The 94,216-nt window shown below is 58.2% G+C and carries 94 protein-coding genes; 49 read left to right on the plus strand and 45 right to left on the minus strand.

What is annotated here, in order from left to right; translation table 11 throughout:
- Nucleotides 1-290: 290 nt before the first annotated feature.
- Together HBN61_RS22670 and HBN61_RS14425 are read left to right on the plus strand one after the other, a co-directional pair.
- Complete coding sequence (locus tag HBN61_RS22670; RefSeq protein ID WP_262498778.1) at nucleotides 291-482, plus strand: LuxR C-terminal-related transcriptional regulator; 192 nt, start codon at nucleotides 291-293, stop codon at nucleotides 480-482.
- 168 nt (nucleotides 483-650) lie between these two features.
- Entirely contained in the window at nucleotides 651-1,775 is a 1,125-nt protein-coding gene (locus HBN61_RS14425; RefSeq protein WP_170047015.1) for a methyltransferase, read from the plus strand.
- Between the two features lie 164 nt (nucleotides 1,776-1,939).
- On the opposite strand, the gene HBN61_RS14430 is transcribed toward HBN61_RS14425, so the two are convergent.
- From HBN61_RS14430 to HBN61_RS14440, 3 genes are read right to left on the minus strand one after another with little or no spacing between them, the layout of a single operon-like run.
- A complete protein-coding gene (locus tag HBN61_RS14430) occupies nucleotides 1,940-2,107 on the minus strand; it encodes a DUF2474 domain-containing protein (protein WP_094992212.1) in 168 nt (55 codons plus the stop codon).
- A 58-nt stretch (nucleotides 2,108-2,165) separates the two neighbouring features.
- Nucleotides 2,166-3,173 carry a cytochrome d ubiquinol oxidase subunit II gene (gene cydB / locus HBN61_RS14435; RefSeq protein ID WP_094992211.1) on the minus strand — a complete coding sequence of 336 codons (1,008 nt, stop codon included), beginning with the start codon at nucleotides 3,171-3,173 and terminating at the stop codon, nucleotides 2,166-2,168.
- A gap of 3 nt (nucleotides 3,174-3,176) precedes the next feature.
- On the minus strand, nucleotides 3,177-4,616 hold the full coding sequence (locus HBN61_RS14440; protein WP_094992210.1) for a cytochrome ubiquinol oxidase subunit I: 1,440 nt from the start codon (nucleotides 4,614-4,616) through the stop codon (nucleotides 3,177-3,179).
- A 404-nt stretch (nucleotides 4,617-5,020) separates the two neighbouring features.
- Between HBN61_RS14440 and HBN61_RS14445 the strand changes: the two genes are divergently transcribed.
- Nucleotides 5,021-6,247 carry an MFS transporter gene (locus HBN61_RS14445; RefSeq protein WP_094992234.1) on the plus strand — a complete coding sequence of 409 codons (1,227 nt, stop codon included), beginning with the start codon at nucleotides 5,021-5,023 and terminating at the stop codon, nucleotides 6,245-6,247.
- Between the two features lie 20 nt (nucleotides 6,248-6,267).
- Here the strand turns inward: HBN61_RS14445 and HBN61_RS14450 are convergent, their stop codons facing one another.
- Nucleotides 6,268-6,705 (minus strand): DUF4879 domain-containing protein, encoded by a 438-nt coding sequence (locus HBN61_RS14450; RefSeq protein ID WP_169964018.1) that lies wholly within the window; start codon nucleotides 6,703-6,705, stop codon nucleotides 6,268-6,270.
- Between the two features lie 211 nt (nucleotides 6,706-6,916).
- Here HBN61_RS14450 and HBN61_RS14455 point away from each other — a divergent pair, with 211 nt between their 5' ends.
- Both HBN61_RS14455 and trmA read left to right on the plus strand, forming a co-directional pair.
- On the plus strand, nucleotides 6,917-8,212 hold the full coding sequence (locus HBN61_RS14455; protein ID WP_169964016.1) for an NCS2 family permease: 1,296 nt from the start codon (nucleotides 6,917-6,919) through the stop codon (nucleotides 8,210-8,212).
- Nucleotides 8,209-9,297 carry a tRNA (uridine(54)-C5)-methyltransferase TrmA gene (trmA, locus tag HBN61_RS14460; protein WP_169964014.1) on the plus strand — a complete coding sequence of 363 codons (1,089 nt, stop codon included), beginning with the start codon at nucleotides 8,209-8,211 and terminating at the stop codon, nucleotides 9,295-9,297. The genes HBN61_RS14455 and trmA overlap by 4 nt, the downstream gene beginning before the upstream one ends.
- Nucleotides 9,298-9,763: 466 nt before the next feature.
- Here the strand turns inward: trmA and HBN61_RS14465 are convergent, their stop codons facing one another.
- Nucleotides 9,764-10,069: a hypothetical protein gene (locus HBN61_RS14465; RefSeq protein WP_070411677.1), complete on the minus strand. Its 306-nt coding sequence runs from the start codon at nucleotides 10,067-10,069 to the stop codon at nucleotides 9,764-9,766.
- A gap of 138 nt (nucleotides 10,070-10,207) precedes the next feature.
- Between HBN61_RS14465 and ypfJ the strand changes: the two genes are divergently transcribed.
- A complete protein-coding gene (gene ypfJ / locus HBN61_RS14470; protein WP_170047016.1) occupies nucleotides 10,208-11,101 on the plus strand; it encodes a KPN_02809 family neutral zinc metallopeptidase in 894 nt (297 codons plus the stop codon).
- 85 nt (nucleotides 11,102-11,186) lie between these two features.
- Here ypfJ and HBN61_RS14475 read toward each other — a convergent pair whose 3' ends face one another.
- The 3 genes from HBN61_RS14475 to HBN61_RS14485 form a co-directional block, all read right to left on the minus strand.
- Complete coding sequence (locus tag HBN61_RS14475) at nucleotides 11,187-11,777, minus strand: HAD family hydrolase (RefSeq protein WP_094992204.1); 591 nt, start codon at nucleotides 11,775-11,777, stop codon at nucleotides 11,187-11,189.
- Nucleotides 11,774-12,643 carry an acyl-CoA thioesterase gene (locus HBN61_RS14480; RefSeq protein WP_094992203.1) on the minus strand — a complete coding sequence of 290 codons (870 nt, stop codon included), beginning with the start codon at nucleotides 12,641-12,643 and terminating at the stop codon, nucleotides 11,774-11,776. The genes HBN61_RS14475 and HBN61_RS14480 overlap by 4 nt, the downstream gene beginning before the upstream one ends.
- Nucleotides 12,644-12,749: 106 nt before the next feature.
- On the minus strand, nucleotides 12,750-13,319 hold the full coding sequence (locus HBN61_RS14485; RefSeq protein WP_094992202.1) for a GNAT family N-acetyltransferase: 570 nt from the start codon (nucleotides 13,317-13,319) through the stop codon (nucleotides 12,750-12,752).
- Between the two features lie 91 nt (nucleotides 13,320-13,410).
- Between HBN61_RS14485 and HBN61_RS14490 the strand changes: the two genes are divergently transcribed.
- Entirely contained in the window at nucleotides 13,411-14,331 is a 921-nt protein-coding gene (locus tag HBN61_RS14490; RefSeq protein WP_094992201.1) for a histone deacetylase family protein, read from the plus strand.
- A gap of 284 nt (nucleotides 14,332-14,615) precedes the next feature.
- On the plus strand, nucleotides 14,616-15,857 hold the full coding sequence (locus tag HBN61_RS14495; protein ID WP_170047017.1) for a TIGR03862 family flavoprotein: 1,242 nt from the start codon (nucleotides 14,616-14,618) through the stop codon (nucleotides 15,855-15,857).
- Between the two features lie 41 nt (nucleotides 15,858-15,898).
- Here the strand turns inward: HBN61_RS14495 and rhlE1 are convergent, their stop codons facing one another.
- From rhlE1 to HBN61_RS14515, 4 genes are all read right to left on the minus strand, one after another.
- Nucleotides 15,899-17,233: an RNA helicase RhlE1 gene (rhlE1, locus tag HBN61_RS14500; RefSeq protein WP_094992199.1), complete on the minus strand. Its 1,335-nt coding sequence runs from the start codon at nucleotides 17,231-17,233 to the stop codon at nucleotides 15,899-15,901.
- Nucleotides 17,234-17,300: 67 nt separating this feature from the next.
- Nucleotides 17,301-18,191 (minus strand): drug/metabolite exporter YedA, encoded by an 891-nt coding sequence (gene yedA, locus HBN61_RS14505; protein WP_094992198.1) that lies wholly within the window; start codon nucleotides 18,189-18,191, stop codon nucleotides 17,301-17,303.
- 124 nt (nucleotides 18,192-18,315) lie between these two features.
- A complete protein-coding gene (locus HBN61_RS14510; protein WP_169964006.1) occupies nucleotides 18,316-18,927 on the minus strand; it encodes a 3'-5' exonuclease in 612 nt (203 codons plus the stop codon).
- 28 nt (nucleotides 18,928-18,955) lie between these two features.
- Nucleotides 18,956-19,432, minus strand: coding sequence for an NYN domain-containing protein (locus tag HBN61_RS14515; protein ID WP_047279101.1), 477 nt, complete (start codon nucleotides 19,430-19,432; stop codon nucleotides 18,956-18,958).
- A gap of 208 nt (nucleotides 19,433-19,640) precedes the next feature.
- Here HBN61_RS14515 and HBN61_RS14520 point away from each other — a divergent pair, with 208 nt between their 5' ends.
- Together HBN61_RS14520 and HBN61_RS14525 are read left to right on the plus strand one after the other, a co-directional pair.
- Entirely contained in the window at nucleotides 19,641-20,300 is a 660-nt protein-coding gene (locus HBN61_RS14520; protein ID WP_094992196.1) for a YciC family protein, read from the plus strand.
- A gap of 89 nt (nucleotides 20,301-20,389) precedes the next feature.
- Nucleotides 20,390-21,472, plus strand: coding sequence for an endonuclease/exonuclease/phosphatase family protein (locus tag HBN61_RS14525; RefSeq protein ID WP_094992195.1), 1,083 nt, complete (start codon nucleotides 20,390-20,392; stop codon nucleotides 21,470-21,472).
- Nucleotides 21,473-21,493: 21 nt separating this feature from the next.
- On the opposite strand, the gene hrpB is transcribed toward HBN61_RS14525, so the two are convergent.
- Nucleotides 21,494-24,028: an ATP-dependent helicase HrpB gene (gene hrpB / locus HBN61_RS14530; RefSeq protein ID WP_170047018.1), complete on the minus strand. Its 2,535-nt coding sequence runs from the start codon at nucleotides 24,026-24,028 to the stop codon at nucleotides 21,494-21,496.
- A gap of 101 nt (nucleotides 24,029-24,129) precedes the next feature.
- Between hrpB and pmcY the strand changes: the two genes are divergently transcribed.
- Both pmcY and HBN61_RS14540 read left to right on the plus strand, forming a co-directional pair.
- A complete protein-coding gene (pmcY, locus tag HBN61_RS14535; RefSeq protein WP_094992193.1) occupies nucleotides 24,130-24,549 on the plus strand; it encodes a periplasmic Zn2+ metallochaperone PmcY in 420 nt (139 codons plus the stop codon).
- A 14-nt stretch (nucleotides 24,550-24,563) separates the two neighbouring features.
- A complete protein-coding gene (locus HBN61_RS14540) occupies nucleotides 24,564-25,457 on the plus strand; it encodes a cation diffusion facilitator family transporter (protein WP_094992192.1) in 894 nt (297 codons plus the stop codon).
- Here HBN61_RS14540 and HBN61_RS14545 read toward each other — a convergent pair.
- Nucleotides 25,451-26,461 carry a DUF6515 family protein gene (locus HBN61_RS14545; protein ID WP_170047019.1) on the minus strand — a complete coding sequence of 337 codons (1,011 nt, stop codon included), beginning with the start codon at nucleotides 26,459-26,461 and terminating at the stop codon, nucleotides 25,451-25,453. The genes HBN61_RS14540 and HBN61_RS14545 overlap by 7 nt on opposite strands.
- 413 nt (nucleotides 26,462-26,874) lie before the next feature.
- Between HBN61_RS14545 and HBN61_RS14550 the strand changes: the two genes are divergently transcribed.
- Entirely contained in the window at nucleotides 26,875-27,354 is a 480-nt protein-coding gene (locus tag HBN61_RS14550; RefSeq protein ID WP_047274261.1) for an Lrp/AsnC family transcriptional regulator, read from the plus strand.
- A gap of 105 nt (nucleotides 27,355-27,459) precedes the next feature.
- A complete protein-coding gene (locus HBN61_RS14555; protein WP_047273525.1) occupies nucleotides 27,460-27,669 on the plus strand; it encodes a DUF2788 domain-containing protein in 210 nt (69 codons plus the stop codon).
- Here HBN61_RS14555 and HBN61_RS14560 read toward each other — a convergent pair.
- The 4 genes from HBN61_RS14560 to HBN61_RS14575 form a co-directional block, all read right to left on the minus strand.
- Nucleotides 27,664-28,230: a pseudouridine synthase gene (locus HBN61_RS14560; protein WP_169964094.1), complete on the minus strand. Its 567-nt coding sequence runs from the start codon at nucleotides 28,228-28,230 to the stop codon at nucleotides 27,664-27,666. The genes HBN61_RS14555 and HBN61_RS14560 overlap by 6 nt on opposite strands.
- Before the next feature lie 144 nt (nucleotides 28,231-28,374).
- On the minus strand, nucleotides 28,375-29,847 hold the full coding sequence (amn, locus tag HBN61_RS14565) for an AMP nucleosidase (protein WP_169963995.1): 1,473 nt from the start codon (nucleotides 29,845-29,847) through the stop codon (nucleotides 28,375-28,377).
- Nucleotides 29,848-29,937: 90 nt separating this feature from the next.
- Entirely contained in the window at nucleotides 29,938-31,587 is a 1,650-nt protein-coding gene (locus HBN61_RS14570; RefSeq protein WP_169963993.1) for an acyl-CoA dehydrogenase family protein, read from the minus strand.
- A 75-nt stretch (nucleotides 31,588-31,662) separates the two neighbouring features.
- Entirely contained in the window at nucleotides 31,663-34,035 is a 2,373-nt protein-coding gene (locus HBN61_RS14575) for a hybrid sensor histidine kinase/response regulator (protein ID WP_170047020.1), read from the minus strand.
- A gap of 288 nt (nucleotides 34,036-34,323) precedes the next feature.
- Between HBN61_RS14575 and thiD the strand changes: the two genes are divergently transcribed.
- The 4 genes from thiD to HBN61_RS14595 all read left to right on the plus strand — a co-directional run bounded on the left by thiD (nucleotide 34,324) and on the right by HBN61_RS14595 (nucleotide 37,850).
- Nucleotides 34,324-35,121 (plus strand): hydroxymethylpyrimidine/phosphomethylpyrimidine kinase, encoded by a 798-nt coding sequence (gene thiD / locus HBN61_RS14580; protein ID WP_169963988.1) that lies wholly within the window; start codon nucleotides 34,324-34,326, stop codon nucleotides 35,119-35,121.
- A gap of 17 nt (nucleotides 35,122-35,138) precedes the next feature.
- Nucleotides 35,139-35,762 carry a thiamine phosphate synthase gene (gene thiE, locus HBN61_RS14585; protein ID WP_094992186.1) on the plus strand — a complete coding sequence of 208 codons (624 nt, stop codon included), beginning with the start codon at nucleotides 35,139-35,141 and terminating at the stop codon, nucleotides 35,760-35,762.
- A 31-nt stretch (nucleotides 35,763-35,793) separates the two neighbouring features.
- Complete coding sequence (hemL, locus tag HBN61_RS14590; protein ID WP_094992185.1) at nucleotides 35,794-37,077, plus strand: glutamate-1-semialdehyde 2,1-aminomutase; 1,284 nt, start codon at nucleotides 35,794-35,796, stop codon at nucleotides 37,075-37,077.
- 224 nt (nucleotides 37,078-37,301) lie between these two features.
- The gene (locus HBN61_RS14595) at nucleotides 37,302-37,850 is read left to right on the plus strand and encodes a tetratricopeptide repeat protein (protein ID WP_094992184.1); all 549 of its coding nucleotides are present in this window, start codon (nucleotides 37,302-37,304) and stop codon (nucleotides 37,848-37,850) included.
- A 3-nt stretch (nucleotides 37,851-37,853) separates the two neighbouring features.
- On the opposite strand, the gene HBN61_RS14600 is transcribed toward HBN61_RS14595, so the two are convergent.
- Together HBN61_RS14600 and HBN61_RS14605 are read right to left on the minus strand one after the other, a co-directional pair.
- Nucleotides 37,854-39,131 carry a hypothetical protein gene (locus tag HBN61_RS14600; RefSeq protein ID WP_170047021.1) on the minus strand — a complete coding sequence of 426 codons (1,278 nt, stop codon included), beginning with the start codon at nucleotides 39,129-39,131 and terminating at the stop codon, nucleotides 37,854-37,856.
- 357 nt (nucleotides 39,132-39,488) lie between these two features.
- Entirely contained in the window at nucleotides 39,489-39,815 is a 327-nt protein-coding gene (locus HBN61_RS14605) for a DUF1820 family protein (protein ID WP_094992182.1), read from the minus strand.
- Nucleotides 39,816-39,947: 132 nt separating this feature from the next.
- Here HBN61_RS14605 and miaB point away from each other — a divergent pair, with 132 nt between their 5' ends.
- From miaB to lnt, 5 genes are all read left to right on the plus strand, one after another.
- A complete protein-coding gene (gene miaB / locus HBN61_RS14610; RefSeq protein WP_094992181.1) occupies nucleotides 39,948-41,276 on the plus strand; it encodes a tRNA (N6-isopentenyl adenosine(37)-C2)-methylthiotransferase MiaB in 1,329 nt (442 codons plus the stop codon).
- Nucleotides 41,277-41,467: 191 nt separating this feature from the next.
- Complete coding sequence (locus HBN61_RS14615; RefSeq protein WP_094992180.1) at nucleotides 41,468-42,487, plus strand: PhoH family protein; 1,020 nt, start codon at nucleotides 41,468-41,470, stop codon at nucleotides 42,485-42,487.
- Nucleotides 42,480-42,938, plus strand: coding sequence for an rRNA maturation RNase YbeY (gene ybeY / locus HBN61_RS14620; RefSeq protein WP_169963980.1), 459 nt, complete (start codon nucleotides 42,480-42,482; stop codon nucleotides 42,936-42,938). The genes HBN61_RS14615 and ybeY overlap by 8 nt, the downstream gene beginning before the upstream one ends.
- A 41-nt stretch (nucleotides 42,939-42,979) precedes the next feature.
- Nucleotides 42,980-43,819 carry a CorC family transporter gene (locus HBN61_RS14625; RefSeq protein ID WP_094992178.1) on the plus strand — a complete coding sequence of 280 codons (840 nt, stop codon included), beginning with the start codon at nucleotides 42,980-42,982 and terminating at the stop codon, nucleotides 43,817-43,819.
- Between the two features lie 22 nt (nucleotides 43,820-43,841).
- Nucleotides 43,842-45,365 (plus strand): apolipoprotein N-acyltransferase, encoded by a 1,524-nt coding sequence (gene lnt, locus HBN61_RS14630; RefSeq protein ID WP_170047022.1) that lies wholly within the window; start codon nucleotides 43,842-43,844, stop codon nucleotides 45,363-45,365.
- Nucleotides 45,366-45,439: 74 nt separating this feature from the next.
- Here lnt and HBN61_RS14635 read toward each other — a convergent pair whose 3' ends face one another.
- Entirely contained in the window at nucleotides 45,440-46,201 is a 762-nt protein-coding gene (locus tag HBN61_RS14635; protein WP_094992176.1) for a YdcF family protein, read from the minus strand.
- Nucleotides 46,202-46,356: 155 nt separating this feature from the next.
- Entirely contained in the window at nucleotides 46,357-46,650 is a 294-nt protein-coding gene (locus HBN61_RS14640) for a hypothetical protein (protein ID WP_094992175.1), read from the minus strand.
- A gap of 236 nt (nucleotides 46,651-46,886) precedes the next feature.
- On the opposite strand from HBN61_RS14640, the gene leuS reads away from it, so the two are divergent.
- From leuS to HBN61_RS14665, 5 genes are all read left to right on the plus strand, one after another.
- Nucleotides 46,887-49,493 (plus strand): leucine--tRNA ligase, encoded by a 2,607-nt coding sequence (leuS, locus tag HBN61_RS14645; protein ID WP_094992174.1) that lies wholly within the window; start codon nucleotides 46,887-46,889, stop codon nucleotides 49,491-49,493.
- A 90-nt stretch (nucleotides 49,494-49,583) separates the two neighbouring features.
- Nucleotides 49,584-50,189 (plus strand): LPS-assembly lipoprotein LptE, encoded by a 606-nt coding sequence (locus HBN61_RS14650; RefSeq protein ID WP_094992173.1) that lies wholly within the window; start codon nucleotides 49,584-49,586, stop codon nucleotides 50,187-50,189.
- Nucleotides 50,190-50,231: 42 nt separating this feature from the next.
- Nucleotides 50,232-51,269 carry a DNA polymerase III subunit delta gene (holA, locus tag HBN61_RS14655; RefSeq protein WP_169963973.1) on the plus strand — a complete coding sequence of 346 codons (1,038 nt, stop codon included), beginning with the start codon at nucleotides 50,232-50,234 and terminating at the stop codon, nucleotides 51,267-51,269.
- 129 nt (nucleotides 51,270-51,398) lie between these two features.
- Entirely contained in the window at nucleotides 51,399-51,548 is a 150-nt protein-coding gene (gene arfA / locus HBN61_RS14660; protein ID WP_003444166.1) for an alternative ribosome rescue factor ArfA, read from the plus strand.
- A 50-nt stretch (nucleotides 51,549-51,598) separates the two neighbouring features.
- Nucleotides 51,599-52,903, plus strand: coding sequence for a lytic murein transglycosylase (locus HBN61_RS14665; RefSeq protein WP_094992171.1), 1,305 nt, complete (start codon nucleotides 51,599-51,601; stop codon nucleotides 52,901-52,903).
- A 37-nt stretch (nucleotides 52,904-52,940) separates the two neighbouring features.
- Here HBN61_RS14665 and HBN61_RS14670 read toward each other — a convergent pair whose 3' ends face one another.
- The 13 genes from HBN61_RS14670 to HBN61_RS14730 form a co-directional block, all read right to left on the minus strand.
- Nucleotides 52,941-53,894, minus strand: coding sequence for a S66 peptidase family protein (locus HBN61_RS14670; protein WP_094992170.1), 954 nt, complete (start codon nucleotides 53,892-53,894; stop codon nucleotides 52,941-52,943).
- 4 nt (nucleotides 53,895-53,898) lie between these two features.
- On the minus strand, nucleotides 53,899-54,939 hold the full coding sequence (gene lipA, locus HBN61_RS14675) for a lipoyl synthase (protein WP_094992169.1): 1,041 nt from the start codon (nucleotides 54,937-54,939) through the stop codon (nucleotides 53,899-53,901).
- A 1-nt stretch (nucleotide 54,940) separates the two neighbouring features.
- Entirely contained in the window at nucleotides 54,941-55,594 is a 654-nt protein-coding gene (lipB, locus tag HBN61_RS14680) for a lipoyl(octanoyl) transferase LipB (RefSeq protein ID WP_170047023.1), read from the minus strand.
- Nucleotides 55,594-55,869, minus strand: coding sequence for a DUF493 domain-containing protein (locus HBN61_RS14685; RefSeq protein ID WP_094992167.1), 276 nt, complete (start codon nucleotides 55,867-55,869; stop codon nucleotides 55,594-55,596). Before HBN61_RS14685 ends, lipB begins: the two co-directional genes overlap by 1 nt.
- A 79-nt stretch (nucleotides 55,870-55,948) precedes the next feature.
- On the minus strand, nucleotides 55,949-57,106 hold the full coding sequence (locus tag HBN61_RS14690) for a D-alanyl-D-alanine carboxypeptidase family protein (protein ID WP_094992166.1): 1,158 nt from the start codon (nucleotides 57,104-57,106) through the stop codon (nucleotides 55,949-55,951).
- Nucleotides 57,107-57,282: 176 nt separating this feature from the next.
- Nucleotides 57,283-58,281, minus strand: coding sequence for a septal ring lytic transglycosylase RlpA family protein (locus HBN61_RS14695; RefSeq protein WP_170047024.1), 999 nt, complete (start codon nucleotides 58,279-58,281; stop codon nucleotides 57,283-57,285).
- Nucleotides 58,281-59,303, minus strand: a complete 1,023-nt coding sequence (gene mltB, locus HBN61_RS14700; RefSeq protein ID WP_169963967.1) for a lytic murein transglycosylase B — start codon at nucleotides 59,301-59,303, stop codon at nucleotides 58,281-58,283. The genes HBN61_RS14695 and mltB overlap by 1 nt, the downstream gene beginning before the upstream one ends.
- A gap of 5 nt (nucleotides 59,304-59,308) precedes the next feature.
- Complete coding sequence (rodA, locus tag HBN61_RS14705; RefSeq protein WP_170047043.1) at nucleotides 59,309-60,412, minus strand: rod shape-determining protein RodA; 1,104 nt, start codon at nucleotides 60,410-60,412, stop codon at nucleotides 59,309-59,311.
- A gap of 31 nt (nucleotides 60,413-60,443) precedes the next feature.
- On the minus strand, nucleotides 60,444-62,339 hold the full coding sequence (mrdA, locus tag HBN61_RS14710; RefSeq protein WP_094992162.1) for a penicillin-binding protein 2: 1,896 nt from the start codon (nucleotides 62,337-62,339) through the stop codon (nucleotides 60,444-60,446).
- Nucleotides 62,340-62,351: 12 nt separating this feature from the next.
- The gene (rlmH, locus tag HBN61_RS14715; protein ID WP_003444191.1) at nucleotides 62,352-62,819 is read right to left on the minus strand and encodes a 23S rRNA (pseudouridine(1915)-N(3))-methyltransferase RlmH; all 468 of its coding nucleotides are present in this window, start codon (nucleotides 62,817-62,819) and stop codon (nucleotides 62,352-62,354) included.
- A 9-nt stretch (nucleotides 62,820-62,828) separates the two neighbouring features.
- Nucleotides 62,829-63,323, minus strand: coding sequence for a ribosome silencing factor (rsfS, locus tag HBN61_RS14720; protein WP_047279125.1), 495 nt, complete (start codon nucleotides 63,321-63,323; stop codon nucleotides 62,829-62,831).
- A 70-nt stretch (nucleotides 63,324-63,393) separates the two neighbouring features.
- Nucleotides 63,394-64,083, minus strand: coding sequence for a nicotinate-nucleotide adenylyltransferase (gene nadD / locus HBN61_RS14725; RefSeq protein ID WP_094992161.1), 690 nt, complete (start codon nucleotides 64,081-64,083; stop codon nucleotides 63,394-63,396).
- A gap of 1 nt (nucleotide 64,084) precedes the next feature.
- Entirely contained in the window at nucleotides 64,085-65,356 is a 1,272-nt protein-coding gene (locus HBN61_RS14730) for a glutamate-5-semialdehyde dehydrogenase (protein WP_094992160.1), read from the minus strand.
- Nucleotides 65,357-65,533: 177 nt separating this feature from the next.
- On the opposite strand from HBN61_RS14730, the gene HBN61_RS14735 reads away from it, so the two are divergent.
- Nucleotides 65,534-66,202: a DNA-3-methyladenine glycosylase gene (locus HBN61_RS14735; RefSeq protein WP_169964088.1), complete on the plus strand. Its 669-nt coding sequence runs from the start codon at nucleotides 65,534-65,536 to the stop codon at nucleotides 66,200-66,202.
- A gap of 48 nt (nucleotides 66,203-66,250) precedes the next feature.
- Nucleotides 66,251-67,567 carry a bifunctional DedA family/phosphatase PAP2 family protein gene (locus HBN61_RS14740; protein ID WP_170047025.1) on the plus strand — a complete coding sequence of 439 codons (1,317 nt, stop codon included), beginning with the start codon at nucleotides 66,251-66,253 and terminating at the stop codon, nucleotides 67,565-67,567.
- 22 nt (nucleotides 67,568-67,589) lie between these two features.
- Here the strand turns inward: HBN61_RS14740 and HBN61_RS14745 are convergent, their stop codons facing one another.
- From HBN61_RS14745 to HBN61_RS14755, 3 genes are read right to left on the minus strand one after another with little or no spacing between them, the layout of a single operon-like run.
- Complete coding sequence (locus HBN61_RS14745; protein ID WP_170047026.1) at nucleotides 67,590-68,192, minus strand: LON peptidase substrate-binding domain-containing protein; 603 nt, start codon at nucleotides 68,190-68,192, stop codon at nucleotides 67,590-67,592.
- A 10-nt stretch (nucleotides 68,193-68,202) separates the two neighbouring features.
- Nucleotides 68,203-68,919 (minus strand): LrgB family protein, encoded by a 717-nt coding sequence (locus HBN61_RS14750; protein ID WP_170047027.1) that lies wholly within the window; start codon nucleotides 68,917-68,919, stop codon nucleotides 68,203-68,205.
- The gene (locus HBN61_RS14755; protein WP_094992156.1) at nucleotides 68,916-69,278 is read right to left on the minus strand and encodes a CidA/LrgA family protein; all 363 of its coding nucleotides are present in this window, start codon (nucleotides 69,276-69,278) and stop codon (nucleotides 68,916-68,918) included. Before HBN61_RS14755 ends, HBN61_RS14750 begins: the two co-directional genes overlap by 4 nt.
- Before the next feature lie 170 nt (nucleotides 69,279-69,448).
- Here HBN61_RS14755 and HBN61_RS14760 point away from each other — a divergent pair, with 170 nt between their 5' ends.
- Both HBN61_RS14760 and HBN61_RS14765 read left to right on the plus strand, forming a co-directional pair.
- Nucleotides 69,449-71,131, plus strand: coding sequence for a C13 family peptidase (locus HBN61_RS14760; protein ID WP_170047028.1), 1,683 nt, complete (start codon nucleotides 69,449-69,451; stop codon nucleotides 71,129-71,131).
- 61 nt (nucleotides 71,132-71,192) lie between these two features.
- Nucleotides 71,193-71,834, plus strand: a complete 642-nt coding sequence (locus HBN61_RS14765) for an oxidoreductase (RefSeq protein WP_047273489.1) — start codon at nucleotides 71,193-71,195, stop codon at nucleotides 71,832-71,834.
- 4 nt (nucleotides 71,835-71,838) lie between these two features.
- Here HBN61_RS14765 and HBN61_RS14770 read toward each other — a convergent pair whose 3' ends face one another.
- The 4 genes from HBN61_RS14770 to HBN61_RS14785 all read right to left on the minus strand — a co-directional run bounded on the left by HBN61_RS14770 (nucleotide 71,839) and on the right by HBN61_RS14785 (nucleotide 76,060).
- On the minus strand, nucleotides 71,839-72,126 hold the full coding sequence (locus HBN61_RS14770) for a YceK/YidQ family lipoprotein (RefSeq protein WP_170047029.1): 288 nt from the start codon (nucleotides 72,124-72,126) through the stop codon (nucleotides 71,839-71,841).
- Nucleotides 72,119-72,748, minus strand: a complete 630-nt coding sequence (ubiX, locus tag HBN61_RS14775) for a flavin prenyltransferase UbiX (protein ID WP_047273487.1) — start codon at nucleotides 72,746-72,748, stop codon at nucleotides 72,119-72,121. The genes HBN61_RS14770 and ubiX overlap by 8 nt, the downstream gene beginning before the upstream one ends.
- Complete coding sequence (gene mpl / locus HBN61_RS14780) at nucleotides 72,748-74,094, minus strand: UDP-N-acetylmuramate:L-alanyl-gamma-D-glutamyl-meso-diaminopimelate ligase (RefSeq protein WP_094992152.1); 1,347 nt, start codon at nucleotides 74,092-74,094, stop codon at nucleotides 72,748-72,750. The genes ubiX and mpl overlap by 1 nt, the downstream gene beginning before the upstream one ends.
- A 79-nt stretch (nucleotides 74,095-74,173) precedes the next feature.
- Entirely contained in the window at nucleotides 74,174-76,060 is a 1,887-nt protein-coding gene (locus HBN61_RS14785) for a sigma-54-dependent Fis family transcriptional regulator (protein WP_170047030.1), read from the minus strand.
- A gap of 346 nt (nucleotides 76,061-76,406) precedes the next feature.
- Here HBN61_RS14785 and exaC point away from each other — a divergent pair, with 346 nt between their 5' ends.
- The 8 genes from exaC to HBN61_RS14825 all read left to right on the plus strand — a co-directional run bounded on the left by exaC (nucleotide 76,407) and on the right by HBN61_RS14825 (nucleotide 85,100).
- Entirely contained in the window at nucleotides 76,407-77,927 is a 1,521-nt protein-coding gene (gene exaC / locus HBN61_RS14790; RefSeq protein ID WP_094992150.1) for an acetaldehyde dehydrogenase ExaC, read from the plus strand.
- Between the two features lie 114 nt (nucleotides 77,928-78,041).
- A complete protein-coding gene (gene eat, locus HBN61_RS14795; RefSeq protein ID WP_094992231.1) occupies nucleotides 78,042-79,490 on the plus strand; it encodes an ethanolamine permease in 1,449 nt (482 codons plus the stop codon).
- A gap of 52 nt (nucleotides 79,491-79,542) precedes the next feature.
- The gene (locus HBN61_RS14800) at nucleotides 79,543-80,943 is read left to right on the plus strand and encodes an ethanolamine ammonia-lyase subunit EutB (RefSeq protein WP_094992149.1); all 1,401 of its coding nucleotides are present in this window, start codon (nucleotides 79,543-79,545) and stop codon (nucleotides 80,941-80,943) included.
- Nucleotides 80,944-80,945: 2 nt separating this feature from the next.
- On the plus strand, nucleotides 80,946-81,755 hold the full coding sequence (eutC, locus tag HBN61_RS14805; RefSeq protein ID WP_169963951.1) for an ethanolamine ammonia-lyase subunit EutC: 810 nt from the start codon (nucleotides 80,946-80,948) through the stop codon (nucleotides 81,753-81,755).
- A gap of 257 nt (nucleotides 81,756-82,012) precedes the next feature.
- Nucleotides 82,013-82,660, plus strand: a complete 648-nt coding sequence (locus HBN61_RS14810; RefSeq protein WP_094992147.1) for a DedA family protein — start codon at nucleotides 82,013-82,015, stop codon at nucleotides 82,658-82,660.
- 13 nt (nucleotides 82,661-82,673) lie between these two features.
- The gene (locus tag HBN61_RS14815) at nucleotides 82,674-83,486 is read left to right on the plus strand and encodes a M90 family metallopeptidase (protein ID WP_170047031.1); all 813 of its coding nucleotides are present in this window, start codon (nucleotides 82,674-82,676) and stop codon (nucleotides 83,484-83,486) included.
- 101 nt (nucleotides 83,487-83,587) lie between these two features.
- The gene (gene ppa, locus HBN61_RS14820; protein WP_016779241.1) at nucleotides 83,588-84,115 is read left to right on the plus strand and encodes an inorganic diphosphatase; all 528 of its coding nucleotides are present in this window, start codon (nucleotides 83,588-83,590) and stop codon (nucleotides 84,113-84,115) included.
- A 229-nt stretch (nucleotides 84,116-84,344) separates the two neighbouring features.
- Nucleotides 84,345-85,100 carry a LexA family transcriptional regulator gene (locus tag HBN61_RS14825; protein ID WP_094992145.1) on the plus strand — a complete coding sequence of 252 codons (756 nt, stop codon included), beginning with the start codon at nucleotides 84,345-84,347 and terminating at the stop codon, nucleotides 85,098-85,100.
- 349 nt (nucleotides 85,101-85,449) lie between these two features.
- Here the strand turns inward: HBN61_RS14825 and HBN61_RS14830 are convergent, their stop codons facing one another.
- Nucleotides 85,450-86,886, minus strand: a complete 1,437-nt coding sequence (locus HBN61_RS14830; RefSeq protein ID WP_170047032.1) for a DUF8370 family protein — start codon at nucleotides 86,884-86,886, stop codon at nucleotides 85,450-85,452.
- 193 nt (nucleotides 86,887-87,079) lie between these two features.
- On the opposite strand from HBN61_RS14830, the gene HBN61_RS14835 reads away from it, so the two are divergent.
- From HBN61_RS14835 to HBN61_RS14860, 6 genes are all read left to right on the plus strand, one after another.
- Nucleotides 87,080-87,547, plus strand: coding sequence for a nucleotide pyrophosphohydrolase (locus tag HBN61_RS14835; RefSeq protein ID WP_262498776.1), 468 nt, complete (start codon nucleotides 87,080-87,082; stop codon nucleotides 87,545-87,547).
- Nucleotides 87,548-87,554: 7 nt separating this feature from the next.
- Entirely contained in the window at nucleotides 87,555-88,634 is a 1,080-nt protein-coding gene (locus HBN61_RS14840) for a protein NO VEIN domain-containing protein (protein WP_170047033.1), read from the plus strand.
- A gap of 616 nt (nucleotides 88,635-89,250) precedes the next feature.
- Nucleotides 89,251-89,466, plus strand: a complete 216-nt coding sequence (locus tag HBN61_RS14845) for a transcriptional regulator (protein WP_186347889.1) — start codon at nucleotides 89,251-89,253, stop codon at nucleotides 89,464-89,466.
- A 116-nt stretch (nucleotides 89,467-89,582) separates the two neighbouring features.
- Nucleotides 89,583-90,068 (plus strand): GNAT family N-acetyltransferase, encoded by a 486-nt coding sequence (locus HBN61_RS14850; RefSeq protein ID WP_170047034.1) that lies wholly within the window; start codon nucleotides 89,583-89,585, stop codon nucleotides 90,066-90,068.
- Nucleotides 90,069-90,077: 9 nt separating this feature from the next.
- Nucleotides 90,078-90,542 (plus strand): helix-turn-helix domain-containing protein, encoded by a 465-nt coding sequence (locus tag HBN61_RS14855; RefSeq protein WP_170047035.1) that lies wholly within the window; start codon nucleotides 90,078-90,080, stop codon nucleotides 90,540-90,542.
- A gap of 19 nt (nucleotides 90,543-90,561) precedes the next feature.
- Nucleotides 90,562-91,512 (plus strand): ImmA/IrrE family metallo-endopeptidase, encoded by a 951-nt coding sequence (locus tag HBN61_RS14860; RefSeq protein ID WP_170047036.1) that lies wholly within the window; start codon nucleotides 90,562-90,564, stop codon nucleotides 91,510-91,512.
- Between the two features lie 526 nt (nucleotides 91,513-92,038).
- On the opposite strand, the gene HBN61_RS14865 is transcribed toward HBN61_RS14860, so the two are convergent.
- Nucleotides 92,039-92,272 (minus strand): helix-turn-helix domain-containing protein, encoded by a 234-nt coding sequence (locus HBN61_RS14865; protein WP_170047037.1) that lies wholly within the window; start codon nucleotides 92,270-92,272, stop codon nucleotides 92,039-92,041.
- A gap of 93 nt (nucleotides 92,273-92,365) precedes the next feature.
- On the opposite strand from HBN61_RS14865, the gene HBN61_RS14870 reads away from it, so the two are divergent.
- Genes HBN61_RS14870 through HBN61_RS14880 form a run of 3 tightly spaced genes read left to right on the plus strand, consistent with a single transcriptional unit; the run spans nucleotide 92,366 to nucleotide 93,559 of the window.
- Complete coding sequence (locus HBN61_RS14870) at nucleotides 92,366-92,701, plus strand: hypothetical protein (protein ID WP_170047038.1); 336 nt, start codon at nucleotides 92,366-92,368, stop codon at nucleotides 92,699-92,701.
- A 46-nt stretch (nucleotides 92,702-92,747) separates the two neighbouring features.
- Complete coding sequence (locus HBN61_RS14875) at nucleotides 92,748-93,152, plus strand: hypothetical protein (protein WP_170047039.1); 405 nt, start codon at nucleotides 92,748-92,750, stop codon at nucleotides 93,150-93,152.
- Nucleotides 93,153-93,166: 14 nt separating this feature from the next.
- Nucleotides 93,167-93,559, plus strand: coding sequence for a hypothetical protein (locus HBN61_RS14880; RefSeq protein WP_170047040.1), 393 nt, complete (start codon nucleotides 93,167-93,169; stop codon nucleotides 93,557-93,559).
- 25 nt (nucleotides 93,560-93,584) lie between these two features.
- On the opposite strand, the gene HBN61_RS14885 is transcribed toward HBN61_RS14880, so the two are convergent.
- Nucleotides 93,585-94,103 carry a hypothetical protein gene (locus HBN61_RS14885; protein ID WP_262498777.1) on the minus strand — a complete coding sequence of 173 codons (519 nt, stop codon included), beginning with the start codon at nucleotides 94,101-94,103 and terminating at the stop codon, nucleotides 93,585-93,587.
- Nucleotides 94,104-94,216 lie beyond the last annotated feature (113 nt).

Raw genomic sequence — 94,216 nt, forward strand, 5'->3', positions numbered from 1 at the left:
GGAGTAACTTGTTCAGCAGGGCAGCTTTACGCTCAGGTGAATAGCTCGACATTACAGCTCTCTTTGACGCCCCCGATCTATCGTTTTGATAAATCAGCTCAGGCGACAACTAGCCTGACACCGGGGGCAAGGGTGTTATCAGTATTCTGAGCCTGGCCAGATCAAAAACACCGGTCACAGCCTTCGAATTTTCCGAAAAGGCCGCCCATGTGCTGTGGTTGTGCAACCAACTGCACACGTCTATGACCGCACGGTATTTGCCCAGGCAGGACGAGCCTCCCCCTCAAGCCATGCGACTTTCGGCACGTGAGTCCGAAGTCCTGAAGTGGACGGCGGAAGGCAAGACCGCGTTTGACATTGGCATGATCCTGAGCCTGACCACGCGCACAGTGAATTTCCATATCAGTAGTGCCATTCGCAAAATGGGTGCGAACAATAAAACGTCAGCCGTGGTAATCGCGACAAAGTCGGGCTTGTTATAGCCAAACCGGCGAGTTGTCTGCATCCAGACCATCACCTGATAAACGCATCAGGTAATCCCCTGCAAAAAAAAGTAAAATCGCGCACACCTGTAAACCCCACGGACTCCAGTGTTGATTCTTGCCCTTCAGGGCAGAGATGCCGCTGTCGATTCCCCAGAGTTTGTCCCAATGCCTGTGCTCGACACCCCGTTCGCCCATCTCCACTTGATCCGCCAGCCTGAACAACAGAATGAGCCGCTACAGGCCTTCGATGCTGCGGACGAGTATTTACTCAATCACCTGGCCGAACAGGGGTTGCCAAAGGGCAGCCGTGTTCTGGTGCTTAACGACAGTTTTGGTGCGCTGGCTATCAGCCTGGTCAGCTCAATGAATGTCACCAGCAGCAGCGACTCGTTCCTGGCCATTCAGGCACTGGAAAAAAACCTCACCCGTAACCAGTTTGCATTCAATGCCGTGACCGTCATTGCGGCGAGTCAGCCACTGATCGGTCCGTTCGATTGCGTAGTGGTCAAAGTGCCTAAAACCCTGGCCCTGCTTGAAGAACAACTGATCCGCTTACAAGGCCAACTGGCGCCGGGCGCCAAGGTAATAGCCGGCGCCATGATCAAGCACCTGCCCCGCGCGGCCGGTGATCTGTTGGAGCGCTACATCGGCCCGGTGCAGGCCTCGCTGGCCGTGAAAAAAGCGCGTCTGTTGAGCGCAACAGTGGAAGACAAAGAGGCTTTCACTTCACCTTATCCGACCCGCTACCGACTGGATGAGCCCGCCATCGAGTTGATTAACCACGCCAACGTTTTCTGCCGCGAAGGACTGGATATCGGCACGCGGGCGTTTCTGCCACACCTGCCAAAAAATCTGGGGGCTGCGCGGGTAGCGGACCTGGGATGTGGCAATGGCGTTCTGGCGATTGCCAGTGCGTTGAGTAATCCGGATGCCCAATACACGTTGGTCGATGAGTCGTTTATGGCTGTGCAATCGGCACGTGAAAACTGGCAGGCAGCATTGGGTGAACGCGAGGTTGTCGTGCGTGCTGACGACGGGTTGGCAGGTCAGGCGCCACAATCGCTGGACGTGGTGCTGTGTAACCCGCCCTTCCATCAACAGCAGGTCGTGGGCGACTTTCTGGCCTGGCGCATGTTCAATCAGGCCCGTGATGCGCTGGTGGTGGGGGGCGCGCTGTACATCGTCGGCAATCGCCATCTGGGCTACCACAGCAAGCTGGCGAAGCTGTTTAGGGGGGTCGAACAAGTGGCAGCGACCCCCAAGTTCGTGATTCTCAAAGCGCGCAAATAAAAGCACTGTCGTCACTGCCCGGGCGCGTGAGTTTGCGAGGGATCGCGGACCGTACGTGGAGATCTTTGTGCCGCGCCAGGGTCAACAACACCACGTTTTCCACGTCAAAAAAAACCCGCCGAAGCGGGTTATAAATCCGTGCTGCAAGGCAACGGGATGGGAAGTCAGTGGCTTTTCATGCCGGCCGCCGTCATAAACAGGCGTATCAGCAGGGCAAATACAGCCAGGCTCGCCACACTGGCGGTCCAGATCACCAGCAACCAGCCAATGCGTTGCCACAGCGGCTTCTTCTCGCACTCTTGCACGTCGTTCAGATAATCTTTTCCAGCCATGTTCGGCACTCCTCTGCAAGCAATGGCTGCGACCCTTGGGCCGCAGCGGCACGTGCGACTAGTGGTATCCGTCTTCGTGGGTCACCTTGCCGCGGAACACGTAGTAGCTCCAGTAGGTGTAACCCAGGATGAACGGAATGATGAACAGGGTTCCGACCAGCATGAAGCCCTGACTTTGCGGCGGCGCCGCTGCATCCCAGATCGAAATCGCAGGCGGGACGATGTTTGGCCACAGGCTGATGCCCAGCCCGCTATACCCCAGGAAAATCAGCACCAGGGTCAACAGGAACGGGGCGTAATGCGCATTGCGAGCAATCGCCTTGAGCAACGCATACATGGTTACCAACACCAGAATCGGCACCGGTAAGAACCAGAACAGATTAGGCAACGTGAACCAGCGCGCCGCGATGTCGGAATGCGCCAGCGGTGTCCACAGGCTTACAACCCCCATCAAAACCAGTACAGCCAATGCCAGTGGGCGGCCCAGCTTGTGCATCCGTTCTTGCAGGGAGCCTTCGGTTTTCATGATCAACCACGTGCAACCCAGCAAGGCGTACGCCACGATCAGTGCAATCCCGCAGAACACCGTGAAGGGCGAAAGCCAGTCCAGCCCGCCACCGGCGTATTGGCGATTGACCACCGGGATGCCATCAATGAACGCACCCAGCGCTACACCCTGGAAGAACGTCGCCGCAATAGAGCCGCCGATGAACGCTTTGTCCCAAATATGGCGTTTCTCGGCCCGGGCCTTGAAGCGGAACTCAAAGGCCACACCCCGAAAGATCAAACCGATCAGCATCAGTACCAGCGGCAGGTACAGCGCCGACAGCACCACGGAGTACGCCAGCGGGAAAGCGCCATACAGCGCTGCGCCGCCCAGTACCAGCCAGGTTTCGTTACCGTCCCAGACGGGGGCAACAGTGTTCATCATCACGTCTCGGTCTTTCTCGCCCTGGATGAACGGAAAGAGGATGCCGATGCCGAGATCGAAGCCATCCATGACCACGTACATCATGATCCCGAAGATGATGATGATTGCCCAGATAAGTGGCAGATCAATACCCATGACTCAATTCCCCTTGTTCAGGCTGTCGCTGTAGCCTTCTTCTGTGCCTTCGTCGGCAGCAGACAAAGGACGGGCAGGCGTGCGTTGCTGACCTGGACCACCCGACGGGCGCTCATCCCCTTCATGGGTGACCGGACCTTTGCGCACCAGACGCATCATGTAGCCCAGACCAACACCAAACAGTGAGAAGTAGACCAGCACAAACAGGATCAGGGTGATGCTCATCTGCGTCACGCTGTGATTGGAGGACGCATCAGCAGTGCGCATCAACCCGTAAACAACCCACGGTTGACGACCGATCTCAGTGGTAAACCAGCCTGCCAGAATGGCGATCAGGCCGGACGGTCCCATCCACAACACCAGACGCAAGAACCAGCGGTTCTCGTACAGCGTGCCCCGCTTGCGCAGCCAGAGGCTCCACAGCCCGATGAAGATCATGAGCATCCCCAGCGCGACCATGATGCGGAAGCTGAAGAACACAATGGTCGAGTTCGGACGGTCGGCGGCCGGGTAATCCTTCATCGCCGGGATTTGTTTATCCAGGCTGTGGGTGAGGATCAGGCTGCCCAGGTACGGCACTTCAATCTTGTAATCAGTGGTTTCGGTTTTCATGTTCGGGATGCCGAACAGGATCAGTGGCGTAGGTTCGCCGGGTTTGTTCTCCCAGTGACCTTCAATCGCCGCGATTTTCACAGGCTGATACTTCAGCGTATTCAGGCCATGGGCATCGCCGATAAAGGCTTGCAGCGGAGCAACCACCAGCGCCATCCACATAGCCATGGAGAACATCCGACGTATGGCCGGTGTGTTACGACCGCGCAACAGGTGCCAGGCTGCCGAAGCACCGACGAAGAACGCCGTGGCCACAAATGCGGCCGTCGCCATGTGCGCCAGACGGTACGGGAACGACGGGTTGAAAATCACCGCCAGCCAGTCCACCGGAATCACCCGGCCGTCGATGATCTCGTAGCCCTGCGGGGTTTGCATCCAGCTGTTGGATGCCAGAATCCAGAAGGTCGACACCAGTGTCCCGAGGGCCACCATCGCGGTCGAGAAGAAGTGCATGCCGCGACCCACGCGGTTCCAGCCGAAGAGCATGACGCCCAAAAACCCGGCTTCAAGGAAGAACGCAGTGAGCACTTCATAGGTCAGCAGAGGCCCGGTGACAGACCCTGCGAAGTCGGAAAACTGCGACCAGTTCGTGCCGAACTGATACGCCATGACCACGCCGGAAACCACGCCCATACCAAAGTTGACAGCGAAAATCTTCGACCAAAAGTGATACAGATCGCGGTAGGTATCGTCACGGGTTTTCAGCCACATCCCTTCAAGCACCATCAGGTAACTGGCGAGACCGATGGTAATGGCGGGAAAAATAATGTGGAACGATACGGTAAACGCAAACTGAATTCGGGCGAGATCTAAAGCCTCCAAACCGAACATAAGCCATCCTCTATCAGGTATCAGGTCGTTCAGAACACAGGCACGGCGCCTGTATCCAACTGTCCCGCAGGCCGTGGCACCACGAATCGGCGTTCGCTCTTTCAACCACAACACGAAGGGGATCTGGCCGGCTGGCCACTCCAGATTAAACGTGAGGTGTTTTGATCTGGATCAAGCAATGCTGAAAGAGTAGTCCATTCCTGGCGAGCGGCTAATGTGGTTTGTTGTCGCGTGACAGGATGTCCCAGGCCCCGGAATAGACCTTTGCAAGAAATGCAGGTAATCGTTTTGGAAGGTTTTCGCGCTTGCCGTTTGTCCGCTTTAAGGCCCCCTTTTTGCGTCATTACTTGTTACAACTTAATGATAACCTCGCCACCTCCTTTACCCGCAGTGACGGCCGTTTAATGAATCACCCGCCTTTATTACTTCGCCATCACCGTCCGTTTATCGCCTTTTGGTTTGCCCGCATCTTTACTGCCAGTGCATTTCAAATGCTGACCGTGGCCATCGGCTGGAACTTGTATCAGCTCACTGGCAACGTCATGGACCTGGGCTGGGTCGGTCTCATCGAGTTCACTCCGCGTGTGCTGTTTATGTTGCACACCGGGCATGTGGCGGATCGCTATGACCGGCGCAAAGTCGCTGCGCTTTGCCAAACCCTGCAGGGCATGATTGCGCTGACGCTGGCCATCAGCAGTGCAACCGACAACGTCACGCGGGAAATGATTTTTCTCCTGGCGTTCCTGTTGGGCAGCGCCCGCTCCTTTGAAATGCCCAGCACACAGGCGCTGCTGCCCTCCATCGTGCCCGCCAGCCTGTTCCCCCGCGCGGTGGCGGCGGCACAGGCCGCGCAACAATCGGCCACCATTATTGCCCCGGCGTTTGGCGGTTTGCTCTACGCCTTTGGCAGTGTCTGGGTGTATGGCCCTGCCGTCGCGCTGTACTTCATTGCTGCGCTGTTGATGAGCAACTTGCCTGCACGGCAAGCGGCATTGAACAAAGGCAAAGCCACGTTGGACTCACTGCTGGGGGGCATTCGCTTTATCCGCCGTCACCCGGATGTGCTGGGCGCGATATCGCTGGACTTATTTGCCGTGCTGCTGGGCGGCGCGACGGCGCTGTTGCCGGTATTTGCCAAAGACATCCTGCTTACCGGGCCGTGGGGCTTGGGCATGCTGCGATCGGCACCGGCAGTCGGTGCGCTGCTGATGTCCCTGTGGCTGGCCCGTTTCCCGGTGGAGCGCAAGGTCGGGCGCATCATGTTTACAGCCGTGGGCGTGTTCGGCGTCGCAACCATCGCCTTCGGGCTGTCGACATCGTTCTGGTTCTCAATGGCAGTACTCGTCGTGCTTGGCGCGGCGGACATGATCAGCATGGTGATTCGCGCATCGTTTGTGCAACTGCAAACCCCGGATGAAATGCGCGGTCGCGTAAGCGCGGTCAATGGCCTGTTTATCGGCGCGTCTAACCAACTGGGCGAGTTCGAGTCAGGCGCAACGGCTCATTGGTTGGGCACCGTGCCAGCGGTGGTGTTGGGCGGCCTCGGAACGCTGGTCGTCACCGGGCTGTGGATAAAACTGTTCCCCGGGTTGGCCAGGCGCGACCGGATGCTAGAAGAAAAAGCCCTGTAGTCGCTACCGATTGGGAGCAGCTACTTTATATAGAGGCGTGCACTCAGCCGGTTATGCGGTGGCACCAGCGAGGTATTAGTAAACTCGAACCACCCGCCATCGGTGTTACGAAACGTGAAGGTATAGAGGTAACCCACTGTGGTGCCTGCACCATTACAGGTCACAAGCCCCTCACCCCGGTTACACACCGGTGTGCGCGTGCCATCTACCTCATGCCCATTGAAGGTTACCCACGGCTGGTTACTGCCATAACCCCGCTCCAGCACATGCACCTTGATAGTGGCGCCATGGTGCGCTCTACGGGTTTTCTCATTACCACGCACCTCCTCTGTCGCGCCCGTCTTAGACACCACCTGCAAAACTTCGAGCGCACTCAAGGGCAGCGCGGGTGCCGCATTGAGGCCTGCGCTGAGGAACAGGCTCAAACAAGCCAAAACAGATTTGATAGTGCGTGTCATAAGCCCCCCGAAAAACTGGCACACAGTATGCCTGTCACCCAGACGTTACAAAACATCGCCGCTCACCCAAACCAAAGCAGCCATACGCTGAAGCTGCTGGTATGATGCGCGGCTTTTTCCGACAGACAGAAAAACTTCAGGCGTTACAAGTCTGTGCTTTGCTGTTGAAAACGATTTAATGACGGCGCCTGGGGGCGCCACGGGGACTGGCATGCTGGAAAGGCTGTTTCAACTCAAGGCACACAACACCAACGTGCGTACCGAGATCCTTGCGGGGATCACCACGTTTCTGGCAATGGCCTATATCCTGTTCGTAAACCCGAGCATCCTCGGCGAAACCGGCATGGATAAAGGCGCAGTGTTTGTCGCAACCTGCCTGGCGGCCGCCATCGGTTCGGCAATCATGGGCATCATCGCCAACTACCCGATTGCGCTGGCTCCGGGCATGGGCCTGAACGCCTTCTTCACCTACACCGTGGTCCTGCACATGGGTCACACCTGGCAAGTTGCGCTGGGTGCCGTCTTCATTTCCGCCGTATTGTTCTTCCTGCTGTCGATTTTTCGCATCCGCGAATGGATCATCAACAGCATTCCGCTGCCCCTGCGCTCAGCGATTGCCGCCGGTATCGGCCTGTTTTTGGCGCTGATCGCACTGGGTAACGCCGGCATCGTGGTGGCCAACCAGGCCACACTGGTCGGCATGGGCGACCTGACTCAACCAAAAGTCATCCTGGCTTCGCTGGGCTTTGCCGTGATCGTGGCGCTGGAAGCCATGAAAGTTCGGGGCGCAGTGCTGATCGGCATTCTGGGCGTGACCGTCGCCTCTATCCTGATGGGCGTGACCGCGTTCGGTGGTGTGATGTCGATGCCGCCTTCGCTGGCCCCAACCTTCCTGCAACTGGACATCAAAGGCGCGCTGGACATCGGCCTGGTCAGCGTGATCTTTGCGTTCCTGTTCGTTGACCTGTTTGACAACTCGGGCACCCTGATCGGGGTTGCCAAGCGTGCAGGCCTGATGGGCAAAGACGGCCATATGCCGAAAATGGGCCGTGCCCTGATTGCTGACAGCACCGCGGCCATGGCCGGTTCGCTGCTGGGTACCTCCACCACCACCAGCTACATCGAATCGGCTGCTGGCGTGAGCGCCGGGGGCCGTACCGGTCTGACCGCCATCGTGGTCGGCATCATGTTCTTGCTGGCACTGTTCTTCTCGCCCTTGGCCGCCAGCGTACCGGCATTCGCCACCGCGCCAGCCCTGATGTTCGTGGCCGTGCTGATGATGAGCGGCCTGGCCGAGATCGAATGGGACGACGTGACCGTTGCCGCGCCGGTGGTCATTACCGCCCTGGCCATGCCGTTCACGTATTCCATCGCCAACGGTATCGCCTTCGGCTTCATTTCCTGGACAGTGATCAAGTTGCTGTCGGGCCGCGCCCGCGAGCTGAATGCGCCATTAATCATTCTGTCGGTCTTGTTCGTGGTCAAATTGGGTTGGTTTAACGCATGAGTGCCTTGCCGTTTGATTCTGCAACGTACGCCGTAGAGCTGGAGGCCAAGGCCAACCGTCTGCGCGAGTTGCTGGCGCCGTTCGACGCGCCGGAACCTCAAGTCTTCGACTCGCCGATGACACACTTTCGTCTGCGCGCCGAGTTCCGCCTGTGGCGCGAAGCCGGCGAGCGTCACTACGCGATGTTTTCCCCGGAAGACAAACGCACGCCGATCCTGATCGAAGATTTTCCGATTGCCAGCCTGCGGATCAATCAGTTGATGCCGCAGCTCAAGGCCGCCTGGAAAGCCAGCTCCGCGTTGAGCCACAAGCTGTTTCAGGTGGAGTTCCAGACCACCCTCGCAGGCGATGCGATGGTCACGTTGTGCTACCACCGCCCGCTGGATGAGCACTGGCAACAGGCAGCCGAACAGCTGGCTCAAGACCTCGACATCAGCGTGATTGGCCGTTCCAAAGGCAAGCGTGTCGTGATCGGGCGCGATCATGTGGTGGAAAAACTTGAGGTGGCAGGTCGCACCTTCAGTTATCAACAGCCTGAAGGCGCGTTCACCCAGCCTAACGGCACGGTGAACCAAAAGATGCTCAATTGGGCCTACGAGGCGCTCGGCGAGCGTTCGGATGACTTGCTGGAGCTGTATTGCGGCAACGGCAACTTCACCTTGCCGCTGGCCACCCGTGTGCGCAAAGTGCTGGCCACTGAAATCAGCAAGACCTCAGTGTATGCCGCGCTCAACAACCTCAGCGACAACGCTGTGGATAACGTCACGCTGGTCAGGTTGTCGGCTGAAGAGTTGACCGAGGCGCTGAATGAAGTGCGTCCGTTCCGGCGTTTGCAGGGCATTGACCTGAAAAGCTACGACTTTGGCAGTGTGTTCGTTGACCCGCCCCGTGCTGGCATGGACCCGGACACCTGCGAACTGACCCGACGCTTCGACAACATTCTGTATATCTCGTGTAACCCGCTGACCCTGGCCGAGAACATCGCCCAACTGCACGACACCCACCGCATCGAGCGTTGCGCGGTGTTTGACCAATTCCCGTGGACCCACCACATGGAATCCGGTGTGCTGCTGGTTCGCCGATAAGCGGCTGTAAAAAACCTCGGGGCTCTTGAGCGACTACACAAGCTCACCTGTCGTCGCTCAAGAGCCCCGAGGCTGTAATCGGACGCGAAGCGTTCGTAAAACCTTCCCCCTGCCCCGGCACTCCGCCGAGTACGTTTTTTAACGTCGTTTGCACCCTGCGCTCGGGGACCCCACTGCCACTTCTTACGGCCAAACCCTAACCGCCCAGCACCGCCCACCGCTGTTCGAGGCCTTGGCTATTCTCTGGTTAAGCGTCAGCAGTGACGTCTTTCTTGACGCTTCGCAGCAAGCCTTTCGTCAATACGCAGGAAAATACTGAGGCATGCGTCTGAAGACACTGCGTGACATAGGCCAACGATCTAGAACGATACGTCTGTAATAAGCCGTCAGAAATTTCAATTCAGCGTGAAGCTGCAACGGAGGCCAGTCCCTCAATCACGTTGAGACGACCAATGCCCTGACCCCGTCAGGGCAGCGTGAAAAGCGTCTGCTTCAGGGCTTGCGCTGTTTTCCGACCTTTGCATGGGGTTCCATGCCTTGCCCGTTCATCCTCGGCTTCTACCAGGGTTTCTTGGCTTGCCGCAAAGGAAACAGAGTGAGTTGTCGATTTGAGCTTTTCGTCCATGCTCAACCTTAGGCAGGTCACTTCCCCGAGGAACAAGCCGCTGAGATCCATCCCCGAAAAACCGGCTCCCTGGAGCATGAAGGAAAGCGGCCCCCTTTTAGTTTTTCTCGAGAATGTTTTTCGATTGACCCTCAGGGTGACTGCCATCTACCTGAACTTATCACTGCGGCGTCATAGCACTAAGTGCCACACTCCGCGGTCTGTGCAAGAGCGTCTGACAGCCGGGCTGGCGCAGCCCTCCGTCAGCAACAACACTTATGAAAACGATTGATAGAGGAAACCTCCATGCTTTGGAAAAAAGGCCGGCGTAGCGACAACGTGGAAGACGTGCGCGATCAAAGTACCGGAGGCGGCGGCGGGATGCGCATCGGGGGCGGTAAAGGCTTGAGCCTGATGGCCGTTGTGGTCATCGTCGGTTTCGGCTTGCTGACCGGGCAGGACCCCATGCAAATTCTCGGGCAGTTGAGCGGCCAGTTGACGGAGCAATCATCGCCGCAGGTCTCGCAACAAACAGGCCATGCGCCGCCTGCCAACGATCAACAAGCCGAGTTCGTGCGTGCCGTGCTGGGCGACACCGAAGACACATGGCGTCAGGTCTTTCAGCAGTCTGGCCGCACCTATAAAGACCCGACCCTGGTGTTGTTCAGTGGTCAGATCAACTCGGCGTGCGGCTCTGCCTCCTCCGCCAGCGGACCTTTTTACTGCCCAGCCGACCAGAAAGTCTACCTGGACATGAGCTTTTTCCAGGAGATGGCTCAGCGCTTTCAAGCCGCAGGGGATTTTGCCCAGGCGTATGTGATTGCCCATGAAGTGGGCCATCACGTGCAAACGTTGTTGGGCGTGTCGTCGAAAATGCAAATGGCCCGTCAGCAAGGCAAACCCATGAAAGGCGATGGCGGTTTGCTGGTACGTCAGGAATTACAAGCGGACTGTCTGGCAGGCGTGTGGGCCAGCATTGCGCAAAAACGCTTGAACTGGCTGGAGCCGGGTGACATTGAGGAAGCGCTGAACGCGGCAAACGCCATTGGTGATGACCGTTTGCAGCAGCAAGGCCAAGGACGCGTAGTGCCAGACTCCTTTACCCACGGTACTTCGGCGCAACGGGTGAAGTGGTTCAAGACCGGTTTCGCGCATGGCGACATTAATCAGTGCGACACCTTTTCCGCACCGAGCCTGTAACGGTTTTAACAATATCGCAACCCGCAAAGCCGCTGACAAGTAGCGGCTATCGGGCTGCGCATGTGACACGTGAGACTGGCCGAGGTCAGGCCAACAAACGCCGCAGTTCAAAACAATCCCTGGCGTGCCAGTCGGCCAGACCGGGCCACGGGTTTTCAGGGACGTTGACCAGCACAGTCTTGCTGCCAGCAGCACGCCCGCACTCAAGGTCAAAACGAAAATCCCCTACCATCACCATCTGCGCAGGCTCAACGTTCCACGCTTTGGCCAGTTTCAGCAGGCCATCGGGGTCGGGTTTGTGCGCTGCGTTGTCACGTCCCAACACGTCTTGAGCCGCGAAACATTGCTCAAGACCGATGGCCTTGAGGGTGATGCGCGCCAGTTCCTGTGCGTTGCGGGTCAACACGCCTAAACGCACGCCGCGCTCGACGAGATCGAGAACCAACTCGACCGCGCCAGGGGCCGCTTTCGAGGCCAGCGCCAGCTCACGCTCGTGCTCCAGCAGCCAGGCGTGCTTTTCGGCCGATTCGGCGGGCGGCAAACCGGCGAGGTGAGTAAGGATGTCTTCATCGTCCGGGATACACAGTTCGCGATGAATCAGTTGGAAGTCATGCACCGCCACGGTTAGCGTGCCGTCCATGTCGAACACCCAATGCTTTACATCTTTTAGCGTCATGCCCAGTCCTTGCGATGGCGAATTAAACCTTCCTGAGTGACCGATGCCACTAACTGCCCGGCGCGGTTATACACGCTGCCGCGGGAGAAGCCCCGGGAGTTGCCTGCCCAAGGGCTGTCCATGGCATACAGCAACCAGTCGTCAGCACGCAGGTCTGCGTGGAACCACAGGGCGTGGTCGAGGCTGGCCACTTGCATGTCTTTTTGCCACACGCCTTTGCCATGAGGCAGCAGCGAGGTGGTCAGCAAGCCGAAGTCCGAGGCGTAAGCCAGCAGGTACTTATGCAGCGCGGGGGTATCGGCCAGCGCGCCGTCGGCCCGAAACCAGACGTACTTGATCGGGTCGCAGACCTTGGGGTTGAACGGGTCTTCCCCCACCACCGGACGGAATTCGATGGGTTTGGCACACAGCAGTTTTTCGCGCATGGCCTCAGGAATCAGGTGCGCGCGCTGACGGATCAGCTCCAGCTCGGAGGGCAGATTCTCAGGGCCGACCACCTGGGGCATCGGAATCTGATGCTCGAATCCGCCTTCATCGTATTGAAACGACGCGCTGCAGGTAAAAATCGGCTGGCCCTTCTGGATCGCCGTCACCCTGCGCGTGCTGAAGCTGCCGCCATCGCGCACCCGGTCGACCTGATACACCACGGCCAGTCCGGCATCGCCGGGCCGCAGGAAGTAACCATGCATCGAATGCACGTGCCGGGCGTCTTCAACCGTCTGGCTCATGGCGGACAACGATTGGCCGAGCACCTGACCGCCGAACAACTGGCGAAAGCCCAAGTCCTGACTGCGGCCGCGAAAGAGGTTCTCTTCGATCGGTTCCAGGGTCAGCAAATTGACCAGATCATCCAACACTTGGCTCATTCAGTTTTTCCTCACACAGAGCAATACCGGCGCAATCTTCGCTGCGACGGTCAAACAAAATTCGGCACTCGCCGCCTAACCTACAACTTGAAAGTCATTTGCCTGCTTATCCGTGCAGTGTTTCCAACCATTGCGCCCGACTGATCCGATACAGCACGTGGGGCCGCAATGCATGCCCCTCCGGGAGCTTCGGGTGTTCAAAATCTCCCGCCAGGTCACGCTGCATACCGATGGCCTGCATCACTTTTTGCGAGGGCAAATTGGCCTCGGTGGTAAAAGACACCACTTGATCCAGCGCCAGTCGGTCAAACGCGCAGCGCAACACTGCCCAGGCGGCTTCACTGGCGTAGCCCAACCCCCAATGTTCGGGCGCCAGGCGCCAGCCAATCTCGACAGCCGGCGTGAACGGTGCATCGAACCCGACGTTCCATAAACCGGTAAAGCCGATAAACGCACCCGTGTCTTTACGCTCCAATGCCCACAGCCCGTAACCATATTCAGCAAAGTGACCGCGAATACGGCCAATCATGGCAGCACTTTCGAGGCGAGTAAGCAGCCCCGGAAAATACCGCATGACCTGGGGATCGGCGCACATGGCAGCGAACTCTGCCAGATCCGTGTCGCGCCAGGGACGCAAGCGCAGACGGGCACTTTCGAGCTCCTGAATTTGCTCCATCAAACCCCTCCGATTGATGACCGGGCTTTTCATCTGTCGGGCAGTGTACCGCGCTGTTAAGATCCGGCGCTCGTTCCGACGTGAAATCCCCATGCCTTTACCGCTGATTTATCACGATGACTACAGCCCGGCGTTCCCGCCCGAGCATCGTTTCCCAATGGATAAATTCCGCCTGCTGCGCGACCACCTGGTGGAAACCGGGCTGACCCGGGACACCGACCTGCTTCGCCCCGAGCTATGCCCTGTGGATATCCTCGCCCTCGCCCATGATCCGGCGTACATCGAGCGCTACATGGCGGGCGAGCTGGCGCGTGAAGATCAGCGTCGTCTGGGCCTGCCCTGGAGCGAAGCCCTGGCGCGGCGCACGATTCGCGCAGTCGGCGGCTCCTTGCTCGCCGCGGAACAGGCATTGAGCCACGGCTTGGCCTGCCACTTGGCCGGTGGCACCCATCACGCGCACTACGATCACCCTGCGGGCTTTTGCATCTTCAATGATCTGGCAGTCATCAGCCGTTATTTGCTGGAAAGCGGGCGCGTAAGTCGCGTGCTGATTTTTGACTGCGACGTGCACCAAGGTGATGGCACTGCCCGCATTCTGGAATCTACGCCAGAGGCGGTTACTGTTTCGCTGCACTGCGAAAAGAACTTTCCGGCGCGCAAGGCGCAAAGCGACTGGGACATTGGCCTGCCCATGGGTATGGGCGATGCGGCCTATTTACAAGTGGTGGATGAAGCGCTGAATTACTTATTGCCGCTGTACCAGCCGGACTTGGTGTTGTACGACGCCGGGGTCGATGTCCACCAGGATGACGCGTTGGGGTATTTGAAACTGACTGACGCAGGCCTCGCGGCGCGTGACGAAGCCGTCCTGCGCCATTGTCTGGGCCGTGACATACCGGTGGTCGGGGTAATCGGCGGTGGCTACAGCAAAGACCGTAAAGCGCTCGCGCGCCGCCATGGGATTTTGCATCACAGCGCGCACAGCGTCTGGCGCTCAATGGGCTGCGATTAATTACCCACAATGCCTGTGGAGCTGCTTGTGGATAACCTGAGTGAAAGCCCTTGCAGCCCATACAGAACGGGGCCTGCAAGGCGCTGTATGTTTTTCATACAGATCCAGTCGCCACAGGCTAAAACCGCTGCCGGGCCGCTCTGCACCGGGCGCGTGAGCCATGACGTCGCGGTGGGTATTTAACGCAACGTGACGGCCGATCGCGGCCTCATGCCTGGGCAGCGACTACGGGTTTGCGCAGTCAGGTAGAATGCGCCGCTTATTTCGCCGATTTGCAGCTTGCCATGACTGACGCCATCACTTCCCTTCCCCCTCATGTCGCCATTATTGGCGGTGGCCCGGCGGGCCTTATGGCCGCAGAAGTGCTGAGTCAGGCGGGTGTGCGCGTTGATGTGTACGACGCCATGCCGTCGGTTGGGCGCAAGTTTTTACTGGCCGGGGTCGGGGGCATGAACATCACCCATTCCGAAGCGTACCCTGCCTTTCTTTCACGCTATGCCGAACGGGCGCCAAAGATTGCGCCACTGTTGCGTGCCTTTGATGCCAATGCGCTGTGCCGGTGGATTCACGGGCTAGGGATCGAGACCTTCGTTGGCAGCTCGGGCCGGGTGTTCCCCACCGACATGAAAGCCGCGCCGCTTTTACGCGCCTGGCTCAAGCGTTTGCGCGAGTCCGGTGTCGTTATCCACACCCGCCATCGCTGGTTAGGCTGGCTGCCCGATGGCACATTGCGCGTCGACAGCCCGGAAGGTGAAAAACACATCACCCCCGACGCAACGGTTTTGGCACTGGGAGGCGGCAGTTGGGCGCGGCTCGGGTCCGATGGGGCGTGGATGCCGCTGCTGGCTGAGCGCGGTGTCGCGCTGGCGCCGCTGCAACCTAGCAACTGCGGGTTTGAGGTGGCAGGTTGGAGCGAGGTGTTGCGCAACAAATTCGCCGGTGCGCCGCTGAAAAATATCGCCCTCGCACTGGAGCATCACAGCCCGCGTTTGGGTGAATGCGTGATCACGGCCAGTGGTATAGAAGGCAGCCTGATTTACGCGTGGTCGGCACCGATTCGAGAAGCGATCAACCAGCAAGGGGCAGCCACGGTTCTGATCGACCTGTTACCGGGCAAGGCTGTGGATAACGTGGAAAAGGCGCTGGCCAAACCGCGCGGCTCACGCTCGATGAGCAAGCATCTGCACAGCCAGCTCGGGCTGGACGGAGTAAAAGCAGCGCTGCTGCGCGAATTGGCCCCCCCCGAATGTTTCACGAACCCTGCCCAACTGGCGCGTGCGATCAAAGCGCTGCCATTGCAACTGATCACGCCACGTCCGCTGGACGAGGCCATCAGCAGCGCAGGCGGCGTATCCTTTGAGGCGCTGGACGAGCATTTGATGCTCAAACAGTTGCCGGGGGTGTTCTGCGCAGGCGAGATGCTGGACTGGGAAGCGCCCACTGGCGGCTATTTGCTCACCGGCTGTTTCGCCAGTGGCCGCGCCGCCGGGTTGGGGGTATTAAGCTGGTTGCACCATCAGGCCTGAATTAAACCGCTACCCGGCAGCCCGAGGTAGCGGTTAAAACCTTACTTGCGTTTGCGCGGGCCCGTATTGAACACGGGTACTTTACGCACAGGCTTGACCGTCGGTTCGGCCGGGGCCACTTCACCGCTATCGACCCATTTGCCCAGGTTACGCTTACCGCCACCGCCTGAGGTTTTCGGCTTTTTAGGCTTCTTCGGCTTTTTGATCACCTGACCCGAGGCATCCGTTTCGGGCACGCGGTGCTCAGGCTCGAAGTCCTGCTCTTCATGACGCGCCAAGGTCTGGCGAGTCAGCATCTCAATGGCCGAGAGCATGTTCACTTCATCGGCACACACCAGCGAAATCGCCTCGCCCTTCTGACCGGCGCGGCCGGTACGGCCAATGCGATGGATGTAGTCTTCGGCCACGATCGGCAGGTCGAAGTTGACCACCAGCGGCAGGTCTTCGATGTCCAGACCACGGGCCGCCACGTCGGTGGCCACAAGAATCTGCACTTCACTGGCCTTGAAGCGATCCAGCGCCCGTTGACGCGTTGCCTGCGGTTTATCGCCATGGATGCCGTCAGCGTTGATGCCCAGCGCTTGCAGTTTGCCCACCAGGTCATCCACGCCATTGCGGGTTTTGGCGAACACCAGCACCTGCTTCCAGCGCTGGGTGCGCAGCAAATGCAGGAACAGCTCGGCTTTGCGTTTCTTGTCGACCGGGATCACCCATTGCTTGACGCTGCTGGCCGCAACGTTACGCGGGCTGACTTCAATGCTCAGCGGGTTATCGAGCATTTGCTCGCCCAGCGCCCGGATCGCATCCGAGAACGTGGCCGAGAACAACAGGGTCTGACGCTTTTTTGGCAAGGCGCGGTAGATGTCACGCAGTTCTTCGCTGAAGCCCAGATCGAGCATGCGATCGGCTTCGTCCAGAATCAGGGTTTGCAGCTGGTTGAACTTGATCGCTTTCTGGCGATACAGATCAAGCAACCGACCCGGCGTGGCCACTAACACATCAACACCTTTGCGCATTTTCATCATTTGCGGGTTGATGCTGACGCCGCCATACACCGCGTAGGTGCTCAGGGGCAGGTGTTCGGCGTACTGGCGAATGCTTTCGTGAACCTGTTCGGCCAACTCACGGGTCGGCACCAGCACCAGCGCACGCACAGCGTTACTGGCGACTTTCGGGCCTTCCATGGTCAACGACTGCAAGAGCGGCAGGGCAAAGCCACCGGTTTTACCGGTGCCGGTCTGGGCGGCGGCCATCAGGTCGCGCCCCGCCAGCACGGCGGGAATGGCTTGTGCCTGAACCGGGGTCGGGGTCTGGTAGCCGAGCGTCTCAAGGGCGCGCAGCAAGGGTTCGATCAGGCCAAGGGAGGCGAATGTCATGGGGATACCGTCGAAAAAGGTCAGCGCGTGGGTGCATACGTTGCAATGGCGCGCAGTTTACCCTAATTCAGACGGGTTTCTGCTTGCGCCACTGCGGCAACCCGATCAACACCACAGCGCTGATGATGACCGCCATAGCCAGGCACTCTTCGAAACCGATGGTCTCGCCCGCAAAGGCGATGCCGAGCATCACCGCCACAGCCGGGTTGACATAGGCGTAGCTGGTGGCCGCTGCCGGACGTACGTTTTTGAGCAAATACATGTAAGCACTGAAGGCGATGATCGAGCCGAAAAACACCAGGTACAGTAAGGCGCCCCACCCGGCAGCCGTCGGCATATGGGTCAGACGCTCCCCACTCACCAGGCTGCCAATGAGCAACACAGCGCCGGCAGTGAGCATTTCTGCAGCGCTGGCCATTGGCCCCGCAGGAAGAGGCAAATGGCGGCTCCAGACCGAACCAAACGCCCATGCCGCCGCTGCGAATAAAATCATCGCCGCCCCCAGCGGACTGGCTTGCAGGTTGGAGCCGAGGTTGAGCATGGCAATACCGATCAACCCGAGCACGATCCCGGCCCATTCCAGCCGGGTATTGCGTGCCCCCCAAAAATAGCCGAACAGCAAGGTGAACAGCGGCACAGTGGCCACGGCTAACGCTGCCACCCCTGAGGCCACGCCCGAATGCTCAGCCAGCGTCACGCCACCATTGCCGCAAGCCAACAGCAAAAAGCCGATCATTGCTGCCGAACGCCACTGTACCCACGTTGGGCGTGGGGATCCGCGCCAGCGCATGAACGCATACATCAAGCTGCCCGCCACGAGGAAACGCACCCCGGCCATCATCAATGGCGGCCAGGACTCAATGCCAATACGGATCACCAGATAGGTCGAACCCCAGATCACATACAACGCGAAAAAAGCACCGATCAATTGCAACGGGAAACGACGTGCGGCAGGCATGGTTCAGCTCAAAGGCAAAGGCAGGGGACCTGGGAGTCTAGACAAGTGGCGGGTGGAGCAGAAGTAACAGAATGCATGAAAAGTGGCCGTACACTTTTACCGTTTTGCAGCCGCAGGCTGACAATCAGAAACCGCGGTAACGCTTGAGGTGGTCATTGATCTTGGCGGCCGGCACTTTTTGCAGGCTGCACAGCAAATCGTGATTCAGCTCACGCAGACCGTGGTGTTCGCGCAGTTGCCGGGCCAGATGTGCGGTCAGGTTGGCGGCCATTTCGGCGTCGGCCATCGCCCGGTGCGCCTTGCCGGTGTGAGGCAGGTCGGCAAACGTGGTCAGCGTACCAAGCTTGTGATTGGGCGCGGCGGGCATCAAACGCCGCGCCAACAGCAGCGAGCAGGCAAAGTTCTGCAAGCGGGTACGCTTGATGCGGCCCATCTCGAAGTCCCAGAATTTTTGGTCGAACGCGGCGTTATGCGCCAGCAACGGGGTAATGCCGACGAATTCGTTGACCTCGTTCATCACCTGTTCGGCCGATGGCGCGGTGCGCAACATGGCGTTGCTGATACCCGTCAACTGCTCGATGAAACCGGGCACGCGCACGCCTGCGTTCATCAGGCTCTGGTAACGGTCGACAATGCGGCCCTGTTCCAGAATCACCACAGCGATTTCAGTGGCCCGGCACGTGCTGCTCGGGGAAATGCCAGTGGTTTCAAAGTCGATGACGGCGATACGTTCCAAACGGGGTCAATCCTGTAAAAAATGAGCGTTACTTGAGCAGCAAATTGCCTTCAATCGGCACGTAGCGCGTGGCCGCGCGGATCAAGGAGTTGGCGGTCAGGCCCGGCACGCCGTAAGCCACGGTTTCGACCCCGTGCTTGCTGGCAATGCGCTCGAGCAGCAGGTCGAAATCGCCATCGCCCGAGGCCAGTACCACTTCATCCACATTGGCCGCGGCGTCCATGATGTCGATGGTGATGCCCACGTCCCAGTCGCCTTTGGCCGAGCCATCACTGCGCTGGATATAAGGCTTGAGCTTCACCGTAAAACCGAGGTTGCGCAAAATTTGCTGAAACTGCTGCTGTTTGCTGTCACCACGGTCGATGGCGTACGCATAGGCTTCAACAATCTCACCGCGTTGGCTGATATCGGCCCACAGGGCGGCGTAATTGAAATGGCAGCCATACGCCTGGCGAACCGTGTAATAGAGGTTCTGCACATCTGCAAAGACTGCAATTTTTTTCACCGGGGACACCTCAAGGCGTCCAGGCAAATGGGCGCACGACTGAAAACAAGGGGGGCAGTATGCCAGCCCGCGTAAGGTTTGCGTGGATAAACCGCCCGCCGCGCCCGATACCGCCTGCGTCTTACAGCAACTTAAACACTTGCATTTGCTTGATGCCGGGCTTGATCGGTTAAAGTGGCGCACCGCTTTTGAATGCTGATACCGAACCATGAATCCGCTGACTGTTATTCGCGACTCCCTGTACTTCTTCCAGCGCAACCTGGGCCAGATTGCGACGCTGTGCTTGCCGCTGGTGATTCTTGAAGCCGTGCTGCAACAACTCGTCGACCATGCCACAGGGCCGGATGCGTCACCCGGCTACGGGTTGGTCGTCGGCTTGCTGGTGTACCCCATCTACACCGCGGCCCTGATCCTGTTTCTCGACGCGCGTAGCCGTGGCGAAAGCCCGCGCAACCGTGACCTGCTGGCCAGAGCGTTGCAGCTGTGGCCAAAGTTCGCGTTGCTGGCGGCCATCAGCACCCTGCTCATCGTGCTGGGGCTGTCGATGTTCTTTGTGCCCGGGATCTACCTGACCGTAGTGTTTGCCTTTGCCGAATACCAACTGGTCCTGCGCGACGAACCGCCGCTGGCCGCCTTGAAGTCGAGTTTTGAACTGAGCCGGGGCCACTTCTGGCGCATCTTCGTGTGCATTCTGGCGGTACTCGGACCCTTGATGCTGCTCAAGGAAACAGGTTTTTCGGTGTACCCGCGGGCCGAAAATCCGGTGTTGTCATTGGTGCTCGAAAGCATCAACAGCTTCTTGCAGTTGTTTTTATCGGTGGTCCTCTTCCGTTTATTTATGCTGATTCGAGAAACTTCCGACAAGTAATAGAAGGTTCACCTACAACTTAGACGGTGGGATGCCGCGCATGGGGCGCGTATGCTCTGCCTTCTCTGCAACCTTTATAAGCCGAGTCCATGTCACGTCTTTTGCGTAATACCGTAGTGGGTTTCTTGCTGACAGCAGCGCTGTTGGCATGCCTGATCTACAGCCTGACGTGGCGTCCGGAGGCCAAAGAGGTACTGACTGTCAGTTGCCCCGCCAATGCGCCGGTGCTGGTGCCCGGTCAGGCGCTCAAGGTCATGACCTGGAACGTGCAATACCTGGCGGGCAAGCGTTATGTGTTTTGGTACAACCTGAGCGACGGCAGCGGGCCGGATACCCGGCCCAACCGCGAAGACATGGCTTTCAGCCTGGATCAGGTGGCGCGCATCATCCGCGATGAAAAGCCCGATCTGGTCTTGCTGCAAGAGGTCGACCAAAACGCCAAGGCCAGTGCCTATCAGGATCAGTTAAAACTGTTGCAGGAACGCCTGATCGACCTTTACCCCTGCAGCGCGCAAGCGTTCACCTGGAAAGCCGACTTCGTCCCCGACCGGCATATTTTCGGCAGTGTCGGGCGCACCCTGGTGACGCTGAGCCGCTTCCAGATCGAACACGCCGAACGCGTGCAATTACCGGTGGCCGAGGCCAATTTCGTCAGCCGCCAGTTTCAACCCAAACCCGCCCTGCTCGTCAGCTACCTGCCCCTGAACGATGGCGGGCAATTGGTGGCCATCAATACCCAACTCGACCGCCCGACGCAGAACAACAGTAACCTGCTTCGACAAATGCAAGCGACCGCTGCGGTGGTGGACAAGTTTGAGGGGTATGGCACCCCTTGGCTGATCGGCGGGGACTTCAACTTGCTCCCTATCGGCCAGTTCCTGCGCCTGCCAGCCGAATTGCGCACAGGTTACTCGCCTGACAGCGAGCTGCATTTGCTGTGGGAAAAGTACCCAATGATTCCCAGCAACCCTGAAGCGACCGGCATCGACCGCGAACTGTGGCTCACGCACTTCCCGAACAATCCGCGTGTCGAGGAGCCCGACCGTACCCTCGACTACCTGTTTTACAGCCCGAAACTCAAACGCATCGAGGGCTACGTGCGGCAGGAAGACACGCTCACCCTCTCCGACCACTTGCCAGTTACAGGCCGCTTTTTGCTGCCGCTGGATTGAATCGAGGCCCCCCGTGGGCGGCTACGTTTTTCTGGGTTTGATGCGCGCCGTGGCTTCGGCAACGAGTGGATCGTCGGGCCAGTAATGCTTGGGATAACGTCCTTTAAGGTCTTTCTTGACCTCGGCATAGGTGCTGCGCCAAAAGTTGGCCAAGTCCTGGGTCACCTGCACCGGACGTCGCGCCGGCGACAACAGGTGCAACTTGACCACCTGCCGCCCACCCGCAATGCGCGGGGTATCCACCAACCCGAACAGTTCTTGCAGACGCACCGCCAAAATCGGTGGGTGTTCGCTGTAGTCCAGTCGCACCGATGAACCAGATGGCACTTTGATGTAATGCGGCGCCTGTTCTTCAAGCCGTTGCGGCAACGGCCACGGCAGCAAATTGTGCACAATGCTCGACAAATCGAGGCTGGCGAAGTGGCTGAGCCGCGAGACACGCCCCACGTACGGCGCCAGCCAGTCTTCCAGGCTGGTCAAGAGCGCCGCATCACTGACATCCGGCCAGTCACTCTGGCCGTGGGCCTCAAGGTCCAACTGACGCAACAGCCCTACCCGGGCTTGCCATTGACGCAGTTCAGGCGTCCACGGCAACAGTTCCAGGCCCTTGCGCCGTACCAGATTGACCAATGCCCGGGAACGCGCCGTTTCATCAAGGCCCGTCAACGGTTCGCGGCTCAGCACCAGCTCACCCACTTTACGTTGACGCTCTGCGCGCAGTACGCCTTCGCGCTCGTCCCAGTCCAATTGATCGACCACACTGACCTGTTCACTCAGCACACCGTCGAGTAACGCGGGATCAAATTCTGCCGCCAGGTAAATGCGTTCTTCGCGCTGTCCCTGACGGCTGCCCAGGTCGGCAATGACCAGCCATGGCTGCTTCATCAGTGCATCGACCTCGCTGAACAGCGCGGCCCGGCCATTGGCCAGACGGTATTCGGCACCGCCGGGCTTGCGCTGCTGGGCAATGCGGTCGGGATAGGCCAAGGCCAGCAAGGCACCGAGCCAGCGCGGGTGCTCGGGATCAGCCACCGGGCGCGTCGGTTTGCCGCGTAACTGCGCTCGGTACTGGCGCGCCAGTTGTCTGGCACGCTGTACGCCGCCCTGCCCGCCCCGCGTCGCGCGTGCCTCTGCGTCCAACAAAGCCAAACGGCTGTGCAGATCGGCACCGGCACCGCGGAGAATATCTCGCTCACCCAGCAGCGCTGCGACATTACAGGCCATGTCCGCCAGCCCCCATGCCTGCCCGCGCAATAACAAGTGCGCGATACGCGGGTGCGCCGGCAACTCGGCCATTGCCTCGCCATGTGCCGTCAGGGTGCAGCCTTGATTCGACGACCGCTGCAAGGCACCCAGGCGTTCCAGCAGCTGTTGCGCCTGTGCATAACTGGACGATGGCGGCGCATCGAGCCAAATCAGCTCGTGCGGGGTCACGCCCCAGCGCGCCAATTGCAGCGCCAACCCCGCGAGATCGGCCTGCAAGACCTCGGCACTGCCATAGGCCACCAACTGCGCATGCTGGTCTTCAGACCACAATCGATAACACACGCCCGGCTCAAGTCGCCCGGCGCGGCCAGCCCGTTGCGTGGCGCTGGCGCGGGAAATACGCTGCGTGTCGAGGCGGGTCATGCCACTGCCCGGGTCAAACCGCGGGACACGCGCCAGCCCGGCATCAATCACCACGCGCACGCCGTCGATGGTGAGGCTGGTTTCCGCAATATTGGTGGCCAGCACCACTTTGCGCTGGCCCGCAGGCGCAGGCTCGATAGCCGCCCGTTGCGCGCCCAGCTCAAGATCACCGTGCAGCGGGCACAGCAGGATGTCGCTGCGCGATTCCAGCGCTTGTGCCAACTGTTGATAAACCCTGCGGATCTCTGCCTGACCGGGCAAGAACACCAGCAGACTGCCTGTCTCATCGTTGATGGCTTCCAGCACGGTCTGGACCACTCGTGGCTCGATGAACTCACCGGGCACAAACGGCCGGCCCCAGCGCATGGCAACCGGGTACATGCGCCCCTCACTGCGCAACACAGGCGCGTCATTGAGCACGCTGGCGAGCCGATCGCCCTCAAGCGTCGCCGACATCAGCAAGATCTTCAGCGGCAGCTCATCACGAAACAACTCACGGCCGTTCAGGCTCAGGGCCAACGCCAGATCGGCATCCAGACTACGCTCATGGAATTCGTCGAAGATCAGCAGACCGACACCTTCGAGCGCCGGATCCTGTTGCAAACGCCGGGTGAGGATGCCTTCGGTGACCACTTCAATGCGCGTATCGGGGCCGACTTTACTGTCGAGGCGAATGCGGTAGCCCACGGTCTCGCCGACTTTTTCGCCCAGTTCGCTGGCCAACCGTTCGGCCGCGGCGCGGGCGGCGAGCCGTCGGGGTTCGAGCATCACAATCTTCTGCCCCGCAAGCCACGGCTCGTTGAGTAAGGCCAGAGGCACGCGAGTGGTTTTACCGGCGCCGGGCGGTGCTTCGAGCACCGCTTCGTGACGTTCAGCCAAGGCAAGGCGCAGCGCGGGTAAAACTTCATCAATCGGCAGAGAAATCATGGTGGCTCCAGAACAGTGCGGCGAGTATAACGGCGAACAGTTCGGCATTAAGCACCGTCTTAGTGTTGGGTTTGGCCCTTCAACGTTTATGAGGTTTTGCTATGCGTATGTCTTCGCGTGTGATTGGTGGCGTTGTGATTGCAGCCCTGTTCACTCAACTGACTGCCTGCGGCAGTATTTTCTTCCCTGACCGCCGGGGTCAGATCGACGGCAAGATCGATCCGATGATTGCCGTGCTGGATGCCGTGGGCTTGCTGTTTTATGTGATCCCGGGCCTGATTGCCTTTGGCGTCGACTTTGCCACCGGCGCGATTTACTTCCCGCCAGGCAAGACCGCGCAGATCGCCCCGGAAAAACTGCAAGAAGCCATCGGCGCGGACGGCAAGGTGGATAACAGCAAGCTGCAAACCCTCCTGGAACGTGAACTGGGCGGCAGCTTTCCACTCAACGATCCGCGCCTGATCCAGCACACAGGCAGCGTGCAGCAATTGGCCCTTTACGGCCTTGCCCCCGCCGCCTGACACAAGGAACGTTCATGACCAGCAGCACGGAACACGCACGCCTGTTACGCCTCGCCACCCGCGCATCGGTGGCAGTGGCAGGTATTTTGATCGTCACCAAGGCCATCGCCTGGTGGCTAAGCGGCTCGATCAGCATGCTGGCCGGGTTGACCGACTCGTTGCTGGACGGCGTGACATCGTTTCTCAACCTGTTGGCCGTGCATTACGCCTTGCGCCCTGCCGACGACGATCACCGCTACGGCCACGGCAAGGCCGAGTCCCTCGCCGGGATGGCTCAGGCGCTGTTTATTGCCGTGAGCGCCGTGCTGATTGCGTTCCAGGCCATCGAGCGCCTGAAAAACCCCGAGCCTATTGGCGCACCATGGATCGGCATTGGCGTGATTGTGTTCTCGCTGGTAATGACCGTGGCGCTGCTGGCGTTGCAACACCGGGTGGTCAAGGCCACCGGGTCGAACGCGGTGCACGCCGACTCACTGCATTACCGCTCCGACCTGTTGCTCAATGGCAGTATTTTGGTCGCGCTGGTGATGGCCAGCTTCGGTTGGCCGCAACTGGATGCGTGGTTTGGTCTGGGTATTGCGGCTTATATCCTGTGGAGCGCGGTTCAAATCGCCCGTCAGAGTTTTTCCGTGTTGATGGATGAAGAGTTACCGACAGAAGTCAGCGAGCGCATGTTGGCACTGGCGTGCAGCGTGCCTGGCGTCCTCGGCGCCCATGACCTGCGTACGCGGATCTCGGGCAACATCTGGTACGTGCAATTGCACCTGGAGTTACCGGGCGAACTGTCGCTCTCAGTGGCTCATGGCCTCAGTGACCGCGCCGCCGAGGCAATCGAAAGCGTTTATCCACAGGCCGAAGTGCTGGTGCACGCCGACCCGCAGGAAGTGGTCAAACCCAACGATCAGTAGGTGACCTGGTAACCGCGACTGCTCAGGCAGTTGCCCTGGGCCTGCCGGTAGGTTTGCACCACCGCAGGTGAAGGCGCGTACGTGACGCGGGCCGGATCAAAGCCGCTCTGGTCCACGGCCCAGCGGTAACAGTCGTAGCGATCCTGATCCACTTGCGCCGGTGTCTGGCCATTGGCGGGATACGCCACGACGTCGTAGCCGTTGCTCACCGGTTGCGGCGCGGCCACGGGGACGGGCGCAGGGGGTGGCACCACGATGTAGTCCTGTGTTGCGGGCTGATAGGCGTAATAGGCACCCGCTGCGAGAAATAACAGCGAGCTACCAATCCACACTTCACGCGCATAATCGGGCAAATAACCTACGCGAATCCCGTAGGGCGGCTGCACCACGACGTAACGCGGGCCGTGGGGGCGGTACCAATAACCGCCAGAGTAGAAATAGTCCTGCCCACGGTAAGGCACTTGCCAATGACGGTCGGGGAAGCGATCAACTATATAGCCGGGCCGATACTGCGGCCCCGCTCCCCAGCCGTTGCCATGCCCGTCCGGCCTCCCCTGCCAAGGGTGGCCATTGGGACGCCCGTTGTTGAAGCCGGGGTTTGGGCCGTCGTTGGGCCGTGAGTGTCCTTGCCACTGGGAATAGTCGCCGGGACGGCGCGGAATATCCTGATAGTGACCTTGCCGTGGAGGCTGAGTCTGCTGCACGGCATCAGGCCGTGGCTGGATGCTCAGGTGATTGCCGGGCGGTGACGGGCGCACTTGCGGGTTTTCGCCTTGAGGACGGCTTTGCCATTGGCCACCTTGCGGCTGGCCATGGCCGCCAGCCTGCTGATTGTGTTCCGGTCGCGAAGGGGTTTGGCCCCCTTGCCCTTGAGGGCGATGCTCACCGCCACCGGGACGACCTTGCTGAGGGTTGCCTTCGCCCCGCTCATCAGCCAACAACTGAGCGCTGACACCGACACTGAGCACACTGACGACAGCCAAACGCCAGAAACGCGATTTCATGATGTTCCTCACTGCAGGTTGGGGCGTACGCATAAGACTGGAAATCCGGGAACCGGTTCGGCGGCAGGTTAGCAGGTCCGGCACTTATTTTTGGGCATAAAAAAGGGCGACCCGTCGGCCGCCCTTTGAATTTTTTCGTCCTGGCTCAACACGTGTGGTGTTGGCTCACCTCGCGCCGTCTTCTGGACAGTGCGTAGCCCGGGGGCCGGGGCAACCCTGTGGGGTTGGCGGCCGCGGCTGGCCTGATTCGGCGGGCCGCAGTGGACTCTATGTCCGGGCAGTGATTCTGGTGTAAAGCATAGGCCTGTAGAGACGGCACACGATTGCGAAGATTGCTCAATAAAACATTACTTGCGCAATTTTTGACTTAAGGTGGATACTTTCACGCAATAGTTATGACAAAGGGTTACTTCGTGAGCAAACTCGACCGATACGACTTGAGTATTTTGGCGGAATTGCAGCGTGATGCACGCATCTCCAATCAAGAACTGGCCGAACGCATCGGCCTCTCGCCTTCGCCGTGCTCAAGACGGGTCAAGCAACTTGAAGACGATGGCTACATCTCGCGTCAGGTCGCGTTGCTGGACCGTAAAAAGCTGGGGTTGAGCCTGACCGCTTACGTACTGATCGGCATGGACCGTCACACCCCGGAGCGTTTCGAGAACTTTGAATCCGCCATCCGCAGCCTGCCGCAAGTGCTGGAATGCAGCCTTGTGACCGGGGTTGACGCGGACTATCAATTGAAAATCGTGGTGCCGGACATGGACCACTATCAACAGCTGCTACTGGGGCATCTGACCCGGATCGAGGGCGTGACCAGCGTGCGTTCGAGCTTTGTGCTCAATCAGGTGCTTAACAGCACCGAGTTGCCGCTCACGCATTTGCGGACGTAAACCGTGCCTGACCGCTGCTCGCCAGCCGCTACAGGTCAATATCCGCAGCGGGCATTGGCGTATACTCGCTCGGCTTTTCACCCCCGATGACGCTGGAGAACACTGATGGATCCTGCCGTATTTGAAGAGTGGATGATGACGATTCTGGTCAGCATCCTGATCATGTTCATGGCCTTTATCGTCTGGGATCTGGCGAAGAAGTCCAAAGCCGGGCGCTTCGGCTCGTTTATCCTGTTTTTCGTATTGGGCCTGGGCGTGGCCGCGTTCATCATCAAAAGTGTGGTGATCGGCTTGATTGAGTCTGGCGCGCTATAGCCGTGCCGGTACTTCCCTGTAGTGCCCCTGCTCCAGCCCCTCGATGCTCCAGTCGCCAATACGCACGCGCACCAGCCGCAACGTTGGTAAACCGACAGCGGCGGTCATGCGCCTGACCTGACGGTTACGCCCTTCGCGAATCACCAGTTCCAGCCAGGCGGTGGGCACGCTTTTGCGAAAACGCACGGGCGGGTTGCGCGGCCATAACTGCGGTTCTTCAAGAGCCCGCGCCTCGGCTGGCAGCGTCTTGCCATCGTTGAGCACCACCCCTTCGCGCAGCTGTTGCAACTGCTCCGGGGTCGGTTCGCCCTCCACTTGCACCCAATACGTCTTGGGTAGCTTATGTTTCGGGTCCGCAATCCGCGCTTGCAACTGGCCATCATTGGTCAGCAGCAGCAAACCTTCACTGTCCCGGTCCAACCGTCCGGCAGGGTAAATGCCGGGGATGGGAATGAAGTCCTTGAGCGTCGCCCGCCCGCCTTCATCGCTGAATTGCGTCAGTACATCGAACGGTTTGTTGAACAGGTACAGCTTGGGTTCAGCAGGTGGCGCCTTGGCCACCCGACGACCGGTGGTGTGTGCTTGAGGGCTTTTAGACGCCGGACGGCGTGGGGCGGGACGAGCAGGACGGGACATGGCAAACCGGACATCTAGCGATCAGGGCGGGCAATGCTAGCCGCCTGATCGCTAAATGACCATCACCGATCAACGGAACGGCGGTTCGTCGAAGCTGCGCAATTTGCGCGAATGCAATGCGTGCAACTGATTACGCATCAAGTCCACGGCGGCAATGCCGATCTTCAGATGCTGGCTGACAGCACGCTCATAAAACGCGTTGGCCGAACCGGGCAATTTGATTTCACTGTGCAACGGCTTGTCCGAGACGCACAGCAACGTGCCATACGGAACGCGCAAACGGTAACCTTGCGCGGCGATGGTGCCGCTTTCCATGTCCACAGCCACAGCGCGAGACAGGTTGATCAGCGGGCGCTCCTGCGCCCAGCGCAACTCCCAGTTACGGTCGTCGTAGGTCAACACAGTGCCGGTGCGCAACCGCTTTTTCAGCTCATCGCCATGCTCGCCGGTGACCTGCGCCGCGGCTTCCTGAAGCGCCATTTGCACTTCTGCCAGGGCCGGGATCGGAATGTTCGGCGGCACCACGCGATCAAGAATGCCGTCGCGGCGCATGTAGGCATGGGCCAGCACATAGTCGCCAATGGTCTGCGACTGACGCAGACCGCCGCAGTGGCCGATCATCAGCCAGCAGTGCGGACGCAGAACCGCCAAATGGTCGGTGATGTTTTTCGCATTCGAAGGGCCGACGCCGATGTTCACCAGGGTTACGCCATGACCATCGCTGGCCTGCAAGTGATACGCCGGCATTTGGTAGCGGTGCCACACCACACCGGCCGCGATCGCCTGCGCTTCGCCGTAATCCATGGACTTTTCGATCAGCACATTGCCCGGCAGAACCATGCGCACAAAACGCGGGTTATCGCGCAGTTGCTCAAGGCCGTGGAGGATGAACTGGTCGACATAGCGGTGGTAGTTGGTCAACAAAATCCATGGCTGAACATGGCGCCAGTCGCTGCCGGTGTAATGCACCAGACGCCGCAGCGAGAAATCGACGCGGGCGGCATCGAACAGCGCCAGCGGCAATGGGTCGGTGTTTTCCCAGTCATACAGGCCGTCAGCGATGCCATCCGTGGCGGCCGACAAATCGGTGCTCGGGAACACACGGGCCAGCGCGGCGGCGGTCACGCCAGAGCCGGCGAGTTCATCGCCCTGTTCAACCACGTAGGGGTAAGGGATGTCTTGCTGGCTGACGCCCACTTCGATTTCAACGGTGAAATCGCGCATCAGCGGCACCAACTGCTCCAGCAAGTAATTACGGAACGCTGCGGGGTGGGTGACGGTCACGCTGTAGGTGCCAGGCAATTGCACCTTGGCATACGCGCGCGTGGTTGCAGGCACTTCGCCATGGAAGCGGTAGGTCAAGCGCAGTTCCGGGTAACGAAACAAGGCGCGCTCTTCGGCAGACGGCTCAATACGGTCTTTGAGATAACGCTTGAGTGCCAGGCTTAACGCCGTGGTCGCGCGCTCATGCAAGGCCGCGAGGCGGTCGACAGCCTCTTCAGCGGTGGAGACGACAATAAAAGCTTCAGTCACGATAAGCATCCTGTCTTCTGAACGGGCAGGCCGTTATCTTGCCTGCATCACTGAGCAAAACACAGCCCGTTACAGGTTGCGAAGGCCGTGACCAAACAATCAACCCACGTGCGGCGTTGACCGCGCCACAATGGCCGCGACATTCAACCCGCGAGGCAAGGCGCCATAGGTTCGGCCGCTGCCTTGCAGGCGGCTGGCAATGAAGGCGTCACTCACGTCGCTGTTTCCAGCTTCCAGCAGCAATTTCGCCTGCAGCCCCAACGCGATGTCTTCTGTCAGTTGCCGCGCCCGGTATTGAATGTCACCCGTGTCCATGAACGCCGTCTTGAGCTGCACGATGTGCTGCGCCAGTCGCCGGTCGCCATGCCCGTCACCGAGTTCCAAGAACAACGCATCCAGCACTCCCGGCTCTTTGGACAAGGCGCGCAACACATCCAGGCACTGCACGTTACCCGAGCCCTCCCACGTTGAATTGACCGGGGCTTCGCGGTACAGGCGCGGCAGAATGCTGTCCTCGACATACCCCGCGCCCCCCATGCATTCGGCGGCTTCATTGATCATCGCGGGCGCCCGTTTGCAGATCCAGTACTTGCCCACGGCGGTCACCAGACGCGAGAACTTCGCCTGCTGCGGGTCGTCGGGATGATCGAGTGCCTGGCCCATGCGCAAACTCAAGGCCAGTGCGGCTTCGCTTTCTAGCGCCAGGTCCGCCAGCACGTTTTGCATCAACGGCTGGTCCGCCAGCACCCGGCCGCCCACCCTGCGGTGCGCACAATGATGACTGGCCTGGGTCAATGCCTGACGCATCAAGGCGCTGGAGCCCACCATGCAATCAAACCGGGTCATGGCGACCATCTCGATGATGGTCGGTACCCCACGCCCTTCTTCACCCAGCATCCAGGCCAGCGCCCCGCGAAACTCAACCTCGCTGGACGCATTGGAGCTGTTACCGAGCTTGTTTTTCAGGCGCTGGATGTAAAACGCGTTGCGGGTGCCGTCCGGGCGATGGCGCGGCAGTAAAAAGCAACTTAGCCCCTTGTCAGTTTGCGCCAGCGTCAGGAAACCATCGCACATAGGCGCCGAACAAAACCATTTGTGGCCCAGTAGCTCATAGGCCTGCCCCGGCCCCGGGGCGCCGACCGCAAAGGCACGGGTCGTATTGGCGCGGACATCGGTGCCACCCTGTTTCTCGGTCATGGCCATGCCCAGCGTGACACCGGCCTTCTGGCTGATGTCGACGTTGCGCGGGTCGTATTCGGTTGCGAGTACTTTGGGCAGCCAGATCTGCGCCACATCCGGCTGCAAACGCAACGCCGGAACGCTGGCAAAGGTCATGGTCAGCGGGCAACCACTGCCGGCTTCGGCCTGGGTATGCAGGTACGTCATGGACGCCCGGGCTACGTGGGCACCGGGGCGCGGGTCAGTCCAGGGCAACGACGGCAGGCCATGTTCAATCGCGGTGCGCATCAGCTCGTGATACGCGGGGTGAAACTCCACCAGATCGATACGATGACCAAAACGGTCATGGCTGACAAACACCGGTTTGTTTTCGTTGGCCAGAAAGCCCGCGGTCATCAACGGGCCACCGGCCAGGGCGCCGTATTCATCGATGCGCGATTGCGCCCAGCCAGCGCCAAACCGCTGCCCCCAGGCTTGCAGCGGCTGATCAATGCGATACAGGTTAACGCCGTCCAGTGAGGGCGGCTGGTTGGTGACTTCGTGGGTTTCGGCGTACTGATGAAGATTCATTGCGCGGGCTCCTGGGAATCATGCCAATGGAGCCAGTGAAGCACGCATCGCCACCTTCACAAGGGGCATAAGCGCCTAAAAATCGACGCTTTTGTCCTCATGCCCGGCTAACAGCCGCTGTACCAGGGCCTGTTGCAGGTCTTCGAAACGCAGCGGCTTGATCAGGAAATCGGTAATACCTTCGGCCTGCGTCCGTGCATGCTGAGCAGCCGCCTCGGACTCAAACAGCGCCAGCACCGGCAACCGCGCGCACGCGGCCAGTGTCAGGAGCTGGCTGCCCAAGGACGAGCCGGACACGTGGCTGAACGGGCACGCCAGCAATACCGCATCGACACGCTCACGGCGCAACGTGTCGATCGCCACCTGACCACTTTCTGCGGTTAACACCCGGTAACCCAATTTAAGCAACATGCCGCGCAACGCCGCTGAGTTGGCGTGGTTGTCCTCCACCAGCAAGACGACGTATTGCCCCGGTAAACGCATCGGCATCTGGAGGACTTGCGCTGTTTCCAGCGGCGACTCCATCTCCAGGGACAGCTGAAACTGCGAACCCTGCCCCGGTTGCGAATGGTGAGTCAGGCGGCCGCCCAGCAGCTCAACCAAGCGCCGGCAAATCGCCAGTCCAATGCCCAAACCGCCATATTCCCGGGTCATGGAGCCATCTACCTGGAAGAAATGCTGGTACAGCTCGGCTTCTTCCTGGTGGACAAACCCGATGCCGCTGTCGATCACGGTAAATGCCAGACTCCAGCGCCCCGGCCCGGCGGTTTTGCCCGTCACGCGCAGCACTACACCACCCTTGTGGGTGAACTTGATGGCGTTATCCAGCAGGCACTCCAGACACTGCCGGATCTTCGCGGCATCGCCCAGCCACAGATCCGGGAGATGGCGGGCCACCTCATGGGTGAAAGCAAGCCCTTTGACGTGCGCTTTGGGACTGAACTGTTCGTGCAAGCCCTGCAACAGCTCGCTCAGACTGAAACGCTCGGTACAGGCACTGAGGCGACCCGCTTGCAGCTCGGTCAATGTCAGAATGCCATTCACCATGCCCATCATTTCTTTGGCCGAGCCTTGCGCGGTGTGGGTGTACAGCTCAAGTTCAGGCGTCATGTCCAGCGTCTTGATCAACTCCAGTGAGCCAATTACGCCATTCATGGGCGTCCGCAGCTCATGGGTCACAGTGGCCAAAAACTCATCTTTGAGCTGGTTGGTGCGCTCCAGTTGCTGGTTCATCGCAGCCAGTTTTTGCCCGGACTCCTGCAGGGTGCGTGCCTGCAAATCGCGCATGGCGTTGATCCGGTCCGCCAGCGCCAGCGACAGCAGCCCGACTTCAATCGCCGAGCCGATCTGGCTGGCATACATGGTGAGGAACACATTCGGCAGGTAGCCCAGCACCATCAAGGTGTTGACCAGCCCACCCAGTAAAAAAGCGGTCCAGGCGATGACGAAATAACGCGCCACCCGCAAGCCACGGCACCAGGCCACAATCCCGGCAACAAAAATGGTGAAGATAAAGGCCAGCGCCAGCCCTGTGGCCAACCGCAACGAGATCGCATAACTGGTGGTCAGTGCCAGCACCATGACCAGCGCACCAATCCCCATCAACAGCATCAGCGCCCGGTCAAGCCAGCGGCTGTGGCTGGCAGTGTGCAGGAAGGTACGCGCGAACTGACAACCGAAAAAGGCGGCCGAGCCGATCAGAAACGGGGTCGCCGCATTGGCCCACCACGGGTTGTCAGGCCAGAAGTACTGCACCGCGGCGCCATTGACCGACAGTTGGTACAGGCCAAACGAGGCAATGTAGAAGATGTAATAGAGGTAGCTGGTGTCGCGCACGCTGATGTAGATAAACAGGTTGTACACCAGCATCCCGAGCAGCACGCCGTAGATCAGGCCAAGGATGTAAATGCGCACGGGCTGGTCTTCGAGGTAAGCCTTGGCGGACCACAGCGTCAACGGGGCCTGGATTGAGCCTTCGCTGGCCAGACGCAAGTACACAGTCTGGGTTTGGCCCGGGGAGAAATTCAGCTCGAACAGGTAGTTGTTTTCTTTGACCGGGCGACTGTCAAACGGCATTGCGTCGCCGGTGCTGTGCGTCAGTTCGAATGCACCAGCAGCGTTTTGTTGGTAAAGGTCGATGTGGTCCAGCGGCGGGTAAGCCAGCTCCAGCAGCCATGAGGTGCTGGCTTGCGGGTCGTGCGGCTGATAGTTGAAATCGACTTTGAGCCAGAACACTGAATGCGAGTAGCCCGCGTTCAAGGTGTCTTTTGTATGGGGTTGCAAACGCTCAGGATGGGCCACGATATCAGCGATGGTCGCTTGCCCGGCCACATCTTCATAGACGTGCATCTCACGGCCCAAGGGCAGGCGTTGAGTGGTTTCGTCGAAGGTGATCGCGCTGGCCAGCGCTGGCAGCCAGCCCATCAAGAAAATAAAAAAATAGCGCATACAGCCCCAAAATGGCCTGCCCGATTGCGTCTTTGGGCCTCCTTTCCCTTTGAGACGACGTAAACCAGCATTACCTGTTATTCGTTTGAGGGTCACTCTAGCACAGCAGTTGATGGCAAATACACATCACGTAAACATTCATTGCAGAGCGTCTAGACCACGCTTCACAGCGATTTTTCGAATGAAAAAATACAATCTGATACGGTAGTTTTTACCGAAACTGATGTAAGAAAAATCGCCACACCCCGAGCCGCCCGCAAAAACGGTTTGGTGGTAAGCTCGCGCACCATGAATATCTACAGCTCTCGCCCTGTTGTCCTCTGTCTCTCCGGCCATGACCCCAGTGGTGGCGCCGGCTTGCAGGCAGATATCGAAGCCCTGCTGGCTCAAGGTTGTCACGCCGCTCCGGTGGTCACTGCCCTGACTGTGCAGAACACCGTTAACGTCAGCGATTTCCGCGTGCTGGACCGTGAGTGGGTGCTGGCGCAAGCCGCTGCCGTACTCAGCGACTCCAACGTGGCCGCTTTCAAGCTCGGCATGCTCGGCTCTTTAGAAATGGTCGACACCGTCGTCGAGCTGCTCAAGGCCCATCCGCAGGTACCGATGGTCTGCGACCCGGTGCTGCGCGCAGGCGGTGGCGGGCGTCTGGGCAAGGACGAAGTGGGGTTCGCCATGCGCGAACGCCTGCTGCCCTTGGCCACGATCGCCACGCCTAACTTGCCCGAAGCCCGCATTTTGGCCGAACTGCCCGAGGGCAGCGCCGACGAGTGCGCAGAAAAACTCCTGCCGTTCTGCAAGCACCTGCTGATTACCGGCGGGCACGGCGATGAACACGAAGTGCATAACCGCCTGTACAGCCGCGACGGCAGTCGTCATACGTTTACTTGCTATCGCTTACCTGGCAGTTATCACGGTTCGGGCTGCACGCTGGCCAGCACCCTCGCGGGGCGTTTGGCCATCGGCGAGCAGTTGGTCAGCGCGGTTGAAACCGCGCTCAACTACACATGGCGCACCTTGCGTGATGCCGAGCAATTGGGGCAGGGGCAATTTGTGCCGCGCCGCTTGCCACTGGACTTCTGCTCGTAACTCAAGAGGCTCGCTCCATGAAACTGCGCGGACTTTACGCAATCACTGACAGCCAACTGCTTGCAGGCAGATTCCTGGCCTACGTGGAGGCCGCTCTTGATGGCGGCCTGACCCTGCTGCAATACCGCGACAAAAGTACGGATGACGCCCGCCGCCTGCGCGAAGCAGAGGCGTTGCGCAATCTGTGCGAACGCTATAAAGCACACCTGATCATCAACGATGACGCCGAACTGGCGGCTCGACTGGAAGTGGGCGTGCACCTCGGTCAAACCGACGGCCCGCTCACCCCGGCCCGCGCCTTGCTGGGCCGAAATGCGATCATTGGCTCGACCTGCCACAGTCAGATCGAACTGGCTCAACAGGCCGCCAAAGAAGGCGCGAGTTATGTCGCGTTTGGGCGCTTCTTCAATTCAAGCACCAAGCCCGGCGCGCCGACCGCAACGCTGGAAGTTCTCGATAAGGCGCGTGCGCAGCTCACTCTGCCGATTTGCGTGATCGGCGGCATTACCCTCGAGAACGCTGCGCCACTGGTCGAGCATGGCGCAGACCTGCTGGCCGTGGTGCACGGCCTGTTTGGCGCCGAAACGGCGCAGGCTGTTACCCGCCGCGCCCGTGCGTTCAACGATTTGTTGTCACGTTAACTACCGAATCCTGATTCAGAGAGAACCCACCATGTCTCGTTCCGAAACCCTGTTTGCCAACGCTCAAAAACACATTCCCGGCGGTGTGAACTCGCCGGTACGGGCCTTCAAGAGCGTCGGCGGCACCCCGCTGTTTTTCAAACACGCCGAAGGCGCCTACGTAACGGACGAAGACGACAAACGCTACGTGGATTACGTGGGTTCGTGGGGGCCGATGATTCTGGGCCACAGCCACCCGGATGTTCTGGACGCCGTGCGTGCGCAACTGGAGCACGGCCTGTCGTACGGCGCCCCGACAGCCATGGAAACTGAAATGGCGGATCTGGTGTGCGCCATCGTGCCGTCGATGGAGATGGTGCGCATGGTCAGCTCCGGCACCGAAGCCACCATGAGTGCCATCCGTTTGGCGCGTGGCTATACCGGCCGCGACAACATCCTCAAGTTTGAAGGCTGCTACCACGGGCATTCCGACAGCCTGCTGGTGAAGGCCGGCTCAGGCGCGCTGACGCAAGGCGTCCCGAGCTCGGGCGGCGTGCCGGCCGACTTCGCCAAGCACACGCTGACCACCACCTTCAACGACATCAACGCCGTGGAAAAACTGCTGACAGACGTCGGTGACACCGTGGCCTGCATCATCGTAGAGCCCGTGGCGGGCAACATGAACTGCGTGCCACCGGCACCGGGTTTCCTCCAAGGCCTGCGTAGCCTGTGCGACAAGCACGGCGTGGTGCTGATTTTTGATGAAGTGATGACCGGTTTCCGCGTCGCACTCGGCGGCGCCCAGGCGCACTACGGCGTGACACCTGATTTGAGCACCTTCGGCAAAATCATCGGCGGCGGCATGCCGGTGGGCTGCTTCGGCGGCAAGCGCGAAATCATGGAATGCATCGCGCCACTGGGCCCGGTCTATCAAGCTGGCACCCTGTCGGGCAACCCGTTGGCCATGGCTGCCGGCCTGACCACGCTACGCCTGATCAGCCGCCCTGGCTTCCACGCTGAACTCACTGACTTCACCACGCGTTTGCTCGATGGCCTGCAACAACGTGCGGATGCTGCGGGCATTCCATTCGTTACCACCCAGGCAGGCGGCATGTTCGGCCTGTACTTTAGCGGCGCGGACGACATCGTCACCTTTGACGACGTCATGGCCAGCGACGCCGACCTGTTCAAGCGTTTCTTCCACTTGATGCTCGAAGGCGGCGTGTACCTGGCGCCGAGTGCCTTTGAAGCGGGCTTCACCTCGATTGCCCACGGTGAGGCCGAATTGAAGCTGACCCTGGACGCCGCAGAACGCGCATTCGCCGCACTGAAGTGATCCGCAAAAACGACAAGGGTTGTGGCCCTTGTCGTTTTTTTATGTCCGTAATGCACTGATCTTTTAACCCACTCGTCCAAAATCGTCTTAAATCAACCGATATCACGTTCGCGCAGCAGAAAAACGAGTAAAGACTTTGTAAGGTTGCCTCGGCTTATTTCATAATGCGCGCCTATACATCCCTTGGTCGGGCCCGCCCGTCTTTCAGAGGTACGTCGATTCCCATGAACCGCACCGGCCGCGCCCTTGCAATGGGCTGCCTGTTGCTCCTACAGCCGTTGCTTGCTCAGGCAGGCGGTAACTCGTTGTTGATCCCGGCGATGGGTCGCTGCACCCTCAATACTCAGCCAGAGAATCTGGAAGAGGCGCTTGGCGCGTGCGTACAAGCTGCGAAAAACGGGGATGCAGAAGCCCAATACGAGTTGGGCGAGTTCTACTACGACGTCAACAACCCCAAGCGCGACCTCAATCAAGCCCTCAGCTACTTCGAACAAGCGTCGCTGCAAGGCCACGCCATGGCTCAGTTCAAACTGGGCACCATGTTCTATAAGGGTGAAGGCGTACCGGCCAACAATATTCAGGCGTACATCGTGCTGAAAATGGCGGCCGTGAACGGCGCAGAAGATGCGCTGGACACCGCCGACGAGGTGGCCGAGCAAATGCCGCGCGACCAGCTCGAGACCGCGACCCAGGTGCTGGGACAGATCTTCCGCAAGTACCTGATGGAACTGCAATCAACGGACGCCCGCTCGCCGTTTTCACCGCTGCCTTGAGGTTCAAGCGGTGTTTGGCTTGAGGATTTTTAGGTGTTTCTGCCGGATACGTAACTGAAGGAGTATGAATCCTGCAAGAAGGCCTGCGCTTTGCAATCGAAGATAGAAATGGATATCCGCAGAGCCCGCATTGACGAAGTAAATGATCGGCACTAACACACTTAGCATCACCACATTCATCATGAGTTGAGGCGCCAGGGTGTCGCATAGCCCGCGCAGATGAGACGTGCTGAGGGAAAGGACTGAGGCCGTAAGAAAAAGGGCACTGGTGGACAGAAAGGCCTCACGATCAAATACCACCACCTCCCCTCCCACCCAAAAGAAAAGCGTGTCGCCTGCCATCAACAACCCGCCAAGCACTACCACCATCACGACCATCAACCCTAGCTGACCTTTTATATAGGAACCCGAACTTTTCTCAGCATACCGACTGATATAAAGACTGTGTGCCTGACAGTAAGCAATAACAGGAATCATGACAAAACCGATCATTGACATATAAACCGACAACTGAGCCACCAGCACTGACATCAAGCCCGCCAACCTTTCATTCAATAAGAAAAAATACAACTTCTGCCCTGCCATCCCCAGTGCTATAGGTATACCCAGCACCGCGACATTCCTCATAGTGCGTTTGCAGTAAAGGGGTGAGAAACCAAATTCACGCCGTGTCGACAATCGCAGCAAAGCGATCAGCAATAGCGTTTCATTCAGCAAAAAATACCCCATCGCCCAATAGATAAAAGAGTCGCCCTTAACGACATATAACACCCCACACAAATACGCGCACGCGCAAACTGTTACACCCGCCTTAATCATCGAGCACCGTCGTGCAGCGCCACTTGCCTCATGGAAAAAATGAAGAAACGTATTTATAACCAATAGAGGAATGGCCCCTATATAGATAGAGGATAACGCTGCCACTTTATCAGCCCCCATGCGAGCACCAGGCAAATAATCCGCTAGCCTGTAAATCGCACAGCTAATAATGAGCGCCAAAGAGGCCATCACTATTGAGGCACTGAAACCTCCACGGAAGAGATTCTTTTTTTCGAGTGGGCTATCGACATGCCCGGCAATTAAATTACCCGTTGCTGCCAGGGACATAGAGATCATCACCGCCACGACTGAGTAAACAGCCAACACATACGCGACAAATGCCAAATCACTTTCCTGATTATGGGCCACCATAGCGAGTAAAAAAGTAATGCCGCAATAAGGTGTAAACCGGCTAACGGTGAGAGAAAAAAAGGCGCGGCGCATGTGTTCTTCATAGCGCATCTTCGACACCCCATGCAGCGATCATTTTGCGTTGACGTTTAACAAAGCACTCTGAGAGCCACCACACTAAACACTGACAGTGCGAAGACCAAACAACGACCAGGCAACAGACAATCGAAGAATAGGCTCAAACAGCGTCACAGCGATAAATAATCCCGCCGGACGAGTACTAAATATCAATAGGCATATTCTTATATAACAACTCAACCGGCCGCTCCTTGTACGGCGAACATTAATATCCACCCGTTACACAGGATCCGCTGCAAATTGCTTTCGTATTCGATTGCACCGACGCTGGACGCATTGAAAGCGCCCAGGCTTTACAAGAGGAAGGGAGCTGCCATTCCAGCAGAAGCTTTACTTCTCCGGCATCGGAAACGGGAACGGCATCACATTGCCTACGCCCCGCGCTTCGCTGATTTTCGGCGTGCCCAGGCGTTCTACTTCGTCGATGCGCACGATCGAATGCATCGGCACAAAGCTGCGCACCACGCCTTCGAATTGAGCTTTGAGTTTTTCTTCACTCGGGTCGACGACCATTTGCGTGCGCTCACCGAAGACGAACTCTTCTACCTCCAGGAAACCCCACAGATCACTTTGATAGATCTGTTTGGCGTACATCTCGAACACCTGTCCCTGGTTGAGGAAAATCACCTTGTAGATTGGAGCTTCACGTTTGGTCATGGTGGGCGGGTAAACATCTGAAGGTATAAAAGAGGGCGCGAACTATAGCATAGCCTCCAGACGCACAGCGCTAGGAAGCAACGGCCATGCCCCCTATAATGCGCGGTTCTTTGAACCACTTGATGAACACCCATGGCCAAGAAGCTTTACATCGAAACCCACGGTTGCCAGATGAATGAGTACGACAGCTCACGCATGGTCGATCTGCTGGGTGAACATCAGGCCCTGGAAGTCACGGCGCGCGCCGAAGACGCTGATGTGATCCTGCTCAACACCTGCTCCATCCGCGAACGTGCCCAGGACCGGGTCTATTCGCAACTGGGCCGCTGGCGCGAGTTGAAACTGGCCAATCCGGAAATGGTGATTGCCGTCGGCGGCTGCGTGGCGAGCCAGGAAGGCGCGGCGATCCGGGACCGCGCCCCATACGTGGACGTGGTGTTCGGTCCGCAGACCCTGCACCGCCTGCCTGAAATGATTGATGCGGCGCGCATCACCAAGCTGCCGCAAGTCGACGTTTCATTCCCCGAAATCGAAAAATTCGACCATTTGCCGGAACCGCGCATCGATGGCCCAAGCGCCTATGTCTCGGTCATGGAAGGCTGCAGCAAGTACTGCACGTTCTGCGTGGTGCCTTACACCCGCGGTGAAGAGGTCAGCCGACCATTCGACGATGTACTGGCCGAAGTAATCCACTTGGCCGAAAACGGCGTCCGTGAAGTGACGCTGCTCGGACAAAACGTGAACGGCTATCGCGGCCTGACCGAAGACGGTCGTCTGGCCGATCTGGCTGAGCTGATCCGCGTGGTGGCTGCCGTCGACGGGATCGAGCGTATTCGCTACACCACCTCACACCCGCTGGAGTTCTCCGACAGCCTGATCCAGGCTCACGCTGAAGTCCCGGAACTGGTCAAGCACCTGCATTTGCCGGTGCAATCGGGCTCGGACCGCATTCTGTCGGCAATGAAGCGCAACCACACCGCACTGGAATACAAGTCCAAGCTGCGCAAGTTGCGGGCAGCCGTGCCGGGCATCTGCATCAGTTCGGACTTTATTGTCGGCTTCCCGGGCGAAACAGAAAAAGACTTCGAGCAAACCATGAAGCTCATTGAAGACGTCGGCTTCGACTTCTCCTACTCCTTCGTTTACAGCCAACGCCCGGGCACCCCGGCCGCCGATTTGGCTGACGAGACGCCAGAAGAGCGCAAGAAGGAGCGTCTGAATGCTTTGCAACATCGCCTCAACCAGCAAGGCTTCGAGATCAGCCGACAAATGGTGGGCTCCGTCCAGCGGATTCTGGTGACGGATTACTCGAAAAAAGACCCCGGCGAACTGCAAGGGCGCACCGAGAACAACCGCATCGTTAACTTCCGCTGCGATAACCCGCAGTTGATTGGCCAGTTTGCCGATGTGCATATCGATGCCGCTCAACCCCACTCGCTGCGGGGCTCGCTGCTGAACTGAACCTATTTGTAGTCGCTGACCCAAGATCCTCACGGCCTTCGATGCTAAAGGTGTGCTTACGCCTTGCGCGCACTCACAGCGGGCGTCAGCGACTACAGATTTTACGTGGTATCAGTAAGCCCTTTCGTCCATGACCTGCTAGCGTTATCCTTCAAACCATCTCAATTGCCTCAGGGCGGCTAAAAACGACTTTGAACGCACCCATCGAACCACATCGTTTTCTCCTCGAGCCTTTTGAGGCTCGCCGCTTCGCCAATCTGTGCGGGCTTTTCGACGAGCATTTACGTTTGATCGAACAGCGTCTGGCCATCGAAATCCGCAACCGCGGCAATCAATTCGAATTGATCGGCGACCCCAAAATCACCTCTTCGGCAGAACACCTGCTGCGCCGTCTTTACCGCGAAACCAAAGCGACCGAGCTTTCGCCGGACATGGTGCATCTGTTCCTGCAAGAATCTGCCGTCGAAGACCTGGCCAGCAATCCCGTGGCCGATCCCAGCGTTTCGCTGCGCACCAAAAAGGGCATGATTCGTCCTCGAGGGATCAATCAGCAGCGCTACGTCAAAGAAATTCTGGGCAATGACATCAACTTCGGTATCGGACCGGCTGGCACAGGTAAAACCTACCTGGCCGTGGCCTGTGCTGTGGACGCCCTTGAGCGCGAGCAAATCCGGCGCATTTTGCTGGTCCGCCCGGCGGTCGAAGCGGGTGAAAAGCTCGGGTTCCTGCCTGGCGACCTGTCGCAAAAAATCGACCCGTACCTGCGCCCTTTATATGACGCCCTGTACGAGATGCTCGGCTTTGAATACGTCGCCAAGCTTATCGAGCGCCAGATCATTGAAGTCGCGCCACTGGCCTACATGCGCGGCCGCACGCTGAACAACAGCTTCATCATCCTCGACGAGAGCCAGAACACCACTGTCGAGCAAATGAAGATGTTCCTGACCCGTATCGGCTTTGGCTCCACCGCCGTGATCACCGGTGACATCACCCAGATCGACCTGCCTAAAGGCACCAAATCCGGGCTCAACCATGTCATTGAAGTGCTCAAGGACGTACCGGGCATCAGCTTTACGCATTTCCAGTCCAAAGACGTCGTGCGCCATCCGCTTGTGCAACGCATCGTAGAGGCTTATGGCCGCTACGAGCAGGAAGCTGCCGACAAACTGGCCGCTCTGCCAGCCGCCAAGGATTACCGCCACGATGCTTGAGCTTGACCTGCAAAGGGCGACCGAGGCTTGCACGCCGGACGAAGCCCAGTTCCGCCAGTGGTGCGAACTGGCCTTGCGCCAACGCACCGCCGACTCGGAAATGACCCTCCGTCTGGTGGACGAAGAGGAAGCCCGTGAACTGAACAACACATGGCGCGGTAAAAACTACGCCACCAATGTGCTGTCTTTTCCGGCCGATGTACCCGACGAATTCCTCGATATCCCGCTACTTGGCGACCTGGTGATCTGTGTCGCCGTGGTTGAGCGCGAAGCCGCTGAACAAGGTAAGGAACTTGAGGCCCATTGGGCCCATCTAGTGATTCATGGCTGCTTGCATCTTCTGGGTTACGACCATATAGACGATGACGAAGCAGAAGAAATGGAAGCACTGGAACGAACGTTGCTAGCGGAACTGGGTCATCCTGACCCGTATGCAGACGACGAAAACTGATTAACACCACTGAAACTACCAAGGGATACGAGTAAATCGCTATGAGCGAAGACCGATCGAGCAACGGGCAAAAGTCGTGGTTGGGTAAGCTGACCCAGGCCTTTGCCCATGAGCCGAAAAACCGTCAGGAGCTGCTTGAGCTGCTGCGCGAAGCACATCAGAACAAACTGCTGGACAGCGAAGCGCTGGCCATCGTCGAAGGCGCCATTCAAGTGGCTGACCTGCAAGTACGGGACATCATGGTGCCGCGCTCGCAGATGATCAGCATCAAGGCGACTCAGACACCCCGCGAATTTCTCCCGGCGATCATCGACGCTGCGCACTCGCGCTATCCGGTGATCGGCGAAAGCCACGACGACGTGCTCGGCGTGTTGCTGGCCAAAGACCTGCTGCCGCTGATCCTTCAAGAGAACGGCGACAAGTACAACATCAAGGATTTGCTGCGTCCGGCGACGTTTGTTCCCGAGTCCAAGCGCCTTAACGTGTTGTTACGTGAGTTTCGGGCCAACCATAACCACATGGCCATCGTCATTGACGAGTACGGCGGCGTGGCCGGCCTGGTAACGATTGAAGACGTTCTGGAACAGATCGTCGGCGACATCGAAGACGAGCACGATGTCGAAGAAGACAGCTACATCAAGCCGCTGCCAAGCGGTGATTTCTTGATCAAGGCCCTGACCCCTATCGAAAACTTCAACGCGTTTTTCGACAGCGACTTCTCCAACGACGAGTTCGACACCGTTGGCGGTCTGGTCATGAGTGCGTTCGGGCACTTGCCAAAACGTAACGAAACCACTGAAATCGGCCCATACCGCTTCCGCATCCTCAATGCTGACAGCCGCCGTATTCACTTGATTCGCCTGACGCCTATCGCCCGCTAAACCTCCAATACCAAGGATTGAAATGCGCTGGATAACCTCCCCCGGCTGGCCCGGTAACTTGCTGGCTGTGGTAGCCGGCGCACTGACCACCCTGGCGTTGGCACCCTATGACATCTGGCCGCTGGCACTGGTCGCCCTGGCCCTGTTCTACCTCGGCCTGCGTGACCTGTCGCCTCGCCATGCGCTAGGCCGAGGCTGGTGCTTTGGCTTCGGGCTGTTTGGCGCGGGCACCAGCTGGATCTACTACAGCATTCACAACTTTGGCGGCGCGTCGGTAATGCTGGCGGGCCTGCTGATGCTGGCATTCACAGCCGCCATTGCCTGGTTCTTCGCTTTGCCCGCATGGTTATGGGCACGCTGGATTCGCCGCAACGAAGCGCCGCTGGCTGACACACTGGCCTTCGCCGCACTGTGGGTAATGCAAGAAGCCTTCCGCGGCTGGTTCCTGACGGGTTTCCCCTGGCTTTACTCCGGTTACAGCCAGCTCGATGGCCCCTTGGCCGGGCTTGCGCCGCTGGGCGGCATGTGGCTGATTTCCTTTACGCTGGCGCTCACCGCCGCTTTGCTGTGCAACCTGCCACGCCTGATTCAGGCTAAACGCAAAGCTTTCATCGCGGCGGGTACCGTGCTGCTGGTCGGCCCGTGGTGCATCGGCATGGCCCTCAAGCACCATGCATGGACCAGCCCTTCGGGCGATCCGCTGAGCGTGGCGGCGATTCAGGGCAATATCGAACAAAGCATGAAATGGGACCCGGCGCAGTTGAATGCACAACTGGCCCTGTACCGCGACATGACGTTCAACTCCAAACGGGTCGATCTGATCGTCTGGCCTGAAACCGCGATTCCCGTGCTCAAGGAAAACGCCGAAGGCTACCTGTCGATGATGGGCCGCTTTGCTGCCGATCGGCACTCAGCGCTAATAACCGGCGTGCCGATCCGTCAGGAAGTACGCCATGAACCGCGCCTCTTCAACGGCATCACAGCCGTGGGCGAAGCGGATGGCACGTACCTGAAACAAAAACTGGTGCCGTTTGGCGAATACGTGCCGTTGCAGGATGTGTTGCGCGGGCTGATCGCTTTCTTCGACCTGCCGATGTCCGATTTCGCTCGCGGGCCTGCGGACCAGACATTGCTGCAGGCCAAGGGCTATCAGATCGCACCGTTTATTTGCTACGAAGTGGTGTACCCGGAGTTCGCCGCCCGTTTGGCGGCCAAGAGCGATGTGCTGCTGACCATCAGCAACGACACCTGGTTCGGCACCTCGATTGGTCCGCTGCAACATTTGCAGATGGCACAGATGCGCGCCCTCGAAGCCGGCCGCTGGATGATCCGGGCAACTAACAACGGCGTCACCGCGCTGATTAACCCTTATGGGCAAATCACGGCGCAAATTCCACAGTTCGAACAGGGGATCCTGTACGGCGAAGTCGTACCGATGCACAACCTCACGCCGTACCTGCAATGGCGTTCATGGCCGCTGATCATCCTGTGCGGGGTGTTGATCGGCTGGGCCCTGATTACCAGCCGGATTGCCAAGACGGTGTGACGCGCACGCCTGACCCGCCCGTCAGCGACTGCAGGCACTGCCCCCTGTAGTCGCCTGTCATCCGTCACTGGCCATCAACGATAAAACAATGGGTAAGCCACTTGGCCTACTGCTTCGTTGAGCAATTGCCCGGACTGCCAGATCGATTTGAATTCTGGCATCCAGCCGCCCAAAGGCCGTGCGTTGTCACGACCTAAAAAGCCTACCGGCGCGGGCACGACTTCAAACCCGGCCTTTTCAAAACTCCAGACCGAACGCGGCATGTGCCACGCTTGTGTGACCACAACCACGCGCTTGATGCCCTGAGGCAGCAAGAGATCGGCAGTCATTTGTGCGTTTTCCCACGTCGTGCGGCTGCGTTCTTCTTTCCAGCGTACGTCCACGCCGAAATCATCGCGCAGGGAGTCAGCCATTAACTGCGCTTCACTCGGCGGCGTCCCGTAATGCAGGCCGCCAGTGGTCAAGAGCGGCAACCCGGAGGCCTTGGCCAGTCGGGCCGCATAGCGCTGACGCTCAAGCCCTGTGCCCGTTGGTTGATCGCTGCCCCAAGCGGGGTCACCCCGCTCGCGACCGGAACCCAGTACGACAATGGCATCGGCACGCGTGGCCAAGGACGACCACTCGCTTTGCGCCAGTGCCGGCTCACGCTCCAGTGCGCGGGCGCTCCATTGCACCACCACGGGCAGGCTCATCAACCAGAAGCCACCGATCCCCACGGCAAACAAAGCCCCGGCCAATCGCGGTCGCGAACGACGCAGCCACCACGCGAGCACAAGGATCACTAAGAGAATGCCGGGCGGCAGAAGCAATTGTTTAACGAAATATCGAATAGGCATCGAGCATCTCCAAAGATGCCCGAAGCCTAAGGGGGTTGATCCGATGCAACAACAGGCACGTGAGTGACTTGAACATAAACGCCTGTTTTATCAACCCTGGACACGTAGGTGACGCCACTCACATGTATCACGGGCTCACGGTAGAAAAGGCCGCTCTAGCCCTTGGCTTGCCTGACCCGATCCTTCAGCCAGATGACATTGGCTGCCGCTGGGGTTTGCTGCACAAAACTGCTGCCATGCGAACGTCTATCCACCTCGCGTTCGCTCCGGTTTAAATACGCGTTAATCAACTCCAGTTCTGCATGACTCAAGCCTCGCAATTCCACTTCGACAGGGTGTTCGTTACGTAATTGCTCTGCCGTTTTCGCTGAATCAAGAGCCACATCCAAACGATTAATCAAACGCTCATACACCTTTGACGTTGTTGCTTTGCGTTGCGTTTTTGCCATCCGTTCACCTCATTGAAGGAAATCAATCTCCCCTGAGAGCAAGCTTAGTCGCGCGCACAAAACCGGTGCGGTGCAGCGACCAACGGAAGGACGAGGCAATCAGGGTTTCCCTCGATAGAGTGGGGTCATGTATGCTACGGGACTTCCTGTAACCCCTACTCCAACTTGACCGGGCAACACAATAGCCGGCCGTATGTTGAAGAGGATTAGGCCACCCTTTATCAGTACAAGTAGCCATGCACGAACAATATCAGCCCCGTGAAATAGAAGCCGCCGCCCAATCATTCTGGGACAACCAAAAGTCCTTCGAAGTCAGCGAAGATCCAGGCAAGGAAACCTACTACTGCCTGTCGATGTTCCCGTACCCGAGCGGCAAGCTACACATGGGGCACGTGCGCAACTACACCATCGGCGACGTGATCTCCCGTTACCAGCGCATGCTCGGCAAGAACGTATTGCAACCCATGGGGTGGGACGCCTTTGGCATGCCGGCTGAAAACGCCGCGATGAAGAACAACGTCGCTCCGGCCAAGTGGACGTACGAAAACATTGAATACATGAAGACCCAGCTGCGCAGCCTGGGTCTGGCGGTTGACTGGTCGCGTGAAATCACCACCTGCAAGCCGGATTACTACCGCTGGGAACAATGGCTGTTCACTCGCCTGTTCGAAAAAGGCGTGATTTACCGTAAAAACGGCACCGTGAACTGGGACCCGCTGGACCAGACCGTTCTGGCCAACGAGCAAGTGATCGACGGCCGTGGCTGGCGCTCGGGGGCGCTGATCGAAAAGCGTGAAATCCCGATGTACTACTTCAAGATCACGGCATATGCCGATGAGCTGCTTGAAAGCCTCGACGAGCTGACGGGCTGGCCTGAACAGGTCAAGACCATGCAGCGCAACTGGATCGGCAAATCCCGCGGCATGGAAGTCCAGTTCCCTTACGACGTCGACTCCATCGGCGAAGAAGGCACACTCAAGGTCTTCACCACCCGCCCTGACACCCTGATGGGCGCCACCTACGTGGCCGTGGCTGCCGAGCACCCGCTGGCCACTCAGGCGGCGCAGTCCAACCCCGAGCTGCAAGCGTTTATCGCTGAATGCAAAGGCGGCAGCGTGGCAGAAGCCGACATGGCGACCCAAGAGAAAAAGGGCCTGCCGACCTCGCTGTTCGTTGAACACCCGCTGACCGGCGAGAAACTTCCGGTGTGGGTCGCCAACTATGTGTTGATGCACTACGGCGACGGCGCGGTAATGGCTGTGCCGGCGCACGATGAGCGCGACTTCGAATTCGCCACCAAATACGGCCTGCCGATCAAGTCGGTCGTTCGCACCAGCGCGGGCGACGCCTCCCCTGCGCCTTGGCAGGACGCGTACAACGAACACGGTCCACTGATCAATTCCGGCGAGTTTGACGGTCTGGAATTCGACGCAGCCTTCACTGCCATGGAAGCTGCCCTGACGGCCAAAGGCCTGGGCCAATCGCGCACCCAGTTCCGCCTGCGCGACTGGGGCATCAGCCGTCAGCGCTATTGGGGTTGCCCGATCCCGATCGTTCACTGCGACAGCTGCGGGGACGTACCGGTGCCGGAAGACCAATTGCCGGTCGTCTTGCCTGAAGACGTCGTACCCGATGGCGCCGGTTCGCCATTGGCCCGCATGCCGGAATTTTACGAATGCAGCTGCCCGAAATGCGGCGCGCCGGCCAAGCGTGAAACCGACACCATGGACACCTTTGTCGAGTCGTCGTGGTACTACGCACGCTATGCCTCGCCTCACTACGAGGGCGGTTTGGTCGAGAAGTCCGCTGCCGACCACTGGCTTCCGGTCGACCAATACATCGGCGGTATCGAGCACGCCATCCTGCACCTGCTCTACGCACGCTTCTTCCACAAACTGATGCGCGATGAAGGCCTGGTCAGCTCCAACGAGCCGTTCAAGAACCTGCTGACCCAAGGCATGGTGATTGCAGAAACGTATTACCGTCGCGAAGCCAACGGCGCCCTGACCTGGTTCAACCCGGCAGACGTCGAGCTGGAGCGTGACAGCAAGGCCAAAATCATCGGCGCCAAGCTGATCAGCGATGGTCTGCCGGTTGAAATTGGCGGCACTGAAAAAATGGCCAAGTCCAAGAACAACGGTGTTGACCCGCAATACATGATCGAGCAGTACGGCGCCGATACCTGCCGCCTCTTTATGATGTTCGCGTCGCCACCTGACGCCAGCCTTGAATGGTCGGACTCCGGCGTTGAAGGCTCGCACCGTTTCCTCAAGCGTGTATGGCGTCTGGCGCAAGCTCACGTCAGTCAGGGCCTGCCCGCTGCACTGGACATCGGCTCGCTCAATGACGATCAAAAAGTCATCCGTCGCGCCATTCACCAGGCCATCAAGCAAGCCAGCCAGGACGTAGGCCAGCACCACAAATTCAACACCGCCGTTGCGCAAGTGATGACCGTGATGAACGTCCTGGAAAAAGCCCCGCAAGCTACCGAGCAAGACCGCGCCCTGTTGCAGGAAGGCCTGGAAACCGTTGCCCTGTTACTGGCTCCGATCACCCCGCACATCAGTCATGAGCTGTGGAATCAGTTGGGTCACATCGGCGCCATCATCGACGCACCTTGGCCGACGCTGGACGAAAGCGCGTTGGTACAGGACACGCTGCAACTGGTGATTCAGGTTAACGGTAAACTGCGCGGCCAGATCGAAATGCCTGCCGGTGCCAGCCGTGAAGAAATTGAAGCGGCTGCCCGCGTCAACGAAAACGTACTGCGTTTCACCGATGGTCTGACCATCCGTAAAGTGATCGTCGTGCCGGGCAAACTGGTTAATATCGTCGCCAGCTAAATTGGAACAGGCGCCCGCCTTGAGTGCGGGTGCCCAACAAAACCTTCCGGGCCGCTCCGTCGGCCCATCTGGTTTCAAGGGGAGCAACACATGATCAAACGCAACTTGCTGGTGATGGGCCTCGCAGTCTTGCTGAGCGCCTGCGGCTTTCAGCTGCGTGGCACCGGCACCAATCAGCTGTCGATTACCGAACTCGACGTAACAGCCCGTAACGCTTACGGCGATACCGTGCGTGAGTTGCGACAAGTGCTGGAAAACAGCGGCGTGAAAATCACCTCCGCTGCGCCTTACCACTTGATCCTCACCAATGAGCAAGACACCCAGCGCGCTGCCAGCTATGCCGGCAACGGTGGCTCGGTGGAATACGAATTGACCAAAGTGCTGAACTACGAAATCCGTGGCGATCACAACTTGCCGTTGCTCAACAACAAGATCGAAGTGCACAAGGTCTACCTGCAAGACAGCAGCAACATCACCGGTTCTGGCCAGGAAGCGGCCATGGTCAACACTGAAATGCGTCGCGAGCTGGTGCAACAGATGGTGCTGCGCCTGGAGCAACTGACTCCTGAGCAACTGGCCAAGCTGCAACAAGTGGCTGATGAGAAAGCCAAGGCTGAAGCCCAGGCCATCGAAGCTGCACGTCAGGCGCAAGATGCGATCCCTCAGCAGTCGCCCCTCGAAGTCCCTGAGCAATAAGGTATACGGGGCGCTCAGGCGCCCCGTCATCTATCAAGCCCTATGAAACTCGCCCCCGCCCAACTCGCCAAACACCTGCAAGGCAGCCTGTCGCCCGTCTACATCATCAGCGGCGACGACCCGCTGCTGTGTCAGGAAGCCGCAGACGCCATCCGCAGCAACGCCCGCCAACAAGGGTTTGATGAGCGTCAAGTATTCAGTGCCGACGCCAGTTTCGACTGGGGCTCGTTGCTGCAGGCAGGCGCAAGCATGTCGTTGTTCGCTGAAAAACGCTTGCTGGAGTTGCGATTGCCGTCCGGCAAGCCCGGCGACAAAGGCGCAGCAGCCCTCATCGAATATTGCTCGCGCCCCGCAGAAGACACCCTGCTGCTGATCAGCCTGCCAAAACTCGATGGCAGCGCGCAGAAAACCAAATGGGGCAAGGCGCTGATTGAAGGCGCCCATACTCAGTTCGTACAGATCTGGCCGGTGGACGCGAATCAATTGCCCCAATGGATTCGTCAGCGACTGTCGCAGGCAGGACTGGCGGCGACCCATGATGCAGTGGAACTGATTGCCGCACGGGTGGAAGGCAACTTGCTGGCAGCCGCTCAGGAAATCGAAAAGCTCAAACTCATGGCTGAAGATGGCCAGATCACTGTCGAGACCGTGCAAGCCGCGGTAGCCGACAGCGCCCGTTTTGATGTGTTCGGGCTGGTGGACGCGGTGCTCAACGGTGAGGCAGCCCATGCGTTGCGCATGCTGGAAGGCTTGCGCGGTGAAGGCGTCGAGCCACCTGTGATCCTTTGGGCGCTGGCTCGCGAGCTACGGGTCTTGGCCAACATTGCCCTGCAATACAGCCAGGGCACTCCGTTGGACAAGGCGTTCAGCCAGGCACGCCCGCCCGTGTGGGACAAGCGTAAACCGCTGATGAGCAAAGCCCTGCAACGTTATTCGGCGCAGCGCTGGGCGCAACTGTTGATGGATGCGCAACGCATCGATGCACAGATCAAGGGGCAAGCCGCAGGCTCTGCCTGGAGCAGCCTCAGCCGATTAGCGCTGCTGATGTGCGGGCAACGTCTGAATTTGCCAGCGGAATAACCAGCTGCTCTAGGTAGCCGCTGTAAAAGCACCCAGGTGCCTGTCAACGCCCGCACGTAACACCCGCTGGACAGATCAAACAATCTGGCCGATGATTTGCGCTTGTTCAACTCAGCGAGAATCATTGCCATGAGCAAACGCCCCAACAAGGCCAAATCCATCGTCGCCCAACCCTTGTTCCGAAGCCGTCAGGAACGCCCCGCCAAAGGCAAAGGCAGCTACCGCCGCGAAGCCTTCCAGTCGAGAGACCGGGAGGCTTTTTACTTTCTGGCTGCCTGACGGCGGGAATGTTAAGGTCTGCATCTGATTCGCATTACCTGGACCTGCGCATGCCCTTAAGTCATAAACGCCGTTGGCCGATGCGCCAACTGATTGCTGCTTCCAGCGTCATCCTTTTAGTCGCCTGCGCAGAGAAACCCACCGCAGCCGATGCTCAACCCCTGCCTGTGACGCCTCCCGCGCCCGCGGTGATTACCAGCGCTCCAGTTGCAGACAACCTTGAAATCCAGCCCGCCCAAAGCTTCAGCGAATGGCAAGCCAACTTCCGTGCGCAAGCCCTGAAGGCCGGGATCAACCCGCTGGTTTTCGATAACGCCTTCAAAGACATCACCCCCGACATGGGTGTCATCAAGGCTGACCGTAGCCAGCCCGAATTCAGCCGCCCGGTGTGGGAATACCTCGACGGCGCCCTTTCTCCGCTGCGCGTGCGCAATGGCCAGCGATTGCTGGAGCAAAATGCCGAGCTGCTGACCCGTATCGAACAGCGCTACGGTGTTGATCGTCAGGCACTGGTGTCGGTGTGGGGCATGGAAAGTAACTTCGGTACCTTTCAAGGCAACAAATCGGTGATCCGCTCCCTGGCCACACTGGCGTATGAAGGTCGCCGCCCGGAGTTCGCCCAAAGCCAACTGATCGCTGCGCTGAAGATCATTCAAGAAGGCGATATCTCGCCCGAGAAAATGCTCGGCTCATGGGCCGGGGCTATGGGCCAGACCCAATTCATCCCCACCACCTATGAAACCCATGCGGTGGATTTCGACGGCGATGGTCGTCGGGATATCTGGAACAGTTCGGCAGACGCGCTGGCCTCCACGGCCCACTACCTGCAAAGCTCCGGCTGGAAACAAGGCCAGCCTTGGGGGTTTGAAGTCGACCTGCCGAGTGGGTTTGACTACGCATTGGCGGACGGCACGGTGCGTAAAAGTGTCAGCGAATGGCAGGTGCTTGGGGTTCAGGTGCCTGTGACTGCAAGCGGCTCAGAACAACTGAGCGCCACTTTGTTGCTGCCCGCCGGGTACAGGGGACCGGCATTTTTAGTGCTGGATAACTTCCGTGCCATCCTGCGCTACAACAACTCTTCATCTTATGCGCTGGCTGTGGGCCTGCTGTCTGAGCGCTTTAATGGCGGCGGCGTCATCAAAGGTGATTGGCCTAAAGATGAGCGCCCACTCAGCCGCAGCGAACGCGTCGAGCTGCAAACGTTACTGAGCAACCGCAATTACGACGCAGGCAAGGCTGACGGCATTATCGGGGCAAATACCCGCAAGGCGATTCGCAGCGCGCAACAAGCGCTGGGCTGGCCCGCTGATGGCTACCCTTCGCACAAGTTGCTCGAGAGTTTGCGCCAACAATAAGCGGCTTTCAGGCCGACCCTCTCCCCCAGGGAGAGGGTCACGGCGCGATGGAAACGACGTCCTGCTCTAACACCAACTGCTGTTTATCTGCATCCAGACGCACGTGCGCGCCCATTGGCAAGGTCAGGTTCGGGTCGCAATGCCCACTGCGCCATCCAGCGAGTACTGGGATACCCAGAGGCCCCAGTTCCTGCCCGATCAGTCGCATCAACGCCTGAGGGTCCACCCCGGCCACATCCCCCACCAATACGCCCCGAACCTGTGCCAACTTGCCTGCCAGCCGCAACTGGGTGAGCAAACGATCAATCCGGTACAGCGGTTCGTTAACGTCTTCAATGAACAAAATGATGCCGTCTGCGTCCAGCTCGAATGCGGTGCCAAGCGTGCCGCAGATCATGGCCAGGTTGCCGCCCAGCAATCGCCCACTGGCCACACCCGGCGCCACGGTGGTCAACGCAAAGGCGGCGGGATGGGTCAAAACGGCGGCTTGTCGGCCACTGATCATGTCCAGCAGTGAGGTTTCAGTCGGCGCCTGTTTATTGCCCAACAAGTCGGCATTAAGCATCGGCCCGTGAAAAGTCACGAAGCCTGCATAACGGGTGATTGCCAGGTGCAGCGCCGTAATGTCGCTGTAGCCGATAAACGGTTTGGGATGGCGCTTAAGGCACTCGAAGTCGATGCCATCGAGTAAACGCGGGCTGCCATAGCCGCCGCGCATGCATAAAATCGCGTCAATGCTGTCATCTGCAAAGGCGTCGTGCAGGTCCTGCAGTCGGGTGGTATCAGCGCCCGCCAGGTAACCGTCTTTTTCCCATACCCCCGGAAAGACCCGCAGTTGATAACCGCGTGCCTGTATCCATTGGGTGGCAAGGTGAAGATCGAGTTCGGCGGGGCCTGCCGGGGCGATCAGGCCGATCACCCCGCCAGCACGCAGCGCGGGCACCGCGCAGTGAGCCTTGTAAGACACCTGCGCGGTGAACCGGCTATTCATGGAGTCACTCACTGACCAGCATGTTTTTGACCAGTTTGGCCTGCTCATCCGCGTGGTACGACGAACGAACCAGCGGTCCGGAAGCAACGTTTTTGAAACCCATTTTGTAACCTTCCTCAGCGAACCAGGCAAAGGTGTCAGGGTGCACGAAACGCTGAACCGGCAAGTGGCTGCGCGACGGTTGCAGATACTGGCCAAGAGTCAGCATGTCGATATCGTGCTCACGCATGCGCTTCATCACTTCGATGACTTCTTCATCGGTTTCGCCCAGGCCCAGCATCAGGCCGGATTTGGTCGGGATATGCGGCATCATTTGTTTGAAGCGCTGCAGCAATGTCAACGACCACTGGTAATCCGAGCCCGGACGCGCAGCCTTGTACAAGCGCGGTACGGTCTCGAGGTTGTGGTTGAACACGTCAGGCGGCTCGGCGGCCGTGATGTCCAGGGCTACGTCCATACGGCCACGGTAATCGGGCACCAGGGTTTCAAGCAGGACGTTGGGTGACAGCTTGCGGATTTCGCGGATGCAATCAGCAAAATGCTGAGCGCCGCCGTCACGCAGGTCGTCACGGTCTACCGAGGTGATGACCACGTACTTCAAGCCCAGGTCAGCAATGGCGATGGCCAGGCTTTCAGGCTCATTGACGTCCAGAGGCTTCGGTCGACCATGGCCCACGTCACAGAACGGGCAGCGACGGGTGCATATATCGCCCATGATCATGAAGGTGGCAGTACCGCCCGAGAAGCACTCTCCCAGGTTCGGGCAGGACGCTTCTTCGCAGACGCTGTGCAGTTTGTGTTTGCGCAGCAGTTGCTTGATACGGTCGACTTCCGGCGAAACCGGGATGCGTACACGAATCCAGTCAGGCTTTTTCGGCAACTCGGTGGTCGGAATGATTTTGACCGGGATACGCGCAACCTTTTCGGCACCGCGCAGTTTGACGCCGGTCTCAACCTTGGAACGGGCCTCGCTGGCGCGGGCTGCACGTTCAGAGATGTCCAGCGTAGGGATCAGGGTTTCAACAGCGTCTTGCGCAGTAGTCATATCAATCGATTCCGCCCGTCAGGGTCGTCTGCTCAGCATAGTCGAGGTGTTTGACGAGCTGCGCACGCAGCCGGGCACGCACCTCGGCAAATTCAATCGGGCCTGTATGGTCACGCAACTGGGTCATCGCCAGCCCCGCGTATCCACAGGGGTTAATCCGTCGAAACGGTTCCAGGTCCATGTCCACATTCAGGGCCAGGCCATGGAAAGAGCAGCCATTGCGGATCCGCAGGCCCAATGAGGCGATTTTCGCGCCATTCACATAAACCCCCGGCGCATCGGGCTTGGCCTCGGCACTGACGCCATAACTGGCGAGCAGCTCGATCAGGCAGCGCTCCATCCGGCTGACCAGTTCGCGGACCCCAAAGCCCAGACGCCGCACGTCCAGCATCAGGTAAGCGACCAACTGGCCAGGCCCGTGATACGTCACCTGGCCGCCGCGATCCGATTTGACCACCGGAATATCACCCGGTAACAGCAAATGCTCGGCTTTGCCGGCCTGCCCCTGGGTAAATACTGGCGGATGCTCTACCAGCCAGATTTCGTCTTGCGTCTCGGGCCGGTCTTTGCGCTGGTCGGTAAAACGTTGCATCGCCAGCCAAGTGGGCTCGTAGTCCAGCAACGACAACTCGCGAAAACCCAGGGCCCGCGACATCACAACACCATGTGAACGAAGCCGGTGGCCCGCAGTTCGCTGTTGATGTTGTACAGCTGGTCTTGATCCGTGGCCACAATGTGCAACTGGATAGTGGTGTACTTGCCGTTGGTGCTCTGGCGCTCGTCAACACGATCATCGTTGATCGTCGCGTGTTTTTTCACGATCACGAGGATTTTGTCCTTGTTGCCCACACCGGTGTCACTGATCACCTTAATCGGGTAATCGGTTTGAGGAAATTCGATCTTTGGCGCCTTTACTTCGTTATCGCTCATGGCGTATTGGCCTCGTAAGCCCGGAACTACAGACATGACCCCGCGCCGGGTAAGCGCAGGGTCACACAGGTGGGTGCAATCAGTTGAACAACCCGTAGAAGAATAGACGGATGCTATCCCACACGCGGCGGAAAATGCCACCTTCCTCAACCGGCTCAAGTGCGATCAAGTCCGCACTGTGAACAACTTTATCGTCGAGTTTGACTTCAACCTTACCGATCACGTCACCTTTGGCGATAGGCGCCATCAGTTGCGGGTTCATGGTCATGCTCGCGGCCAGCTTTTTCAATTGGCCTTTAGGCAGGGTCAGGGTCAGGTCGTTGGCCAGACCGGCTTTGACCTGGCTGGTGGTGCCTTTCCAGACGGGAGCTTGCGCCAGCTCGGTGCCTTTTTGATAGAAGGTCTGGGTTTCGAAGAAGCGGAAACCGTAGGTCAGCAGTTTTTGCGTTTCGGCCGCACGGGCCGCTTCGCTGTTGGTGCCAAACACCACGGCAATCAAACGCATGCCGTCACGTACTGCCGAAGACACCATGCAGTAGCCCGCTTCGTCGGTGTGACCGGTTTTCAGGCCGTCAACCGTCTTGTCGCGCCACAGCAACAGGTTGCGGTTAGGCTGCTTGATGCCATTCCAGAAGAACTCTTTCTGCGAGTAGATCGCGTAGTGAGTGGGGTCTTCGTGGATGATCGCGCGGGCCAGCAGCGACATGTCATGCGCCGACGAATAGTGCTCAGGGTTTGGCAGACCGGTCGGGTTCATGAAGTGGCTATTGGTCATGCCCAGCTCGGCGGCGGTCTTGTTCATCAGGTCCGCGAACGCATCTTCACTGCCGGCAATGTGTTCAGCCAATGCAACACTGGCGTCGTTACCCGACTGAATGATGATCCCGTGCAGCAGATCGCTGACCGACACTTGGGAGCCGACCTTGATGAACATGCGCGAACCACCGGTGCGCCAGGCGTTCTCGCTGACGGTGACCGGGTCGTTCTCACCGATCTGGCCACGACGGATTTCCAGCGTAGCAATGTACGCGGTCATCAGTTTGGTCAGGCTGGCTGGGGGCAGGCGCTGGTCGCCATTGTTCTCAACCAGCACGTTGCCACTATTGGCATCCATCAGCACGTAGGATTTGGCGGCAAGCTGTGGCGGCGACGGCATCATTTCGGCTGCCCAGGCGGCAGGCGTAATGATCAGCGGGACAAGCAGGCACAGGCGTTTGGCAAAGGTGGTGATGTTCATCCGTCTCTCGAAATTGTTGATGGAAACTTACCCTCGCGGGCAAAACTGTTCTGACAGCCCTGTTATAGAGGCTGTCGCGTATTCAGTTGCAGGCACCCCCTCGCAGGGCTTTTGTTCTTTGTCGCTGCAACTGCGTTTGAGCCCCAAACCTTCAGGGCCCAACGCGTTAATCAGTGTTACTGATCCGATGTCACAACGCTTGGCTGGCCCAGATTGGCCAGTCTCACGCTGTTTTGCGCTTGCTGTAGTTCGCCGGCCGAGGCAATCGGCCCCAGCCGCACACGGTGCAAGGTCTGCTGATTGCGCACAATCGAGCTGATAAATACGGGGGCACTGACCATGCCACTGAGCTTGGAACGAAGCAACTCTGCAGCATCCGGGTTGGCAAAGGCGCCGACCTGCAAGTACGTGCCCTGACCGCCAGCCATACGCGGCACTGGCACGACATCAGTAGCGTGCTGCTGCGCAGGCGGCGTCCATTGCTCCACCTTGCCGGTGGCGATGGTAGGGCCCGGCGCATTCTGGGCCATTTTCGGCTCATTGAGCATCAACGGCGCAGGTCGACCGCGCTGCGCCCACCATTGTTGCGGGTCGATGCCTTCCACCTTGACGCGCGCCGTTCCGGTTTCGGCATAACCGAGCTTTTTGGCCGCTGCGTAGGACAAGTCGATGATACGGTCCGAATAGAACGGGCCACGGTCATTAACCCGCAGCACCACGGCTTTACCGTTGTCCAGATTGGTCACTTTGACGTAGCTGGGCAGCGGCAAGGTTTTGTGCGCTGCGCTCATGCCGTACAGGTCATACACCTCGCCATTGGCGGTGTTCTGACCGTGAAACTTGGTGCCGTACCAGGACGCCGTGCCCGAGGCCACGTATGTCTTGGATTCTTGCATCGGGAAATAGGTTTTACCCAGCACGGTATACGGGTTGGCCTTGTACGGTCCGGTGTGCAGGGTTGGCGTCGCGTCCGGGATACGCGAGACGTCTACGTCCCACCACGGTGCGCCGTCCTTGTGCGCCCGGTTGATATCCAGACCGGGGGTGGCGCGCACCACAGGGGCCGACTTTTGCTGCGGCGCGGTAGAGCGACTGCTGGAACAACTCACCACCAGCAACGCGACGGCGGCGCAGGCAGCGACTTTCAAGGGTGTACGGATCGCTAGAAACGGCATTACTTGTTGCCCCGTGCTTGAACCAGCAGGTCGGACAGTTGGTGCACTGCCATGGCGTACATCACGCTACGGTTGTAACGCGTAATCGCATAAAAATTCTTCAGGCCCATCCAGTATTCAGGGCCGTTATCGCCTTCGAGACGGAAAGCGGTGACCGGCATGTCGTCACGCAGCGCATCATGACTCGACCACCCCAGCGCTCGCAACTCCCCGACTGTTTTCACAGGCTCAATACCCTGGGTCAGGCCTTGGTCTGCGCTATCACCCTGGACATCGGCGCGAATCACCACCGGCTCCCCCGCGACCCAACCATGGCGCTTGAAGTAGCTGGCCACACTGCCAATGGCGTCGTCCGGGTTGCTCCAGATATTAATGTGACCGTCGTTATCAAAGTCCACGGCATAGGCGCGGAAGCTGCTCGGCATAAACTGCGGCAAACCCATTGCTCCGGCGTACGAACCTTTGAGGGTCAGCGGATCAACCTGTTCCTCGCGGGCCAGCAGCAAAAATTCGCGCAGCTCTTTGCGGAAGAACTCAGCACGCGGCGGGTAATCGAAGCCCAGCGTCGACAACGCGTCGATCACCCGGTAGCTGCCCGTGTTGCGGCCGTAGAAGGTTTCAACGCCGATAATCGACACAATCACTTGCGCCGGTACGCCATATTCCTGCTCGGCGCGGGCCAGCGCGGCTTCGTGCTCACGCCAAAAATCGACACCACGTGCCACGCGGGCATCCGAAATGAAGATCGGGCGGTATTCCTTCCACTGTTTGACGCGCTCGGCCGGGCGCGAAATGGCGTCCAGGATGCTCTGCTTGCGCTGAGCCTCACGGAATACGTCCATCAGCTGTTCACCGGCGAACCCGTAATCGCGGGTCATCTCACCGACAAATTCAGCCACTTGGGGCGAGCCTTCATAGTCGCCGGCCACTGCGCTTTGCGCCGCCCCGAACAGACCCAACAGGCCTACCCAGGACGCGTATCGAGCAGCCCAGCCACGCATTACTTGCATTGAATTCTTCACCTTAATCAAACTTGCGCGATCCACTTGCGATGTGTGTGGATCGACATCAAAACCCCAAACGCTGACAGCAGCGTCACGAGCGAAGTTCCGCCGTAGCTAATGAACGGCAATGGCACGCCCACCACCGGCAACAGGCCACTGACCATACCGATGTTGACGAAAACATAAACAAAAAACGTCATGGTCAGGCTGCCCGCCAGCAATTTACCGAACAGCGTCTGCGCCTGGGCCGTAATCACCAGGCCGCGACCGATCAACAACAGGTAAATCAGCAGCAAGGCACAAATGCCCACCAGGCCGAACTCTTCGCCCATGACCGCGATAATGAAGTCGGTGTGGCTTTCGGGCAGGAAGTCCAGGTGCGACTGGGTGCCCAGCAACCAGCCTTTGCCAAACACGCCGCCTGAGCCGATGGCGGCCTTGGATTGAATGATGTTCCAGCCGGTGCCCAGCGGATCGCTTTCAGGGTCCAGGAAGGTCAATACGCGCTGCTTCTGGTAGTCGTGCATCACGAAAAACCACATGGCCACAGCGACCGGGACCGTGGCCGCCAGCACGCTGAGAATCCAGCGCCAGCGCAGGCCGCCCATGAACAGTACAAACGCGCCGCCGGCCAGTACCAGCAGCGCAGTGCCGAGGTCGGGCTGACGCACAATCAGCGCAAAGGGCACGCCAATCAGCATGAGGCTGATTGCCACGTGTTTGAGTTGGGGCGGCAGCGTGCGCTTGGAGAGGTACCAGGCGATAGTCGCTGGCATCAGGATCTTCATGAACTCCGAAGGCTGGAAGCGGATCACCCCCGGAATGTTGATCCAGCGCGTAGCGCCCATGGCGTTGTGGCCCATGACGTCCACCACCACCAGCAGCAACACGCCGATCAGGTAGCCAACCGGCACCCAGCGCGCCATGAAGCGGGGTTCAAGCTGGGCAATGATGAACATGGACACCAGACCGATACCAAACGAAGTGGCCTGCTTGCTCAGCAGGTCCCAGCTCTTGCCGCTGGCGGAGTACAGAACAAACAGACTGCCGGCCGCCAGGGTCAACAGCAAAATCAGCAGCGGGCCGTCAATGTGCAAGCGCTGCAACAGCGAGGCACGTCGACGCATCACATCCTCACTGGAGAGCATGCGATCAAAATTACTCATCACGGGCCGTAACCTCCGCCTTTGAAGGGCTGGCGTACTCAGGTTTGAGCTTGCCTTGTGCATCCAGCAACCAGGCATCCATGACCTTGCGCACGACCGGCGACGCGACGCGGCTGCCCGCCTCGCCGTTTTCAATCATGACCGAGACCGCAATCTGCGGGTTGTCAGCCGGGGCAAAGCCTACGAACAATGCGTGGTCGCGATGGCGCTCCTGAACTTTGGAGCGGTCATATTTTTCGCCCTGCTTGATCGCCACCACCTGTGCCGTACCACTCTTGCCAGCGATCAGGTATTGCGCACCAACGCCCGCCACCCGCGCCGTCCCACGTGCGCCATGCACCACTTGCTGCATGCCGTGGGTGACCTTGGCCCAGTTGGACGGGTCACGCAGCACGATGTCGGGCATCGGGTTCGGGTCAACGGGCGGTACGCCTTCAATGGTCTTGGCCAGGTGCGGACGGATCCATTTGCCCTTGCTGGCAATCAGTGCCGTGGCCTGGGCCAGTTGCAGGGGTGTGGACTGCATGTAGCCCTGGCCGATGCCCAGAATCAGGGTTTCGCCAGGGAACCATGCCTGGCGCCGCGTCGCCCGCTTCCACTCGCGGGACGGCATCAGGCCGGCGGACTCTTCGAACATGTCGAGCGAGACTTTCTGGCCGATACCAAACTGATTCATGTACGACGACAGACGATCAATCCCCAGCTTGTGGGCGAGGTCATAAAAGTAGGTGTCGTTGGAACGCATGATCGCCGTGTCCAAGTCCACATAGCCATCACCGCTGCGGTTCCAGTTACGGTACTTGTGATCGTAATTGGGCAGCATGTAGTAGCCAGGGTCGTAGACCCGTGAAGCACCGGTAATCACACCGCTGTCGAGTCCGGCAATCGCCACCGCAGGCTTGATGGTCGAACCCGGCGGGTAAAGCCCGCGCAAGATGCGATTGAACAGCGGACGGTCGATCGAATCGCGCAATTCGGCATACGCCTTGAAGCTGATACCGGTGACAAACAGGTTGGGGTCGAAGCTCGGCTGACTGACCATCGCCAGGACTTCGCCGGTATTCGGATTCAACGCCACCACGGCGCCACGTCGCCCGGCCAGCGCTTCCTCGGCAGCTTCCTGCAATTTGATGTCGAGACTGAGCACGATATCTTTGCCGGGAATCGGGTCCGTTCGCTTGAGCACGCGCAACACGCGGCCGCGGGCGTTGGTCTCGACCTCTTCGTAACCCACCTGACCGTGCAGCTCAGCTTCATAGAAGCGCTCGATGCCGGTTTTACCAATGTGATGGGTGCCGCTGTAATTCACCGGATCGAGGGTTTTAAGTTCTTTCTCGTTGATCCGCCCCATGTACCCCACCGAATGCGCAAAGTGCGCGCCCTGCGGGTAGTGACGTACCAGTTGCGCAACCACTTCAACCCCGGGCAGGCGGAACTGGTTCACGGCAATTCGGGCGATCTGTTCTTCAGTGAGCTCAAACAGAATGGGCACCGGCTCGAAGGGCCGACGCCCCTGCCGCATCCGCTTTTCGAACAAGGCGCGGTCTTCCGGCGTGAGCTGCAACACCTCGACAATCACATCGAGCACTTGCTGCCAGTCACCGGAACGCTCGCGGGTCATGCTCAGGCTGAAGCTGGGCCGGTTGTCCGCGATCACCACACCGTTGCGGTCAAAAATCAGGCCGCGTGTCGGGGGGATCGGCTGCACGTGCACCCGGTTGTTTTCAGACAGGGTCGAGTGGTACTCGTACTGCACGACTTGCAAGTAGTACAGACGCGCAATCAGCGCACAAATGAGCGCCACCACCACAATTGCGCCGACCACGACGCGGCTGCGCACAAGACGTGCGTCTTTCTCGTGGTCTTTGAGGCGAATTGGCTGAGACATTCGGGACGCTGACTATTTGTGATAAGGGTGCCCGGACAAAACCGTCCAGGCGCGATACAACTGCTCACCAATCAGAATCCTTACCAACGGGTGCGGCAACGTCAACGGCGACAGCGACCAGCGCTGATCGGCACGTGCACAGACTTCCGGCGCCAGCCCTTCGGGGCCGCCGACCATAAAGTTCACGGTGCGCGAGTCCAGGCGCCAGCGGTCCAGTTCGACCGCCAGCTGCTCGGTGCTCCAGGGTTTGCCATGCACTTCCAGCGTGACAATGCGCTCGCCCGGACCGACCTTGGCCAGCATGGCCTCGCCTTCCTGACGGATGAAGCGGGCCACGTCGGCATTCTTGCCGCGGGTATTGAGCGGTATTTCTACCAGTTCAAGGGCCAGCTCGGATGGCAGACGCTTGGCATACTCATGCCAGCCTTCTTCCACCCATTTAGGCATACGCGAACCGACAGCGATCAAACGCAGGCGCACAGCTAACCCTTACTCTTGGTCTTTGTTGAGCTTGAGGAAATGCTCGTGGGTGTTTTCCGGGCTGTGGTGAGCAGCGCTGCCTGCACGGCTTTGTTCCGCACCGGCCCACAGACGCTCCAGGTCGTAGAACTGACGTGCACTGGCGGTCATCATGTGAACGATCACGTCGTCCATGTCCAGCAGAACCCAGTCGCTGTCGCCCTTGCCTTCTTCGCCCAACGGTTTGACACCCAGTGCCTTGACCGCTTCGCGAACCTTGTCCAGCATCGCGCCGATCTGACGGTTCGACGTACCGGTGGCAATGATCATGAAGTCGGTGATGCTGTGCTTGTCGCGCACGTCGATCACTTGAATGTCCTGAGCCTTGACGTCTTCCAGAGCCGTCACGGCCACTTTGACCAGTTCTTCGCCTTTCAGGATTTCAGTCGGCTGGGCTTTTTCAGGCAGGGGTGCGCTCTTGAACGTGCCTTTGCGCTTAACTTTGCTTACATCTTTGTTGGTCATATAAAACTCGTTTTGCTCGTATGTTCGGGTGTTTCAATACACGTCAAATCGCGCCTTGAAACACGCCTTTTCAGTTCGACGCACGGTACAGTCCGTGCGCATCGATGTAGGCCAGGACCGCGTCGGGCACCAGATAACGTACCGACTTACCGCTGGCCAGCAGTTGACGGATCTGGGTGGCGGATACCGCGAGCGGTGTCTGCCAGACGAATGCAATCTGTCCGCTCGGCCCTTTCAAGGCCAGCGGGTCGCTTACCGAGCGCGCTGCCAGCAGGTTGCGCAAGGCATCCGGCGGTTCGCTGTCGGCATCCGGGCGCTGAAGCACCAGGATATGGCAATGCTGGAGCAACTCTTCCCAGCGGTGCCATGTGGGCAGGCCGCAAAACGCGTCCCAACCCAGCAATAAAAACAACTGGTCATCAGCGGCCAGTTCGGCGCGCATCAGTTCCAGGGTGTCAATGGTGTAGGACGGCTTGTCCCGTTGCAGTTCCCGAGCGTCTACCACCAGCGTAGCCACTCCTTCAACTGCGCACTGGACCATCGCCAGACGATCATGCGCCGACACCTGTGGCGTGTCGCGATGGGGCGGCCGGGCGTTGGGTGTCAGACGCAGCTCATCGAGTTCCATCATCTCGGCAACTTCCAGCGCGCCGCGCAAATGCCCAATGTGCACCGGATCGAAGGTTCCACCCAGGACGCCTATGCGCCGGGGTAACGCGTCGTTCTTCGCTGCGTGCGCGGACGCTTCAAGGTCGATCAAATCACACCGGCTCCTGACCGCGCAGTTGTCCGTCACCGACCACAATGTACTTCTCGCAGGTCAGACCTTCGAGACCCACCGGGCCGCGGGCGTGCAGCTTATCAGTAGAAATGCCAATCTCCGCACCCAATCCGTATTCAAATCCATCCGCGAAGCAGGTCGGGGTGTTGAGCATCACCGAACTGGAGTCCACTTCAGCCATGAAACGCCGGGCGTCGCCTTGATGTTCGGTGACGATCGAGTCGGTGTGATGGGAGCCATAGTGGTTGATGTGTTCAATCGCCGCGTCCAGCCCGTCGACCACGCGGATCGACAACTTCGCGTCCAGATATTCGGTGTGCCAGTCGTCTTCTGTGGCCGGCGCAACGTCAATCAGCGCCTGGGTGCGCTCGCAACCACGCAGTTCGACGCCCTTGGCGCGAAATTGCTCAGCCATCGCGGGCAGAAATTCGGCCGCAACGGCTTGATCCACCAGCAGTGTTTCCATCGCCCCGCAAATGCCGTAGCGGTACGTTTTGGCGTTGAACGCAATACGTTGCGCCTTTGGCAGGTCGGCATGGGCGCTGACATACACATGGCAAATGCCGTCCAGATGCTTGATGACCGGCACCCGTGCATCACGGCTGACTCGCTCGATCAGGCCTTTGCCACCACGGGGCACGATCACGTCCACGTATTCAGGCATGGTAATCAAGGCACCAACCGCTGCGCGATCGGTCACTTCAACGACTTGCACCACCGCCGGCGGCAGACCGGCCTCGGCCAGACCTCGCTGGATACAGGCCGCAATGGCCCGATTGGAGTGAATCGCCTCGGAGCCTCCGCGCAGAATGGTGGCATTGCCGGATTTCAGGCACAGGCTCGCGGCGTCGATGGTCACATTGGGGCGCGACTCATAAATGATACCGACCACGCCCAACGGCACGCGCATCTTGCCCACCTGAATACCCGAAGGGCGGTAGCTCATGTCACGAATGGCGCCGACCGGGTCCGGCAGGCTGGCCACCTGGCGCAAACCGACGATCATGCCGTCGATGCGCGCAGGGGTCAGCGCCAGGCGCTCCAGCATGGCAGGCTCAAGACCATTGGCCCGACCCGCCGCCAGATCCTGCTCATTGGCGGCAGTCAGTTCCGGTCGCGCAGCGTCCAGGGCAGCGGCAGCCGCCAGCAAGGCACGGTTTTTTTGCCCGGTGCTGGCTCGGCCAATCACACGGGAAGCTTCACGGGCAGCGCGACCCAGGCGGGTCATGTAGTCAAGAACGGACTCAGTCATGGTCTCAATGGTCTTGGCAGAGAGGAAAGCGGCCGATTATAGCGATCATGCTGCCTTACGCACAGCGGTGGCAGGCGGATGGTCGAAATGGACCACAAATACACAGTGTTCAGCGCGAATTAAGCAGGTCTTGCTATGATCTGCGCCCTTTTAGCCACTGATGTGATAGCCCTGAAGATGCCAAACGTGCTGCCGGATTCCTTTTTCGACCGAGATGCTCAACGTGTTGCCCGCGAACTCTTGGGCAAGGTCATCCGCCACCGGGTCAACGGCCTGTGGCTCAGTGCGCGCATTATCGAAACCGAAGCGTATTACTGCGTCGACAAAGGCAGCCATGCCTCGCTGGGCTACACCGAAAAGCGCAAGGCGCTGTTTCTCGATGGCGGGCACATTTATATGTACTACGCTCGCGGCGGCGATTCCTTGAACTTCAGTGCCCACGGCCCGGGCAATGCGGTACTGATCAAATCGGCTTACCCATGGGTCGATGACTTATCAGGCCCGGACAGTCTGGCGCTCATGCAGCGCAACAACCCCGATACTCAAGGTCGACCGCGCCCCGACCAAAAGCTCTGCGCCGGGCAAACCCTGCTGTGCAAGGCGCTGGGCCTGAAAGTGCCTGAATGGGATGCAAAATGTTTCGACCCCGAACGTTTACGGGTCGATGACGTCGCACAACAACCCTCGCATGTGATTCAAACCACGCGCCTGGGCATCCCCCACGGGCGGGATGAACACCTGATGTACCGCTTTGTCGACGCTGACTACGCTGCGTATTGCACGCGCAACCCGTTGAGGCGCGGCCAGGTTGAAGGCAAGGACTACGTGATCCTGGATCACGCGTAATTGCCACTGCTTAAAAGACTTAACCGACGATCAAAAGGAAATTGAAACATGGGCCCATGGCTCGATAGCGTAACTGGCTGGCTAACAGCCAACCCGCAGTGGCTGGGCCTCGCGGTATTTATTGTGGCGTGCGTTGAATGCCTGGCCATTGCCGGGATTATTGTGCCGGGCACCGTGCTGTTGTTTGCAATCGCCGTTATGGCGGGCAGCGGCGCCTTGTCCCTGGGCGAAACGTTATTGCTCGGCTTTCTCGGCGGCTTGCTGGGAGATGTTGCCTCATACGCGCTGGGCAGACGCTTCCATCAGAATATTCGGCGCCTGCCGCTGCTGCGCACTCACCCCGAGTGGATGAACGGCGCCGAAGGTTACTTTCACAAGTACGGCATCGTCAGTTTGCTGGTGGGGCGCTTCATCGGCCCGCTACGCCCCATGTTGCCGATGGTGGCAGGCATGTGCGACATGCCCATCCCGCGGTTTATCGGCGTCAGCCTGCTGGCCGGCATTGGCTGGTCGGTGGCGTACCTGCTGCCCGGCTGGGCGACCGGCGCCGCCATCCGCTTGCCATTGCCTGACGGCTTCTGGCCACAAGCGGCGATAGTCGCGGTCGGGCTGGCGGCCTTGTTGGGGTTGAGCATCAACGCCAGCATTCGGCGTCAATCCAGGGCCACCTTGCTGATCGGTGCACTGAGCCTGACGCTTCTGTTAGCGTTGTTCGTTGGCTACCCGTACATGACAGCGCTGGATCAGGGCATTTCTGCGCTGGTGCAGGAACATCGCAGCAGCACCATGGACATGGCCGCCGTGCTGGTGACGCAAATCGGCAACTTCCGCACCCAGTTTCTGGCGGCGGCACTGGTGTGCATCATCCTGTTGCTGACCCGGCAATGGCGCGCGATGTTTTTCTTCGGCGGGGTGACGTTATTCACAGCGCTGGCCAATACCGCCACCAAGCTGTTTTTCGCCCGGGTTCGCCCTGACGTACTGGTTGATCCGCTGACCAGCTACAGCATGCCCAGCGGCCACAGCTCGGGCGCGTTTGCGTTCTTTGTGGCGTTGGCGATTCTTGCCGGGCGCGAGCAACCGCAGCGTATGCGTATCACGTGGGTATTGCTGGGATGCCTGCTGGCGATCACCGTCGCCATGTCGCGGGTGTACCTCGGCGCTCACTGGCCAACAGACATCATGGCCGGTGCGTTGTTGGCAATCACGGTCAATGCCTTCGGTCTGGCCCTGTGTCAACGCTACATGCCATTAAGCCCCCTACCGCAGAAAGTCTGGTGGCTGATCCTGCCCGCCAGCATGGCGTTGTATGGCTTTTTTATGTTGGCGCACATGTCCAAAGAGCTGCTGCGCTACGCGTATTGACAGCTGAAACGCAGGGCGGGGATCAATTCAAGGTTTCGCCTTGATACTCGCCCTGCATTTCGTCCAGCAACACCTGAATACCGTCCAGACGCTGCTGCGGGTCATCGACTTGCAGCAGTTCAAGCTTGTCTTCCTCGGCAAAAGGCAGCAAGTAGGCCAGTTGATTGGCCAGCGATTGCTGCCCCACAACGTCAGGGTTCATGTTCAGCGCCGCCACCATGGGGTGCTCGGCCAACGCTTTGAGCAGCGCCAGCAAGTCTTGGTCTTCGTCCGCCAGGGGTTGTTCGGGGATCTCGTCCAGCCATTCAACGTCGGCCTGTAATAACTGGTCGCGCTGCAGGTCCATGCTCAGAATTTCAAAGCGGCGCCCACCTTCGACCCGTATGCCCAGCAGGCCGTTCTCCTGCTGTTGAAAATCGCGGATGAGCGCTTCGCACCCGATGAGTGCAATGTCTTCGGGGGCATCGCCCACTTCACTACCCTCCAGAATGCACACCACCCCAAAGCCGGTCCCCTGCTTCATACAACGGCTAATCATGTCGAGGTAGCGCGCCTCAAAAATTTGCAGATCCAGTACACACCCGGGAAACAGCACAGTCTTGAGAGGAAACAACGGCAATGTCATGTCTACGTCCTTACACCATGAGGCTGACGGCCAACGGTAGAAATACCGCCGTGCCCACACCCATTAAACTCATCGCCAACGCCGCGAAGGCGCCGCACTCTTCACCTTCCTGCAAGGCCACTGACGTTCCGACTGCGTGAGCCGTCATGCCCAGCGCCATGCCCCGCGCTTCAGCGCTGTGAACATGCAGCAGGCTAAGCAAGCCCGGCCCGGCAATCGCGCCAATGACCCCGGTAATCAGCACAAACACCGCCGCCAGTGCTGCGACACCGCCAATTTGCTCTGCCACCAGCATAGCAATCGGCGAGGTCACCGACTTGGGCGCCAGCGTCATCAGCACCATGTGTTCGGTGCCGAACCACCAGCCCAACACCACCACGAGACCGGTGGCAAACACCCCCCCAATCACCAGCGTAGTAAAGATGGGCCAGAACAGTTGCCGGATTCTTCGCAGGTTCAAGTACAGCGGCACGGCCAGCGCCACAGTGGCCGGCCCCAGCAGGATGCTCAGAATATCGGTGTTTTTGCGGTATTCGTCGTAGCTCAGGCCACAACTGAGCAGCACACCGATAACCAGCAGCATCGAAGCCAATACCGGTTGCAGGAAAATCCAGCGGGTTTTCTCAAAAGCCGCCAGCACCATCTGATAGGCACCCAGGGTAATGCCAATGCCGAACAGCGGATGATGGATCACAGCCTGCCATGCGCCTTGCCATTCCAGGGTCATGGCCGCTCCTCCGGCGCTTGATGACGCTTGAGCAAACGCTGCATCAGCACACCCACGAACGCCATCGACAACAGCAGCGACAGCACCAGCGCGCCAACAATCGCCCAAAAATCGGCAGCAATATCACTGGCGTAAACCATCACGCCCACCGCCGGTGGCACCAGCAGCAACGGGAGATAGCGCAACAGACCGCTGGCCGCCTGACTCAAGGGCTCGCTGACTTCACCGCGCACGATCAGAAAGACCAAAAGCAGCAACAACCCGATGATCGGGCCGGGCAGCACAGGGATGAACAAGTGATTGAGGGCAGTGCCGAGCAATTGAAACAGCACCAGCCAGGTCAGGCCGCGTAACAACATCTCTCATCTCCAGCGATCTTTTTTTGCGCCGCATTATAAGCACGCTCACCACAGCCTGGCTTGGCTAAAGGCAGGGGCCTTCGGGAATATCACAGGATGTTTCATGTCGCCCTATAGAGCGGCTTCCATTGCTGCGGCATACTCGCAGGCCTAACTTTTCGGATCCTGCCATGCGCCCATTTGTACCCCTTGCTCTGACGTTGCTGCTGACGGCCTGCGGTGACGGCGAATCGCTGTTGCCCCCGGACGCTCGCCTGCCCGATGGCGGGCGCTACCGCGGCGAAGTGGTCAATGGTCTGTTGCAGGGCCAAGGCCGCATCGACTACCCGAACGGCAATTGGTACGCGGGGGAATTCAGCAATGGGGTGTTTCAGGGCCAGGGCGAATGGCACGCCAGCAATGGGGACGTGTACCGCGGCAAATTCGAGGGTGGCCTGTACAACGGACAAGGCAGCCTGACCACCCACGACAGCGACTACGTCGGCGGCTTCAAACAAGGCCGCCGCGAAGGTGAAGGCACCCTCAAACAAGGCGGCATGAGCTATCGCGGCGACTTCAAAGATGACCAGTTTTCCGGCTTCGGCCACCTGGAACTGGAGGATGGCAGCGAGTATCAGGGCCAGTTTGCCCACGGCAAACCCCATGGCGAAGGCAAGCGCAGCGATGCCAGCGGCAACGAATTCACCGGCACCTTTGTCAATGGCCAGCTCGAAGGCAATGGCATTTTTAATAGTGCCGAAGGGGATCAATACGAAGGCGAGTTCAAGGACAACCAGCTCAACGGCAAGGGCCGCTTCGAAAACGCTGACGGCGACGTGTGGATCGGTGAGTTCAAGGACGGCGCGCTGACCGGCAAAGGCGAGTTCATCGGCGTTGATGGCAGCCACTACCGCGGCCAATTCAACGAATGGCGCTTCAATGGTCCCGGCCAGCTCAACATGGCCGATGGCAGCCGCTATGTCGGTGATTTCGCCAATGACACGTATCAGGGCTATGGCACCCTGACGCTGAGCGACGGCTCGGTCGAGAAAGGCTACTGGATCAACGGGCTGCGCGTGCGCGACGAAAAAGGCGAGCTGCTGCCGGACCCGCTTGAACTGGGCCTGCTCAATCAGGGCAAGTTGCTTGACCAGGCCCTCAAAGCGGTTCCACACACCACCCCGGCGGTAGAGCTGTACAGCCTGGTGCTGGGCGGCGACGGCAAGCAAAGCGTCTTTCTGCGTGAAGCCGATTACGTCAGCGACATGCTCACCAGCCGTTTCGGCAGCCGCGGCAACATCAGCCTGGTCAACCATCGCGACCACTTGATGGATCGCCCCATGGCCACCCGTGAAAACCTGCACCGTGCCGCCAAGACCCTGGCCGAGCGCACGGGCCCGGAAGACTTGGTGTTCATCTACCTGACCAGCCACGGCACCCACGATCACGAACTGGTGCTCGACCAGCCGCGCCTTGAACTGGCAGACCTGCCCGCCGAGGAGTTGGCCGCCGCGCTTGCCCCGTTGAAGCATCGCGACAAGATCATTGTGATTTCTGCCTGCTACTCGGGCGGATTCATCCCGGCGCTCAAGGATGAAAAAACCTTGATCATGACCGCTTCCGACGCTGACAAGGTTTCGTTTGGCTGCTCGGAAGAAGCCGACTTCACCTACTTCGGCAACGCCCTGTTCGCTCAGGCCCTGAACCAGACCGACGATCTGCAGCAAGCGTTCACACTGGCCAAGCAATACGTGGCCGAGCGCGAACAGGCCGACAATTTCGATGCATCCGCACCTCAAATCTGGGCACCGAAAGGCGTCCTGAACCACTGGCAGCGCCTGCGTGAGCAACAAGCGCGGCAAGCGTTGCATTAATCCGATGGAACAGCATGGACGCCCAGAGTGACTAAGCTGAATGTATCAAGGGAGATTTCGCATGTACCTGACGCCTCAGCACATCCTGCTTGCGGGTGCCACCGGCCTGACCGGTGAGCTGTTGCTAGACCGTTTGCTTAACGAACCGACGGTAGAACGCGTACTCGCCCCCTCGCGCAAACCCTTGGCCGACCATCCGCACCTGGAAAACCCGGTGGGCGACCCCGCCGTGTTTCTGCCCCAACTCAGCGGCCCGGTCGATGTCGCGTTCTGCTGCCTGGGCACCACCATCAAACAGGCCGGTTCCGAAGAAGCCTTTCGCGCCGTGGACCACGACATGGTCGTGGCCTTTGCCAAACGCGCGCGTGAAATGGGCGCCAGGCATTTGATCGTCATCAGCGCCATTGGCGCAGACCCGGAGTCATCCATTTTCTACAACCGGGTCAAAGGTGAGATGGAGCAATCCTTGCGAGCGCAGGACTGGCCTCAGTTAACCATCGCCCGCCCATCTCTGCTCATCGGCGAACGCCTGGAAGAACGCCCGGCAGAGAAAATTGCAGGTCTTTTTTCAAAATTGATCCCCGGCAAATACCACGGCATTGAAGCCTGTGAACTGGCCCGGGCACTGTGGCGACTGGCGCTTGAAGATCAGCAAGGCGTGCGGGTGATTGAGTCCGACGAACTGAGAAAACTGGGCAAGTAACCCGCTATAGCCCGCCGTTGGCCTGAACCCCGACGCCCAGCACGGTCAACACCGACAACGGCAACAAAAGCGTATCCAGCAAGGCGCTGGCAGGCAGGTCCAGCCCCGGATAACGCGGGGGCTGGGCGCCAAAGCGGTCTTGCGCACAGCACCCGCCTTGCAACGCATACCAATCGAGCCGCGTACCCGAATACACCACCGGCGCCCCCGGCTTGGCGGCGTCCAGCGTGCGAACGCTGGCGCAACCGCCGATGTGCATGAGCATCAACACGCCCAACAAGGCTTTACTCATCGCCGCCCACATGGTGCTCGCCCCAACGCGGGAGCATGTCCTGCGGGATATTGAGCAGGTTAAGAATGCGCGCAACCATGAAATCCACGAGGTCATCAATGGTCTGCGGCTGATGATAAAACCCTGGCGACGCCGGCAAGATGATGGCGCCCATGTTCGACAGCTTGAGCATGTTTTCCAGATGAATGCTGGAGTACGGCGCTTCGCGCGGCACCAGGATCAACTGGCGACGTTCTTTGAGCGTTACGTCTGCCGCCCGCTCGACCAAATTGTTGCACGCGCCCGTGGCAATGGCTGACAGCGTGCCCGTGGAACAGGGCACCACCACCATCGCTGCCGGAGCGCCGGACCCCGACGCCACCGGCGACATCCAGTCTTCCTTGCCATACACGCGGATCTGCCCGGCAGCTGCCCCGGTGTATTCGGTCAGGAACGTCTGCATGGCCTGCGGCTTGGGTGGAAGATTGACGTCGGTTTCGGTCGCCATGACCAACTGCGCGGCCTTGGAGATCAGGAAATGGACTTCACGGTCTTCGCGCACCAGGCAATCGAGCAGGCGCAATGCGTAAGGCATGCCCGATGCACCGGTCACGGCCAGGGTAATGCGTTCCGGGCCACTCATCACAGTGCGTCCGCCAGTTTGCCGTGCAGGCCACCGAAGCCGCCGTTACTCATAATCACCACGTGGGTGCCGGGCTTAACGCGGGTTTTGACGTCCGCGATGATGGCGTCCAGCGAATCGCAGACCCGGGTCGACACAGGGCTCGATGCAACCGTTGCCGCCAGATCCCAACCCAGATTGGCCGGCGCGTACCAGACCACGTGATCGGCCTGAACCACACTCTGCGGCAGGCCATCACGGTGCGCACCCAGCTTCATGGAGTTTGAGCGCGGTTCAATGATCGCCACCAACGGCGCATCGCCGATACGCTTGCGCAACCCGTCCAGTGTGGTGGCGATGGCGGTCGGGTGGTGAGCGAAGTCGTCATAGATCGTGACGCCATTCACTTCAGCCACTTTTTCCATTCGGCGTTTCACACTTTTGAACGCGCTCAGGCCGTCGATTGCCATGCTCGGCACGACCCCGACATGCCGGGCTGCGGCCAGTGTTGCCAGCGCGTTGGCGACGTTGTGCTGACCGGTCATGTCCCACTCGACAGTGCCCTGAACCACGCCCTCGAACAGCACGTCAAAGCGCGAGCCGTCATCGCTCAACAGGCGGGCTTGCCATTGGCCACCCTCACCCGTGGTTTGCACCGGGGTCCAGCACCCCATATCGATCACACGCTGCAACGCAGGTTCTGTGGTCGGGTGAATCACCAGCCCTTCGCTCGGAATAGTGCGCACCAAGTGGTGAAATTGCCGCTCAATCGCAGGTAAATCAGGGAAGATATCAGCGTGATCGAACTCAAGGTTGTTGAGGATCGCGGTACGCGGACGGTAATGGACGAACTTGGAACGCTTGTCGAAGAAGGCGCTGTCGTACTCATCCGCCTCAACCACGAAAAACGGCGTGTCGCCCAACCGCGCCGACACGGCAAAGTTTTGCGGCACGCCGCCGATCAGGAACCCCGGCGCCATGCCGGCATGTTCCAGCACCCAGGCCAGCATGCTGCTGGTGGTGGTTTTGCCATGCGTACCGGCCACGGCCAGCACCCAGCGACCTTGCAGCACGTGATCGGCCAGCCATTGCGGCCCGGACACATAAGGCAGGCCCTTGTTCAGGACGTACTCAACGGCCGGGTTACCCCGTGACAGCGCGTTACCAATTACTACCACGTCAGGTGCGGGGTCCAACTGGGCAGGGTCGTAGCCTTGGGTCAATTCAATGCCTTGAGCTTGCAGCTGGGTGCTCATCGGCGGATAGACGTTCGCGTCGGAACCTGTCACGTGATGGCCCAGTTCTTTGGCCAATACCGCCAGCGAACCCATGAATGTGCCGCAAATACCAAGAATATGAATGTGCATAGTCGACCTCGAAAATCATCGGCGAAGGGTAGCGTAGGGGACTTTTTTTCGCACCTGATGATTAGGATGAGCGCCTGGCTTAACGCTCAATGCCATGCTTGCGCAGCTTTCTGTACAGCGTATTGCGGCTGACCCCCAGTTGCAGCGCGGTATGTGTCATGTGCCAGCGATGCAACTCCAGCGCCATCAACAAGGCCATTTTCTCGGCTTCATCGAGCGGGTGTTCAGGCGTTTCAGGGGCTTTGGGTGAGGTTTGACGCATAGTGGCTGGCAAGTCCTGCAACCTGATGCGCCCGTCTTCACATAAGGCCGCCAAGATACGCAACACCGTACGCATTTGTCGTACGTTGCCCGGCCAGTTGAAATCAAGCAGCGCCTGACGTGCCTGCGGGTCAATCACCAACCGCTCCTGCCCCGCCTCCTCGGCCAGCAGAAAATCCAGCAACTGGCACTTGTCGCTGCGATCACGCAAGGCGGGCAAAGCGATTTCCAGTCCGTTGAGTCGGTAATACAAGTCTTCGCGAAAACTGCCCTGCTCCACGCGCTCGAGCAAGTTGCGGTGGGTGGCACTGATGATGCGCACGTTCACAGCCTGCGGCTCGCCACCAATCGGCACCACCAGTCGGTCCTCCAGTACGCGCAGCAAACGGGTCTGCATGGCCAGTGGCATGTCACCGATTTCATCGAGAAACAAGGTTCCGCCATCTGCCTGTTGCAACTTGCCTTGCATGCCCTCTTTGCGCGCACCGGTAAAACTGCCGCCGCGATAGCCGAATAATTCACTCTCAATCAGGCTTTCGGGAATCGCAGCGCAGTTGAGCGCCACAAAAGGCTGGTCCGTGCGCAGACTCGCCTGATGCACCGCCTTGGCAAAGGCCTCTTTACCCGAGCCGGTCTCGCCATTGACCAACAGCGGCACGTCGCGCTCGAAGACCCGCAACGCGCGGCGAAAATCAGTTTGCAACGCATCGTCGCCCAAGCAGATCCCACTCAGGCGCGCAGGCGCTGGGTCTGGTTGAACGCTGACCGGCGTGGGTTGACTGCGGGCCTGGCCGCGCAATGCCGCAAATAAAACGCGACCATCACGGGTGCGCAGCGGCCAACTGGCGCTGGCCTGCGGGCTGGCGCGGGCGAAAAGCTCATCGCGCGGGCAATCAAATACCTGATCGACGGTTTGCCCGATCAGCCCGCCGCGCACATGCCCCAGCAGGTTCAAGGCACTCTGGTTGACCGCAGCAATCACGCCCTCGCCATCGAACGCCAGCATGCCTTCGCTAAATAGCCCCACCGATTGTGCTTGCAGGTGAAAGCGCAACAGCCACTGGTCTTCGAAGTGACGCAAGAAATAGCTGCTTTCGATGATTTTTGCCGACAGGTTGACCAGCGCCATGGTGTGGAACTGGCTTTGGCGCGACACGTCGTGGCGGGCCGAAGACACGTCCAGCACGGCCAGCAAGTCACCCTGCGGGTCAAACACCGGGCTGGCCGAACACGTGAGTCCGGTGTGGCGACCGCGAAAGTGCTCATCCTGATGAATGGTCAGCGCTTGTCGCTCAACCAGACAAGTGCCAATGCCATTGGTACCTTCGCGGGCCTCACTCCAGTCTGCCCCCAGCCACAGCCCGGCCCGCTCAAACACTGTGCGCTCCGTGGGCGCGGTCACGCAGTTCAGGATCACGCCCCGGGCATCGGTCAGTAATACCGCATGACCGGCACCCGATAACTGTTGATGCAAGCTGTTCATTTCATGACTGGCAATGTGCAACACCTGCTGCAAACGCTCGCGCCCTTCCAGAATGCGACCGTGTTCAAGCACCGTCGGGGCGACAGTTTGAGCGGGATCGAGGTGGTAATCCTCCAGGCAGCGTTGCCAGGAGCGAACAATCGACGGGTCGCATCCTTGAGGACGGCCCTGAGTGACGTCGATGACTTGTCGGGCGTGCCGACTGATATCTGCACTGTGCATTTTTATTATTCTCCGCTCTGTCTCGGCGGTCTCGGCGTGTGCAGGGCAAATGCCCCGGGAGATGCGCCCAAGAACCAGTCCAAACCGAGCCCCCAGCATCCTCTTGCGCCGTATGCATTGCAATCGCCATCTGACTGGCCGGTCAGCCGCTGTACCGTTTTTGGTACAGAGTGTCACCCCCGACTGTGCCAGCCATGTCACAGCCCAGGTGCAAGAGAACGCTCAAACTCTGCTCAAAGCCCCGTTTTAGAGCATTCGAAACAATTTGGCCCGGCCTTTGCTCCGGCTTAGGGCAGCGCCACAGCGCGTCCTCCCATAAGCACAATAAAGCCAGGAGACACTCACCATGCGTTACGCACAACCCGGTACTGAAGGCTCGATCGTCTCGTTCAAGAGCCAATACGGTAACTACATCGGCGGCGAATTCGTGGCTCCCGTCAACGGTCAATATTTCACCAATACCTCACCGGTGAACGGCAAACCCATCGCCCAGTTCCCGCGCTCGACAGCTGAAGACATCGAGAAAGCACTCGACGCCGCTCATGCCGCTGCGGATGCCTGGGGCGCGACGTCGGTGCAGGCGCGCTCGCTGGTGCTGCTGAAAATCGCTGACCGTATCGAACAAAACCTTGAGCTGCTGGCCGTCACCGAAACCTGGGACAACGGCAAAGCCGTGCGCGAAACCCTGAACGCCGATGTACCGTTGGCGGCCGACCACTTCCGTTACTACGCCGGGTGCATCCGCGCCCAGGAAGGCAGCGCTGCCGAGATTGACGGCAACACCGTGGCTTATCACATTCACGAACCGCTCGGCGTGGTCGGGCAGATCATCCCGTGGAACTTCCCGCTGCTGATGGCCGCCTGGAAACTCGCCCCCGCGCTGGCAGCCGGTAACTGCATCGTGCTCAAGCCTGCCGAACAAACGCCGCTGAGCATCAGTGTGCTGATGGAACTGATCGGTGACCTGCTGCCGCCGGGTGTGCTGAACGTGGTGCAAGGTTTCGGCAAGGAAGCAGGCGAAGCCCTGGCCACCAGCAAGCGGATTGCCAAAATTGCTTTCACCGGTTCGACGCCTGTGGGCGCGCACATCATGAAATGTGCCGCTGAAAACATCATTCCTTCCACCGTAGAACTGGGTGGCAAGTCGCCGAATATTTTCTTCGAAGACATCATGCAGGCTGAACCGTCTTTCATCGAGAAGGCCGCTGAAGGCTTGGTGCTGGCGTTCTTCAACCAAGGCGAAGTCTGCACCTGCCCTTCGCGCGCGCTGGTGCAAGAGTCGATCTACGACGAGTTCATGAAAGTGGTGATGAAGAAGGTCGAGTCGATCAAGCGCGGCGATCCGTTGGACACAGACACCATGGTCGGCGCACAAGCGTCCGAGCAGCAGTTCGACAAGATCCTGTCTTACCTTGAAATTGCCAAAAACGAAGGCGCCGAGCTGCTGACCGGTGGCGCCGTGGCCAAACTCGAAGGTGACCTGGCAACCGGCTATTACATCCAGCCGACCCTGCTCAAGGGCACCAACAAAATGCGCGTGTTCCAGGAAGAAATCTTTGGCCCGGTGGTCAGCATCACCACCTTCAAAGACGAAGCCGAAGCGCTGGCCATCGCCAACGACACCGAGTTCGGACTGGGTGCTGGCCTGTGGACCCGCGACATCAACCGCGCCTATCGCATGGGCCGTGCGATCAAGGCAGGTCGTGTGTGGACCAACTGCTATCACCTCTACCCGGCGCACGCCGCGTTCGGCGGGTACAAAAAGTCCGGCGTCGGCCGTGAAACCCACAAAATGATGCTCGACCATTATCAGCAGACCAAAAACCTGCTGGTGAGTTACGACATCAACCCGCTGGGCTTCTTCTAACGGCCTGGTCTGCAGGAGCGAGCCAGCTTCGCTCCTGCAGACATCCGGGTTGGCCCTTCTCTTGCTTCACACCCTGTCAAATTTTCCAAACTATAAAAGAACAGGTGAATGCACATGCCTAGCGAACCAATCGCCGCCGCAGCGGCTCCCTCTTCGGTCGACTTTGAAAAAGTCGGCTCCGATTACTTTCAACAACGCGAACTGAAAAAAGGCGCCGCCGGCTGGGTCCTGCTGGTAGGGCTGGGCGTGGCGTATGTGATTTCCGGCGACTATGCCGGCTGGAACTTCGGCCTGGCCCAAGGCGGCTGGGGCGGTATGTTCCTCGCCACATTGCTGATGGCCACCATGTACCTGTGCATGTGTTTCTCGCTGGCCGAGTTGTCGTCAATGATCCCTACGGCAGGCGGCGGCTATGGCTTTGCCCGCAGCGCCTTCGGCCCATGGGGCGGATTCCTGACCGGCACGGCGATCCTCATCGAGTACGCCATCGCCCCGGCCGCCATTGCCGTGTTTATCGGCGCTTACTGCGAGTCGCTGTTCGGGATTGGCGGCTGGATGATCTATCTGGCGTTTTACATCATCTTCATCGGCATCCACATTTTTGGGGTCGGTGAAGCGCTCAAGTTGATGTTCATCATCACCGCCGTGGCCGCCATTGCGCTGGGGGTGTTTCTGGTGTCGATGGTGCCGCACTTCAGCGTCGCCAACCTGCTGGACATCCCGGTGACCGAGGCCAAGGGCGCCAGCCCGTTTCTGCCCTTCGGTTATGTGGGCGTGTGGGCAGCCATCCCTTACGCGATCTGGTTTTTCCTCGCCGTTGAGGGCGTGCCGCTGGCCGCCGAAGAAACCAAGAACCCGAAACGCGACCTGCCGCGCGGCTTGATCGGCGCCATGCTGGTGCTGGTGACATTCGCGTTGATGATTCTGGTCATCGGGCCGGGCGGCGCCGGGGCGCATCATTTGATGGCCTCGGGCAACCCGCTGGTAGAAGCCTTGAGCAAAGCCTATGGCGGCTCCACCTGGATGGGCGGTTTCGTCAATCTGGTCGGCCTGGCCGGTTTGATCGCCAGCTTCTTCTCGATCATTTACGCCTATTCGCGTCAGATCTTCGCCCTGTCCCGTGCAGGTTATCTGCCACGCAAACTGTCCGAGACCAACAAAAGCAAGGCGCCGGTTCTGGCCCTGATCATCCCCGGCATCATCGGCTTTGGCCTGTCACTGACCGGACAAGGCGACCTGCTGATTCTGGTGGCTGTGTTTGGCGCGACCATTTCTTACGTGCTGATGATGGCCGCCCACATCACCCTGCGCATTCGTCGCCCCAAAATGGAGCGTCCGTACCGCACACCGGGGGGCATTTTCACCTCCGGCGTCGCGCTGGTATTGGCATGCGTGGCGGTAGTCGCCGGTTTCCTGGTCGACCCACGCGTGGTGATTGGTGCTGCCGTGATCTATGGCGTATTAATTGCCTACTTTGCGTTCTACAGTCGGCATCACTTGGTCGCCGGCACACCTGAAGAGGAATTCGCGGCGATCCAGAAAGCCGAAGAAACCTTGCACTGATCGCTGAGCATCCCGCCAGACGCCTCGCGTCTGGCGTCAAGGAGCACCCTGTATGGCAACGTTTTCCCATGCGGTAGGCACGCAGACTTACCGCTTTGACAGCCTCAAAGAGGTGATGGCCAAGGCCAGCCCGGCACGCTCCGGCGATTTTCTGGCGGGTGTGGCCGCGCAAAACGACGGCGAGCGGGTTGCGGCACAAATGGCACTGGCCGACATCCCGCTCACGCATTTCCTGCACGAAGCGCTGATTCCTTACGAGACCGATGAGGTTACGCGACTGATTATCGACAGCCACGACGCCCGGGCTTTCAGCGTGGTCAGCCACCTGACCGTCGGCGGGTTCCGTGACTGGCTGCTCAGCGACGCAGCCGATGAACACAGCTTGCGTGCCCTTGCGCCGGGGCTGACGCCGGAAATGGCCGCGGCCGTGTCGAAGGTCATGCGCGTTCAGGACCTGATTCTGGTGGCGCAGAAGATCCGCGTCATCACCCGGTTTCGCGGCACGCTGGGCCTGCACGGCCGCCTGTCAACGCGCCTGCAACCCAACCACCCCACCGATGACCCGGCCGGGATCGCCGCCAGCATTCTCGATGGCCTGCTCTACGGCAATGGCGATGCCATGATTGGCATCAACCCGGCCACCGACAGCATTGCCTCGATCTGCGACCTGCTGAAGATGCTGGACGCGATCATTCAACGTTACGAAATCCCCACTCAATCCTGCGTGCTGACCCACGTCACCACCTCCATTGAAGCGATCAACCGCGGCGTGCCGCTGGATCTGGTGTTTCAGTCCATTGCTGGCACCGAAGCGGCGAATGCCAGTTTCGGCATCAACTTAAATGTCCTGCAAGAAGGCTATGACGCCGGTTTGAGCCTCAATCGCGGCACGTTGGGCAACAACTTGATGTATTTCGAAACAGGTCAAGGCAGCGCGCTGTCGGCCAACGCGCACTTTGGCGTCGATCAACAAACCTGCGAAACCCGCGCCTATGCCGTGGCGCGGCATTTCAAACCGTTTCTGGTCAACACCGTGGTCGGTTTCATCGGCCCCGAGTACCTGTACAACGGCAAGCAGATTATCCGCGCCGGGCTTGAGGACCATTTCTGCGGCAAGCTGCTCGGGGTGCCGATGGGCTGCGACATCTGCTACACCAACCACGCCGAAGCGGATCAGGACGACATGGACACCCTGCTGACGTTGCTCGGCGTGGCCGGGATCAACTTCATCATGGGCATTCCGGGGTCGGACGACATCATGCTCAATTACCAGACCACCTCGTTCCATGACGCGCTGTATGCGCGCAAGACACTCGGGCTCAAGCCTGCACCCGAGTTCGAACAATGGCTGAGCAAGATCGGCATTTTCACCCAGCGCGATGGCCGCATCGAATTCGGTCACCAACTGCCGCCGGCATTTCGTCAGGCGCTGGCCCATTTGGGAGGTCATTGACCATGGCCACTACCCCACACGACAACACAAATCCGTGGCGGGCGCTGCGCAGCCTGACCCCCGCACGCATTGCACTGGGCCGCACCGGCACCAGCCTGCCGACCCATGCGCAGCTGGATTTCCAGTTTGCCCACGCCCAGGCGCGCGATGCCGTGCATTTGCCATTCGATCATGCGAGCTTGAGCGCTCAACTGAGCGAGCGCGGCCGTGACAGTTTGTTGCTGCACAGCGCGGCGGCCGATCGCCACACCTACCTGCAACGCCCTGACCTTGGCCGCAGACTGGACGAGGCCTCGGCGCAGCGTTTAAGCGATTACGCGCACACCAACCCCGGCGGAGTCGACGTGGCCGTGGTGGTAGCCGATGGCCTATCCGCGCTGGCGGTTCACCGGCACACCTTGCCCTTTCTGGCGCGCATGGAAGAGCACATCGTCAGCGATGGCTGGTCGATGTCACCTGTGGTGCTGATCGAACAAGGCCGGGTGGCGGTGGCGGATGAAGTCGGCGAACGGCTCGGGGCAAAAATGGTGGTGATGCTGATTGGCGAGCGGCCCGGGCTCAGCTCCCCGGACAGTCTCGGGCTGTATTTCACTTATGCGCCCAAGGTCGGGCTGACTGACGCCTACCGCAACTGTATTTCCAACGTACGACTGGAAGGGCTTAGTTATGGCATGGCCGCTCATCGGCTGGCGTATCTGATGCGTGAAGCCTGCCGTCGGCAGTTGTCGGGTGTAAACCTCAAGGACGAAGCTCAGATTCAGACACTGGAAACGGACACGTCCCGCGATAATTTCTTACTGAGTGGCCAATAAATACAGCGGCTAGTCGCTATTCTGTTGACCTGCGGCTGCTCTTAAGCAGCGCAGGCCTGCAATCGACAGCCGCTGCGGGTTCTCTCTATCGTTCTGACCGTAATACACGCTTCGCTACAAACTCTAGAAGCAGAATTTGCTTCAATCCGTATAATCCGTCCGGTTCAAAATGTACGAAAAAACTACACCCCCTGTAGTTCATTACCTTTTTCCCCGCACAGACCTGCTGAGCCGGGTCATCAACACAGGTGCTTTACATGGATTTCAACCCGATCGACATCATCCTGCACCTCGATGTGTACCTGGACATGCTGGTAAGAGATTACGGCGTGTGGATTTACGCCATCCTGTTTCTGGTGATTTTTTGCGAAACCGGGCTGGTGGTCATGCCGTTCTTGCCAGGCGACTCGTTGCTGTTTATCGCAGGCGCTGTGGCAGCGGGCGGTGGCATGGACCCGGTGCTGCTCGGCGGTTTGCTGATGCTGGCGGCGATTTTGGGTGACAGTACCAACTACGTTATCGGGCGAACGGCGGGCGAACGGCTGTTCAGTAATCCGGACTCCAAGATTTTCCGTCGCGACTACCTACAAAAAACCCATGATTTCTATGACCGCCACGGCGGTAAAACCGTGACCATGGCGCGCTTCCTGCCGATCATCCGGACTTTCGCCCCCTTTGTAGCCGGTGTGGCACGCATGCCCTACCCGCGCTTTTTCGGCTTTAGCGTATTCGGCACCATCCTGTGGGTCGGCGGTCTTGTCACGCTGGGTTACTTCTTCGGTAATGTACCGTTCATCAAGAAAAACCTGTCGCTGCTGGTGGTGGGTATCATCCTGCTGTCGCTGGTACCAATGATTGTCGGTGTGGTGCGCAGCCGTCTGGGGCGCACCCCTTCTAAAGCCTGATCGAGAAAAACCCATGTGGTCGCTGAGCGAATGGAGACGCCAGAGGATTCTTGCCCAGCACCCGGTAGCCCCGGATGCCTGGCATGAGGTGCGCCAACACCTGAGCATTCTCGACGGTCTGGATGACGAACAAGACAAATGGCTACGTGAGCACAGCGTGCTGTTTTTGCAGGACAAACACCTGACACCGATGCCCGGTGTTGAACTCACCGACGTCGGCCGGTTGCTGCTGGCTGCGCAAGCGCAATTACCTTTACTGAACCTGGGTGAGCTGGACTGGTATCAGGGCTTTCACGAAATCGTGCTGTACCCCGACGATTTCGTCAGCCCGCAGCGTCACCGCGACGCCAGTGGCGTGGAGCATGAGTGGGAAGGTCATCACAGCGGCGAAGCCTGGCAGCATGGCCCGGTGGTGCTGGCCTGGCCGGGCGTTCTGTCGAGCGGCGGCTGGGAAGGGTACAACCTGGTGATTCATGAGCTGGCGCACAAGCTCGACATGCTCAACGGTGCCGCTAATGGCATGCCGCCGCTGCACAGCAGCATGAATGTCAACGACTGGTCCAACGCCATGCAAGAGGCCTACGACCACCTCAACCACTACCTTGATCACCACAACCCCGATCACGCGCCTATCGACCCGTATGCGGCTGAAAACCCGGCGGAGTTTTTTGCGGTCATCAGCGAATACTTCTTCAGCGCTCCTGATCTGTTGAACCAGGCCTACCCGCGGGTTTACCAACAACTGAGCCTGTTTTATCGTCAGGACCCGTTGACCCGCTTACAAACGCTTCAGCGCGAACATGTCGGATACCGCGCACAGCACTGATCGCCCAGGCGTGACGTCGTTGCAGGAATACGCCTATAATCGCCGCCACTTTTTGGCCAAATCGGCCAAGCAAACTGGCCTACTAACGGGGGCACCGCCCAATGAGCTACAGCAAGATTCCGGCTGGCAAAGACCTGCCGAATGACATCTACGTCGCTATCGAGATTCCGGCTAACCACGCGCCGATCAAATATGAAATCGACAAAGACAGCGATTGCCTGTTCGTTGACCGCTTCATGGCCACCCCGATGTTCTACCCGGCCAACTACGGTTTCATCCCGAACACCCTGGCCGACGACGGTGACCCCCTCGACGTGCTGGTCGTGACCCCTTACCCGGTTGCACCAGGTTCGGTTATCCGTGCCCGCCCGGTCGGCATCCTGCACATGACTGACGACGGCGGCGGCGATGCCAAAGTAGTTGCAGTGCCACACGACAAGCTGTCGCAGCTGTATGTGGACGTAAAAGAGTACACCGACCTGCCACCTCTGCTGATCCAGCAGATCCAGCACTTCTTCGAGAACTACAAAGACCTCGAGAAAGGCAAGTGGGTGAAAATCGAAGGCTGGGGCGACGCAGAAGCTGCCCGCGCCGAAATCACCAAGTCGGTTGCTGCTTACAAAGGCTAAGTGTTGAGTCACTTGTTACGGCAAGTTCCTACACAAAAAACCCCGGTCTTCCGGGGTTTTTTATGCCTGCTTAAACACCGTAAAACACTATGTTCACCGCGTACAAATACGTCGCACATCAAACGTAGGAAAAGGCTTTTGAAGCCCGCGATATCTCTGGTTCTTGCGTGTCTTTTTTGAACGTTTAGTTTATTTAAACGGCGCATTCTTCTCCGTAAACTCCGCCAGCATGAATACATCCGGTGATCGTCTAAGGCTCCTGTTAAGGGAATGCCATTTATCCGCTTCGGACTTCGCTGCCAATCGCCGCGTTACGCCGCAGCACGTCAATAACTGGTTCAAGCGCGGCATACCCATGGCCCGACTTGACGAAATCGCCGAGCTGCTCTGTGTGAACAGTCGCTGGCTACGTACGGGTGAAGGTTCTAAACACCCTAAAGGGCCCAGCACACATGAACCTCTGCGTGCGCCATCAGAGGCACACCTCACGCCCCTTCGACCCACCAGCGTTACACCCGACAGAACCGATGCCCGCCTCGCGTTTTACAACGAGGTGTTAACCCCCTGTGGCACCGGGACGCGCGTCATGGAAATACCTGACGGCCATATACGCCTCGACAACGCGATCTTGCGAGCCGCAGCCGTGAGCCCCGAACACGCCATTTGCGTCCCGATGATTGGCAACAGCATGGCGCAAAAAATTCAGAGCGGCTCCACCCTCGCCGTCGACAGCAGCCTGACACACATCGTGGACGGTGAGATTTACGCCCTCGAACAAGACGGCATGCTGCGCATCAAATACGCATACCGCCTGCCGGGCGACGGACTGCGACTGCGCAGCCACAACAACAGTGAATACCCTGACGAGACGTACTCGGCCGAACAGATTCAGGCACTGAATATCCGCATATTGGGGTGGGTATTTTGGTGGTCGACCCTCAACACTCGCAGGCCTGCTGTGCCACACCCGCTTGAAGACAACTGACTGACGACCCGCACTGCCGGGCAACCCGGACCGGTTTTAGCTGGGAAACCTTCGCGAAGTTGAGTATGCTGCGCCGCACACCTTGCAACCGCCGCGAGCGGTTCGCACGACCAGACGGCCACACGCCTCTGCGTCCACCTCCGCATGCTTTAACGCTGGATGTCCAAATTGAAGGTGGGTACGGTTTACCAAAAATAAACCACATCCTCCCCCGAGAAGCCGGCCACAAGCCGGCTTTTTAATGCCGCCAACTAATTGATATATATGATATTTTTGTCGAAACGGAATAGCTAGCCCATACTTTGGCCCATACGCTGTCTTTCACGTTTCGGGATGTAATTTCTGCGTATCACGGCAACGCGACACGCCGAAATCTATCGCTGAAAAAGCGCTCGTAGGGGCTGGTGTCGCCGTCGATTGCTCGATCAAGCATGGTAATCAGGTCAGCATCAGCAACTGGTATCATCACACCTCTGCCGTCTCGGTAGGTGTCATTGCACCGCTGGATCAGGCGCTCCATATTTTCCGCCTCTCTGAAAAGCAAGATTCCGAACTTTCCCCTATTCATGGAGAATCTACCGGATAGCTGATCAACCTCAGGATTTGCAACCTCTCTCGTGTAGTTTTTGCACTCTGCAAATATAAACTGAGCAGGTGTTTGATGGATTGTGTGAAGCCGATAAAAAAACCCACGTGCCGCTGCATTATCAAAAACTATGTCAATTCGTTTGCGCCCGTCGTGAATCTCCGCCTCAACCACTGGGCAAATAACATCTGGGTAAAGAAGAAACTCCAATATACCCACTGCTACACGATGATAATCTGTTGCACCGTCCGCGCCTGCAGCTACATTACCGAGCTTCCTCTTTAGATACTCTGCAACAACAACATTATCCCGGCCATCCAGCTCCTCGTTGCCTAGCGATTTAGCGTCGCTCGCGATCCAATTCTTAAAGTCTGCAAATACATCCGGATGTCTCCCAGTGAAATCAGTCAAAAACCCTTTAGAATATGGAGCAACTCGCTCCTTCAACGAGATTTTGGTTACAAAGGGACTACCATCACGTCTATGCCCTACAAGTGGCGTCGCTCTTCGTATGTGATCCTCCTGAAGAAACTCGAGAACAAATTTATTGTAGTATCGCTGAGGGGTATATTTTTTAGCGTAAGAAACCACAGCTTTGGGAACAAATATTATTGGTCTCTGATCGATAACTAACATCTCTTGAAAGCTCGTCTCCCACGCAGAAATATTCCTATTCCAATAGAACCCACTTTGAGCGTTTCTCTGCATCGGAATCAACCAGAGCCGACACTGCGACTGTGTATATTCAATCAAATGGAGTCTTATAATATTGACGGTCATATCAGAGACTTTATCTCGATCAATACCATCGATAAAAAGCCTAAAATCCTGTAGATCTTCAACCACACCAGTTTCTACGGAACGACTGGTGATGATGCTTTGGAAAAGCTTCTCGCCATCAACACTTCCTATTGCATTGCCTCTGGGCCGATCTGAGGAGAGCCCCAAACAAATTTCATTTGGCTCGTGCAGGTAATTCAACAAACCCCGCGCTCTCTCCATCTCGCCAGCTCTAAAGAGGTTCACGAACGTCTGAAAAAAACTTCTTAGTGTGTGGTTTGCGTTCACAGACCACGAGTCTTGCTTCACGCTCAAGAAGGTAGGATCCAAAAAAAGCGGGAGGTCGATATCTGTGTCGATATCTACGAAGTCTAATTCAAACTGATTAGCGTTCAACTGAAACCGGTCGCTTATTTTCATCATCTCTTCCGTTGAGTGAACTGCAGCAGGGTCCTAAGCGGACTGGGCCCAGTAGCTGAATATGCCCCATCATGGACCTGGCTGGGGCGGAGTTTCAAGGCGTAAAGCGATCCAGCGACACCACCAATAATCAATGTGTCATGCAAGGATGGAGGGTGCCAGGCTCCCATTTGCATCCACGCGGAGCGAAATAATGGAAAAACCGGCAAGGCACTACCCTTTCAAGGTTCTCAGTTCAAACGTCTACAGCTATCCTGATCAATCTGTGTACCTCGGCGATCCCCGCATGAGCATCAACAAGGCCGTCAAGCGCATGGATACCAAAAAGCTTCAGAACAAGCTGGCACAGTTCGCCGCAGATCGCGACTGGGAACAGTTCCATAACCCCAAGAACTTAGCCATCGCTCTTTCTGTTGAGTGCTCAGAGCTACTGGAGGAGTTTCAGTGGCTAACTGATGAGCAGGCCTTGAGTGTCATGGATCGACCAGAACAAGCCGAGCGCATTCGTGAAGAGATGGCAGATGTGGCCTCATATCTGCTTCAGCTTGCCAGCAAGCTAGACATCGACATCGAAGATGCACTTCTCAAGAAAATTGAGAAAAACGCCGTCAAATACCCTGTGGAAAAATTCAAGGGTAGCGCCAAGAAGTACAACCGATGAGTGCTCAATGACCAATCTCTGGCTAATTCCCGCTTCGAATCCCCTTGCCACTACAAACCTCGCCCTCTCGATGGAAAACGAAATCGACATCGAGATCCGCCACGCACTTCGTGAGCGGGGCATTGAGCAACGATACGCGTGGGGGGCCCAAAGAGGCACCAACGACTCCAACCTTTCAATATACAGAGCGATGCAAGCGGGAGACATATGCTTGTTTTATACAGCGGATCAGAGAGAGGTCGATGAACCTCTCAAAGCTTATCGCTGGGCCGCGCGGATCACCGATTTGTTGGAAGATCACTCTGTAGCCGATCAGGTTTGGCCTCCAGAACAGCCAGGAAAGTCATTCGAGCTGATGTACTTTCTTACCACTCCGGTGAAGATCTACATCACCACCGAACAGCTCTCCCTGCTCATTACAAAGCATGGAGAGAAGTACGCCTCACCGCCGAAGGGGTTCATGAAGCTAGATCAGAGAAATTTGGATTTTGTCCGACATAAATACGGATCTCCTGAAGCCTTTCTGACGCACGTGCTGACCGATCATGGGGAGGAGGACGCTCCTGTTGAGGACTATCCTGATGTCGCACTTGCATCGTCTTTATCTACTGTAGCCCCCATCTTTGTGGACGACCTGTTGTCGGTGAAAACGAAGAGCAAAGGAAAGAGTTCGGTCGTGGCGCAACGCAGATCAAAGTTATCCAAAGAGGTTGGTGATGAAGCTGAGCTTTACATCCTAGAACTGCTACGCGAGGGCAGGGTTCCGGGAGTCATAGCAACCCAGATCCAGCACGTCGCGGATCAAAAGGTTGGATGGGACATTCAGTACTATGACGAGCACGACAACCTCGTGAAGGTAGAGGTAAAAGGTTCTACAGCCTCGAAATTCAGTAACTTTGAGCTGACTATCAATGAACTCAACTGCCTCAAAGAACATGCCAACCTGTATCACTTCTACCTAGTTGGAGGCTGCAGGTCCACGAGCCGAAGAGTCCAAATCATTAAAGACATGGCCAAGCGGCTAGCGGACAACAACGCGGTGGCATCGCCTATCACTTTCAGATTAGAGCTACTTGAATCTCGCTGAGTCTTCTCTTATCGGCACAGATTGTGATGATTCCTCGATACGACGTGAATCATCTTCCCGGTCAGCTCTCCAGCGAGTTGCCCATCAGCCGAGGAGTAGCTGTGGGGGCGGGGCGTAGCTAAAAATTTGGCTTCGGAGATTCTGAAGTTGAGGAGCTTGTTGCTATCCCGCCAGCTCCTTCGGATCGGTCCCGCCCCTGTAATGGTCAACTCGTGTACCGGCCACATTGAGAGATCTAACCAGTTTCTCGACAGGGCCTAGGATGGGTTTGGGTAGTCTCATAAGTCGGGCCTCTCATGTGGCATGAACCCGTTCCCCCAAGCTTGTGACAGAGTCGAAGAAGGTCATCGAAAATTTTGCGCCGTGCGCTGAATTTTTTTGTATCGCAGTTTGATGGACCCGAGGAATTTTGACCCACAGCCAAGGCAATATTTTGCGCAGCTAACAGACCGACGGATGGCATACGGCCATCTATAGCTAGAGTCTGAAGTAAAAGCGCAAGCGAGCGCTTAGTCAGCCTTCATTTTTTACTCGTTTTTTAGCTAAAATCTACGTAATTTACTTTGCTGTGACGGGTCGTTCGGCTATGCTTGAGGACTAGACGAGGTACATTCCTATGATTATTGCTCGTAAGACCATGACGCTGAACCTAACGGAAGCCGAAATGGCTGTGTTGGAAGAGCTGTGTGTCAAAAAGGATCTGACAAAAACGGCTGTTTTGCGGCAAGCTCTGCGCCTGTATCAGGCTGTGGAGGGGCGAGCTGATAACGGGGACAAGCTTTTTTTCGAAGACGACAAGACCAAGATGAAATCTGAGGTGGTGATCCTATGACTTCATCCCCGGTATGGCTACTTGAAGGCGCTTCAGGCAATCCCGTGCCCGCTCAGCTATTCGACAGCATCTTGCTGCCTCACATACAAAGCTGGTCGACTCATTGGCAACCTATCATGAAACAGATCGATATTGACTGGTCAGCCGCTGGTAGAAGCGTTCCTGAAAGCAGTCATTGGGACTGGGAGAACAAATCCAATGTCACTAGAGGATCATTGAACTACCCGTCTTTTTGTATATCAGTGAACGGGGAAACTCAGGGTTTGATGATAGCTGAGTCAGGTAAACCGAGTTACGTTGATGCCCAAAAAGGTAAGCCTTTGTTATATGTGCATTTTATTGAGGTCGCGCCCTGGAACCAAAAGGCACTAGGATTTAATCCGCCTAAATTCCTAGGTGTAGGGTCTCTGCTGATTCGTGCAGCTATTGAGGTAAGTCGGGATCTGGGCTTCAAGGGCAGAATAGGCCTTCACTCTCTCCCTCAGTCTGAGGAGTGGTATGAAGACCGCTGTCACATGACCAAGCTGGGTAAAGACGCTAGCAAGCAGAATTTATGCTATTTTGAGATGACTCCAGACCAAGCCAGAAATTTCTGTGCGTAGGAGTAATATATGAAATTTGATATACCGAAAGAGTGGAGCTTGCGCATGGCTAGGCGCGAGGAGCAAGCCGGTGCACTTGCTCAATTTGGCGCAGGATATTCCGCACCTAAGGATGGTTATGCTGAGGCGTCGCATGCCAACTCCGTTCTAGGCCGATTTGTTCAATTATTAAGACGGAAACGTCATATGACACTTGAGCAATTAGCAACGCAGGCAGATGTTGATATCAGTGAGCTGGTCGAAATTGAAACTGACATATACCATCATCCACAGCCTAGAACCATATATATGCTTGCAGATTATTTCGATTTACCTAAGCCAAAACTGATGGAAATAGCAGGCTTGGTCGTACCTAGGAATAATCAGTTAAGTAACGCGGCCGTGAGATTTGCTGCAAACTCTGGCCCTCTTGTTGAGCTTTCTCCAGAAGAGCAGCGAGCTTTGGAAGAGTTCGTAAAAGAACTTAGCAACTAATCAGAGGCAGGCGCTTACTATGCAGAACATAATACTGAGTCCAAAAACTCAAACTGATATAGATAAGCGCGTTGAACGTGTGCTCCGGGGCTTAGATAATCCGGAGCCACCGCTAAGAATTGAAGATGTGAGAGAATTACTTAAACTGGATCTACAGTTTTATACCGCGAACAACCCCAGCGCTCTCCGGGAAACGGTGAGTAAGATTCGTGTAGGTGCATTGCAAGTATTCAAACGGCCCGAGCTGCTCGTAGATGCAGTCAAAAAATTAAGTCTCAAGGCTTTATATTTGCCGGACAGAAAACGGATCTTAATTGACAGCGACCTTCCCCAGAAAAAACATAGATGGAGCGAGGCGCACGAAGTAGGCCATAGCCTGCTCCCCTGGCATGATGATCTGATGCACGGGGATACTGAGCACACCCTTTCTTTAACATGTCATGATCACATTGAAGCGGAGGCAAACTTCGCCGCAGGCAGGTTACTTTTCCTGCAGGATCGATTCACCCAGGAAGCTTTATCAGTGTCCGCTACAATGTCAGCGGTAAAAGTTCTCCATGGCTCTTTTGGAAATACTTTATCTTCCACGCTGTATCGATTTGTGGAATCCGCCGGACTGGAAAACCCAATTGTAGGAATTATTTCTTGTCATCCTCATGCGTCAAAGCGTCCGATGGATTATGATCCATCGCTACCGTGCAAGCATACTATTCATTCTCCCGCGTTTCGCCAGCGCTTCAAGAAAATAAGTGACATTCATCTTTTTGAGGCGATTTCTAGCTATTGTGGCCCGCAACGAGGCGGCCCACTTGGGCAACGTGAGGTATCGCTATCTGACGATAATGGCGATAAGCACATGTTTATGTTTGAAACGTTCTTCAATCGGCATGATGCCCTCACCTTGGGAGTCTATTTGGGGCCCTCTAATATCGTCGTTCCATCGCCTGGTTTTAGTATTTTCGGTGGTTGATTGTTTTTCTCCCACTTACAAAGCCCCTCTAAGCTTTGGTTTCTGCTTCGTTGCCAGCAAGAGTCATCCTCCTGCCCTAAACTCTTGAGATCATCACTCAATCTTGATGCCCCACCCTCTTAACCTCCGTAACCAATAAGCGGCCACTACTGCTGTTGCCGGAGAAGCATTGCAAAATGGTTCGCAAGCCTTTCGTTCGGCACTTCACGCGTTCGCGTATTAAGCCGGAATCGTGAGCCTGATTAACCGCTTTCGCCGAAGTGCCTGTCTCAGACGATTACTCACCAAGCCATGCACTAAGAGTTCGGTAGAAAGCTTTGGCGTCCTGTTTAAGCTTTTGAATTGAGTATTCCGGACGGGTTTTTCGTCCATGATCAGTCGTCAGCTTAATACCCATAATGTCCTACTCTTTGATGCAGTAAGCAGCCCACCACCAGGCGCTCCGGGGCGTTTCGATGCGCACTGCAAGGTCCTTGTGACGCTGCCTGTAGCCCTTAGCAGGCGCACTTTGAGCCTCTACCACCAATCACTTAGGCTCGATCAAAAGTTCTGCTGCCTCGACTTGGAGAGCGCCTGCCAGCCGCCAGATATTATAAATCGTGACATTTTTCTCACCCCTCTCCAGCATCCCCACATAGGTGCGATGGACACCTGCGCGCTCTGCGAGCTCTTCCTGTGAAAGGTTGAGCTCAAGACGTCTATGGCGAACGTTGGCGGCGAAAACCGACACAAGCGGGCAGTCGTTAGGTTTGATTGGCATGCTTGCAAATGTGTGTGCATGCATACTACGATTCTACATACTATGATTAGCATTTGACTTTTCGACCTGCGCACCCGCAAAAGGAACGCCTCCATGAGCTATCGAACCGAGAGTCTTGCATTCGCGTTTCTCACAGCGCTCAGCATCAATTCTGCCCAAGCAGCTTCAGATGTAGACATTAACAAGCTCACCACCTATGCCGTGATGCTTGGCCGTGCAGCAGGTTGCGGGTTTAGCGTCACTAGTGAAGCGAGCCAGGTTGGTTCCTGGATGGACAGACGATTCAAACCTGGCTCAGCAGATCAGAAGACGTACCTACCAATCTTCATGGCTGGCGTCCGTGAAAACGCAGATCGTCAATCAAAAGGCTTGAGCCCTGACGACTGCAGCACCGTCCGTGAACAGTTCTCGCTCGTTAGATGGCCCTGACAGCCAGATGAATAGCGGCACTCCATTCCAAAAAAGGGTTTTCTGAATGTTTAAAGTTGTAGCTTTGGCCGCATCCACCATGATGCTTTCAGCTGTCGCTTTCGCAGAGGTGAAAGCAGATTGCAGCACCAAAATGAATGGTGAAGCCCGATGCGAGTTCATGAACAGTGGATCGAAGAAAGACAGCGCCTGCGCGGTGATTGAAGTGGTCAGAATTTATGACGCTAAGCTTTACACTCGTCCTTCATTCGGCGGAAAGGGTGCTGCTCTCTCGTCGGAGAAAATCTGTTCGGGGCTGATCGAACCTCAAGACATTCGCGAGCGCACCCCCTCAAACTCGTGGTCGGTGAATGGCACTACCATGAGCCCGATGTCTTTTTGCGAGTCGGATAACCCTTGGGAGAAAGCGCCGATGAACTGCGCAATGACCACCAAAGTGGTTGCCAACTGATCATGAAAATCCGGATGGCGCTACTCGTTCCGCTTTTTATCCTGGGTTGTGCAACCAGCCAATCTGACGTCGAAACAGAGGGTAGACGTCAGGTCTTTGTAGTTGATCAAAAGGTCGGCGATGTTTACTACCGGCTGACCAACTCTCTTGAGCCGGGAACCACTTGTGAAGACCTTTCCGTGACCCGATCCTTTTACTATCCCGAGAGAGACGAGTTCAGTATCTCTTGGGGAGTCCCCCGGCCTTTGGGTGGTGGACCGTTTGTGATTGCGGTGGTCAAGGGTAAAGGCGTTGCCGGAGCCAAAACCGAGGTTACTTATTTGGAGTCGCGGAGCACGTTGCCCGGTGTCTATAACGACGTGAAGAATTTTGTTCGTGGCGGGCATTGCACAAACTCCGGCGCATAACGGGCATTGCGCCCGCAGCTGGCAGCTACTCTCCAAGCCAAGCACTGATATTCTCGTAGAAAGCTCTCGCGTCCTGCGTCAGCTTTTGAGTGGCGTAATCCGGACGGGTTTTTCGTCCACGATCAGCCGTCAGCTCGATACCCGTAATGTCGTACTCTTTCACACAGTACGCAGCCCATGAGCGACCGCTCCGGGGCTTTTCGATATGCACTGCAAGGTTCTTGTAGCGCTGCCTATAACCCTCCGCCAGCGCGCTCCTGAGCGCCTCGGTCACTTCATTTACTTTGTCATCCGGGATGCATAGCGCCCCGTGGATGTGTGCAGGGTGATTTTCTCTGCGACCGGTGTGACTGAATTCAAGGTTGAAGGTCAGATTAGTTTCAATGCTCAGCTTCGCCAAGGTTCGTCTTATGATCGCAGCGAGGTAGTTAGCCGGGCCACGTGGAGCAACCAAAGCAGCCTCAGCCGTCTTGTGATCGAGTCGGATGGTGAGGGTTTTTGAGTCAGGCTTCTCGCACTGATGGAAGATGCCGGCGTTTTGCAAGGTAGTTGTCGCGTCAGCCGTGTTTTTAAGCTGCTATTTTCACTGCCGGCTGCTCCCTCTCTGGGTTGAGTGTGACGGCGCCGATAGGTTGCCAATTTCGCGTTGCACCTGAC

It is taken from the genome of Pseudomonas sp. WS 5071 (genome assembly GCF_012985765.1).
GTDB classification, from domain to species: Bacteria; Pseudomonadota; Gammaproteobacteria; order Pseudomonadales; family Pseudomonadaceae; genus Aquipseudomonas; species Aquipseudomonas lundensis_A.

Bases quoted from the DNA above. Each gene is read 5' to 3' on its own strand.
- eutC (WP_169963951.1), top strand. From the start codon at position 80,946: ATGGCCACTACCCCACACGACAACACAAATCCGTGGCGGGCGCTGCGC.
- HBN61_RS14810 (WP_094992147.1), top strand. From the start codon at position 82,013: ATGGATTTCAACCCGATCGACATCATCCTGCACCTCGATGTGTACCTG.
- HBN61_RS14640 (WP_094992175.1), bottom strand. From the start codon at position 46,650: ATGGCAAAAACGCAACGCAAAGCAACAACGTCAAAGGTGTATGAGCGT.
- HBN61_RS14875 (WP_170047039.1), top strand. From the start codon at position 92,748: ATGTTTAAAGTTGTAGCTTTGGCCGCATCCACCATGATGCTTTCAGCT.
- HBN61_RS14445 (WP_094992234.1), top strand. From the start codon at position 5,021: ATGAATCACCCGCCTTTATTACTTCGCCATCACCGTCCGTTTATCGCC.
- amn (WP_169963995.1), bottom strand. From the start codon at position 29,847: ATGCTTATCGTGACTGAAGCTTTTATTGTCGTCTCCACCGCTGAAGAG.
- HBN61_RS14425 (WP_170047015.1), top strand. From the start codon at position 651: ATGCCTGTGCTCGACACCCCGTTCGCCCATCTCCACTTGATCCGCCAG.
- HBN61_RS14525 (WP_094992195.1), top strand. From the start codon at position 20,390: ATGTCACGTCTTTTGCGTAATACCGTAGTGGGTTTCTTGCTGACAGCA.
- rhlE1 (WP_094992199.1), bottom strand. From the start codon at position 17,233: ATGACATTCGCCTCCCTTGGCCTGATCGAACCCTTGCTGCGCGCCCTT.
- HBN61_RS14625 (WP_094992178.1), top strand. From the start codon at position 42,980: ATGAGCGAAGACCGATCGAGCAACGGGCAAAAGTCGTGGTTGGGTAAG.
- HBN61_RS14880 (WP_170047040.1), top strand. From the start codon at position 93,167: ATGGCGCTACTCGTTCCGCTTTTTATCCTGGGTTGTGCAACCAGCCAA.
- HBN61_RS14545 (WP_170047019.1), bottom strand. From the start codon at position 26,461: ATGAAATCGCGTTTCTGGCGTTTGGCTGTCGTCAGTGTGCTCAGTGTC.
- HBN61_RS14850 (WP_170047034.1), top strand. From the start codon at position 89,583: ATGAAACAGATCGATATTGACTGGTCAGCCGCTGGTAGAAGCGTTCCT.
- HBN61_RS14785 (WP_170047030.1), bottom strand. From the start codon at position 76,060: ATGCACAGTGCAGATATCAGTCGGCACGCCCGACAAGTCATCGACGTC.
- HBN61_RS14665 (WP_094992171.1), top strand. From the start codon at position 51,599: ATGCCCTTAAGTCATAAACGCCGTTGGCCGATGCGCCAACTGATTGCT.
- HBN61_RS14635 (WP_094992176.1), bottom strand. From the start codon at position 46,201: ATGCCTATTCGATATTTCGTTAAACAATTGCTTCTGCCGCCCGGCATT.
- HBN61_RS14650 (WP_094992173.1), top strand. From the start codon at position 49,584: ATGATCAAACGCAACTTGCTGGTGATGGGCCTCGCAGTCTTGCTGAGC.
- HBN61_RS14605 (WP_094992182.1), bottom strand. From the start codon at position 39,815: ATGACCAAACGTGAAGCTCCAATCTACAAGGTGATTTTCCTCAACCAG.
- HBN61_RS14730 (WP_094992160.1), bottom strand. From the start codon at position 65,356: ATGACTGAGTCCGTTCTTGACTACATGACCCGCCTGGGTCGCGCTGCC.
- HBN61_RS14690 (WP_094992166.1), bottom strand. From the start codon at position 57,106: ATGAACATCACCACCTTTGCCAAACGCCTGTGCCTGCTTGTCCCGCTG.
- HBN61_RS14670 (WP_094992170.1), bottom strand. From the start codon at position 53,894: ATGAATAGCCGGTTCACCGCGCAGGTGTCTTACAAGGCTCACTGCGCG.
- miaB (WP_094992181.1), top strand. From the start codon at position 39,948: ATGGCCAAGAAGCTTTACATCGAAACCCACGGTTGCCAGATGAATGAG.
- HBN61_RS14760 (WP_170047028.1), top strand. From the start codon at position 69,449: ATGCGCCCATTTGTACCCCTTGCTCTGACGTTGCTGCTGACGGCCTGC.
- HBN61_RS14750 (WP_170047027.1), bottom strand. From the start codon at position 68,919: ATGACCCTGGAATGGCAAGGCGCATGGCAGGCTGTGATCCATCATCCG.
- HBN61_RS14855 (WP_170047035.1), top strand. From the start codon at position 90,078: ATGAAATTTGATATACCGAAAGAGTGGAGCTTGCGCATGGCTAGGCGC.
- trmA (WP_169964014.1), top strand. From the start codon at position 8,209: ATGAGTGCCTTGCCGTTTGATTCTGCAACGTACGCCGTAGAGCTGGAG.
- ppa (WP_016779241.1), top strand. From the start codon at position 83,588: ATGAGCTACAGCAAGATTCCGGCTGGCAAAGACCTGCCGAATGACATC.
- HBN61_RS14495 (WP_170047017.1), top strand. From the start codon at position 14,616: ATGACTGACGCCATCACTTCCCTTCCCCCTCATGTCGCCATTATTGGC.
- arfA (WP_003444166.1), top strand. From the start codon at position 51,399: ATGAGCAAACGCCCCAACAAGGCCAAATCCATCGTCGCCCAACCCTTG.
- HBN61_RS14800 (WP_094992149.1), top strand. From the start codon at position 79,543: ATGGCAACGTTTTCCCATGCGGTAGGCACGCAGACTTACCGCTTTGAC.
- eat (WP_094992231.1), top strand. From the start codon at position 78,042: ATGCCTAGCGAACCAATCGCCGCCGCAGCGGCTCCCTCTTCGGTCGAC.
- HBN61_RS14490 (WP_094992201.1), top strand. From the start codon at position 13,411: ATGCCTTTACCGCTGATTTATCACGATGACTACAGCCCGGCGTTCCCG.
- exaC (WP_094992150.1), top strand. From the start codon at position 76,407: ATGCGTTACGCACAACCCGGTACTGAAGGCTCGATCGTCTCGTTCAAG.
- HBN61_RS14765 (WP_047273489.1), top strand. From the start codon at position 71,193: ATGTACCTGACGCCTCAGCACATCCTGCTTGCGGGTGCCACCGGCCTG.
- lipA (WP_094992169.1), bottom strand. From the start codon at position 54,939: ATGACTACTGCGCAAGACGCTGTTGAAACCCTGATCCCTACGCTGGAC.
- cydB (WP_094992211.1), bottom strand. From the start codon at position 3,173: ATGGGTATTGATCTGCCACTTATCTGGGCAATCATCATCATCTTCGGG.
- HBN61_RS14870 (WP_170047038.1), top strand. From the start codon at position 92,366: ATGAGCTATCGAACCGAGAGTCTTGCATTCGCGTTTCTCACAGCGCTC.
- HBN61_RS14825 (WP_094992145.1), top strand. From the start codon at position 84,345: ATGAATACATCCGGTGATCGTCTAAGGCTCCTGTTAAGGGAATGCCAT.
- rodA (WP_170047043.1), bottom strand. From the start codon at position 60,412: ATGCGTCGACGTGCCTCGCTGTTGCAGCGCTTGCACATTGACGGCCCG.
- HBN61_RS14685 (WP_094992167.1), bottom strand. From the start codon at position 55,869: ATGAGCGATAACGAAGTAAAGGCGCCAAAGATCGAATTTCCTCAAACC.
- mrdA (WP_094992162.1), bottom strand. From the start codon at position 62,339: ATGTCTCAGCCAATTCGCCTCAAAGACCACGAGAAAGACGCACGTCTT.
- HBN61_RS14575 (WP_170047020.1), bottom strand. From the start codon at position 34,035: ATGCGCTATTTTTTTATTTTCTTGATGGGCTGGCTGCCAGCGCTGGCC.
- HBN61_RS14475 (WP_094992204.1), bottom strand. From the start codon at position 11,777: ATGACGCTAAAAGATGTAAAGCATTGGGTGTTCGACATGGACGGCACG.
- HBN61_RS22670 (WP_262498778.1), top strand. From the start codon at position 291: ATGCGACTTTCGGCACGTGAGTCCGAAGTCCTGAAGTGGACGGCGGAA.
- thiD (WP_169963988.1), top strand. From the start codon at position 34,324: ATGAATATCTACAGCTCTCGCCCTGTTGTCCTCTGTCTCTCCGGCCAT.
- HBN61_RS14600 (WP_170047021.1), bottom strand. From the start codon at position 39,131: ATGCGCTATGAAGAACACATGCGCCGCGCCTTTTTTTCTCTCACCGTT.
- thiE (WP_094992186.1), top strand. From the start codon at position 35,139: ATGAAACTGCGCGGACTTTACGCAATCACTGACAGCCAACTGCTTGCA.
- HBN61_RS14840 (WP_170047033.1), top strand. From the start codon at position 87,555: ATGACCAATCTCTGGCTAATTCCCGCTTCGAATCCCCTTGCCACTACA.
- HBN61_RS14465 (WP_070411677.1), bottom strand. From the start codon at position 10,069: ATGGCAGTCACCCTGAGGGTCAATCGAAAAACATTCTCGAGAAAAACT.
- HBN61_RS14540 (WP_094992192.1), top strand. From the start codon at position 24,564: ATGACCAGCAGCACGGAACACGCACGCCTGTTACGCCTCGCCACCCGC.
- HBN61_RS14520 (WP_094992196.1), top strand. From the start codon at position 19,641: ATGAATCCGCTGACTGTTATTCGCGACTCCCTGTACTTCTTCCAGCGC.
- lnt (WP_170047022.1), top strand. From the start codon at position 43,842: ATGCGCTGGATAACCTCCCCCGGCTGGCCCGGTAACTTGCTGGCTGTG.
- leuS (WP_094992174.1), top strand. From the start codon at position 46,887: ATGCACGAACAATATCAGCCCCGTGAAATAGAAGCCGCCGCCCAATCA.
- mpl (WP_094992152.1), bottom strand. From the start codon at position 74,094: ATGCACATTCATATTCTTGGTATTTGCGGCACATTCATGGGTTCGCTG.
- HBN61_RS14430 (WP_094992212.1), bottom strand. From the start codon at position 2,107: ATGGCTGGAAAAGATTATCTGAACGACGTGCAAGAGTGCGAGAAGAAG.
- HBN61_RS14695 (WP_170047024.1), bottom strand. From the start codon at position 58,281: ATGCCGTTTCTAGCGATCCGTACACCCTTGAAAGTCGCTGCCTGCGCC.
- HBN61_RS14740 (WP_170047025.1), top strand. From the start codon at position 66,251: ATGGGCCCATGGCTCGATAGCGTAACTGGCTGGCTAACAGCCAACCCG.
- HBN61_RS14770 (WP_170047029.1), bottom strand. From the start codon at position 72,126: ATGAGTAAAGCCTTGTTGGGCGTGTTGATGCTCATGCACATCGGCGGT.
- ubiX (WP_047273487.1), bottom strand. From the start codon at position 72,748: ATGAGTGGCCCGGAACGCATTACCCTGGCCGTGACCGGTGCATCGGGC.
- ybeY (WP_169963980.1), top strand. From the start codon at position 42,480: ATGCTTGAGCTTGACCTGCAAAGGGCGACCGAGGCTTGCACGCCGGAC.
- lipB (WP_170047023.1), bottom strand. From the start codon at position 55,594: ATGTCGCGGGCCCTGGGTTTTCGCGAGTTGTCGTTGCTGGACTACGAG.
- hrpB (WP_170047018.1), bottom strand. From the start codon at position 24,028: ATGATTTCTCTGCCGATTGATGAAGTTTTACCCGCGCTGCGCCTTGCC.
- HBN61_RS14450 (WP_169964018.1), bottom strand. From the start codon at position 6,705: ATGACACGCACTATCAAATCTGTTTTGGCTTGTTTGAGCCTGTTCCTC.
- rsfS (WP_047279125.1), bottom strand. From the start codon at position 63,323: ATGACCAACAAAGATGTAAGCAAAGTTAAGCGCAAAGGCACGTTCAAG.
- pmcY (WP_094992193.1), top strand. From the start codon at position 24,130: ATGCGTATGTCTTCGCGTGTGATTGGTGGCGTTGTGATTGCAGCCCTG.
- HBN61_RS14755 (WP_094992156.1), bottom strand. From the start codon at position 69,278: ATGTTGTTACGCGGCCTGACCTGGCTGGTGCTGTTTCAATTGCTCGGC.
- HBN61_RS14440 (WP_094992210.1), bottom strand. From the start codon at position 4,616: ATGTTCGGTTTGGAGGCTTTAGATCTCGCCCGAATTCAGTTTGCGTTT.
- HBN61_RS14745 (WP_170047026.1), bottom strand. From the start codon at position 68,192: ATGACATTGCCGTTGTTTCCTCTCAAGACTGTGCTGTTTCCCGGGTGT.
- HBN61_RS14815 (WP_170047031.1), top strand. From the start codon at position 82,674: ATGTGGTCGCTGAGCGAATGGAGACGCCAGAGGATTCTTGCCCAGCAC.
- HBN61_RS14865 (WP_170047037.1), bottom strand. From the start codon at position 92,272: ATGCCAATCAAACCTAACGACTGCCCGCTTGTGTCGGTTTTCGCCGCC.
- holA (WP_169963973.1), top strand. From the start codon at position 50,232: ATGAAACTCGCCCCCGCCCAACTCGCCAAACACCTGCAAGGCAGCCTG.
- HBN61_RS14455 (WP_169964016.1), top strand. From the start codon at position 6,917: ATGCTGGAAAGGCTGTTTCAACTCAAGGCACACAACACCAACGTGCGT.
- HBN61_RS14485 (WP_094992202.1), bottom strand. From the start codon at position 13,319: ATGGAGCAAATTCAGGAGCTCGAAAGTGCCCGTCTGCGCTTGCGTCCC.
- HBN61_RS14480 (WP_094992203.1), bottom strand. From the start codon at position 12,643: ATGAGCCAAGTGTTGGATGATCTGGTCAATTTGCTGACCCTGGAACCG.
- HBN61_RS14555 (WP_047273525.1), top strand. From the start codon at position 27,460: ATGGATCCTGCCGTATTTGAAGAGTGGATGATGACGATTCTGGTCAGC.
- HBN61_RS14570 (WP_169963993.1), bottom strand. From the start codon at position 31,587: ATGAATCTTCATCAGTACGCCGAAACCCACGAAGTCACCAACCAGCCG.
- HBN61_RS14735 (WP_169964088.1), top strand. From the start codon at position 65,534: ATGCCAAACGTGCTGCCGGATTCCTTTTTCGACCGAGATGCTCAACGT.
- HBN61_RS14835 (WP_262498776.1), top strand. From the start codon at position 87,080: ATGGAAAAACCGGCAAGGCACTACCCTTTCAAGGTTCTCAGTTCAAAC.
- hemL (WP_094992185.1), top strand. From the start codon at position 35,794: ATGTCTCGTTCCGAAACCCTGTTTGCCAACGCTCAAAAACACATTCCC.
- HBN61_RS14830 (WP_170047032.1), bottom strand. From the start codon at position 86,886: ATGAAAATAAGCGACCGGTTTCAGTTGAACGCTAATCAGTTTGAATTA.
- HBN61_RS14860 (WP_170047036.1), top strand. From the start codon at position 90,562: ATGCAGAACATAATACTGAGTCCAAAAACTCAAACTGATATAGATAAG.
- HBN61_RS14595 (WP_094992184.1), top strand. From the start codon at position 37,302: ATGAACCGCACCGGCCGCGCCCTTGCAATGGGCTGCCTGTTGCTCCTA.
- HBN61_RS14845 (WP_186347889.1), top strand. From the start codon at position 89,251: ATGATTATTGCTCGTAAGACCATGACGCTGAACCTAACGGAAGCCGAA.
- yedA (WP_094992198.1), bottom strand. From the start codon at position 18,191: ATGCCTGCCGCACGTCGTTTCCCGTTGCAATTGATCGGTGCTTTTTTC.
- ypfJ (WP_170047016.1), top strand. From the start codon at position 10,208: ATGCTTTGGAAAAAAGGCCGGCGTAGCGACAACGTGGAAGACGTGCGC.